General features: G+C 70.0%; 120 protein-coding genes, 1 tRNA gene and 1 pseudogene (2 of these 122 only partly in view). 75 read left to right on the plus strand and 47 right to left on the minus strand.

The genetic code is table 11. The features are described 5' to 3' along the window. Both BM286_RS01690 and BM286_RS01695 read left to right on the plus strand, forming a co-directional pair. A protein-coding gene (locus tag BM286_RS01690; RefSeq protein WP_092919834.1) for an acyl-CoA dehydrogenase family protein crosses the window boundary here: on the plus strand, nt 1–348 show its 3' end. Its footprint begins 837 nt before the window's first position; 348 of the gene's 1,185 nt are visible here — the last part of the coding sequence; its start codon lies beyond the left edge, outside the window; its stop codon occupies nt 346–348. Then, nucleotides 345–980, plus strand: a complete 636-nt coding sequence (locus BM286_RS01695; protein WP_092919836.1) for an HAD family hydrolase — start codon at nt 345–347, stop codon at nt 978–980. Before BM286_RS01690 ends, BM286_RS01695 begins: the two co-directional genes overlap by 4 nt. 50 nt (nt 981–1,030) lie before the next feature. Here the strand turns inward: BM286_RS01695 and BM286_RS01700 are convergent, their stop codons facing one another. Further along, complete coding sequence (locus BM286_RS01700; RefSeq protein ID WP_092919838.1) at nt 1,031–1,333, minus strand: DUF5822 domain-containing protein; 303 nt, start codon at nt 1,331–1,333, stop codon at nt 1,031–1,033. Nucleotides 1,334–1,465: 132 nt separating this feature from the next. On the opposite strand from BM286_RS01700, the gene panB reads away from it, so the two are divergent. Beyond that, entirely contained in the window at nt 1,466–2,272 is an 807-nt protein-coding gene (panB, locus tag BM286_RS01705; RefSeq protein ID WP_092919840.1) for a 3-methyl-2-oxobutanoate hydroxymethyltransferase, read from the plus strand. Between the two features lie 51 nt (nt 2,273–2,323). Here the strand turns inward: panB and BM286_RS01710 are convergent, their stop codons facing one another. The 4 genes from BM286_RS01710 to BM286_RS01725 form a co-directional block, all read right to left on the minus strand. Beyond that, complete coding sequence (locus tag BM286_RS01710; protein ID WP_092919842.1) at nt 2,324–3,202, minus strand: CPBP family intramembrane glutamic endopeptidase; 879 nt, start codon at nt 3,200–3,202, stop codon at nt 2,324–2,326. Between the two features lie 116 nt (nt 3,203–3,318). Then, nucleotides 3,319–3,909, minus strand: a complete 591-nt coding sequence (locus tag BM286_RS01715) for an NUDIX hydrolase (RefSeq protein WP_092919844.1) — start codon at nt 3,907–3,909, stop codon at nt 3,319–3,321. Between the two features lie 91 nt (nt 3,910–4,000). Continuing rightward, a complete protein-coding gene (locus BM286_RS01720) occupies nt 4,001–4,435 on the minus strand; it encodes a hypothetical protein (protein WP_092919846.1) in 435 nt (144 codons plus the stop codon). A gap of 65 nt (nt 4,436–4,500) precedes the next feature. Beyond that, a complete protein-coding gene (locus BM286_RS01725) occupies nt 4,501–5,964 on the minus strand; it encodes a DNA polymerase Y family protein (RefSeq protein WP_092919848.1) in 1,464 nt (487 codons plus the stop codon). Between the two features lie 156 nt (nt 5,965–6,120). Here BM286_RS01725 and BM286_RS01730 point away from each other — a divergent pair, with 156 nt between their 5' ends. From BM286_RS01730 to BM286_RS01745, 4 genes are all read left to right on the plus strand, one after another. After that, entirely contained in the window at nt 6,121–7,902 is a 1,782-nt protein-coding gene (locus tag BM286_RS01730; protein ID WP_092919850.1) for a hybrid sensor histidine kinase/response regulator, read from the plus strand. A 98-nt stretch (nt 7,903–8,000) separates the two neighbouring features. Then, a complete protein-coding gene (locus BM286_RS01735) occupies nt 8,001–9,317 on the plus strand; it encodes an MFS transporter (RefSeq protein WP_092919852.1) in 1,317 nt (438 codons plus the stop codon). A 66-nt stretch (nt 9,318–9,383) separates the two neighbouring features. Further along, entirely contained in the window at nt 9,384–9,662 is a 279-nt protein-coding gene (locus tag BM286_RS01740; protein WP_092919854.1) for a zinc ribbon domain-containing protein, read from the plus strand. A gap of 87 nt (nt 9,663–9,749) precedes the next feature. Continuing rightward, nucleotides 9,750–10,430, plus strand: coding sequence for a phosphate ABC transporter permease (locus tag BM286_RS01745; protein ID WP_092919856.1), 681 nt, complete (start codon nt 9,750–9,752; stop codon nt 10,428–10,430). Between the two features lie 21 nt (nt 10,431–10,451). On the opposite strand, the gene BM286_RS01750 is transcribed toward BM286_RS01745, so the two are convergent. Next, nucleotides 10,452–11,309, minus strand: a complete 858-nt coding sequence (locus BM286_RS01750) for a 3-hydroxyacyl-CoA dehydrogenase family protein (protein WP_092919858.1) — start codon at nt 11,307–11,309, stop codon at nt 10,452–10,454. 210 nt (nt 11,310–11,519) lie between these two features. Here BM286_RS01750 and BM286_RS01755 point away from each other — a divergent pair, with 210 nt between their 5' ends. The 6 genes from BM286_RS01755 (at nt 11,520) to gfo6 (ending at nt 20,913) form a co-directional block, all read left to right on the plus strand. After that, nucleotides 11,520–12,323: a class I fructose-bisphosphate aldolase gene (locus tag BM286_RS01755; RefSeq protein WP_092919860.1), complete on the plus strand. Its 804-nt coding sequence runs from the start codon at nt 11,520–11,522 to the stop codon at nt 12,321–12,323. After that, nucleotides 12,323–13,249: a class 1 fructose-bisphosphatase gene (locus tag BM286_RS01760; RefSeq protein ID WP_092919862.1), complete on the plus strand. Its 927-nt coding sequence runs from the start codon at nt 12,323–12,325 to the stop codon at nt 13,247–13,249. Before BM286_RS01755 ends, BM286_RS01760 begins: the two co-directional genes overlap by 1 nt. Before the next feature lie 108 nt (nt 13,250–13,357). After that, nucleotides 13,358–15,178: an acyl-CoA carboxylase subunit beta gene (locus BM286_RS01765; RefSeq protein WP_092919864.1), complete on the plus strand. Its 1,821-nt coding sequence runs from the start codon at nt 13,358–13,360 to the stop codon at nt 15,176–15,178. A gap of 230 nt (nt 15,179–15,408) precedes the next feature. Then, entirely contained in the window at nt 15,409–17,289 is a 1,881-nt protein-coding gene (locus BM286_RS01770; protein WP_092919866.1) for a pentapeptide repeat-containing protein, read from the plus strand. Nucleotides 17,290–17,348: 59 nt separating this feature from the next. Further along, nucleotides 17,349–19,745, plus strand: a complete 2,397-nt coding sequence (locus BM286_RS01775) for a TIM-barrel domain-containing protein (RefSeq protein WP_092919868.1) — start codon at nt 17,349–17,351, stop codon at nt 19,743–19,745. Between the two features lie 73 nt (nt 19,746–19,818). After that, a complete protein-coding gene (gene gfo6, locus BM286_RS01780; protein WP_092919870.1) occupies nt 19,819–20,913 on the plus strand; it encodes a D-xylose 1-dehydrogenase Gfo6 in 1,095 nt (364 codons plus the stop codon). Between the two features lie 12 nt (nt 20,914–20,925). Here gfo6 and BM286_RS01785 read toward each other — a convergent pair whose 3' ends face one another. Both BM286_RS01785 and BM286_RS01790 read right to left on the minus strand, forming a co-directional pair. After that, nucleotides 20,926–21,768, minus strand: coding sequence for an aldo/keto reductase (locus BM286_RS01785; protein WP_092919872.1), 843 nt, complete (start codon nt 21,766–21,768; stop codon nt 20,926–20,928). Between the two features lie 736 nt (nt 21,769–22,504). Next, nucleotides 22,505–22,575 (minus strand) — tRNA-Gly (locus BM286_RS01790). Between the two features lie 107 nt (nt 22,576–22,682). On the opposite strand from BM286_RS01790, the gene BM286_RS01795 reads away from it, so the two are divergent. From BM286_RS01795 to secY, 28 genes are all read left to right on the plus strand, one after another. Next, a complete protein-coding gene (locus tag BM286_RS01795; RefSeq protein ID WP_092919873.1) occupies nt 22,683–23,963 on the plus strand; it encodes a PQQ-dependent sugar dehydrogenase in 1,281 nt (426 codons plus the stop codon). 105 nt (nt 23,964–24,068) lie between these two features. Continuing rightward, nucleotides 24,069–24,341, plus strand: coding sequence for a hypothetical protein (locus tag BM286_RS01800; protein WP_092919874.1), 273 nt, complete (start codon nt 24,069–24,071; stop codon nt 24,339–24,341). 51 nt (nt 24,342–24,392) lie between these two features. Next, nucleotides 24,393–25,349, plus strand: a complete 957-nt coding sequence (locus BM286_RS01805; protein WP_092919875.1) for an ArsR/SmtB family transcription factor — start codon at nt 24,393–24,395, stop codon at nt 25,347–25,349. Nucleotides 25,350–25,503: 154 nt separating this feature from the next. Next, nucleotides 25,504–26,370 carry a putative RNA uridine N3 methyltransferase gene (locus tag BM286_RS01810; RefSeq protein WP_092919876.1) on the plus strand — a complete coding sequence of 289 codons (867 nt, stop codon included), beginning with the start codon at nt 25,504–25,506 and terminating at the stop codon, nt 26,368–26,370. Nucleotides 26,371–26,374: 4 nt separating this feature from the next. Continuing rightward, the gene (locus tag BM286_RS01815; RefSeq protein WP_092919878.1) at nt 26,375–27,391 is read left to right on the plus strand and encodes a 50S ribosomal protein L3; all 1,017 of its coding nucleotides are present in this window, start codon (nt 26,375–26,377) and stop codon (nt 27,389–27,391) included. A gap of 3 nt (nt 27,392–27,394) precedes the next feature. After that, a complete protein-coding gene (gene rpl4p / locus BM286_RS01820; protein WP_092919880.1) occupies nt 27,395–28,141 on the plus strand; it encodes a 50S ribosomal protein L4 in 747 nt (248 codons plus the stop codon). Beyond that, nucleotides 28,138–28,392: a 50S ribosomal protein L23 gene (locus BM286_RS01825; protein ID WP_092919882.1), complete on the plus strand. Its 255-nt coding sequence runs from the start codon at nt 28,138–28,140 to the stop codon at nt 28,390–28,392. The genes rpl4p and BM286_RS01825 overlap by 4 nt, the downstream gene beginning before the upstream one ends. A gap of 1 nt (nt 28,393) precedes the next feature. Continuing rightward, nucleotides 28,394–29,116: a 50S ribosomal protein L2 gene (locus BM286_RS01830; protein ID WP_004047227.1), complete on the plus strand. Its 723-nt coding sequence runs from the start codon at nt 28,394–28,396 to the stop codon at nt 29,114–29,116. Then, nucleotides 29,113–29,538, plus strand: coding sequence for a 30S ribosomal protein S19 (locus BM286_RS01835; RefSeq protein ID WP_092919884.1), 426 nt, complete (start codon nt 29,113–29,115; stop codon nt 29,536–29,538). The genes BM286_RS01830 and BM286_RS01835 overlap by 4 nt, the downstream gene beginning before the upstream one ends. 3 nt (nt 29,539–29,541) lie before the next feature. Then, nucleotides 29,542–30,006, plus strand: coding sequence for a 50S ribosomal protein L22 (locus BM286_RS01840; protein ID WP_092919886.1), 465 nt, complete (start codon nt 29,542–29,544; stop codon nt 30,004–30,006). Then, on the plus strand, nt 30,006–30,944 hold the full coding sequence (locus tag BM286_RS01845) for a 30S ribosomal protein S3 (protein WP_092919888.1): 939 nt from the start codon (nt 30,006–30,008) through the stop codon (nt 30,942–30,944). Before BM286_RS01840 ends, BM286_RS01845 begins: the two co-directional genes overlap by 1 nt. A gap of 1 nt (nt 30,945) precedes the next feature. Next, entirely contained in the window at nt 30,946–31,164 is a 219-nt protein-coding gene (gene rpmC, locus BM286_RS01850; protein WP_092919890.1) for a 50S ribosomal protein L29, read from the plus strand. 1 nt (nt 31,165) lies between these two features. Then, nucleotides 31,166–31,624, plus strand: a complete 459-nt coding sequence (locus tag BM286_RS01855; RefSeq protein ID WP_092919892.1) for a ribonuclease P protein component 1 — start codon at nt 31,166–31,168, stop codon at nt 31,622–31,624. Continuing rightward, nucleotides 31,615–31,956, plus strand: a complete 342-nt coding sequence (locus BM286_RS01860) for a 30S ribosomal protein S17 (protein ID WP_092919894.1) — start codon at nt 31,615–31,617, stop codon at nt 31,954–31,956. Before BM286_RS01855 ends, BM286_RS01860 begins: the two co-directional genes overlap by 10 nt. Then, the gene (locus BM286_RS01865) at nt 31,956–32,354 is read left to right on the plus strand and encodes a 50S ribosomal protein L14 (protein WP_004597429.1); all 399 of its coding nucleotides are present in this window, start codon (nt 31,956–31,958) and stop codon (nt 32,352–32,354) included. Before BM286_RS01860 ends, BM286_RS01865 begins: the two co-directional genes overlap by 1 nt. 2 nt (nt 32,355–32,356) lie before the next feature. Next, nucleotides 32,357–32,713 carry a 50S ribosomal protein L24 gene (gene rplX / locus BM286_RS01870; RefSeq protein WP_092919895.1) on the plus strand — a complete coding sequence of 119 codons (357 nt, stop codon included), beginning with the start codon at nt 32,357–32,359 and terminating at the stop codon, nt 32,711–32,713. Further along, the gene (locus tag BM286_RS01875; RefSeq protein ID WP_092919896.1) at nt 32,710–33,435 is read left to right on the plus strand and encodes a 30S ribosomal protein S4e; all 726 of its coding nucleotides are present in this window, start codon (nt 32,710–32,712) and stop codon (nt 33,433–33,435) included. The genes rplX and BM286_RS01875 overlap by 4 nt, the downstream gene beginning before the upstream one ends. After that, nucleotides 33,428–33,952, plus strand: a complete 525-nt coding sequence (locus tag BM286_RS01880) for a 50S ribosomal protein L5 (protein ID WP_092920474.1) — start codon at nt 33,428–33,430, stop codon at nt 33,950–33,952. The genes BM286_RS01875 and BM286_RS01880 overlap by 8 nt, the downstream gene beginning before the upstream one ends. Beyond that, complete coding sequence (locus tag BM286_RS01885) at nt 33,949–34,122, plus strand: 30S ribosomal protein S14 (protein WP_004597423.1); 174 nt, start codon at nt 33,949–33,951, stop codon at nt 34,120–34,122. Before BM286_RS01880 ends, BM286_RS01885 begins: the two co-directional genes overlap by 4 nt. A gap of 2 nt (nt 34,123–34,124) precedes the next feature. Then, complete coding sequence (locus BM286_RS01890; RefSeq protein ID WP_004047215.1) at nt 34,125–34,517, plus strand: 30S ribosomal protein S8; 393 nt, start codon at nt 34,125–34,127, stop codon at nt 34,515–34,517. Between the two features lie 2 nt (nt 34,518–34,519). Then, nucleotides 34,520–35,053: a 50S ribosomal protein L6 gene (locus BM286_RS01895; RefSeq protein WP_092919897.1), complete on the plus strand. Its 534-nt coding sequence runs from the start codon at nt 34,520–34,522 to the stop codon at nt 35,051–35,053. A 3-nt stretch (nt 35,054–35,056) separates the two neighbouring features. Beyond that, nucleotides 35,057–35,764 carry a 50S ribosomal protein L32e gene (locus BM286_RS01900; RefSeq protein ID WP_092919898.1) on the plus strand — a complete coding sequence of 236 codons (708 nt, stop codon included), beginning with the start codon at nt 35,057–35,059 and terminating at the stop codon, nt 35,762–35,764. After that, nucleotides 35,757–36,218 carry a 50S ribosomal protein L19e gene (locus BM286_RS01905; RefSeq protein ID WP_092919899.1) on the plus strand — a complete coding sequence of 154 codons (462 nt, stop codon included), beginning with the start codon at nt 35,757–35,759 and terminating at the stop codon, nt 36,216–36,218. The genes BM286_RS01900 and BM286_RS01905 overlap by 8 nt, the downstream gene beginning before the upstream one ends. Continuing rightward, nucleotides 36,218–36,775: a 50S ribosomal protein L18 gene (locus tag BM286_RS01910; RefSeq protein WP_092919900.1), complete on the plus strand. Its 558-nt coding sequence runs from the start codon at nt 36,218–36,220 to the stop codon at nt 36,773–36,775. Before BM286_RS01905 ends, BM286_RS01910 begins: the two co-directional genes overlap by 1 nt. Continuing rightward, entirely contained in the window at nt 36,768–37,415 is a 648-nt protein-coding gene (locus tag BM286_RS01915) for a 30S ribosomal protein S5 (protein WP_092919901.1), read from the plus strand. The genes BM286_RS01910 and BM286_RS01915 overlap by 8 nt, the downstream gene beginning before the upstream one ends. Continuing rightward, complete coding sequence (locus BM286_RS01920) at nt 37,415–37,879, plus strand: 50S ribosomal protein L30 (RefSeq protein WP_092919902.1); 465 nt, start codon at nt 37,415–37,417, stop codon at nt 37,877–37,879. The genes BM286_RS01915 and BM286_RS01920 overlap by 1 nt, the downstream gene beginning before the upstream one ends. Further along, on the plus strand, nt 37,876–38,373 hold the full coding sequence (locus BM286_RS01925; RefSeq protein ID WP_092919903.1) for an uL15m family ribosomal protein: 498 nt from the start codon (nt 37,876–37,878) through the stop codon (nt 38,371–38,373). The genes BM286_RS01920 and BM286_RS01925 overlap by 4 nt, the downstream gene beginning before the upstream one ends. A 1-nt stretch (nt 38,374) precedes the next feature. Next, nucleotides 38,375–39,856, plus strand: a complete 1,482-nt coding sequence (secY, locus tag BM286_RS01930; RefSeq protein ID WP_092919904.1) for a preprotein translocase subunit SecY — start codon at nt 38,375–38,377, stop codon at nt 39,854–39,856. Between the two features lie 267 nt (nt 39,857–40,123). Here secY and BM286_RS01935 read toward each other — a convergent pair whose 3' ends face one another. Then, nucleotides 40,124–40,957, minus strand: coding sequence for a hypothetical protein (locus BM286_RS01935; protein ID WP_092919905.1), 834 nt, complete (start codon nt 40,955–40,957; stop codon nt 40,124–40,126). A 192-nt stretch (nt 40,958–41,149) separates the two neighbouring features. Between BM286_RS01935 and BM286_RS01940 the strand changes: the two genes are divergently transcribed. The 3 genes from BM286_RS01940 to BM286_RS01950 all read left to right on the plus strand — a co-directional run bounded on the left by BM286_RS01940 (nt 41,150) and on the right by BM286_RS01950 (nt 44,754). After that, a complete protein-coding gene (locus BM286_RS01940) occupies nt 41,150–42,280 on the plus strand; it encodes a tRNA (guanine(26)-N(2))-dimethyltransferase (protein WP_092919906.1) in 1,131 nt (376 codons plus the stop codon). 62 nt (nt 42,281–42,342) lie between these two features. Beyond that, nucleotides 42,343–43,668: a YihY/virulence factor BrkB family protein gene (locus BM286_RS01945; protein WP_092919907.1), complete on the plus strand. Its 1,326-nt coding sequence runs from the start codon at nt 42,343–42,345 to the stop codon at nt 43,666–43,668. Between the two features lie 78 nt (nt 43,669–43,746). Then, nucleotides 43,747–44,754, plus strand: a complete 1,008-nt coding sequence (locus BM286_RS01950; protein WP_092919908.1) for a phosphatase PAP2 family protein — start codon at nt 43,747–43,749, stop codon at nt 44,752–44,754. Nucleotides 44,755–44,790: 36 nt separating this feature from the next. On the opposite strand, the gene glnA is transcribed toward BM286_RS01950, so the two are convergent. Further along, on the minus strand, nt 44,791–46,158 hold the full coding sequence (gene glnA, locus BM286_RS01955; protein ID WP_092919909.1) for a type I glutamate--ammonia ligase: 1,368 nt from the start codon (nt 46,156–46,158) through the stop codon (nt 44,791–44,793). Nucleotides 46,159–46,284: 126 nt separating this feature from the next. Here glnA and lrp point away from each other — a divergent pair, with 126 nt between their 5' ends. Next, nucleotides 46,285–46,743 carry an HTH-type transcriptional regulator Lrp gene (gene lrp / locus BM286_RS01960; RefSeq protein ID WP_092919910.1) on the plus strand — a complete coding sequence of 153 codons (459 nt, stop codon included), beginning with the start codon at nt 46,285–46,287 and terminating at the stop codon, nt 46,741–46,743. A gap of 54 nt (nt 46,744–46,797) precedes the next feature. On the opposite strand, the gene BM286_RS01965 is transcribed toward lrp, so the two are convergent. After that, a complete protein-coding gene (locus tag BM286_RS01965; RefSeq protein ID WP_092919911.1) occupies nt 46,798–48,024 on the minus strand; it encodes a phosphoglycerate kinase in 1,227 nt (408 codons plus the stop codon). A gap of 101 nt (nt 48,025–48,125) precedes the next feature. Continuing rightward, the gene (gene gap / locus BM286_RS01970; protein WP_092919912.1) at nt 48,126–49,178 is read right to left on the minus strand and encodes a type I glyceraldehyde-3-phosphate dehydrogenase; all 1,053 of its coding nucleotides are present in this window, start codon (nt 49,176–49,178) and stop codon (nt 48,126–48,128) included. A 228-nt stretch (nt 49,179–49,406) separates the two neighbouring features. On the opposite strand from gap, the gene BM286_RS01975 reads away from it, so the two are divergent. Next, entirely contained in the window at nt 49,407–49,787 is a 381-nt protein-coding gene (locus BM286_RS01975) for an Hsp20/alpha crystallin family protein (protein WP_092919913.1), read from the plus strand. 39 nt (nt 49,788–49,826) lie between these two features. Here the strand turns inward: BM286_RS01975 and BM286_RS01980 are convergent, their stop codons facing one another. Both BM286_RS01980 and eif1A read right to left on the minus strand, forming a co-directional pair. Beyond that, on the minus strand, nt 49,827–50,738 hold the full coding sequence (locus BM286_RS01980) for an ATP-grasp domain-containing protein (RefSeq protein WP_092919914.1): 912 nt from the start codon (nt 50,736–50,738) through the stop codon (nt 49,827–49,829). Nucleotides 50,739–51,211: 473 nt separating this feature from the next. Beyond that, on the minus strand, nt 51,212–51,502 hold the full coding sequence (gene eif1A, locus BM286_RS01985; protein ID WP_092919915.1) for a translation initiation factor eIF-1A: 291 nt from the start codon (nt 51,500–51,502) through the stop codon (nt 51,212–51,214). A 122-nt stretch (nt 51,503–51,624) separates the two neighbouring features. Between eif1A and BM286_RS01990 the strand changes: the two genes are divergently transcribed. Then, nucleotides 51,625–51,804 (plus strand): DUF7470 family protein, encoded by a 180-nt coding sequence (locus tag BM286_RS01990; RefSeq protein ID WP_092919916.1) that lies wholly within the window; start codon nt 51,625–51,627, stop codon nt 51,802–51,804. A gap of 96 nt (nt 51,805–51,900) precedes the next feature. Then, the gene (locus tag BM286_RS01995) at nt 51,901–52,146 is read left to right on the plus strand and encodes a hypothetical protein (protein WP_092919917.1); all 246 of its coding nucleotides are present in this window, start codon (nt 51,901–51,903) and stop codon (nt 52,144–52,146) included. Nucleotides 52,147–52,165: 19 nt separating this feature from the next. Here BM286_RS01995 and BM286_RS02000 read toward each other — a convergent pair whose 3' ends face one another. Beyond that, nucleotides 52,166–53,881 carry a cryptochrome/photolyase family protein gene (locus BM286_RS02000; protein ID WP_092919918.1) on the minus strand — a complete coding sequence of 572 codons (1,716 nt, stop codon included), beginning with the start codon at nt 53,879–53,881 and terminating at the stop codon, nt 52,166–52,168. 132 nt (nt 53,882–54,013) lie between these two features. Between BM286_RS02000 and BM286_RS02005 the strand changes: the two genes are divergently transcribed. From BM286_RS02005 to BM286_RS02015, 4 genes are all read left to right on the plus strand, one after another. After that, nucleotides 54,014–54,211: a hypothetical protein gene (locus tag BM286_RS02005; RefSeq protein ID WP_092919919.1), complete on the plus strand. Its 198-nt coding sequence runs from the start codon at nt 54,014–54,016 to the stop codon at nt 54,209–54,211. 80 nt (nt 54,212–54,291) lie between these two features. Continuing rightward, entirely contained in the window at nt 54,292–55,269 is a 978-nt protein-coding gene (locus BM286_RS02010; protein ID WP_092919920.1) for an aldo/keto reductase, read from the plus strand. A 94-nt stretch (nt 55,270–55,363) separates the two neighbouring features. Further along, complete coding sequence (locus BM286_RS15390; protein WP_167603287.1) at nt 55,364–55,519, plus strand: hypothetical protein; 156 nt, start codon at nt 55,364–55,366, stop codon at nt 55,517–55,519. A 103-nt stretch (nt 55,520–55,622) separates the two neighbouring features. Further along, nucleotides 55,623–56,072, plus strand: a complete 450-nt coding sequence (locus tag BM286_RS02015) for a hypothetical protein (protein ID WP_092919921.1) — start codon at nt 55,623–55,625, stop codon at nt 56,070–56,072. A 145-nt stretch (nt 56,073–56,217) separates the two neighbouring features. Here BM286_RS02015 and BM286_RS02020 read toward each other — a convergent pair whose 3' ends face one another. After that, nucleotides 56,218–59,373 carry an adenosylcobalamin-dependent ribonucleoside-diphosphate reductase gene (locus BM286_RS02020; RefSeq protein ID WP_092919922.1) on the minus strand — a complete coding sequence of 1,052 codons (3,156 nt, stop codon included), beginning with the start codon at nt 59,371–59,373 and terminating at the stop codon, nt 56,218–56,220. A 423-nt stretch (nt 59,374–59,796) separates the two neighbouring features. Between BM286_RS02020 and BM286_RS02025 the strand changes: the two genes are divergently transcribed. Beyond that, the gene (locus tag BM286_RS02025; protein ID WP_092919923.1) at nt 59,797–60,039 is read left to right on the plus strand and encodes a hypothetical protein; all 243 of its coding nucleotides are present in this window, start codon (nt 59,797–59,799) and stop codon (nt 60,037–60,039) included. Nucleotides 60,040–60,064: 25 nt separating this feature from the next. Here the strand turns inward: BM286_RS02025 and BM286_RS02030 are convergent, their stop codons facing one another. Further along, nucleotides 60,065–62,332, minus strand: coding sequence for a CDC48 family AAA ATPase (locus BM286_RS02030; RefSeq protein WP_092919924.1), 2,268 nt, complete (start codon nt 62,330–62,332; stop codon nt 60,065–60,067). Further along, nucleotides 62,329–62,580, minus strand: coding sequence for an Hsp20/alpha crystallin family protein (locus BM286_RS02035; protein ID WP_092919925.1), 252 nt, complete (start codon nt 62,578–62,580; stop codon nt 62,329–62,331). The genes BM286_RS02030 and BM286_RS02035 overlap by 4 nt, the downstream gene beginning before the upstream one ends. Nucleotides 62,581–62,781: 201 nt before the next feature. On the opposite strand from BM286_RS02035, the gene BM286_RS02040 reads away from it, so the two are divergent. The 4 genes from BM286_RS02040 to BM286_RS02055 all read left to right on the plus strand — a co-directional run bounded on the left by BM286_RS02040 (nt 62,782) and on the right by BM286_RS02055 (nt 66,488). Beyond that, entirely contained in the window at nt 62,782–63,552 is a 771-nt protein-coding gene (locus BM286_RS02040) for an alpha/beta fold hydrolase (RefSeq protein WP_092919926.1), read from the plus strand. Nucleotides 63,553–63,642: 90 nt separating this feature from the next. Continuing rightward, the gene (locus BM286_RS02045; RefSeq protein ID WP_092919927.1) at nt 63,643–64,338 is read left to right on the plus strand and encodes a DUF2391 domain-containing protein; all 696 of its coding nucleotides are present in this window, start codon (nt 63,643–63,645) and stop codon (nt 64,336–64,338) included. 98 nt (nt 64,339–64,436) lie between these two features. Further along, nucleotides 64,437–64,811, plus strand: coding sequence for an Hsp20/alpha crystallin family protein (locus BM286_RS02050; RefSeq protein ID WP_092919928.1), 375 nt, complete (start codon nt 64,437–64,439; stop codon nt 64,809–64,811). A gap of 3 nt (nt 64,812–64,814) precedes the next feature. Continuing rightward, complete coding sequence (locus BM286_RS02055; protein WP_092919929.1) at nt 64,815–66,488, plus strand: ABC1 kinase family protein; 1,674 nt, start codon at nt 64,815–64,817, stop codon at nt 66,486–66,488. Nucleotides 66,489–66,505: 17 nt separating this feature from the next. Here BM286_RS02055 and BM286_RS02060 read toward each other — a convergent pair whose 3' ends face one another. The 4 genes from BM286_RS02060 to BM286_RS02075 all read right to left on the minus strand — a co-directional run bounded on the left by BM286_RS02060 (nt 66,506) and on the right by BM286_RS02075 (nt 70,191). Then, entirely contained in the window at nt 66,506–67,333 is an 828-nt protein-coding gene (locus BM286_RS02060; RefSeq protein WP_092919930.1) for an FkbM family methyltransferase, read from the minus strand. 7 nt (nt 67,334–67,340) lie between these two features. Further along, nucleotides 67,341–68,489: a site-2 protease family protein gene (locus BM286_RS02065; protein WP_092919931.1), complete on the minus strand. Its 1,149-nt coding sequence runs from the start codon at nt 68,487–68,489 to the stop codon at nt 67,341–67,343. A gap of 211 nt (nt 68,490–68,700) precedes the next feature. Continuing rightward, nucleotides 68,701–68,961 carry a DUF7123 family protein gene (locus BM286_RS02070; protein ID WP_092920475.1) on the minus strand — a complete coding sequence of 87 codons (261 nt, stop codon included), beginning with the start codon at nt 68,959–68,961 and terminating at the stop codon, nt 68,701–68,703. Between the two features lie 357 nt (nt 68,962–69,318). Continuing rightward, nucleotides 69,319–70,191 carry a molybdopterin synthase gene (locus BM286_RS02075; RefSeq protein ID WP_092919932.1) on the minus strand — a complete coding sequence of 291 codons (873 nt, stop codon included), beginning with the start codon at nt 70,189–70,191 and terminating at the stop codon, nt 69,319–69,321. 132 nt (nt 70,192–70,323) lie between these two features. Here BM286_RS02075 and pyrH point away from each other — a divergent pair, with 132 nt between their 5' ends. The 4 genes from pyrH (at nt 70,324) to BM286_RS02095 (ending at nt 74,093) form a co-directional block, all read left to right on the plus strand. Beyond that, nucleotides 70,324–71,043 (plus strand): UMP kinase, encoded by a 720-nt coding sequence (gene pyrH / locus BM286_RS02080; RefSeq protein WP_092919933.1) that lies wholly within the window; start codon nt 70,324–70,326, stop codon nt 71,041–71,043. Beyond that, nucleotides 71,040–72,821: a lysine--tRNA ligase gene (lysS, locus tag BM286_RS02085; protein ID WP_092919934.1), complete on the plus strand. Its 1,782-nt coding sequence runs from the start codon at nt 71,040–71,042 to the stop codon at nt 72,819–72,821. Before pyrH ends, lysS begins: the two co-directional genes overlap by 4 nt. Beyond that, a complete protein-coding gene (locus BM286_RS02090; RefSeq protein ID WP_092919935.1) occupies nt 72,822–73,076 on the plus strand; it encodes a DUF7573 domain-containing protein in 255 nt (84 codons plus the stop codon). 105 nt (nt 73,077–73,181) lie between these two features. After that, nucleotides 73,182–74,093 (plus strand): sensor histidine kinase, encoded by a 912-nt coding sequence (locus BM286_RS02095; protein WP_092919936.1) that lies wholly within the window; start codon nt 73,182–73,184, stop codon nt 74,091–74,093. Here BM286_RS02095 and BM286_RS15895 read toward each other — a convergent pair. The 4 genes from BM286_RS15895 to BM286_RS02110 all read right to left on the minus strand — a co-directional run bounded on the left by BM286_RS15895 (nt 74,077) and on the right by BM286_RS02110 (nt 76,871). Beyond that, nucleotides 74,077–74,211 carry a hypothetical protein gene (locus tag BM286_RS15895; protein WP_255510099.1) on the minus strand — a complete coding sequence of 45 codons (135 nt, stop codon included), beginning with the start codon at nt 74,209–74,211 and terminating at the stop codon, nt 74,077–74,079. The two genes, BM286_RS02095 and BM286_RS15895, sit on opposite strands and share 17 nt — an antisense overlap. 111 nt (nt 74,212–74,322) lie before the next feature. Then, a complete protein-coding gene (locus BM286_RS02100) occupies nt 74,323–74,622 on the minus strand; it encodes a DUF5808 domain-containing protein (protein WP_092919937.1) in 300 nt (99 codons plus the stop codon). A 95-nt stretch (nt 74,623–74,717) separates the two neighbouring features. Then, on the minus strand, nt 74,718–76,553 hold the full coding sequence (locus BM286_RS02105; RefSeq protein ID WP_092919938.1) for a bifunctional N(6)-L-threonylcarbamoyladenine synthase/serine/threonine protein kinase: 1,836 nt from the start codon (nt 76,551–76,553) through the stop codon (nt 74,718–74,720). A 9-nt stretch (nt 76,554–76,562) separates the two neighbouring features. Continuing rightward, a complete protein-coding gene (locus tag BM286_RS02110; protein WP_092919939.1) occupies nt 76,563–76,871 on the minus strand; it encodes a 30S ribosomal protein S24e in 309 nt (102 codons plus the stop codon). A 149-nt stretch (nt 76,872–77,020) separates the two neighbouring features. On the opposite strand from BM286_RS02110, the gene BM286_RS02115 reads away from it, so the two are divergent. Continuing rightward, nucleotides 77,021–77,605 (plus strand): hypothetical protein, encoded by a 585-nt coding sequence (locus BM286_RS02115; protein ID WP_092919940.1) that lies wholly within the window; start codon nt 77,021–77,023, stop codon nt 77,603–77,605. Nucleotides 77,606–77,622: 17 nt separating this feature from the next. Here the strand turns inward: BM286_RS02115 and BM286_RS02120 are convergent, their stop codons facing one another. The 6 genes from BM286_RS02120 to BM286_RS02145 form a co-directional block, all read right to left on the minus strand. Then, nucleotides 77,623–78,246, minus strand: coding sequence for a GTP-dependent dephospho-CoA kinase family protein (locus tag BM286_RS02120; RefSeq protein WP_092919941.1), 624 nt, complete (start codon nt 78,244–78,246; stop codon nt 77,623–77,625). Nucleotides 78,247–78,272: 26 nt separating this feature from the next. After that, complete coding sequence (gene spt4, locus BM286_RS02125) at nt 78,273–78,470, minus strand: transcription elongation factor subunit Spt4 (protein WP_092919942.1); 198 nt, start codon at nt 78,468–78,470, stop codon at nt 78,273–78,275. Next, nucleotides 78,470–79,045 carry a DNA-directed RNA polymerase gene (locus BM286_RS02130; RefSeq protein ID WP_092919943.1) on the minus strand — a complete coding sequence of 192 codons (576 nt, stop codon included), beginning with the start codon at nt 79,043–79,045 and terminating at the stop codon, nt 78,470–78,472. Before BM286_RS02130 ends, spt4 begins: the two co-directional genes overlap by 1 nt. 21 nt (nt 79,046–79,066) lie before the next feature. Next, the gene (locus BM286_RS02135; protein ID WP_092919944.1) at nt 79,067–79,537 is read right to left on the minus strand and encodes a PIN domain-containing protein; all 471 of its coding nucleotides are present in this window, start codon (nt 79,535–79,537) and stop codon (nt 79,067–79,069) included. Between the two features lies 1 nt (nt 79,538). Continuing rightward, nucleotides 79,539–80,783, minus strand: coding sequence for a translation initiation factor IF-2 subunit gamma (locus BM286_RS02140; RefSeq protein WP_092919945.1), 1,245 nt, complete (start codon nt 80,781–80,783; stop codon nt 79,539–79,541). 207 nt (nt 80,784–80,990) lie between these two features. Beyond that, nucleotides 80,991–81,821, minus strand: a complete 831-nt coding sequence (locus BM286_RS02145; protein ID WP_092919946.1) for a hypothetical protein — start codon at nt 81,819–81,821, stop codon at nt 80,991–80,993. A 137-nt stretch (nt 81,822–81,958) separates the two neighbouring features. Here BM286_RS02145 and BM286_RS02150 point away from each other — a divergent pair, with 137 nt between their 5' ends. Both BM286_RS02150 and BM286_RS02155 read left to right on the plus strand, forming a co-directional pair. Beyond that, entirely contained in the window at nt 81,959–82,450 is a 492-nt protein-coding gene (locus BM286_RS02150) for a DUF5810 domain-containing protein (protein WP_092919947.1), read from the plus strand. Nucleotides 82,451–82,486: 36 nt separating this feature from the next. Continuing rightward, complete coding sequence (locus BM286_RS02155; protein WP_092919948.1) at nt 82,487–82,924, plus strand: DUF5809 family protein; 438 nt, start codon at nt 82,487–82,489, stop codon at nt 82,922–82,924. Nucleotides 82,925–83,050: 126 nt separating this feature from the next. On the opposite strand, the gene BM286_RS02160 is transcribed toward BM286_RS02155, so the two are convergent. From BM286_RS02160 to BM286_RS02200, 9 genes are all read right to left on the minus strand, one after another. Beyond that, nucleotides 83,051–83,317 (minus strand): elongation factor 1-beta, encoded by a 267-nt coding sequence (locus BM286_RS02160; RefSeq protein WP_092919949.1) that lies wholly within the window; start codon nt 83,315–83,317, stop codon nt 83,051–83,053. Nucleotide 83,318: 1 nt separating this feature from the next. Then, nucleotides 83,319–83,498: an HVO_2753 family zinc finger protein gene (locus BM286_RS02165; protein WP_092919950.1), complete on the minus strand. Its 180-nt coding sequence runs from the start codon at nt 83,496–83,498 to the stop codon at nt 83,319–83,321. Between the two features lie 123 nt (nt 83,499–83,621). Beyond that, nucleotides 83,622–84,857, minus strand: coding sequence for a tripartite tricarboxylate transporter permease (locus BM286_RS02170; RefSeq protein ID WP_092919951.1), 1,236 nt, complete (start codon nt 84,855–84,857; stop codon nt 83,622–83,624). An 86-nt stretch (nt 84,858–84,943) separates the two neighbouring features. Beyond that, the gene (locus BM286_RS02175) at nt 84,944–85,138 is read right to left on the minus strand and encodes a 30S ribosomal protein S17e (protein ID WP_092919952.1); all 195 of its coding nucleotides are present in this window, start codon (nt 85,136–85,138) and stop codon (nt 84,944–84,946) included. Between the two features lie 108 nt (nt 85,139–85,246). Continuing rightward, nucleotides 85,247–85,879, minus strand: coding sequence for a DUF447 domain-containing protein (locus BM286_RS02180; RefSeq protein ID WP_092919953.1), 633 nt, complete (start codon nt 85,877–85,879; stop codon nt 85,247–85,249). Then, nucleotides 85,876–86,886 carry a triphosphoribosyl-dephospho-CoA synthase gene (locus tag BM286_RS02185; RefSeq protein WP_092919954.1) on the minus strand — a complete coding sequence of 337 codons (1,011 nt, stop codon included), beginning with the start codon at nt 86,884–86,886 and terminating at the stop codon, nt 85,876–85,878. The genes BM286_RS02180 and BM286_RS02185 overlap by 4 nt, the downstream gene beginning before the upstream one ends. Next, the gene (locus tag BM286_RS02190; protein ID WP_092919955.1) at nt 86,883–87,710 is read right to left on the minus strand and encodes a tRNA-dihydrouridine synthase; all 828 of its coding nucleotides are present in this window, start codon (nt 87,708–87,710) and stop codon (nt 86,883–86,885) included. Before BM286_RS02190 ends, BM286_RS02185 begins: the two co-directional genes overlap by 4 nt. Continuing rightward, entirely contained in the window at nt 87,707–88,759 is a 1,053-nt protein-coding gene (gene cofD, locus BM286_RS02195; RefSeq protein ID WP_092919956.1) for a 2-phospho-L-lactate transferase, read from the minus strand. The genes BM286_RS02190 and cofD overlap by 4 nt, the downstream gene beginning before the upstream one ends. A 295-nt stretch (nt 88,760–89,054) precedes the next feature. After that, nucleotides 89,055–89,960: an isoaspartyl peptidase/L-asparaginase gene (locus BM286_RS02200; protein ID WP_092919957.1), complete on the minus strand. Its 906-nt coding sequence runs from the start codon at nt 89,958–89,960 to the stop codon at nt 89,055–89,057. Nucleotides 89,961–90,085: 125 nt separating this feature from the next. Between BM286_RS02200 and BM286_RS02205 the strand changes: the two genes are divergently transcribed. From BM286_RS02205 to icd, 3 genes are all read left to right on the plus strand, one after another. Beyond that, complete coding sequence (locus tag BM286_RS02205; protein ID WP_092919958.1) at nt 90,086–91,663, plus strand: hypothetical protein; 1,578 nt, start codon at nt 90,086–90,088, stop codon at nt 91,661–91,663. Between the two features lie 32 nt (nt 91,664–91,695). Next, on the plus strand, nt 91,696–92,670 hold the full coding sequence (locus BM286_RS02210) for a glycosyltransferase (protein ID WP_092919959.1): 975 nt from the start codon (nt 91,696–91,698) through the stop codon (nt 92,668–92,670). Nucleotides 92,671–92,798: 128 nt separating this feature from the next. Continuing rightward, nucleotides 92,799–94,061 (plus strand): isocitrate dehydrogenase (NADP(+)), encoded by a 1,263-nt coding sequence (gene icd / locus BM286_RS02215; RefSeq protein WP_092919960.1) that lies wholly within the window; start codon nt 92,799–92,801, stop codon nt 94,059–94,061. 346 nt (nt 94,062–94,407) lie between these two features. On the opposite strand, the gene BM286_RS02220 is transcribed toward icd, so the two are convergent. Beyond that, a complete protein-coding gene (locus tag BM286_RS02220) occupies nt 94,408–94,821 on the minus strand; it encodes an Lrp/AsnC family transcriptional regulator (protein WP_092919961.1) in 414 nt (137 codons plus the stop codon). 97 nt (nt 94,822–94,918) lie between these two features. Between BM286_RS02220 and carA the strand changes: the two genes are divergently transcribed. Further along, nucleotides 94,919–95,986, plus strand: a complete 1,068-nt coding sequence (gene carA, locus BM286_RS02225; protein ID WP_092919962.1) for a glutamine-hydrolyzing carbamoyl-phosphate synthase small subunit — start codon at nt 94,919–94,921, stop codon at nt 95,984–95,986. A gap of 150 nt (nt 95,987–96,136) precedes the next feature. Then, nucleotides 96,137–97,036: a 5'/3'-nucleotidase SurE gene (gene surE, locus BM286_RS02230; RefSeq protein ID WP_092919963.1), complete on the plus strand. Its 900-nt coding sequence runs from the start codon at nt 96,137–96,139 to the stop codon at nt 97,034–97,036. A 61-nt stretch (nt 97,037–97,097) separates the two neighbouring features. Here surE and BM286_RS02235 read toward each other — a convergent pair whose 3' ends face one another. Then, on the minus strand, nt 97,098–97,337 hold the full coding sequence (locus BM286_RS02235) for a hypothetical protein (protein WP_092919964.1): 240 nt from the start codon (nt 97,335–97,337) through the stop codon (nt 97,098–97,100). Between the two features lie 404 nt (nt 97,338–97,741). Between BM286_RS02235 and BM286_RS02240 the strand changes: the two genes are divergently transcribed. Both BM286_RS02240 and BM286_RS02245 read left to right on the plus strand, forming a co-directional pair. Further along, nucleotides 97,742–99,514, plus strand: coding sequence for a glutamate--tRNA ligase (locus tag BM286_RS02240; RefSeq protein WP_092919965.1), 1,773 nt, complete (start codon nt 97,742–97,744; stop codon nt 99,512–99,514). Nucleotides 99,515–99,610: 96 nt separating this feature from the next. Continuing rightward, nucleotides 99,611–99,940 carry a 4Fe-4S dicluster domain-containing protein gene (locus BM286_RS02245; RefSeq protein WP_092919966.1) on the plus strand — a complete coding sequence of 110 codons (330 nt, stop codon included), beginning with the start codon at nt 99,611–99,613 and terminating at the stop codon, nt 99,938–99,940. 487 nt (nt 99,941–100,427) lie between these two features. Here BM286_RS02245 and tmcA read toward each other — a convergent pair whose 3' ends face one another. Beyond that, entirely contained in the window at nt 100,428–102,761 is a 2,334-nt protein-coding gene (gene tmcA, locus BM286_RS02255) for a tRNA(Met) cytidine acetyltransferase TmcA (protein ID WP_092919968.1), read from the minus strand. Between the two features lie 137 nt (nt 102,762–102,898). Between tmcA and BM286_RS02260 the strand changes: the two genes are divergently transcribed. Beyond that, nucleotides 102,899–103,345: a UPF0179 family protein gene (locus tag BM286_RS02260; RefSeq protein ID WP_092919969.1), complete on the plus strand. Its 447-nt coding sequence runs from the start codon at nt 102,899–102,901 to the stop codon at nt 103,343–103,345. A gap of 28 nt (nt 103,346–103,373) precedes the next feature. Here BM286_RS02260 and BM286_RS02265 read toward each other — a convergent pair whose 3' ends face one another. The 3 genes and pseudogenes from BM286_RS02265 to BM286_RS02275 all read right to left on the minus strand — a co-directional run bounded on the left by BM286_RS02265 (nt 103,374) and on the right by BM286_RS02275 (nt 106,489). Next, complete coding sequence (locus BM286_RS02265) at nt 103,374–104,099, minus strand: nucleoside phosphorylase (RefSeq protein WP_092919970.1); 726 nt, start codon at nt 104,097–104,099, stop codon at nt 103,374–103,376. A 423-nt stretch (nt 104,100–104,522) separates the two neighbouring features. Continuing rightward, nucleotides 104,523–105,605: pseudogene (locus tag BM286_RS15965) on the minus strand (transposase); the annotation flags it as partial. A gap of 203 nt (nt 105,606–105,808) precedes the next feature. Next, complete coding sequence (locus BM286_RS02275) at nt 105,809–106,489, minus strand: TOBE domain-containing protein (RefSeq protein WP_092919971.1); 681 nt, start codon at nt 106,487–106,489, stop codon at nt 105,809–105,811. Between the two features lie 208 nt (nt 106,490–106,697). Between BM286_RS02275 and BM286_RS02280 the strand changes: the two genes are divergently transcribed. The 3 genes in view from BM286_RS02280 to BM286_RS02290 are tightly spaced (at most 57 nt apart) and all read left to right on the plus strand, a layout consistent with a single transcriptional unit that may run on beyond the window. Beyond that, nucleotides 106,698–107,594 (plus strand): extracellular solute-binding protein, encoded by an 897-nt coding sequence (locus tag BM286_RS02280; protein ID WP_245779318.1) that lies wholly within the window; start codon nt 106,698–106,700, stop codon nt 107,592–107,594. Nucleotides 107,595–107,651: 57 nt separating this feature from the next. Next, nucleotides 107,652–108,629, plus strand: coding sequence for an ABC transporter permease (locus BM286_RS02285; protein WP_092919973.1), 978 nt, complete (start codon nt 107,652–107,654; stop codon nt 108,627–108,629). Continuing rightward, nucleotides 108,626–109,438, plus strand: the 5' portion of a protein-coding gene (locus BM286_RS02290) for an ABC transporter ATP-binding protein (RefSeq protein WP_092919974.1). Its footprint extends 216 nt past the window's final position; only the first 813 of its 1,029 coding nucleotides appear in the window; it begins with the start codon at nt 108,626–108,628; the stop codon falls past the right edge of the window. Before BM286_RS02285 ends, BM286_RS02290 begins: the two co-directional genes overlap by 4 nt.

The raw sequence follows: 109,438 nt of genomic DNA on the forward strand, positions 1-109,438 counted from the left end.
ACGGAGCGCGAGCAGTTCGACCGCCCGATCGGTGACATCCAGACGATCCGGCACAAGCTCGCGGAGATGTCGACCGACGTGTCGGCGGCGCGGCTGCTCGTCCGCGAGGCGTGCCGGCAGGCGGAGGCGGGCGAGGACTACCGCGTCGCCGCCTCGAAGGCGAAGTACCGCGCCAGCGAGGCCGCGATGTCGGTGACGAACGAGGCGGTCCAGATCCACGGCGGCTACGGCTACACGACCGAGTTCGACGTCGAGCGCCTCTACCGCGACGCGAAGATCACGGAGATCTACGAGGGGACGACGGAGATCCAGAAGACGATCATCGCCCGGGGGGTGTTGGGGGAATGAGCGGCGTCGACGCCGATGGCGCGGCCCGCGACTCCCGCGACCCGGTCGCCCTCGGCTCGCGGCTCGCCGGCTACGACGCGGTCGTCTACGACCTCGACGGCACCCTCGTCGAACTCGCGGTCGACTGGGACGCCGTCGCGGACGCGGTCCTCGACGTGTACGCCGACCACGCGCTCATTCCGCCGACCGAGGAGCTGTGGGGGCTGCTCGGCGCGGCCGACGAGTACGGGATCCGCGCCGAGGTCGAGGAGGCGATCGCGGGCCACGAGCGCGCCGGCGCCCGCGAATCGACCCGCCTCCCGCTCGGTGATCGACTCGCGGCCGGGGCCGCGGACGGCGACGCCGCTGACTCACGTTCCCGCGTCGGCGTCTGCTCGCTCAACTGCGAGGAGGCGTGTCGGATCGCGATCGAGGCCCGCGGGCTCGACGACGCCGTCCTCTCGGACGCGATCGTCGGCCGCGACACCGTCGACAGCCACAAGCCGGACCCGGAGTCGCTGCTCGCGGCGATCGATCGGCTCGGTGGCGTCCCCGAGGACGCGCTGTTCGTCGGGGACTCGCGGCGCGACGCGGTCGCCGCCGAGCGCGGCGGCGTCGACTTCGCGTGGGCCTCCGACCTGCTCGGGGAGTAGCGCGGGGCGGTCGAGGGCGAGGCGAACGGGGACGGGCCGCGAGCGCGCGCTCAGGCGTGCTCTTCGGTTTCGTCGCCCGTCGGTTCGCCGTCGCTGCCTTCGTCTCCCTCCGAGTCGCCGTCGCCCGTCTCGGCCCGCTTCGCGTACAGCGCGACGGCGACCGCGGTGACGAACCAGATCGGTGCGCCGACCCGGACCGCGAACGCGGCGCGCGCGCCCCACGACTCCAGCGTCACGAGCGTCGACAGCAGGGCCGCGGCGGGCGCGCCCACGAGAATGGTGACGACGAACGTCGTCTGCATCACCCACGCGTAGTCGACCCCCTCGTACTCGGCCCGCTCGACTGGTTGCACGCGAGAGACTCCGCGGTGAAGCGGCAAATCGGTGGCGGTCGGCCCGCGGCGACGGTCTGCTCGCGGCGGCCTCGCCGTGTCGGCTTTCCGGTTCCCGACGATTTTACCACGCGGCGCGGGTGACTCGGAGGTATGACCACGACGCGGGGACTCCGGGAGGGCGACGATCCGATCACGATGCTCACCGCCTACGACGCCCCGACGGCGGCGGTCGTCGACGAGGCCGGGATCGATATCGCCCTCGTCGGTGACAGCATGGGCAACGCCGCCCTCGGCTACGACTCCACGCTCCCCGTGACGTTCGACGAGGTCGCGAGCCGGACCGCGGCGGTCGCGCGCGCGACGGAGGACGCCCTCGTCGTCGCCGACATGCCGTTCCTCTCGTTCGGCGTCGACGAGGCCGACTCCGTCCGCAACGCCGGCCGCCTGCTGAAGGAGGCGAACGCCGACGCGGTGAAGATCGAGAGCGGCCCGCACACGGTCGAGACCACCCGCCGCATGACCGAGGTCGGGATCCCGGTCATGGCGCACCTCGGCTTGACCCCACAGCACGTGAACCGGCTCGGCGGCTACACCCGACAGGGGACCGAGCAGGAGGCCGCCGAGGAGATAATCGAGCTGGCGGGCGACCACGCCGACGCCGGCGCGTTCGCGCTCGTGTTGGAACACGTCCCCGCGAACCTCGCGGGCGCGGTGACGGAGGCGCTCGATATCCCGACGATCGGCATCGGTGCGGGGCCCGACTGCGACGGCCAGGTCCTCGTGATCAACGACGCGGTCGGCCTCGGGGAGTGGTCGCCGCCGTTCGCGAGGCGGTTCGGGGACGTGCGCGGGGAGATGGTCGACGCCGTCGAGGCGTACCGGGAGGCCGTGACGACCGGCGAGTTCCCGGCCGAGGAACACTCGCACGTCGAGGAGGATCTGGAGGACCTGTACTGACGGGCGCGGCCGGCCGGGCCCGACCCCGTCGCACCCGTTCCTCCCGCGTTCTTAAATCGGAACGAATCCGAGGACCGCCGGCAGGTCGCTCGGGTCCATCCGGGTCACGGTGACGTAGAGGACGGTGAAGATCACGGCGTTGTGGAGGCCGTGGAGCAGCGCGGGGACGACGAGGTTCTCGGTGTACTCGTACACCGCGCCGAACACCAGGCTCGGCACGAAGAGGATGGAGACGGTCGTCAGCCGCGCGGAGAGGCCGCCGGTCAGCGCCATCAGGTGGATCGTGGCGAAGATGGCGGCAGAGAGGAGTATCGACGGGGCCGCCGGCAGCGACTCGCGGAGTCGTCCCTGAACGACCCCGCGGTAGAGTATCTCCTCGCAGGGGCCGATGACGAGGAACGAGGCCGCGATGAAAAGCGGGATGATAGACGGGTTTCCCATCGCTAGTTCGGCGCTCTGGTTCGCCGCGGTCTCCGTGCCGAGCAGCTGGACGACAGTCGAGACCGCGAGGATCAGAACGAGGATCACGACCCAGCTGCCGAGGACGATCCCGACCTCCCTGAGGCTCGGCACCCGGACGCCGAGGTACGAGACGATCTCCTCGCGGTCGAGGCCGCGCCACGCGAGGTAGCCGACCGCGAGCCCGCCGAACGCGACGTACTGGCCGAATACCAGCGTGAGAACGACGCTCGCTGCGAGCGAGAGGCCGCCGGCCACCGCGTCGATCGCGAGGACGGCCACGCCGCTCGCGAGCGCGATGACCGGGCCGAGGACGCCGAGGACTAGGGCGGTCGCGATCGCGATGCCCGGCGACCCGCCGGTCCCCCCTGAACCGTCCGCGTCGTCGGAGGCGGGGTCCGGGTCGACGTCGTCGAACTCGTCGTGAACCCCGCCGTCCGGGGTCGGGTCGCCGCTGGAGGGATCTGCCATCGCTCCGAGTACGACCCGCCCGGCAAAATGATTGTCCGTCTCGGAAGCCGCGGGGGAAATGGTTGTCCGCGTCGGAAGCCGCGCGGACGGGGCCCTCGCGGGCGTCCGAGCGCCGGTCACCGGTGGAGCAGCTCGTACCACAGCACCGCGGTGACTGCCCGGCCGTCGCGCAGGCCGTCGTCGACGACCGCGGCGAGCAGGTCGTCGTACGGCACCGTCTCGACCGCGATCGACTCGTTGTGGTCGAGGTCGCGGTCGGCGGTCGGCTCGCAGCCGGTCGCCAGCACGTGGTGGTGGACCGCGTTCGCCATCCCGTTGGTCGGCTCGACGGTCGTCAGCCGCTCGAACGAGTCGGCCTCGTACCCCGTCTCCTCGGCGAGTTCCCGGGCCGCGGCGCGCTCGATCGCGTCGTCGGTCGCCCCGCCGTCCGCGCTCTCGGCCCCCTCGTCCGTCGGCTCCATCGTCCCCGCCGGAATCCCGCGGTTCACCCGGCCGACGGCCTGCCGCCACTCGTCGATGACGACGGCGTCGCCGTCGGGCGTCAGCGGCAGCACCACGACCGCCGGCGGCTCGTCGACGTAGTGGAACCCGTCGGTCTCGCCGTCCGGGAACCGCACCTCGTCGCGTCGCACGTCGAAGCCGGGGCAGGCGTAGTCGACGGCCGAGTCGAGCGTCTCCCACGCGAGGTCGGGGGCTGCGTCGTCCATGGGTCGCGGTCGTCGCTCGGGGCGTAAATACCCCGCCGTCGCGCGCCCCGACGCCGGTCACGCGTCCGGTTCGGTCACGCGGCCGGTTCGGTCACGCGGCCCGGACGCGACCGACCGCGAGGCGGCCGACCGTCCCGACGACCCACGCGAGCGTCCCCAGGGCGAGCGCGGCGGCGGCGAGGACGGCGAGCCCGTCGACCCCGAGGAGGGCGACGAACCGCTCGCCGGGCGACCGACCGGAGAGGCCCAGGAGGTAGTGGTCGACGCGGTGTCCGAGGAGCGCGGCGTAGACGGTCGCCCACGAGGCGACCAGTCCGCTCCGCCGGGCCGCGAGCGCGGCGGCCGCGAGCATCCCCGCGACCGTCGCGTCTCCGGGGAGGACGATCACGCCGCCGGTGACCTCGAAGAGCCCGACCGCGTAGGCGGCGAAGACGAGCGCGAAGCACAGCGCTGGCGCGGCGAGCCGCGGGTCGGGACGCGGGCGGTCGCGGTCGGTTCCGAGGAGGAGCGCGCGGCGGGATGGCACGCGAGGACCGTCCGCGCCGCGGCAGAAAAACCTCGGGGCTCGCGGCCGGCGCCGTCTCGGCGCGGTCAGTCCCAGTCGCCGAGCGTCGCCTGCCCCTCGTCGGCGTCCCGGCGGTCGCGCCCGCCGGTCGGCCCGTCTCCGTCGCCGCGGTCCGGCGGCCCGTCGACCCAGTCGGTGAGCTTCCCGCCGTCGGGGCCGCCGCGGGCCTCCGGCGCGGCCTCCCGGTCCCGTCCGTCGCCCCCGTCGCCGCCGCCGGCGTCGAACCCGCCGAGCGTCGCCTGGTCGGTCTCCGCGAAGTCCAGCTTGGAGACGCGGACGCCCAGCTTGCGGACCCGGGCGTCGTCGAACTCCGCCAGCAGGTCGAGCGCCACCTCCTCGACGAGGTCCGGGTCGTCGACGGGGCCGGGGAGGCTCCGCGCACGGGTGTTGACGTCGAACGGGGGCTCGACCGCCTTGATCCCGATGGTGCGGTAGAGGCAGCCGCGCTCACGGGCGCGGCGGGCCACGTCCGCGGCGAGCGCGGAGACGGTCTCCCGCTTCGTCGACTCGTCGGCGGTCGTCGGCAGCGCCGACTCGCGCGAGAGGCTCTTCGGGAGGCCGGTCGGCGTCACCTCGCGGTCGTCGTCGCCGGCGGCGCGCCGGGAGAGCTCCGGACCGCGCTCGCCCAGCGCGTCGGCGAGTCGATCGCGGTCGGCGGCCGCCAGGTCGCCCGCGGTGTCGATCCCCAGCTCCGACAGGGTCTCCTCGGTCACGGGACCGACGCCGTGAACGTCAGCGGTCGGCAGCGGCGCGAGGAACTCCGCGACGGACCCCGGCGGGACGACGACGAGTCCGTCGGGCTTGTCGGCGTCGCTGGCGACCTTCGCGGCCGACATGTTCGGCGCGACGCCGACGCTCGCCGGCACGCCCGCCTCCCGCTCGATCCGGTCTTTCACGTGGCGGGCGTACCCCTCGGCGAGCGTCCGCGCCTCGGCGGGGCCGGCGGCGCCGCTCGGCGGCGGGTCGGCGGGGTCGTCGTCGCCGTCGGCCGGGTTCCCACCGCCCCCCGCGGCCGCCCACGAGGTCCGGTCCGTGACGTCGAGGTACGCCTCGTCGATGCTCACCTCGCGGCGGGTGTCGGCGCAGTCGCGCAGGACCGCCTTCACCTCGGCCGCCACGTCCTCGTAGAAGTCGAGGTCGACGGGGACGTACCGCCCCGTCTCCTCGGGGTCCGGAGCGTCGGGGTCGTCCGGGTCGGCGTCGGCGCGGCGGGGGAGCAGCGCTAACGCCTCCGAGACGGGCATCGCGCTCTCGACGCCGAACTCGCGGGCCTCGTAGCTCGCGGTCGCGACCGCGCCGATCGACTCGCCCGGCTCGTACCCCATTCCGACCACGACGGGCTCGCCGTCGAGGTCGTCGTGGCGCAGCCGCTCGCAGGAGGCGTAAAAACAGTCCATGTCGACGTGGCAGACGACGCGGTCGGGCGCGTCGTCCCCCTCGTCGCCGGCGCCCGGGAGCGTCTCCCCGGCGACGGGCGTCCCGCCGGTCATCGCGTTCGGCTCCGCGCCCCGGGCCCTTAAGAATCAGCCACGCGCGCCGGAAGTGGTCTCGGTCCGCCGTCGCCCTCGATTCCGGTCCCGGACTCGGATCCAGATCCGATAGCCGGGGCGGTAGTCGTTTATTCCGTGCGTCCGTACCACGCCGGTATGCCCGGAGCGATCGACGTGCTACACGTCGACGACGACCCGTCGGTCCTCGACCTCGCGGAGGCGTACTTCGAGCGGGAGCTCGACTCGGTGGCGGTGACGACCGTGACCGACCCGGAGACGGCGCTGGAGCGGCTCGACGAGACCCGGTTCGACTGTATCGTCAGCGACTACGACATGCCCGCGATGGACGGACTGGAGTTCTTCGAGGCGCTGCGCGAGCGTCACCAGCGGGTTCCGTTCGTGCTGTACACCGGCAAGGGATCCGAGGAGATCGCGAGTCAGGCGCTCAACGCCGGCGTCACCGGGTACTTCCAGAAGGGCGGGCCCGAGCAGCTCCGCCGGCTCGCGAACCGCGTCGACCAGGCCGTCGACGAGTACCGGACGAAGGAGATCGCCGACCGCTACTCGACCGTCATCGAGGCGCTCGGCTACCCCGTCTACGTCGTCGACGAGACCGGCGTCTTCCGGTTCGTCAACGAGCCGTTCGCCGAGCTCACCGGCTACGACCGCGAGGAGATCGTCGGGGAGACGCCCGGGTTCATCAAGGACGACGCGGCGGTTCAGGAGGCGGAGGACCGGCTCGGCACGATCCTCTCCGACTCCGGGCCCGACGTCCAGCACTTCGCCGTGGACATCGTCCCGAAGGAGGGGGAGCCGATCCCCTGCCGCGACCACATGGCCGCGCTGCCGTACGAGGGCGACTCGTTCGACGGCAGCGTCGGCATCCTCCGCGACGTCTCCGACGAGCGCGAGCGCCGCGAGGAGCTGGAGACGAAGACGCGCGCGCTCGACGAGGCGCCCGTCGGGATCACCATCACCGACCCCGCGCAGGCGGACAACCCGATGGTGTACGTCAACGACCGGTTCGTCGACATGACCGGGTACGGTCGCGACGAGTCGCTCGGCGTCAACTGCCGGTTCCTCCAGGGGCCGGACACCGAGGCGGAGTCGGTTCAGGCCCTCCGGAACGCGATCGACGCCGAGGAGTCGACGAGCGTCGAGCTGTTGAACTACCGGAAGGACGGGACGGAGTTCTGGAACCGGGTGAGCATCGCCCCCATCTGCGACGCGGACGGCACCGTCACGCACTGGGTCGGCTTCCAGGAGGACATCACGGCGTTCAAGGAGCGCGAGGCCGCCCTCGAACGACAGAACGACCGGCTCGACTCCTTCGCCAGCATCGTTTCACACGACCTGCGAAACCCCCTCAACGTCGCGCAGGGGCGCGTCCAACTGGCGAAGGACGCCTCCGACGACGCGAACCTCGACGCCGCCCTCGACGCGCTCGACCGGATGGAGTCGATCGTCGAGCGCACGCTCGCGCTCGCCCGCGAGGGCGAGACGGTCGGCGACCCGGGGCACGTCGCGCTCGCGGATGTCGTCAGCGACAGCTGGTCGACGGTCGACACCGCGTCGGCGACGCTCTCGGTCGAGACCGAGCGCGAGGTACTCGCGGACCCGGACCGCCTCCGGAACCTCTTCGAGAACCTGATGCGCAACGCGGTCGACCACGCCGGATCGGACGTGTCGCTCCGCGTCGGCGACCTCCCGGACGGCTTCTTCGTCGAGGACGACGGGCCGGGCATCGACCCGGCCGTCGCTGACTCCCTCTTCGAACCCGGCGAGAGCGGAACCGCGGGCAACACCGGGTTCGGCCTCGCGATCGTCAAAGAGATCGCCACCGCGCACGGCTGGACCGTCGAGGCGACGACCGGCGAGGACGGCGGCGCGCGCTTCGAGGTCCGCGGGATCGACAGGCGGATGCCGGCGGCCCGCTGAATCCCCCGGCTCCGGTCGACCGGAATCCGCTCCGACGGAACCGGATCGACTCCCCCCGTTCACAAGCGCCTTTATCCTCCGCTCCGAACGGCGAGTGAATGGGATCGCTCTCCGGAATCGCCGAGACCGACCGTCGCGTGATCGTGTTGGCGCTCGCGCGGATGGTCGGCGCGGCCGGGAACTCCTTTCTCATCGTCGTCCTCCCGCTGTACATCACCAGCGACGTCGTCGACATCGAGGGGTTACTCGGGACCGAGGTCGGGATCGGCGCGGCCGCGGTCACCCTGACCCAACCGCTGCTCATCGGGATCGTCCTCTCGCTGTTCGGTTTCCTCAACAGCCTCTCGCAGCCGTTCACGGGGCGACTCTCCGACCGCGTCGGTGCGCGGCGCCCCTTCGTCCTCGCCGGCATCCTCCTCTTGGGCACCGCCAGCGGGCTCTACACGATCGCCACGAGCTACCCGGCGCTGGTCGCGCTGCGCGCGGTCCAGGGACTCGGCGCGGCGCTCATCATCCCCGCGACGGTCGCCCTGGTCAACGAGTACGCCGCGGGCGACGCCGACCGCGGCGGGAACTTCGGGGTGTACAACACGTTCCGGCTCATCGGGTTCGGCTTCGGTCCGGTGCTCGCGGGCGCGGTGGTGTCGGGCGGCCCGTACGACCTCTCCGCGGTCGGGCTCCCGGTCCTCGACGGGTTCGACGCGGCCTTCGTCGCGGCCTGCGCGGGGGCGTACCTCAGCTTCACGCTCGTGTTCCTGCTCGTCCGCGACGCCGACGTGGAGGGCGAGGCGGGCGACGACGTCTCGATCCGGGTCCGCGGCGAGGACCGCCTGCTCGACCCCGTGTTCACGCTGGGGCTCGCGACCGTCGCGATGGGCGCCTGTATCGCGCTGTTCGCGACGCTCCAGAACCAGGTGAACGTCCGGCTCGACCAGGCCCCCATCTGGTTCGGCGCCCAGTTCGCGGCCGTGACGATCGCCAACGTGATCTTCCAGGTCCCGGTGGGGCGCGCCAGCGACCGGATCGGTCGCCGGCCGTTCCTCCTCGCCGGATTCGTCCTCCTGATCCCGACGACCTTCCTCCAAGGGGTCGTGACGGAGCCGGCGCTGATGATGCTCGTCCGGCTCGGGCAAGGGATCGCGGTCGCGTGCGTGTTCGCCCCGTCGCTCGCGCTCGCCGGCGACCTCGCCCGCGAGGGCGAGTCCGGCACTACCCTCTCCGTGCTCACGATGGGCTTCGGCTTCGGCGTCGCCTTGGGGCCGCTGGCGTCCGGCTGGCTCTACGGCTTCGGCTTCGTCGTCCCCTTCGCCGTCGGGGCCGCGGCCGCCGCGCTCGGCCTCGTCGCGGTGTTCACGCAGGTGGAGGAGACGCTCGACGTCGGCGACGAGCCGAGCGCGGCGGCGGGCGCGGACTGAAGCGAGGGCGGGCACCGACCGGCCGCGGGCGCGCGTCTTTTCCCGGCCGCGGCCGAAGCGCCTCGCGTGTCGAGCGACCGCCTCCGCTGCGTCGAGTGCCGGGAGCCGATCCCCGCCGGCGCGCGGATCTGCCCGCACTGCCGGAGCATCCAGCCCTCGCCGCTGCTCGACGTCGGCGTGGTCGTCGCGGGCGCCTTCGCGCTGCTTTTCGGCGTCGTCCTCGCGGTGATGACCGTCGGGGCGAGCCGCCTCCTCGGACTCGTCCTGCTCGTCGTCGGGTTCGGCCTCGCCGTCGGCGGCTGCGCGCGGTACGTCGACCGGCGGGCGGCGGCACGGGCCCGGTGAGTGCCTCTCAGGCTCGACGGCGCCGCCCGCGTTTCCCGTCGTCTCGGTCGCGACAATTTAAGTGCCAGCGCGCGCCACGATACGCACATGCTCACCCCACTCAACGGCGGGCTGGTCCTCGCGGGGCTCGCGCTCGCGTTCGTCGGCGCGGCGGTCTCCGTCTACGCGGTGACGCTGACGGGGCTGCTCGTCGGCGCCGGCGCGGGCTACCTGTTCGCGCCGAACGTCGTCGGCCTGGTCGCGGTCAACGGGGCCGTCCTGACCGCCGGCGTCGTCGCGGTCGGCGGCCTCCTCGGCGGGTTCTTGGCCTACGCCGGGCTCTCGTTCGCGGTGCTGGGAATCGGGGCCGTCGTCGGCGGGTTCGCCGGTCGGTTCGCGGTGGGCCCCTTCTACGCGGCGGACGCGACGGGGATCGAGGGGACGGCGCTGCTCGTCGGCGCGACGCTGGCGGGCGTCGCGGTCGGCGCGCTGTTCGGGTTCGTCCTCACCCGGACGACGCTCGTGGTCTCGACCGCGCTCATCGGCGCGGCGTTCGCCTCCCGGTCGCTCACCCCGGCGAGCTTCGAGACCGCCGCGGCGGAGACGACCGTCCAGCCGCTCCTCTTCGACCTCTCCGCGCCCGCGTTCCTCGCGGTGTTCGTCCTCGGGACGCTCTCGCAGCTCGGCCTGTTCAAGTTCGGCTACGTGACGAAGCTGGTCGGGCTCCTGCCCGGCGCGCGCCGGTGGACGGCCGGCGACGACCGCGACGCGGACGCGGACGCGGCCTGACTCCTCTCGTCCCCCGGCGGCTCACTCGTACTCGTAGAAGCCGCGACCGGTCTTCTTGCCGAGGTCGCCGGCCTCCACCTTGCGCTTGAGGAGGTAGGCGGGCTTGTAGCGGTCGCCGAGCTCCTCGTGGAGCGTCTCGCTGGCGTCGAGCGCTACGTCGAGGCCGATGTGGTCCGCGAGTTCGAGCGGCCCCATCGGGACGTTCGTACCGAGCTTCATCCCGCGGTCGATGTCGGTCTTCTCGGCGACGCCCTCGTCGTACGCGCGGATCCCCTCGTTTATCCACGGCATCAGGATGCGGTTGGTGACGAAGCCGGGCTTGTCGTCGGCCTCCCACGTCTCCTTGCCGAGGTCCTCGGCGAACGAGTGGGCGAAGTCGACGACTTCGGGGTCGGTGCGCTCGCCGACCACGACCTCGACGCCGTCCATGATCGGGACGGGGTTCATGAAGTGGAGGCCGACCACGTCGCTCGCGCGGTCGGTCGCGCTCGCGATCGTCGTGATCGACAGGGTGGAGGTGTTCGTCGCGAGGACCGCGTCGTCGTCGGTGACGCGGTCGAGGTCCTCGAACACGTCGCGTTTCACGTCGAGGTCCTCGATCACGGCCTCGACCGCGACGTCGGCGTCGGCGAGGTCGTTGAGGTCGGTCGTGCCCGCGATTCGGTCGCGGATCGCGTCCGGCTCCTCGTCGAGCGCGTCCTTCCCGGCCAGCCGGTCGAGGCTGTCGGCGACGCTGTCGAGGCCGCGCTCGACGTACTCGGTCTCGACGTCCCGCATCACCACGTCGTAGCCCGCGGTCGCCGCGACCTGCGCGATGCCGTTGCCCATCGTCCCGGCGCCGACGACGCCGACGACGTCGACCTCGGAGAGTGCTCGCATGCGAACCGCTGCCGCGTCGTGGGTGGTAAGTATTGCGGAAGCCGGGCCCGAGCGTCCCGCCCGATAAATTAACAATTCGAGTAGTAACTGTCGGGTCCGTTCGATCGCTCGGCACTCGCCTCGAAACGCCGTTCAGACGGCCGCTCAGATTCTTTACGTCCGGTAAAACGACCATAGCTCTTTTTACATATGTAACTGAAATACGAACTGATGCTTCCTCACGCCGCCGACGACATCTCGCGCGACGGCAAGTCGCTCATCTTAGCGTACGACCACGGGATCGAACACGGGCCGGTGGACTTCGAGCCGAATCCGGACACGGCGGACCCGGAACGGATCTTCGAGCTCGCCACCCACGAGGCGGTCACCTCGCTGGCCGTCCAGAAGGGGCTCGCGGAGGCGTACTACCCCGACTACGAGGACGAGGTCAACCTCCTGTTGAAGCTCAACGGGACCTCGAACCTCTGGATGGGAGAGCCGGACAGCGCGGTCAACTGTACGCCGGAGTACGCGGCCGAGCTGGGCGCGGACGCGATCGGGTTCACCGTCTACGCCGGCTCGAACCACGAGGTCGAGATGGCCGAGGAGTTCCGCGAGGCCCAGGAGGGCGCCCGCGAACGCGGGATGGGCGTCGTCATGTGGTCGTACCCGCGCGGACAGGGGCTGCGCAACGACGGGAGTCCGGACGTGATCTCGTACGGCGCGCGGCTCGGCTTAGAGCTCGGCGCCGACGTGGTGAAGGTGAAGTACCCCGGCTCCGCCGAGGCGATGGGCGACGCAGTCGAGATGGCCGGCCCCGCGGACGTCGTGATGTCCGGCGGAACGATGCGCGACGACGAGGCGTTCCTCCGGAACGTCTCGAACGCCATCGACGCGGGCGCCACCGGCATCGCCGTCGGCCGCAACGTCTTCCAGCGCGACGAGCCCGAGCGCATCCTCGACGCGTTAGAGGCCGTGATCTTCGAGGAAGTCGACCCGGCCGAGGCGCTGGCCGTCGCCGAGAGCGCCGACTGATGTCCGACCCTACCCCCCGCGGCGACGGCGGCTCCGCCGACCCGGTCGTCGACCCCGTCTTCGACGCGGTCGCGGCGACGGCCCCGGAGATCCGCGCCGCGCTCCCCGGCCGCCGCGTCGAGAGCGGGACGGAGAACGCCTCCGGCGAATCGGTGCTGGCGGGCGACCTCTACGCCGACGAGCTGCTCGGCGACGCGATCACCGCGGTCGACGGCGTCGGCTCGTTCGTCAGCGAGGAGCGCGAGTCGGCGGTCGACGCGGGCGGCGCGGTCGGGAGCGGGCCGGACGACGCCTACGCGGTCGCGATCGACCCCCTCGACGGCTCCTCGAACCTCCGGTCGAACAACGCGATGGGCACGGTCGTCGGGATCTACGACGCCCCGCTGCCGGCGAGCGGTCGCGACCTCGTCGCCGCCGGCTACGTCCTCTACGGCCCGATCACGACGATGGTCGTCGCGGACGAGACGGGCGTCCGCGAGGAGGTCGTCGAGCGCACGTCCGACGGCGACGGGGTCGAGCGCTCGGTCGTCGAGGCCGACCTGACGCTCCCGGAGACGCCGACCGTCTACGGGTTCGGCGGTCGCGTCCCCGACTGGACCGCGGAGTTCCGGGCGTACGCCCGGGCGATCGAAGACAGCCTGAAGCTCCGCTACGGCGGCGCGATGGTCGGCGACGTGAACCAGGTGCTCACTTACGGGGGCGTGTTCGCGTACCCCGCGCTCCGGAGCGCGCCCGAGGGGAAACTCCGCCTCCAGTTCGAGGCGAATCCGATCGCGTACGTCATCGAGCGCGCGGGCGGCGCCTCCTCGGACGGGACCGGCTCGATCCTCGACGTCGAGCCCGAGGCGGTCCACCAGCGCACGCCGCTGTACGTCGGCAACGAGGCGCTGATCGAGCGGCTGGAGGCGGCCGTCGACGCGGACTGAGGGAGGGAGCCGTTTCGCGGAGCGGACGGTTGCGTCCCGCCGTCGCCGGCGCGACCGCGCCGGTCTCGCATGGAAAACTGTTTAGGATCCACCGCAAATCTTGCGTCCATGAATGTCCACGTCGGCGCGGCGGCGACCCCCGAGGAGGCCGAGGCGATCGCGAAGTCGCTGGCGGAACATCTCGGCGTCGGCGTCGACGTCCACGTCGGGGACGAGGAGACGCCGGCCGCGACCGCAGCGCCGCCGGAACCGAGCTATCCGCTCGACGACGACCTCGGCCCCACGGACCGCGAGCGCGATCTCCGAGCCGAGATCGACGACATCCTGAAGGGCGGGCCGGAGAAGTACCGCGACCGCCTCTCCGAACAGGGGAAGCTGTTCGTCCGCGACCGCCTCGACCTCTGGTTCGGCGGCGAGGACGGCACCCGCGGCGCCGGCGACGCGAGCGCGCTCGACGGCGAGCCGGCAGGGGTGAAGTTCGAGGACGGGAAGTTCGCGGCGTTCGACGACTGGCACCCGGACGCGCCCGGACGCGGCGATGACGCGGACGGGAAGGACGATGCGGGCGACGGCGACCGCCTCCCCGGCGACGGGCTACTGACGGGCGCCGCCGAGTTCGAGGGGCGCGACGTCCACTTCATGGCCAACGACTTCACGGTGAAGGCGGGGTCGATGGCGTCGAAGGGCGTCGAGAAGTTCCTCCGGATGCAGCAGCGCGCACTGAAGACGGGGAATCCGGTCCTCTACCTGATGGACTCCTCCGGGGGGCGGATCGACCAGCAGACCGGCTTCTTCGCCAACCGCGAGGGGATCGGGAAGTACTACTACAACCACTCGATGCTGTCGGGGGCGGTCCCGCAGATCTGCGTCCTCTACGGCCCCTGTATCGCCGGCGCCGCTTACACGCCCGTCTTCGCGGACTTCACGGTGATGGTCGAGGGGATGTCCGCGATGGCGATCGCCTCGCCGCGGATGGTGGAGATGGTCACCGGCGAGGAGATCGAGATGGACGAGCTCGGCGGGCCGCGGATCCACGCCGAGGAGTCCGGCTCCGCCGACCTCGTCGCCCGCGACGAGGAACACGCCCGCGAACTGGTCGCGGACCTGATCGGGTACCTCCCGGATCGGGCCGGCGAGAAGCCCCCGAAACGGGAGACGAAGCCGCCGAAGTTCTCGCCGGCGGGGATCGACGAGCTGATCCCGGAGTCGCCGAACCGCGCGTACGACGCCCGCGACCTGCTCGACCGGATCGCCGACGCCGAGTCGGTGTTCGAGCTGAAGGAGGGGTACGGGCCGGAGATCGTCACGGCGTTCTGCCGGATCGACGGGCGGCCGGTCGGCGTCGTCGCCAACCAGCCGACCGAGCGGTCGGGCGCCATCTTCCCGGACGCCGCGGAGAAGGCCGCCGAGTTCATCTGGACCTGCGACGCCTACGAGATCCCCCTGTTGTACCTCTGTGACACGCCCGGCTTCATGGCCGGGTCGGGCGTCGAGAAGGACGCCATCTTAGAGAAGGGGAAGAAGATGATCTACGCCACCTCCTCGGCGACGGTGCCGAAACAGACCGTCGTCGTCCGGAAGGCGTACGGCGCGGGCATCTACGCGATGGGCGGCCCCGCCTACGACCCTGAGAGCGTTATCGGGCTCCCCTCCGGCGAGATCGGTATCATGGGGCCGGAGGCCGCGATCAACGCCGTCTACGCCCGGAAGCTCGCCGAGATCGACGACCCCGAGGAGCGCGCGGCCGAGGAGGATCGCCTCCGCGAGGAGTACCGCGAGGGGATCGACGTCCACCGGATGGCGAGCGAGGTGGTCATCGACGAGATCGTTCCGCCCTCCGACCTCCGCGCCGAACTGGCCGCCCGGTTCGACTTCTACGAGGACGTTCGGAAGGACCTGCCGGACAAAAAGCACGGGACCGTCCTCTGACGCCCCGAACCACGGCGCCGCGATCAGTTCGCCGCCGCGCGCCCCGAGGACCCTCGAACCCGAGCCCGACCGCCAGTCCGGTCCGAGGAGCGCGCCGACGCACGCCGTCGACCACGAGGCCGTTGAGAGACCGACGGCTGAGGCGGGTTTCCGGCCGAAATGACGGTCTCCGCGTTCCGGCGCTCGCGGCCGCAGTAGTTTTAATATCAACGTCGAAATACGACTGACCCGTGACACTCCGAGTGAACGGGAGCTGCCGGTTCCGCTTTCCGGTGCCCGACTACGAGGCGGCGTTCCCGTGGCTTGACTCCCCCCCGAAGTGGCGCCTCGGGAGCGCCGATGCGGGGTCCGGCGTCGAGGACGGCGCCTGGCACTGCCCCCACGAGGCGTACGGCGACCGCGACCGGTGTCTCTTCCACCTCGACCCCGACGAGCGGCCGCCGAGCGACCGCGCGAACGTCTCCGTCCGACTCGTCGAGACCGTCGCGGCGGCGAACGAGGAGAGCGACCCGGTCGTCAGCCGGCGGCGCTGCCAGTTCGTCGGCGCGAAGTTTCCGACGCTCGACCTCGAACAGCGCGAGATCGGCGGCGGGAGCCGGGAGACGATCGACTTCAGACACGCGGAGTTCGGCGCCGTCGTCTGTCGGAAGACCGAGTTCGCGCAGCCGGTCGACTTCTCCGGCGCGACGTTCGACCCCGGGGCCGCGCCGCCGGCCGACCCCGGCACCGACGTCCTCGACCCGACCCTGGAGAGCGTCCCCTTCGGGATCGACTTCAGCCGCGCGACGTTCTCGGACTTCCTCGAACTCAAGAGCGCGCTGTTCCGCCGACCGGCGCTGTTCCGCGAGGCGCAGTTCGACAGGGCCGTCAGCGCCGGTCACGCCCGGTTCCTGGATCACGCCTCCTTCCTCGCGGCCGACTTCGACGACCTGGCGATGTTCAACGACGCCCTGTTCCGCCGCGACGCCCGCTTCCAAGCCGCCCGGTTCTTCGACCTCGCGGACTTCAAGCGCGCGTGCTTCGGCGGTCGAGTCAACTTCGACAGGGTGCTCTGCGAGGGCGACCTCGAAGTCGACGAGTCGGACTTCGTCGAGCCGCCCCCCGACGGCCCCGTCCGGTCGACCCCGGCGTTCAGGGGGTCGCTGAGCGCGGACATGGCGGTCGTGACCGGTCGCCTCTCGCTCAACCGCGTCGCCGTCGTCGACGACGTTCGGGTCCGGGACGCGGAGCTGTCGCGGATCCGGTTCGAGTCGCCGGACACCGGCGGGGAGACCGGGTACGTCGACCTGAGTCGCTCGACCGTGAACCGGGGGACGCTCGGGCAGCCCGCCGCCGAGGGAGAGATGCTGTACGACCTGTACCGGGCGACGCTGGGCGACGTCAAGTTCAGCGGCGACGCCGACGAGCTCCTCTCCACCCGGATTCGGATCCTCCGGACGCGCTACGACGGGTTCGACTTCACCGACGAGGACTCCGTCGACCTCTCTCGCGTCGACAACTGGATCCACCGGTTCGAGGTCGACCCGATGGCGCTCCCCTGCTACTGCGGTGACGGGCCCGAACACGTCGGACGCTACATCATCGACGACGCGGTCTGCCCGCGTCACGACCGGGAGTCCGACAACGCCGCGCTCCAGGCGACGTACGCGTACGCGAAAAACGGCGCGGACGAGGCCGGGGACAACGTCAGCGCCGGGGCGTTCTTCTACCGCGAGATGCGGTTCAACCGGGCGGAGTACTTCGACAACGCGCTGCGCGGCGACGCCGAGTCCGGCGTCCTCGGCCGAGTCAGGAACGGCTCTCGGTGGACCCGGTCGTGGTTGCTCGCGGCCTCGACGGGCTACGGTGAACTGCCGTATCGGGTGGTCGTCACGTCGTTGGCACTCATCGGCGGCTTCGGGTACGTCTACTGGAACTGGTCCGGCCTCGCCGCTGAACAGGGCCCGGTCGAGGCGCTGATCTTCTCGTTCCAGTCGTTCATCTCGTTCGTGCTCGGCCCCCCGGGGACGACGACGCTGGTCCAGGAGATCCTCTCGGCGGTGGAGGGGTTCGTCGGAGCGTTCCTGATCGCGCTGTTCGTGTTCACGTTCACCCGCCGCATTCACCGCTGACGACGCCGCTTCCGGCGTGACCACCACAAAAAAGAGCCTGGCTTTCGTACGCGGTTCCAATGGTGACTCACCTCGTCTCCGCCGTCGACTCCTACTCCCTCTCCGACGACGCCGTCGAACTCCGCTGCCGACTCGAGACTCCCGGGACCGAGACGACCCCCGACGAGGACCGAACCGTCCCGGTCCGGATCCGGTTTTTCGCGCCCGACGTGTTCCGGTTCGAGATGCTCTCGACGCCGGAGAACCCGACCTCGGAGTCCCCGATCTCGTACGATCTCGACGCCGTCACGCGTCCGGTCTCGCTGTCCGCGAGCGAGCGTGACGGGACGCTCCGGGTCGAGACGTCGGCGCTTTCGGTGCGGATCGGCCTGGGGGAGTGGTCCTTCGAGGTCCGCGCGGACGGCGATCGACTCCTCCGCGAGCGCCGCGACGACCGCACCGCCAAGGGCGAGCGACGGACGCAGCCGCTGCGGTTCGTCGAGGAGGAGGTCAACCGCTGGCCGCTCCGGGTGACCGAGACGGGGACGGCGTTCGGCCTGGGCCCGGACGAGCGCCTCTTCGGCCTGGGCGAGAAGTTCACGGACCTCGACAAGCGCGGACAGGCGATCGAGTCGTGGGTGACCCAGCCGAACGGGACCGAGACCGAGTTCGCGCACAAGAACGTCCCGCTGTACCTCTCGACACGCGGATACGGGCTCCTAGCCGACACCGCCCGCAAGACCACCTTCGACTTCGGGGCGTCCTCCTCCGGGACCATCGACCTCCGCGTGGAGGGCGACGCCCTGCGGTTCTTCTTTTTCACCGGCGACCGGCTGAAGGAGCTGCTCCGACAGTACACCGCGCTCACCGGACGCCCGCACCGCCCGGAGCGGTGGACGTTCGGCCTGTGGATGTCGCGGCTCAGCTACCAGTCCCGGTCGGAGCTCGAGTCGGTGGCCGACGCCCTCAGGGAGCGGGAGATCCCCTGCGACGTGCTCCACGTCGACCCGTACTGGATGGACATCGAGAGCATCTGCGACCTGGAGTGGGACGAGGAGGCGTTCCCGGCCCCCGAGGCGATGATCGAGTCGCTCTCCGACCGCGGCTTCAAGCTCTCCCTCTGGGAGTACCCGTACGTCCGGGTCGATTCACCGCTGTTCGAGGAGTTCGCCGACCGCGGGTTCTTCGTCGAGGACGGGGCCGGAGACCCGTACGTCCTCTCGCGGCTCAGCGTCGACGACCGCGGCGGTATCGTCGACTTTACCGATCCCGACGCCCGGGAGTGGTGGTCGGACCGGCACCGGGAGCTGGCCGAGTCGGGCGTCGACGTGTTCAAGCTCGACTTCGGGGAGTACCTCCCGCGGGACGCCGTGTTGAGCAACGGGAAGACCGGCGCGGCGATGCGGAACCGCTACCCGCGGCTGTACTACGAAACGGTTCAGAACGCGCTCCGCGAGGCCGGGCGGGACCGGCCGACGCTGTGGGTCCGCTCCGGCTGGATCGGCGACCAGGAGTTCCCGATACACTGGGGCGGCGACCCCGACACGACCTTCGAGGCGATGGCGGCGAACCTCCGGGGAGGACTCAGCCTCGCGCTCTCGGGGTACTCCTTCTGGGCCACTGACATCGGCGGTTTCCGCGGCGAGCCCACGCCGGAACTGTACGTCCGCTGGGCCCAGTGGGGACTGTTGGGGACCAGCCACGCCCGCTTCCACGGGACGACGCCCCGGGAACCGTGGCACTTCGGCGAGGAGGCGGAGGCGATCGTTCGCGACTACGCGAAGGAGCGCTACCGCCTCCTCCCGTACCTGTACTCGTACGCCGAACGGGCCGCCAGGACGGGTCTCCCGGTGATGCGGCCGCTGGTGCTCGAGTTCGAGGACGACCCGGCCGCGGCGGGCGTCGACACGCAGCTCCTCCTGGGAGAGGAGATCCTGGTCGCCCCGATACTGCGTCCGGGCGGCCGACGGGAGGTGTACCTCCCCGAGGGGGAGTGGGTCGACTACTGGTCCGGCGCGCGGCACGAGGGCGGACGCTCGATCGACGTCGACGTTCCGCTCGACACGATGCCGGTGTACGTCCGCGCTGGCAGCGTCGTTCCGTACCGTCCGTGGACGCAGCACCTCGACGGCGATCCCGGACCGATCCACCTCCGGGTCGAGTTCGGCTCCCGGGGCGAGACCTCCGGCCCCCGCGAGGCGACGTTCGAGTACTTCGACGAGTCCGCCGACGAGTTCGTCCCCGTCGCGGCGGCTCACGAGACCGCGGCCGACTCGGTGACGCTCGACGTTCCGGGAGGCGTCGCGTCCGCCCGCCTGCGGCGCTTCGACGATCCGCCGGCGTCGCTCGCGGTCAACGGCGACTCGTACGAGCGCGTCGCCGGCGATCCCGGCCCCGGCGAGTGGACGCACGCCGACGGCGACGGCGCCGTCCGCGTCGTCATCGCGGCGACGGACGGCGAGAACCCCCTGCCGTGACCCTCGCGCCCCCGGAGCGCTCTCGCGCGCTCGTCGCCGTGGTTATTTGACGCCCGCGCGCCGAGGGTCCGGTATGGAAGCCGCCTTCGCGGAGTACCTCGACGAGTTCACGCGCCGAGACTGGGAGACGCTCGACCCGAACGCCGTCACCGACCCCGTCCGGGTCGCGGTGGTCGGCCTCGGCTGGTTCGCCCGCGAGTGGGCGCTGCCCGGCATCGAGCGGTCGGCGTACACCGAGGCGACCGTCGTCACCGACGTCGACGCCGACGCCGTCGAGGCGGTCGCCGCCGAGCGCGACGTGACGGGCGTCACGCCCGACGAGCTCCGATCGGGCGCCGCCGCGGACGCGTACGACGCGGTGTACGTCGCGACGCCCAACGCGACCCACCTTGAGTACGTCGAGGCCGCCGCGGCGCAGGGGAAGGCCGTCCTCTGTGAGAAGCCGCTGGAAGTGACGCCGGACCGCGCCCGTCGGCTCGTGGGCGCGTGCCGCGACGCCGGCGTCCCCCTGATGGTCGGCTATCGGATGCAGACCGACCCCGCCGTCCGGCGGCTCCGCGACCTCCTCGACGCGGGCGTCGCGGGCGAGGTGATCCACGTCCACGCGACGATGTCGCAGACGATGCTCGGGGAGCTCGGCGGCGACCACGACCAGTGGCGGCTCGACCCCGATCTCTCCGGCGGCTGCGCCGTCATGGACCTGGGCGTCTACCCGCTCAACACGACGCGGTTCGTCCTCGGCGAGGACCCGATTCGGGTGTCCGGGCGGACCCGCTCGGAGCACGAGGCGTTCGCCGACGTCGACGAGCACGCCACCTTCCGGCTGGAGTTCCCCGGCGACGTCGACGCGCTGTGTACGGTGAGCCAGAACGCCCAGCACGCGAGCCGGCTGGAGGTCACCGGGACGGACGCTCGGCTACTTCTGGACCCGGCCTTCTACGAGCGGGAGGACCGCGGGTTCGCGGTCGTCCGCGACGGCACGCGGGTCGACGTCGAGTTTGATCAGGTCCACCAGATCGAAGCGGAGTTCGCGTACTTCGGCCACCAGCTGCTGGCGGGCGAGCCGTTTCACGCCGACGGCGAGCACGCGCTCACGGACATGCGCGCGCTCGACGCCGTCTACGAGTCCGCCGAGACGGGGGAGCCGGTCGACCTCGGCGGCGACTGACTCCGCTTCGGATCACTGTTCGATCCCGTACACGTCGCTCGTCCAGTCGCGGGCCGGGGTGTCGTACACCGGCGCGTCGCGGTCGCGCTCGTCGAGGCGCCGCCGGTCGGCCGCGTCGAGCTCCCAGTCCGTCTCGGCGTTGGCCCGGACGTGGTCCGGGGTCGACGACCGCGGGAGCGGGACGACGCCGCGGTCGAGCGCCCACCGGATCACGATCTGCGCGGGGTGTTTATCGTACTTCTCGGCCAGCTCGGCGACGACCTCGTCGCCGAACACGTCCGTCCGCGCGAGCGGCGCCGCCGCCTCGATCACGGTGTCGGTCTCGCGGCAGTAGTCGACGAGGTCCGGCCGCTGGAACCACGGGTGGAACTCGATCTGGTTGACCGCGATCGGCACGTCCGAGACGTGGTGCGCGCAGCTCAGCTGGTACGCGCTGAAGTTCGAGACGCCCACGTCCCGGACGAGCCCGCGCTCGCGAAGCTCCGCCATCGCCCGGAGCGTCTCGCGCAGCGAGATTGCGGGGTTCGGCCAGTGGATGAGGTATAAATCGAGGTAGTCGGTGCCGAGCCGGTCGAGCGACGCCTCGCAGGACGCGATCACGGACTCGTAGTTGAGGTTCTTCGCGAGCACCTTCGAGGTGAGGAAGACGTCCTCGCGGTCGACGTCGCTCGCCGCGAGCGCGTCGCCGACGGCCGCCTCGTTGTGATACCCCTCGGCCGTGTCGACGTGCGCGTAGCCGGCGTCGAGCGCCGCGCGCACGCTGTCGGCCGTCTGTTCGTCCGTGAGGTCGTACGTGCCCAGTCCGAGCGCCGGCAGCTCCGCGCCGCTCGGGAGCGTCTTCGTTGGTACGGTCACACCCGGGGGTTCGCCGGATCGACGATTGAAACTACCGGTCGGGGAACCGTGTCCCTCCGAGAACGACCGTGTCCCTCCGAAAACGATGCCGTGGCGCGCGCCCGTGAGCGCCCGCCGGGCGCGAACGGCGCGTGCGAGGGAGTCGCGAACGAAGTGAGCGACGAGGCTGGGGAGGCGTGAGGTGCGGTCGCTGTGCGGTGTGGGGCGGGACGCGAAGGGGCAGCCGCGAGGTGTGCGCAGATGACGTACGCACCGCAGAGAGCGAGCGGAGTGAGCGACCGAGGAGCACAGCGAGTGTGCGCCCGCCTCGCGGCCGGGGCTTTGAGAGCGGTCCGAGCGGAAGCAACTGGGTATTGCCGAGCGGTCGGGGCTTCGGAGGTGTTCGCCCCGATCCGCCATCCGGTTATCAATCGCCGATGGCGTTCGCATCTCGCTCGGTGATTTCGCTGACTTCGTTCACGAGATGTACCGGCCGAGACTCCCGCGAGCACAGCGAGCTGGAGTCAGGCCGGTGGATCTCCGAGCGCAGCGAGAAGATACACCGGCCGAGATTTGAACTCAGAATCAGACGTGCTCGCTCACGGCTCGCTTCGCTCGCCGTTCGCTGCGCGCGACTGATAGCGTTCAAATCTCGCGGAGATTTCTCTCACTACGTTCGAGAAATGCACCGGCCGAGACTCCCGCGAGCGCAGCGAGCGGGAGTCAGGCCGGTGGATCTTCGAGCGCAGCGAGAAGATGCACCGGCCGAGATTTGAACTCGGGTTGCAACCATGGCAAGGTTGCGTGATACCACTACACTACCGGTGCGTGCTTCGCATTCGATCGTAGCCCGGGTCGGAGATATAAGGGTTCCGAACGACGGTCGGCGGAAGGGTCATCGGCGTCGCGTCCCCACACGCAACCGTACCCGAACGATGGCCGACTCCCCCGACCGCATCGACAGACGCACCGCCCTCCGCGCGGCTGGCGGCCTCGCCGGGACTGCTGCCCTCCCGACGCTCTCCGGCTGTCTCGGCGGCGAGAGCGACGGCGGCGACGGATCCGACGGCGACGACGCCCCGCCGGACGACGGCGCCGACGTGAACTACGCCGTCGAGACCGTCGCGGAGGGGTTCACGAACCCGTGGGGGCTCGCGTTCCTCCCGGCCGACGGCCGCCTGCTCGTCACCGAGCGCCCGGGGCGGCTCTCGCTCGTCGATCCCGCGGACGGGACGGTCGAGGCGGTCGCGGGCGCGCCCGACGTGTTCGCGGAGGGCCAGGGCGGCCTGCTCGACGTCGCGGTCCACCCCGACTACCCGGACGACCCGCGCGTGTACCTGACATATTCGGCGAGCGCCGCGGACAGCCCGGCCGGCGACGGGGCGGACGGCGCGACGACCCACGTCGGCGTCGGTCGGCTCTCGCTCGACGGCGACGGGGCGCCCGCGCTCGACGGCTTCGAGGCGCTGTTCGTCGCGGAGCCGTTCCGCGACACGGACCTCCACTTCGGCTCGCGGGCGGCGTTCGGCCCCGACGGCGCGCTGTTCGTCACGGTCGGCGACCGGCGCGACACCGACTTCGGGCCCGATCACGTCTCGCAGGACCGCTCGAACGAGCTGGGCGCTACCCTCCGCCTGACCCCTGACGGCGACGCGCACCCGGACAACCCCTTCGCTGACGACCCGAGCGCGGCCGACGCGTTGTACAGCTACGGGCATCGGAACCCGCAGGCGATGGCGGTCCGCCCGGGGACGGGCGCGGTCTGGCAGTGCGAGCACGGGGAGGAGGACGGCGACGAGATCAACGTGATCGAGCGCGGCGGCAACTACGGGTGGCCGATCGCGAGCGAGGCGTGCCGCTACGGGACCGACGACCCCGTCGCGCCGGGCCACGACGAGCGCGACGGCGTGATCGCGCCGGTCCACTACTGGCCCTGCGGTTCCGAGGGATTCCCGCCGAGCGGCGCGGCCTTCTACGACGGCGACGCGTTTCCCGAGTGGCGCGGTGACCTCTTCGCGGGCACGCTCGCGGCGCAGTACCTCGGGCGGTTCACGGTCGACGGCGACGGCCTCGACGCGACCGTGACCGAGCGCGAACCGCTGCTCGACGACCGGGGATGGCGGATGCGCGCCGTCGCGGTCGAACCGGGCACCGGTCACCTCTACGTCGCGGTCGACGCGGCCGACGCGCCCGTGGTGCGGCTGGTCCCCGAGTGAATCGGACGCGCCCGCCTCGGCTACTCAAACGGATTTACGTAGCGCGGCTTACAAAAACATCGTTCAGATTACATTTATCCCCGAACGGCGCCTCCGATCGGGTACATGCGACCCGATCGACTACCGACGCAACGCGACGCACCGACACCCCCGCTCGACCCGCCGCTGACGGCGCGCGGGACGGCGTTGCTGACCGCACTCCTGGCGGCGGTCCTCGTCGTCGCCTCGCACCCGATCCCGAGCGCGGCGTTCGTCGCGGGCGTCCTCGCGGCGCGGTGCGGCGTCCGGGCCTTCGCTCGGCGGCTCCGGCCCGGAGCGATCCGCCGTCGCCTCGCGCCGGTGTGCGTCCCCGGGACGAACGTCTGTCTCGGCGCGTGAGACGGTGCCGCCGGCGAATCTTTACGTGAAGCGACCCCACCGACGACCGCAATGAGCGACGAGGACACGGGCGGTCGGCTCTCGCCCGACGACGCGTTCGCCGCGCTCAGCAACGAGCACCGGGTGCGGATTCTCCGCGAGCTCGGCGACGCCGGGTCGCCGCTCGCCTTCTCGGAGCTGTACGACCGCCTCCCCGTCGACGACACGGCCCGGTTCAACTACCACCTCGGCGAGCTCCGCGGCCACTTCGTCCGGAAGACCGCCGACGGGTACGCGCTGGACCACCCCGGCCAGCGGGTCGTCGAGGCGATCCGCTCCGGCGCGGTCACCCATGACCCCGAGATCGAACGGACGACGGTCGACGACCGCTGTCCGACCTGCGAGAGCCCCCTGGAGATCCAGTGGCTCGACGGCAGCGTGGAGGTGTTCTGTTCGGTCTGTGAGAGCCGCTGGGACCGCTCTCACGGTCGCGTCGGCGGTCCGGGCGAGGTGGAGTCGGGATACCTCGGACGGCTCCCGTTCCCGCCTGCCGGCCTCCGCGACCGCACTCCGAGCGAGGTGCTCCGCGCGGCCCACGCGTGGACGAACCTCGAACTGCTCGCCGTCGGTTCCGGGATCTGTCCGCGCTGCGCGGCGGCCGTCGAGACGGAGCTGGACGCCTGTCCGGACCACGACGCCGACGGCGTCTGCTCGACCTGCCGGTCGCGGTTCGCGGTGCTGCTGTACGCCGCCTGTCCCAACTGTCCTTATCAGGTGGGAGGCGCCGCCGCGCTCGGGCTGTTGTCCTCGCCGGAGCTGCTGGCGTTCACCCTCGACCACGGCATCGACCCGTTCTCTCCGGAGTCGGTCCTCCGGCTCGACCGGCTCCTCAGCGAGTACGACGAGGAGGTCCTGTCGAGGGACCCGCTCCGTGCCGTCCTGACGTTCTCGGCGGGCGGGGACACCCTCTCCCTCCGCGTCGACGAGACGGGCGATGTCGTCGACGGACCGACGCGGCCGTCGTCGTAGGTCCCTCCGCTTCGGCCCTCCCCGTGTGAACAGCTCCCTCGATTTGCGGGTCGAAATCTCCCGCCAGACCCCGTGTGAACGCGCCGCAGCCCGAAATCGGGACCGCTATCCTTTTACGGGGCCGTCCGAAATCGAGGGGTACAGTCTCGCCACGATGCGTACCAAAGACGGGCTCACGATCTGTGTTCCGTCTTCGCTCGTTCGGGAGGCCGAGGACGACCGCGAGGCGACTCGCAAACTCGGCTACGTCGCCCGTGCGGCGGCGGTGTTCCGGGCGGATCGGCTCGTCGTCTTCCCGGACCGGGACGGCGACGGTCGACGGGGCGGGGAGTACGTCCGCACCGTGCTGGGGTACGCCGCGACGCCGCCGGAGCTCCGGAAGGACCTCTGGGGGCAGCGCGACGAACTCCGGTACGTCGGCGTGCTCCCCCCGCTCCGCGTGCCGTGGCGGACCGGCTCGACCCCTAGCGGGGGAGAGTCGAAAACACAGGGACTCGTGACCGAGGTCGGACCTGAAGGCCGCGTCCGGGTCAATTCCCCGCTGCGGGAACACCCGATCTCCCTGCTCGTTCCCTCCGGAATGGAGGTCGAGCAGGGGGAGCGCGTCACCATCAGGGTCTCTTCGAGAGAACCGGTCCGCGCCCGCATCGCCGGGAAGCCGGAGGTCGGTTTCCAGGTCGTGGCCGCGGACCTGTCGGAAGCGCTCGCCGGCGACGGACTGGCCGTCGCGACGTCGCGACACGGAGCGGAACTCTCCGTCTCGCGGCTCGGCGACCTCGTCTCGGACGCGCGGGAGGCCGGCGGGTACACCGTCGCCTTCGGCGCGCCCGAGCGGGGGCTTCCGGAGATGCTCGGGCTTTCGCCCGACCGCATTCGGGCGGCCGTCGCCGACGGCCGCTCGGTCGAACCCGATCCGGGGTTCGACCTCTGGCTGAACACGATCCCGGCACAGGCGAGCGAGGTCGTCCGGACGGAGGAGGCTCTGTTCGCGACCCTCGGCTCGCTCACACTCACGGAGTAAACACATGCCACAACCAAGCCGACCACGAAAGGGCTCGCTGGGCTACGGCCCGCGCACCCGCGCAGACAGCGAGGTGCCGCGCATCCGTTCGTGGCCAGACGACGACGGGGCCCCTGCGCTGCAGGGATTCGCCGGCTACAAAGCCGGAATGACCCACGTCATGATGGTCAACGACGAGGCGAACTCGCCGCGTGAGGGGATGGAAGAGGCCGTCCCCGTCACCGTCGTCGAGACGCCGCAGATGTACGCCGTCGCCCTGCGTGCCTACGAAGACACGCCGTACGGAAAGAAGCCGGTCGAAGAGGTCTGGGCGCCCGAGTTCCACGAGGAGCTCGACCGCGCGCTCGACCTGCCGGCCGAAGACACCTTCGAGGCGGACGCGGACGAGCTGCGCGCGCTGCTCGACGACGACGTCGTCGACGACCTGCGCGTCATCACGCACACGGCCCCCTCGGAGCTCGCGAACATCCCCAAGAAGAAGCCCGACGTCATGGAGACGCGCGTCGGCGGCGGCTCCCTCGAGGAGCGCGCCGACTTCGCGCTGGACCTGGTCGCCGAGGGCGGCGCCCACGAGTTCGGCGACGTCTTCCGCGCGGGACAGTACACCGACGTCTCCGGCATCACGAAGGGGAAGGGGACCCAGGGTCCCGTCAAGCGCTGGGGCGTACAGAAGCGGAAGGGCAAACACGCCCGTCAGGGATGGCGGCGCCGGATCGGGAACCTCGGTCCGTGGAACCCCTCCCGAGTCCGTTCCACCGTGCCCCAGCAGGGGCAGACCGGCTACCATCAGCGCACCGAGCTCAACAAGCGCCTCATCGACTTCGGCGAGGGCGACGACGCCTCCGTCGACGGCGGCTTCGTCAACTACGGCGAGGTCGACGGCGAGTACGCGCTCATCAAGGGCTCGCTGCCGGGACCGGACCAGCGTCTGCTGCGACTCCGTCCGGCCGTCCGGCCGAACGACCAGCCGCGCCTCGACCCCGAGGTCCGGTACGTTTCCACCGAATCCAACCAGGGATAACCAATGAACGCAACAGTACACGACCTGGACGGCGACGAGGCGGGCAGCATCGAGCTGCCGGCCGTCTTCGACACCGCGTTCCGACCGGACCTCATCGGTCGCGCGGTCGGCGCCGCCCAGGCAAACAGGAAGCAGGCCTACGGGGCCGACGAGTTCGCCGGGCTGCGGACGCCCGCCGAGTCGTTCGGCTCCGGCCGCGGACTCGCGCACGTGCCCCGTTCCGAGAACGTCGCCCGTCGCGTCCCGCACGCCGTGTCGGGCCGCGCCGCGCACCCGCCGAAGGCCGAGAAGGACCAGACGAAGAAACTGAACGACAAGGAGCGACAGCTCGCCATCCGGTCGGCCATCGCGGCCACGACCGACGCCGAGCTCGTCGCCGAGCGCGGCCACGCGTTCGACGAGGACCTCGACCTCCCGCTCGTCGTGAGCGACGAGTTCGAGTCCCTCGAGAAGACGCAGGAGGCCCTGGGCGTGCTCGAAGCGGTCGGCGTCGACGCCGACATCGAGCGCTCCGAGGAGGGCCGTTCCGTCCGCGCCGGACAGGGGAAGGCCCGCGGCCGCAAGTACCGCCAGCCGAAGTCCGTCCTCGTCGTCACCAGCGAGGAGCCGTCCCGCGCCGCCCGTAACCTCGCGGGCGTCGACGTCGCGACCGCGGGCGAGGTCAACGCGGAAGACCTCGCGCCGGGCGCGCACCCGGGCCGACTCACGCTGTGGACCGAAAGCGCCGTCGAGGAGGTGGCGGACCGATGAACTCGATCATCGAGCATCCGATCGTCACCGAACAGGCGATGAACGAGATGGACTTCAACAACAAGCTGCTGTTCCTCGTCGACGTGGACGCGACCAAACCGGAGATCGAGTCCGAGGTCGCCGACCGCTACGACGTGGGCGTCGTGGACGTGAACACGCAGGTGACGCCGCAGGGCGAGAAGAAGGCGATCGTCACCCTCTCCGCGGACGACGACGCGACCGAAATCGCCTCGCGCATCGGGGTGTTCTAAGATGGGACGACGAATTCAAGGACAACGGCGCGGACGCGGCGGCCCGACGTTCCGGGCCCCCTCCCACCGTTACAAGGCTGAACTGTCGCACAAGAAGCTCGAAGACGTGGACACGATCACCGGCGAGATCGTCGGGATCGAACACGACCCCGCTCGCTCGGCTCCGCTCGCGGAGATCGAGTTCGAGGACGACGACCGTCGCCTCGTGCTCGCGCCGGAAGGCGTTCGCGTGGGCGAGACGATTCAGGTCGGCGTCTCGGCGGAGATCAAGCCGGGCAACACGCTCCCGCTGGCGGAGATCCCCGAGGGCGTCCCGGTGTGTAACGTCGAGAGCAACCGCGGGGACGGCGGGAAGTTCGCGCGCGCCTCCGGCGTGTCCGCGACGCTGCTCACCCACGACCGCGACGTCGCGGTCGTTCAGCTCCCCAGCGGCGAAGTGAAGCGGCTCGACCCCCAGTGCCGCGCCACGATCGGCGTCGTCGCGGGCGGCGGCCGGACGGAGAAGCCCTTCGTCAAGGCCGGTAACAAGCACCACAAGATGAAGGCGCGCGGCACCAAATACCCGCGCGTGCGCGGCGTCGCGATGAACGCCGTCGACCACCCCTTCGGCGGCGGTGGTCGCCAACACCCCGGCCAGCCGAAGTCCGTCTCGCGGGACGCCCCGCCGGGACGCAAGGTCGGTGACATCGCATCCAAGCGAACCGGACGAGGTGGCAACAAATGAGTTCAGATTACCGAACCGGCCGCGAGGACGAGGAGTTCGCCTACCGCGGTCACTCGCTCGACGAGCTGCAGGAGATGGACGTAGACGAGGTCGCGGAACTGCTCCCCGCACGCCAGCGGCGAACCATCGTTCGCGGACTGGGCACCGAACAGCAGAAGCTGCTGGAGACGGCCCGGAGCCGCGACAAGGAGACGACGGCGGACGACCCGATCCGGACGCATCTGCGCGACATGCCGATCCTGCCGGAGTTCGTCGGCGTCACCTTCTCCGTGTACAACGGACACAGCTTCGAGCGCGTTCAGGTCGAGCCCGAGATGATCGGGCATTACCTCGGTGAGTTCCACCTCACGCGAAGCACCGTCGAACACGGTCAGGCCGGCATCGGCGCGACCCGGTCCTCGAAGTTCGTGCCCCTCAAGTAACCCATGGGAATCAACTACAGCGTCGAGGCCGACCCGGAGACCACCGCCAAGGGGATGCTCCGCGATCGGCCCATCAGCGTGAAGGACAGCAAGGAGATCTCCCGAGAGATCAAAGGCGAGACGGTCGCCGACGCCGAGGAGTTCCTCCGGGAGGTCATCGACGAGGAGACCTCGGTGCCGATGCGCCAGCACAACGCCGGCGCGGGCCACCGCTCCGACATCGACGGCTGGGACGCGGGCCGGTACCCCGAGAAGGCCGCCAAGGACTTCCTCAAGCTCTTGGAGAACGTCAAGAACAACGCGACCGAGCAGGGGTTCGACGGCGACGAGATGGTTATCAAACACGTCGCCCCCCACAAGGTCGGCGAACGACCCGGTCGGAACCCGCGCGCCGCGGGCGCGACCGAGTGGAACACCACGCTCGCGGACGTCGAACTGATCATCGAGGAGCCGGAGGCTGACAACTAATGGCTGACGAACACCAATTCATCGAGGACGGCCTGCGCCGTTCCCAGATCAACGAGTTCTTCGCGGACGAGCTCGGCCGCGCCGGCTACGGCGGGATGGACGTCGCCCAGACGCCGATGGGCACGCAGATCGTCTTGAAGGCCGAAAAGCCCGGCATGGTGATCGGGAAGGGCGGGAAGAACATCCGCAAGATCACCACCGAGCTCGAGGAGCGCTTCGACATGGACGACCCGCAGATCGACGTTCAGGAGGTCGACGAGCCCGACCTGAACGCCCAGATCGTCGCGGACCGTCTCGCGAACGCCCTCGAGCGCGGCTGGTACTTCCGGAAGGCCGGCCACACCACGATCGACCGGATCATGGACGCGGGCGCGCTCGGCGCCGAGATCGTCTTATCCGGCAAGGTCACCGGCGCGCGCTCGCGCGTCGAGAAGTTCAACCGCGGCTACATCAAGCACAACGGCGAGCCCGCCGAGGAGGTCGTCGACCACGGCCAGGGCGTCGCCGTCATGAAGCTCGGGACGATCGGCGTCAACGTGAAGATCATCCCGCCGGGCGCGACCCTCCCCGACGACTTCGAGGTCCGCGAGGACGCCGAGGTGCCGGAGGTCGAGCAGGCGGCGGTCGACGCCGACGCCGACGAGGGCGTCGAGTCGCTCCTCGAGGAGGAGCCCGACGAGGTCCCGGACGCCGACGACGACGTCGACGTGCCCGACGAGGACCCCGCGGAGGTCATCGACGAGGAGGTCGTCGAAGAGGTCGTCGAGGAGACGCAGGGGACGGCCGCCGAGGCGACCGACGTCGCGGCGGAGGAACCGGTCGACGAGGACGTCGACGCCGACGAGCTCGACGAACTCGACGAGGAGATCGAGTCCGAGGCGGCCGACCTCGTCGCGGAGATGGAGGCGGCCGACGAGGAAGACGAGGAGGACGAGTAATATGGCGATCCTCTACACCGACGAGATCCGCGACATGACCGCGGCGGAGCGACGGGTCGAACTCGAGGAGCTCGAGACCGAGCTGCTCAACTCGAAGGCGCAGCGGGCGGCCGGCGGCATGCCGGAGAGCCCGGGCCGCGTCAACGAGCTGAAGAAGACGATCGCGCGGATCAAGACGATCCAGACGGAAGAAGGCGACTTCGACGACGAGGACCAGTGAGATGATCGCCCCCGACAACATCGTTCGACACGAGCTCGTCGGCCTCCCGGTTCGGGTGGTCGACGCCGACAGCGACGCCCGCGTTGGCGTCGCCGGTCGCGTGCTCGACGAGACGTTCGGCACCCTCGTGGTCCGGACGGCGTCGGGGGACAAGCGCGTGCCCAAGTCGGGCGCGACGTTCGAGTTCGGCGTCGTCGAGACGCCGACCGCTCGCACAGATGAAGCCGCCGGCGACGACCAGTCGCCGGGGTCCGCGTCCCAACTCGGGTCGGATACTACGGGGGTCCGCCCCCGTCAGTCTGGCCCGTCCGGGTCCGAAAGCGTCGTCGACGGTGACGGCGCGGGTCCGGCGAGCCGACGAGGCGAGTGCAAAGACGCGGTCTACGCGACGGTGGATGGCGATCGGTTGCGACATCGGCCCGCCGAACGCACCGAACGAGGTGCCACACAATGGCGATAGGAATCGACGTACCCACGCCTCCGGAGCCAGACAACCCGGAGGATTACGACTACGAGAAGTGCCCGTTCTACGGGCAGCTCTCCGTCCGCGGCCAGACCCGCGAGGGGACGGTCGTGTCGACGGATATGGCAAAGACCGTCATCGTCGAGCGAGAGTACGACGTGTTCGTACCGAAATACGATCGGTACATGAAGCGTCGCTCGCGCATCCCGGCCCACGTGCCGGGCGTGCTCGACTCGCTCGAAGTCGGTGACGAAGTGACAATCGCGGAGACGCGACCGCTCTCGAAGACGAAGTCCCACGTCGTCGTCGAGATCCTGGGTGATGGGTGATGGAGGCGCTCAAGGCCGACGTCACGCAGGGGCTCTCGAAGGGCTCGCTCATCACGTGCGCCGACAACACCGGCGCCCGTGAGCTGAAGGTCATCTCCGTGTCGGGCTACTCCGGCACGAAGAACCGTCACCCGAAGGCAGGGATCGGCGACAAGGTGACCGTCTCGGTCACCAAGGGGACGCCGGAGATGCGGCGGCAGGTGCTGGAGGCGGTCGTCGTCCGCCAGCGCAAGCCGATCCGCCGTCCGGACGGCACGCGCGTGAAGTTCGAGGACAACGCGGCCGTCATCATCGACGACCTCGAGGAGCCGCGGGGCACGGAGATCAAAGGCCCCGTCGCCCGCGAGGTCGCCGAACGGTTCGGGAGCATCGCCTCGACCGCGACGATGATCGTCTAACTATGACGAAACAGCCACGCAAACAGCGAAAACGGTCGGAGACCGCGCCGCTCCACGAGCGGCAGAATCAGGTCCGGGCCACCCTCACCGACGACCTCCGCGAGGAGTACGGGCAGCGGAACGTCCGCGTCAACGCCGGCGACACCGTCGAGGTGCTTCGCGGCGACGCGGCCGGGACGGAGGCGGAGGTCGTCTCCGTCGACCTGTCCGCCGAGCGGATCACGGTCGAGGACGTCACCGTCGAGAAGGCGGACGGGGAGGAAGTTCCCCGCCCCCTCCCGGCGAGCAACGTCCGGGTGACCGAACTGGACCTCGAGGACGAGCGCCGGGAGGCGCGGCTCCGGGAGGACAACGAATGACGCGACACCAGAAGCGACTGTCGGTACCGAACTCCTGGCCGGTCGAGCGCAAGACGGACACGTTCACCGTGAAGGCGGGCGCGGGCCCGCACGGCGAGGCGGGCGTTCCGCTCGTCGTCCTGCTGCGGGACGTGCTCGGCTACGTCGACTCGACGAAGGAGGCGCGCTACGCGCTGAACAACGACTCGATCCTCGTCAACGGGGACGCGGTCTCGGACGAACAGCGTCCGATCGGGATGTTCGACATCCTGGCGTTCCCCGAGCGCGGGGAGTACTTCCGCGTCTTCCCCGACGAGGGCGGTCGGCTCGCGCTGACGCCCGTCGACGAGGAGGCCGCGGGCAGCCGGCTCGGGAAGATCACGAACAAGACCGTCGTCCCCGGCGGGGTCGTCCAGCTGACGCTCCACGACGGGACGAACGTCCGCGTCGACGACGACGCGGGCTACGACACGAACGACTCGATCGTCGTCGACACCGAGACGAAGGAGATCGTCGCCCACTTCGAGTACGAGGAGGGCGCCCTCGTCACCGCCGTCGCCGGCCAGCACGCCGGGCAGATCGGCGAGGTCGACGACATCGACGTGACGCTCGGCTCCGGCGACAACACCGTGACCGTCGCCAGCGAGGACGGCGGCTACGAGACGGTCGAGGAGTACGTCGTCGTCATCGACGAGAACTTCACCGACGACGACGCCGACGAGGCGGGTGGTTCCGATGAGTGAAGCCGAGAGCGCCGACCACGAGATGCGCGAGCCGTACCTCGAGAAGGTCGTCGTCCACATGGGCGTCGGGCAGGGCGGTGAACCCCTCGCCGACGCCGAGGAGATCATCGAGGAGATCACGGGCCAGCAGTCGGTCCGGACCACCTCGAAGCGCACCATCGCCGAGTTCGGGATCCGCAAGGGCGACCCGATCGGCGTCAAGGTGACGCTGCGGGGCGAGGACGCGCACGCGTTCCTCGAGACCGCGCTGGAGCTGGTCGAGATCGGCCGGAGCCAGTTCGACGACACGGGTAACCTCAGCTTCGGGGTCGAGGACCACACCGACTTCCCGAGCCAGGAGTACGACCCCAACACCGGGATCTACGGCCTCGACGTGACGACGACGATCGTCCGTCCCGGCTACCGCGTCTCGAAACGCGACAAGGCGACGGGGACCATCCCCGCCCGCCACCGGATGACAGCCGAGGACGCGGCCGCGTTCCTCGAAACGAACTTCGACGTCGAGGTAACCGAATGAGCGAAGCGAACAACGACACGGGCGAGCACGCCGCGAAGCGCACCGACTCCCGGCACACGTGCCGGCGGTGCGACCGCGAGCAGGGACTCGTCGGCAAGTACGACATCAACCTCTGCCGGCAGTGCTTCCGCGAGGTCGCCCGAGACATGGGATTCGAGAAGTACAGCTGATCATGACGGGAAACGATCCATTCACCAACGCGCTCGCCGGCATGGACAACGCCGAGAGCGTTGGCCACCTGTCGTACACGGTAGAGCCCGCTTCGAACATCATCGGCTCCGTCCTCGAGGTCCTCTACGACCGCGGGTACGTCGACGGCTTCGAGTACGTCGACGACGGGAAGGCCGGGAAGTTCGAGGTCGAACTGAAAGGCGCGATCAACGAGTGTGGCGCCGTCAAGCCCCGCTACTCGGCGGGCGCAGACGAGTTCGAGAAGTGGGAGAAGCGGTACCTCCCCGCCCGCGACTACGGGACGCTCATCGTCACGACGAGCCACGGCGTCATGAGCCACTACGAGGCCCGCGAGGAGGGCATCGGCGGCCAAGTGATCGCATACGTCTACTAACAATGAACAGAGTCGAAATCGAGATTCCGGACGACGTCTCCGCCGAGACCGACCACCTCGAACTCACCGTCGAAGGGCCTAACGGAAGCGTCACGCGACGCCTCTGGTACCCCGACGTCGACGTTGCGGTCGAGGACGGCGCGGTGGTCATCACCGCCGACAACGAGGACGCGAAGACCAACGCCACGGTCGGCACCTTCGAGAGCCACGTCGCCAACATGATCCACGGCGTCACCGAGGGCTGGGAGTACGCGATGGAGGTGTACTACGCCCACTTCCCGATGCAAGTGACCGTGGAGGGCGACGAGGTCGTCATCGAGAACTTCCTCGGAGAGAGCGCCGCGCGGCGCACTCCGATCCGCGGAGACACGGACGTACAGATCGACGGCGAGACGGTCACGCTCTCGGGCTCCGACAAGGAGGCCGTCGGGCAGACCGCCGCCGACATCGAACAGCTGACGAAGGTGACCGACAAGGACACGCGCGTCTTCCAGGACGGCGTGTACATCGTCGAGAAGCCCACCGGAGGTGCCTAACCGATGGCAGACGAACTGGAAGACATCAGCGGTGTCGGTCCCTCGAAGGCGGACGCGCTTCGCGAGGCCGGCTACGAGACGGTCGAGGACGTGAAGGCCGCCTCCCAGTCGGAGCTCTCCGAGGTCGACGGCGTCGGCAACGCGCTCGCAGCGCGTATCAAGGCCGACGTCGGCGGGCTGGAGGTCGACGAGGAGGCGGACGCGGAGATCGAAGACGAGACGGACGAGGAGGAGGCCGACGAGGCCGACGCCGACGAGACCGTCGAGACGGAGCTTCGCCCCCGCGGGCACGCCGACAAGACGCCGGAACTGGACGACGAGACCGCTCGCGCGCTCGCGCAGAAGCACCGCGAGGGGAAACCGCAGTTCAACCGGCAGGACTACCACAAGAAAAAGCGGATCCCGACGTCGTGGCGCAAGCCGCGCGGCGGGCTCTCCAAGCAGCGACGCCGCATGAAGGCGAAGGGCCCGGTCGTCGAGGCCGGCTTCCGCTCGCCGACGGCGTCGCGCGACCTGCACCCGAGCGGCTTCGAGGAGGTCCGCGTTCACAACACGGACGACCTCGAGGGCGTCGACGGCGACACGCAGGCGGTGCGTATCGCCTCGAAGGTCGGCGGTCGCAAGCGCGAACTGATCGAAGACGAGGCGGAGGAGCGCGAGATCCGCGTGCTGAACCCGACCTACGTCGAAGTGGAGGTCGACGATGAGTGACCTGAAAGCGCAGAAACGGCTCGCGGCGGACGAGCTCGACGTCGGCAAGGGCCGCGTCTGGCTCGACCCCGACGCACAGGAGGAGATCGCGGACGCGATCACCCGCGAGGACGTCCGCGAACTCATCGAACAGGGAACGATCCGCGCGAAAGACGAGAAGACGAACTCGCGCGGTCGCGCCCGCGAGCGCGCCGACAAGCGCTCGTACGGACACCAGTCCGGCGCCGGCTCCCGCAAGGGCCGTTCCGGCGCGCGGCAGGACACGAAGGACGACTGGAAGGCGCGCATCCGCGCGCAGCGGGCGCGCCTGAAGGAGCTTCGCGACGAGGAAGACGTGCTCGACGCCTCCGAGTACCGCACGCTCTACAACAAGGCGAGCGGCGGAGACTTCGAGGACGTCGCCCGTCTCGAGGCGTACATTCGGACGCAGTACGGTTACGAGGTGACGGACTAATGGCGACAGGACCACGATACAAGGTGCCGATGCGGCGCCGCCGCGAGGTCCGGACGGATTACCATCAGAGGTTGCGCCTGCTGAAATCGGGCAAGCCTCGCCTGGTCGCTCGGGTGAGCAACGCTCACGTCAGGGCGCAGCTGGTGACCCCCGGATCGGACGGCGACGAGACCCACGCGGCCGCCTCCAGCGAGGAGCTCGGCGAGTACGGCTGGGACGCCCCCACGGGCAACCTCCCCAGCGCGTACCTCACCGGCTTCCTCGCGGGCGCCCGCGCAGTCGACGCCGGCCTCGACGAGGCCGTCCTCGACATCGGGCTCAACACGGCGACGCCCGGCAACAAGACGTTCGCGGTACAGGAAGGAGCGATCGACGCGGGGCTCGAGATCCCGCACAACGACGACGTGCTGGCCGACTGGTCGCGCACGCGCGGCGAGCATATCGCCGACTACGCCGAGCAGCTCGACGAGCCGCTGTACAGCGGCGAGTTCGACGCCAGCGAGCTACCCGAGCACTTCGACGACGTGCTCGCGACAATCCAGGAGGACCATGAGTAGACACAACGACGGCTGGGAACCGCGGACGCGACTCGGCCGCAAGGTACAGGACGGCGACGTCACGTCGATGGAACAGGCGCTCAACTCCGGGCTCCCGCTGAAGGAGGCGGAGATCGTCGACCAGCTCCTTCCGGGGCTCGAAGACGAGGTGCTGGACATCAACATGGTCCAGCGCATGACCGACTCCGGCCGCCGCGTGAAGTTCCGCTGCGTGGTCGCCGTGGGCAACCGCGACGGCTACCTCGGCTACGCGCAGGCCCGCGACGACCAGGTCGGCGGCGCGATCCAGAAGGCGATCGACGTTGCGAAGCTGAACGTCATCTCGGTCGACCGCGGCTCGGGTTCGTGGGAGGACCAGCCGGGCGGCACCAACTCCCTGACTCGCACGGCGACGGGGAAGGCCGGCTCCGTCACCGTCGAGATCAAGCCCGCCCCGCAGGGGCTGGGCCTCGCGGCGGCGGAGACGGTCCGCAACATCCTGGAGCTCGCCGGCGTCGAGGACGCCTGGACGAACTCCGACGGCAACACCCGTACGACGGTGAACCTCGCGAAGGCGACGTTCAACGCCTTGGAGAACGCGGCGCAGTCCCGCACTCCGCAGCACGCCCGCGAAGTCCACTACGACGAGGTGAGCGAGTGATGCAGGCGATCGTTCAGCTCCGCGGCGACGTCAACCTCGAGTACGGCGTCGAGGACACGCTCGACATGCTGAACGTCGGGCGCGTCAACCACGCGACGTTCGTCCCCGAGACGGAGTCGTACCGCGGCATGATCACGAAGGTCAACGACGTCGTCGCGTTCGGGGAACCGAGCGTCGAGGCCGTCGCGCGGACCGTCTCGCTGCGCGGCGAGCCCCTGGAGGGCTCGGCCGACATCGACGACGAGTGGATCGACGACAACACCGACTACGCCGGTCTGGAGGCGCTGGCCGAGGCGCTCGTCGACGAGGAGACGACCCTGCGCGATCAGGGTCTCTCGCCGACGCTGCGGCTCCACGCGCCCCGCGGCGGTCACGAGGGAATTAAACACCCCGTGATCGAGGGCGGCGAACTCGGGAAACACACCACCGAGGAGATCGACAGTCTCCTGGAGGCCATGCGATGACGAGCAAGAAACGACGACAGCGCGGCTCTCGGACGCACGGCGGCGGCACGCACAAGAACCGGCGCGGCGCCGGGCACCGCGGCGGCCGCGGCGCGGCCGGTCGCGCGAAACACGAGTACCACAACTACGGCCCGCTCGGCAAGCACGGGTTCAAGCGTCCCGAGGACGCCCAGACGGAGGTCCTCGAGGTGAAGGTACAGAAGCTCGACGAGGACGCGGCGCTGTACGCCGCGGACGGCCTCGCCGAGGCCGACGGCGACGCGTACGTCTTCGACGCGCGCGATGTCGTGGAGGACGGCCACGAGGCGGACGTCGTGAAGGTGCTCGGCGGCGGACAGGTCCGTCGCGAGCTCCGCGTCACGGCCGACGCGTTCACGGCCGGTGCGGTCGAGCTCATCGAGGAGGCCGGCGGCGAGGCGACGCTCTCCGAGCGCGCCGAAGACGCCGCTGACGAACCGGAAAACACTTCAGACGACGAGAACGACGAGGCGTAATATGAGCTGGAAGGAGGCCGCCGAACCGGTGCTCTCGCGGATGCCCGTCGTGGAGCGGCCCGCGGGACACGTCCCGTTCAGACGGAAGCTCACGTGGACGGCCGGAATCCTGATCGTCTACTTCTTCCTGACCAACATCAACCCGTTCGGGTTGGCCGTCGGTCAGGGCTCTGACTTCTTCGGGCAGTTCCGGTCGGTGCTCGCCGGGTCGTCCGGGTCGCTGTTACAGGTCGGTATCGGACCGATCGTCACGGCGTCCATCGTCCTCCAGCTGTTGGGCGGTGCGAACCTCCTCGGGCTCGACACGGAGAACGACCCGCGCGACCAGGTCCTCTATCAGGGCCTCCAGAAGCTCCTCGTCATCATCATCGCCGCCCTGACGGCGGCGCCGATGGTGTTCACCGGTAGCTTCCTTCCGGCCGACGACGCGGTCGCGAGCGCGCTCGGGATCGGCACCTTCGGCGTCCAGCTGTTGATATTCGCGCAGATATTCGTCGGCGGTATCCTCATCCTGTTCATGGACGAGATCGTGAGCAAGTGGGGGGTCGGCTCCGGCGTCGGGCTGTTCATCATCGCGTCGGTGAGCCAGCAGATCGTCGGCGGCTTCTTCAGTTTCTCCGCGCTCGGCGCGTCCGGCTTCTTCGCGAACTGGTACGGCGTCATCGTCGGTAGCGTGCCGGCGTCGATGTCGCCGTTTACCGCGGAGGGGCTCCAGAACCTACTCTTCGATCCCGGGAACATTCTGGCGCTTTTCACCACGGTGTTCATCTTCGGGATCGTCGTGTACGCGGAGTCGGTCCGCGTCGAGATCCCGCTGTCGCACGCCCGCGTGAAAGGCGCTCGCGGACGCTTCCCGGTGAAGCTCATCTACGCGTCCGTCCTGCCGATGATCCTCGTTCGCGCGCTGCAGGCGAACATCCAGTTCCTCGGTCAGATCCTCTCCTCGCAGTGGGCGGGGATGCCGGCGTTCCTGGGCGAGTACAGCGCGCAGGGCCAGCCCATCTCCGGGCTGTTCTACTACCTGAACCCCATCCAGAGCCGCAGCCAGTGGATGTGGTTCCTTGGGGAGATCCCGGCCTCGGTCGAGCCGTGGATGATCGCGGTCCGGCTCGGTGTCGACCTCACGTTCATGATCGTCGGCGGCGCCATCTTCGCGATCTTCTGGGTCGAAACCACCGGTATGGGGCCGGAGGCGACCGCGAAACAGATCCAGAACTCCGGGATGCAGATCCCCGGATTCCGCCGGAACCCGCAGGTCGTCGAGAAGGTGATGGAGCGGTACATCCCGCAGGTGACCGTCATCGGCGGCGCCCTCGTCGGGTTCCTCGCCGTGATGGCGAACCTGCTCGGCACTATCGGCGGCGTCTCCGGGACCGGGCTGCTGCTGGCCGTCTCTATCACGTACAAGCTGTACGAGGAGATCGCCGAAGAGCAGCTGATGGAGATGCATCCGATGATGCGCCAGATGTTCGGGAACGAGTAACGAACATCGACGCCCCTTTCAATTCTTTTTCGACCCTGAGCGACCGCTCCGTCCTCTGTTGGCTCCCATCTGGGGGTGGTCGCAGTGACCGACCCGGACGACCTCTTCAGGCAGCTCGACGAGGCCGAGGCGGTCACCGACGATCGGCCTCAGTCGATCCAGCCATCGGCTGAGCAGACGGAAGCCGACGGTCTCCGGCCGAGTGCGGATACGCCACTCGACGCAACTGCGTCTACAGAGGGAACGAGGCGAGCGCCCCGAAGCGGTTCACGACTCTCGTCCGTCCGCGCCGTTGCCCTGCCCCGTAACGGTTTCTTCGACCTTTTCGTCTACTTTCTCGTCGACCGCCTCCTCCACCGTCTCGCTGACCGTCTCCTCAACTTTCTCGCCGACTGTCTCCTCGACCGTCTCTTCCACTTTCTCGCCGACTGTCTCCTCGACCGTCTCTTCCACCGTCTCCTCGACCGTCTCTTCCACTTTCTCACCGACTGTCTTCTCGACGGTCTCCTCAACGGTCTTCTCGACCGTCTCGCCGACTGTCTCCTCCACGGTCTCCTCGACGGTTTCACCGACTTTTTCCTCGACGGTTTCTCCGACTTTTTCCTCAACGGTTTCACCGACTTTTTCCTCAACGGTCTTCTCGACCGTCTCGCCGACGGTCTCCTCGACTTTCCCCGTTACCTCTTCGCTGACGGTGTTGCTGACGTCGTCGGCGACCCCGCTGACCTCCTTGTTGACGGTCTCGCCGACGCTCTTTTCGACTTCCTTGCTCACCTGCTCGCCGACGGTTTCCTCGACGGTCTTCTCGACCTCCTTGCTGACCGTTTCGCCGACGCTCTTTTCCACCTCTTTGTCGACGGTCTCGCCGACGCTCTCCTCGACCTGTTTGCCGACCTGGTCTGCGACCTCGCGGGTCATCCAGTCCGGGTCGAACCGCGCCATCTTCCAGACGACGTGGACCACGTAGGAGGCGAACACGCCGACCCCGAACGCAATCCCCACGTTACTCACTTGAAGCGTCGCGATGAGCACGATCGAGAGCGCGATCAGTGCGCCGTACGCGATGTCGGTGGCTCCGTCGATCCGCGCCGGACTCACCATCGTCGTCCCTCCGTCTCGGCGTCGGCCGCGTCACGTCGCTGTTGCGTGGCTTCTCCGTTCATACTTTTATATCGGGCTCGCGGCGTAAAAGCCTCTCATTGTCGTCGCCGTCGACGGCCGCGCTCGACCGTGTCTCGGTTCGTCGGTGTTCGGGAGCGAGGCCCTTTTAGTTCGGATAGCCGAATCGGCGGTATGGACATCGAGGAGGGCGGACTCACCGTCTCCGTCCCGGAGGCCCGCGACGGCGCCAGCGAGGGCACCGGCGGCGGCGTCTTCTTCAACCCGACCCAGGAGCTGAACCGCGACGTGACGGTCGCGACGCTGCGCGCCTACCGCGACCGCGAGCCGCGCGCGGCCTCGTACCTCGACGCGATGGCGGCCTCGGGGATCCGGGGCGTCCGCGCCGCCGCGGAGGGGTATCAGGTCACCTGCGCCGACGTCGACGCGGACGCGGTCGAGCTCGCCGCTTCGAACCTCGACGCCAACGGCCTCGACGGCGAGGCGGTCCACCGCGACGTCAACGCCCTGCTGTACGACGAGGGGCCGTTCGACGTGGTCGATCTCGACCCGTACGGCACGCCGATCCCCTTCGCGGACGCGGCGTTCGCGAACGGCCGAAACCTGGTCTGCGTCACCGCCACCGACACCGCGCCGCTGTGTGGCGCCCACCTCAACAGCGGGATCCGGAAGTACGGCGCGGTCCCACGCAACACGGATTACCACCCGGAGATGGGGCTTCGAACGCTGATCTCGGCGCTCGTCCGGACCGCCGCGCGCTACGACAAGGCGGCGACGCCGATCCTCTCGCACGTCTCCCGTCACTACGCGCGGACCTACCTCGAACTGGAGTCGGGCGCCCGCGCGGCCGACGACTGCCTCGAGGCCGTAGGCCACGTCGACGGCTGCGAGGACTGCCTCTGGCGCGCGGCGACGCGCGGGCACATCGCCGACCCGGTCGACGCCTGCCCGGAGTGCGGGAGCGACCGCGTCCTCACGGCGGGCCCGATCTGGCTCGGTCCGATCGCGGACCCCGACTTCGCGCGCGCGGTCCGCCGCGAGGTGACGGACGACATGGGCGAGGCGAAGCGCGCCCGCAAGCTGCTCGGGACCGTCGCGCGCGAACTCGACACGCCGACGCACTACGACCAACACCGCCTGTACAAGGAGTGGGGCGAGCCCGCGATCGGGATGGACGAGTTCGTCGAGCGCCTGCGCGGCGCCGGTCACGAGGCCAGCCGCGCGCACTACCGCGGGACCGCGGTGAAGAGCACGGCGTCGGTCCCCGAGATGCGCGAGGCGGTCCTCGGCGACGACGCGAGCTGAGGGCGTTTCCTTCCGTCTCCGTACCCGACCGGTTTTTGTCCTCATCGACCGAACCGCGGAGCGTGCTCCGACACTCGCGTTCCGCGTTCGGCACGGTTCGGCGCGTCGCAGACCTCGCGATCGACCGACAGGTGACGTTTCTCGCCGCCGCCATCGCCTACTACGCGTTCGTTTCGCTCGTCCCCGCGCTCCTGCTGCTCGTCGTCGTCGCGACCGCCGTCTTCGGCGAGACGATCGCCGCCGAGCTGGTCGCGTCGACCGGGGAGTTCCTCACGCCGGCCGGCGAGGAGGCGGTCGTCGCCGCGGTCTCCTCGGCCGGCGGCCGGACCGGCGCGAGCCTGCTCGGCCTCGGCGTGCTGCTCTGGTCGACGCTGAAGGTGTTCCGCGGGCTCGACACCGCCTTCGTCTCCCTGTACGGCGGCGACGAGACGCCCGGATTCCTCAGGCAGGTCGCCGACGCCGCGTCCGTCGTCGTCGCCGTCGGCGTCGGTATCGGCGTGATGGTCGTCGTCGGCGCGTTCGTCGCGGCCGCGGACGCGGTCCCGCTGGTCGAGACGGCGAGCGTCCTCGCGTTGCCCGCGTTCCTCGCCGCAGTCTTCCTCCCTATGTACTACCTCCTCCCGCAGCCGACGCTCACCGTCCGCGATGCCCTCCCGGGCGCGGTGTTCGCGGCGGTCTGCTGGACGCTGCTCCAGGCGGGGTTTCAGGTATACGCCGCGGGCGCCGCGCAGTATCAGGTGTACGGCGTCATCGGCGGGATCCTGCTCCTGGTCACGTGGCTGTACCTCGCGGCCGTCGTCGTCGTCCTCGGCGGCGTCGTCAACGTGGTGTTCGCGGGACGGGTCGACGCTCCCGACGACGGCGCCGACGACACTCGGGACGGGGGAAGCGCCGGCGTGGTCGGTTCCCGGGACGACGCCGCAGACCGGCAGTTACAACAGGACCGCGGCCGACCCACGGGTATGAACGGCGAGTCGGACCGCGACGAGGGGGACGACGAACGGCCGCGGGGCGCGCCGGACGTCGCCGCCCTCGAAGCGGAGGTCCGGGAGCTGCGGTCACAGCTCGAGGAGTTCGAAGGCGACGTGGAACGCCGCACGGTCGACAAGCCGGAGGTCGAGTCGGAGCTGAAGCGGTACGTCCGATCGCGGATGCGCCGCGGCCACGCCCGCGGCTGGGGGCCGTACCTCGTGCTGCTGTACGGGACCGTGCTGACGCTCGCCGCGCTGACCTCGCTCGACGGGATCTACGCGGTCGGCGCCATCGTCGTCCTCGGGCTGTCGACGCTCGGCCTGTACACGATCTTCGTCGTCGTCGGCATCGGCCTCAACCTGATCGAGACGCCCGGCAAGGCGCTCGACTACGCCCGCCGCCGCGGCGATGACTAACGCGGCGACCTCCGCGTCGGCACCGCTCGGACCGACGGGAACCTCCGCGCCGGCGACGGCTCCCGAGGCGGTCGACGCGTGACCGGGCTCGTCGGCGCCGAGCGCGGCCTCGGCGAGACCGCGTTCGTCGACGCGCTCCCGGAGTTCGTCGTCGTCCTCTTCGCGGCCGTCACCCACCTCGCGGACCCCTGGTTCCTCTTCGGGCTGCTCGCGGTCGGCTACTGGTTCGCGAGCGAGGGCGCCGCGGGGTCGCCGCGCCGCGCCGGCGCGACGGCGGTCGCGGCCGTCACCTGCGCGTACGCCGCGACGGCGCTCGGCAAGGCGTGGTTCGCGGTCCCACGCCCGCCCGGCGCGATGCCCCCCGCCGACGTCCCGGCGTGGCTCCCCGCGCTCCTGACGGGGTGGTACGAGGCGCAGGTGCTCTCGGACGGCTTCGGCTTCCCGAGCGGCCACGCGACCGGCGGCGCGGCGGCGTACCTCGCGCTGGCGCTGCTGTACGACCGGTTCTGGACCGACCGCGCCCGCTACCTCGCGGCCGGAGCGGTCGCCGTCGCCGTCGCGGTCTCGCGGGTCGTCATCCAGGTCCACTACCTCGTCGACGTGTTCGCGGGGCTGATCGTTGGCGGCGGCGTCGTGGTCGGCGCGCTGTGGCTCGCGGGCGATCCGCGAGTTCGGCGGTCAGCGGTCTCGGAGTCGGCGGCCTCGGACCCGGCGTCCGATCCGACCGCCGAACTGAACCCCGAGCCGGCGTTCCTGTTCGCGGCCGTCGTCTCGGCCGGCGCGCTGGCCGTCGCCGTCGCGGGCGGGCACACCGGCGAGGTCGTCGAGGCGGGGATCGGGATCGCCACCGGCGCCGGCGGCGCGGTCGGCTGGCGGCTCGTCGACGGCGACGAGCCGGCGGTCCCCGTCCGAATCGCGGTCCCCGCGCTCGCGGTCACCGGCGGGCTCTGGGTCGGCGCGTACGCGCTCGCGGGAACGCTTCCGGTGACGCTGGTCGCGACGACCGCCGCCGTCGTCGCCGTCGTCGCGCTGCCGGCGCTGGCGGAACGGGTCCAGCCGGCGCTCGGCGGGTCGCGCGGCGCGTAAAAAAAGCGGTCGCGGACCGTCCGCCTCGGGCCGGACTCAGAACGTCTCCAGGTAGCGGTCCTCCTCCCACTGCGACACCTGGGTGAGGTACTCGCTGAACTCCTGGGACTTCGCCTCGGGGAACTTCTCCGAGACGTGCGGCCCGAGCGCGCCGGAGATGACCTCGTCCGCCTCCAGCTCTTCGACCGCGGCGCCGAGGTTCGGCGGCAGCGTCTCGATGCCGTACTCCTCGCGCTTCTCGTCGTCGAACTCGTAGATGTCCTCCTGGACCGGGTCGCCGGGGTCGGCGTCCGTCTCGATCCCGTGGAGCCCGGCGGCGATGAGCGCCGCGTAGGCGAGGTAGGGGTTACAGGACGGGTCGGGGCTGCGGACCTCGAAGCGCGCGGAGACGCCCGCGGCGTCGGGAACGCGAACGAGCGCCGAGCGGTTCGTGTCGGACCACGCGACGTAGATCGGCGCCTCGTAGCCGGGAACGAGGCGCTTGTAGGAGTTCACCGTCGGGTTGGTGACGGCCGTGAACGCCTCCGCGTGATTCAGGACGCCGCCCATGAACTGGTAGGCGGTCTCGCTCAGGTTGAACTCGTCCGAGTCGTCGGCGAAGGCGTTGTTCCCGTCCTCGTCGAACAGCGAGATGTGGCTGTGCATCCCCGAGCCGTTTATCTCGGCGATCGGCTTGGGCATGAACGTCGCGTGGAGGTCGTGCTGCTCGGCGACCGCGCGGACGACGGCGCGGAACGTGGCGATGTTGTCCGCCGTGCCGAGCGCGTCGTCGTACTTGAAATTGATCTCGTGTTGGCCCTCGGCGACCTCGTGGTGCGAGGCCTCGATCTCGAAGCCCATCTCCTCGAGGGTGAAGATGATCTCCTTGCGCACGTCGGATGCGAGGTCCTTCGGCGCGAGATCGAAGTAGCCGCCGTTGTCGTGCGGGATGGTGGTCGCGTTGCCCTCGTCGTCCTTCTCGAACAGGAAGAACTCCGGTTCCGGACCGATCGAAACGGAGTAGCCCATCTCTTCGGCGTCATCGAGGACGCTTTTCAAGACCTGGCGCGGACCGCCGATGAACGGCTCGCCGTCGGTGTCGACGATGTCACAGATGAGCCGCGCCGCACCGGAGTCACCGTCGTTACGCCACGGGAGCACCGCGAACGTGTCGGGATCGGGGACGAGCCGCATGTCCGACTCCTGGATGCGCACGAACCCCTCGATGGAGGAGCCGTCGAAGTAGATGCCCTCGGTGAACGCCTTCTCCGCTTGGTGGGCGGGGACGGAGACGTTCTTCACGACGCCGAGGATGTCGGTGAACTGGAGCCGCAGGAAATCGACGTTCTGCTCTTCGATCTCGTCGAGTACCGCCTGTTCCTCGGCCGTGAGGCCGCCGTCCGGTTTCGCGTGTTCGTCCGTCATGTTCTGGACGCTTCATTCGTTATCTGCCAGTATAAAGGCCTTATCGCTTGGCGCATGAACCGCCGGACGGGGAAAACTGCTGGACGTTCGTAAAATTCTAAAGCCCCGAAAGCGTGGTTAGGTGTGATGACGTACGAAAACCTCGACGCGAAGCTCATCAACTCCTTGCTCAGCAACGGACGCGCGAGCCTCCGAAGTCTCGGCGACGAACTCGACGTCTCGGTGACGACGGTTTCGAACCACCTCCGCGATCTCGAAGAAGGCGGCGTGATAGACGGGTACACCCCCGTCGTCGACTACGACAAGCTCGGCTACGACGTGACGGCCGTGCTCCAGCTCAAGGTCGAGGGGAGCGCCCTGCCGGACGTCACCGAGAAGCTCCGTCAGGAGAAACAGATGGTGAGCGTCTACGAGGTCACGGGCGACTACGACGTGATCGCCATCGGGAAGTTCACCGACACGGACGGGATGAACGACCAGATCAAATCGATCCTCACGGACGCGGATATCCGCGAGTCGAACACGAGCGTCGTCCTGAACGCGGTCACGGAGAACGAGCAGTTCGACCTCGACGTCGAGGAGTAGGACCTGTCACTCTCGGCCGCTCGGATCCGGTCGCCGCCGCTCAGATCCCCCGCTCTACCGCCGCCGCTCCGCTGCCGCCGTCAGGACCTCTACCGCCGGGAGCGGCTCGCCAGTCAGCGCGCGGATGTACGCGCCGCCCGCGATGGAGACGTGCGAGAAGTCGTCCTCGTCGAGCCCGTACATCTCGATCGCCCGCGAGGTGTCGCCGCCGCCGACCACCGAGAAGCAGTCGGTCTCCGCGATGGCCTCTAAGACGCCCACGGTGCCGTCCGCGAACCGCTCGTCCTCGAAGACGCCGAGCGCGCCCTTCACGAAGACCGCGTCGGACTCGCGGATCGCCGGCTCGTAGTCGGCGACCGTCGCCGAGCCGACGTCGAGGTACCCCGTCTCCTTTTCGTCGATGGCGTCGACGGCGACCTCCGCGCGGGCGCCGTCTTCCCCCTCGTACGCGAGGTCGGTCGCGAGCCGGATCGCGTCCCCCCGCTCGTCGAGGACCGACTCGATCAGCTCGCGGTTCGCCGCCCACTGCTCGTCGAACAGGTCCATTCCCTCCAAGTCGTGACCGACCGGGTGGCCCGCGGCGCGCAGGAACAGTTCGCCCGCGACGCCGCCGAGGAGGAAGCGGTCGACGCGGTCGTCGAGGGCGTCCATCACGCCGATCACGTCGGTCGCCTTGGTGCCGCCGACGACCATGGTGACAGGGCCGTCGAACTCGCGGGTCGCGATGGCGGTGTTCGCCTCGTACTCCGTCTCCATCACGCGGCCCGCGTACGCGGGAAGGACGATCGGGAAGCCGACGAGCGAGGCGTGCTTCCGGTGTGCCGCCGAGTAGGCGTCGTTGACGTACGCATCGAAGCGCGGCGCCAACGCCCGAACGAACTCGGTCTCGGCCTTCGCCTCCGGCGACTCCTCCGGGAGTTCGTCGTCGCACATCCGGGTGTTCTCCAACAGGAGGACCTCGCCCGCGCCGAGCGCGTCGACGGCCGCCAGCGCCTCGTCGCCGTACGTGTCGGCCACGAACGCCACGTCGCGGCCGACGTGGCCGGCGAGGATCTCGGCGTGGCCGGCGAGCGACGTGAAGTCGTCGCGGCCGGGTCGCCCCTGGTGAGCCAGCAGCGCGACGCGGTGACCGGCGTCTGCCAGTTCGCGAACGGTCTCCGCGTGACGCTCGAAGCGGCGGTTGTCCTGCGGTTCGCCGTTCTCGATCGGGGAGTTGAGGTCCAGTCGGACGAGGACCCGCGAGTCGGCCGGGAGGTCGTCGATGGTGTCGAACGTGGGCATGAGTGAGTGGTCGTCGATGAGATAGTTAAGCGGTGGCGCTCCGGGGGAACGTTGCCGCCGGGGGTCTGGTCCGGCGTCGTCCGTCGGTCGCGGTCAGGCGTTCAGGCTTCGTCGTGAACGTACGCGGCGGTGTCGAGCATCCGGTTCGAGAAGCCGTACTCGTTGTCGTACCAGGTGAGGATCTTCAGCAGCTTCCCGCCGGCGATGACGTTCGTCGACCGGAGGTCGACGTAGCTGGAGAACGGAAGTCCGACGATGTCCGAGGAGACGACCTCCTCGTCGGTGTAGCCGAGCACGCCCGCGAGCGGACCGGAGTCGGCGGCGTCGCGGAAGGCGGCGTTGACTTCCTCCTCGGTGACGTCCTCGTCGAGGCTGACGACGAACTCGGTGATGGAGCCGGTCGGGACCGGCACGCGCATCGCCATCCCGTCGATTTTCCCCTCCAGCTGCGGGAGGACCTCTTGGGCGGCGCCCGCGGCGCCGGTGGAGGTGGGGACGATGTTCTCGGCGGCCGCGCGGCCGCGGCGGCGCTTGCTCATCGGGCCGTCGATGAGGCTCTGGGAGCCGGTGTACGCGTGGACGGTCGTGAGGGTACCGGCGTCGATGCCGAACTCGGCGTCGAGCACCTTCGCGACCGGCGTGATGGAGTTCGTCGTACAGGAGGCGTTCGAGATCACGTCGTCGCCCTCGTACTCGTCGTGGTTGACGCCGTAGACGAGCTGTTTGACCGGCTTCTCGCCCTTCGGGGGCGCCGAGATGATCACGGTGTCCGCGCCGCCGTCGAGGTGCGCGCTCGCGTCGTCGCGGGTGCGGAAGATGCCCGTACACTCCAAGGCGACGTCGACGTCGAGTTCGTCCCACGGGAGGTCGGCGGGATCCTGAACGTTGAACAGGGGAACGGCGGTGCCGCCGATCGTTAGCTCTTCGCCGTCGCGCTCGACGCCGTCGAGCCGGCCCATGACGGTGTCGTACTTCGCGAGGTACCCCATGTCGTCGAAGTCCATCACGTCGTTGATGCCGACGAGTTCGATCCGCGGGCTCTCCAGCACCGCGCGGAACACGTTGCGCCCGATGCGCCCGAAGCCGTTGAGCCCCACCCGCACGACCTCGTCGTCGCTCACGTCGTCGCCGGCGGCCAGATACGATTTACTCATATTCGAAAAAGACGAGCCCCAACTACTTAAATCCGGCTCAGTCGCCGCGAGATAGTCATAATCGTTCGAATTTGTTACGGGCGGTGTCGTCGAGCGCGGGCGGTTCCGAGTCGAGTTCGGGCGGTCGCCGTCTCGCACCGCCGTTCGTCGTCCCCGCGGCGCTGGGGGATACCGGCCGATACGGGGACCGACAGAAGGCTTATCGGGATCACCGACCTCACGGGAGGTATGGACAGAGACGACCGCGACGATCCGTTCGGAGACTTCTTCGAGGAGATCGAGCGGATGATGAACGAGATGGCCACCGGCGACGCCCCGTCGGCCGACGACGCGGGATTCGGCTCCGACACCCACGTCGACGCGTACACCACCGAGGAGTCGGTGCGCCTCGTCGCCGATCTCCCCGCCGTCTCGAAGGACGACCTCTCGCTGCGCTGCGACGGCGACGCGCTCACCATCTCCGCGGTCTCCGACCGGCGCGAGTACGACGAGACGGTCGACCTCCCCGCGCCCGTCGACGAGCGCTCCGCGGACGCGACGTTCAACAACGGCGTCCTCGAGGTCACGTTCGACCGCGCAGACGACAGCGCGTCGATCGATCTGGCCTGAGTCCGCAGGCCGGTCTCGGCCCCCTCCCGGTTCCTCTCCTCATTCCCCCTCGTCGGTTCGCCGGATCAGCCCCGCGACCCGGTCGTAGAAGTCGTCCTCATACTTCGTCGCGGCGTCGACGGTCGGCCGGGCGTTCGTCTCGTTGACGACGAGTCGGTCGCCCGTCGCGAGCAGATCGACGCCGAGGTAGTCGATACCGAGCGCCTCGGCCGCGCGCTCCGCTAGGTCGCGCGCCTCGGGGTCGAGGTCAACGCCGCGGGCCGTCGCGCCGCGGTGGACGTTGTGTTTCCACCGCCCGGCTTCGAGCGCCTCGGCGTCGAGTTCGCGTTCCACCGCCCCGGCGTACGCGCCGTCGACGACCATCGCGCGGTAGTCGCGTGCGTCCGACAGGAACTCCTGGATGAGGAACGACTTGTCGCCGGTGGCGCGGTAGTCGTGGATCAGGTTCAGGTAGTCGACGACGCCCAGGAGCGAGTCGAGGTCGGTCGCGGTCGCGACGCCGACGCCGCGGGTCGCGGAGTTCGGCTTCACGACGACGGGGTACGAGAACCCCTCGGCGGCGTCGACGACCACCGACTCGTCGACGGGGTTCGAGACGAGCGTCGTCTTCGGCGTCGGCAGGCCCGCCGCCGACAGTCTCGCCAGCACCCCCGCCTTGTTCCGCGAGGCGACGACCGCGTCGCGGCCGTTCACCCACGGGACGCCGAGGCGCTCGTCGACCACCGCGCCCTCCATCAGGCGGGTGGGGTAGACGAGACCGACGTCGAAGCCGGCGAACTCGTCCGGGTCGGCCGCGGGCGAGTCCGGTCCCGATCCGGGCGACTCCCCGCCCGAGACGCGCAGCGCCCGCTCTTTCGCCCGGACGTGGCCGACGTCGATGCCGCGGTCCCCGAGCGGCCCGCGCACGCGTTCGAACGTCTCAGCGTCGGTGGTCATCGCGAGCCGGAGCATACGCTCGCTGGGGCCCGTTCGGACTTAAAAACCGCGTGGGCGGTTGACGACGGCGACACCAACGCGACACGAGACGCCGTGGCGCGTGCCTGCGAGCGGCCGCCTCCGGCGGCCGCGAGACAGCACGCGCGAGGGAGTCGCCGGCTCCCGAAGCGAAGCGGAGGGTGCCGGCGACGAGGCCGGGGAGGCGTGAGGTGCTGTGCGGTGCCGTGCGGGGCGGGACTCAAAGGGGCAGTCGCCGGCGGCTTCGCCGCCGGCTGCCCGTGGCGCGTCGCGCCACGCTGCCGCGAGGACGAAGACGGGCGACGTAAGGACCGCAGGAGCGAACGTAGTGAGCGACGAGGACCGCAGCGAGCCCATCGAGCCCTCGCGGCTGGGGCTTTGGCAGTGTTCACCACCGATTCGCGGCCGGTTATTTATTTATAAATGGTCCGACACCCGAAGGATTCAATCGCCAACTCACTCTCGACGACTTACTGTAAGTGGCCTTCCTCGCGAAGCTGCTCCGCCTCGCTCTTCTCGTAGCGCCACGAGATGTCGGCCTTCTCGTCCTGCCAGTCCCACGGCTCGACGAGGACGATGTCGTCTTCGCGGATCCACACGCGCTTTTGCATCCGACCGGGAATGCGAGCGGTCCGCTGTTTCCCGTCCGCACAGCGGACCTTGACGCGGTTCGCGCCGAGCATCTCGAGGACCTCCGCGAACACCTCGTCGTCGTCGGGCATCCGGAGGTCGTTCCGACCGCCGCCGTCTCCGTTGCTCATGCGTACGCGGTGATACGCGCTCCCGAAAATAAAAGGGCCGCTCTCAGTCGGGGTGCCCCGCGTCGCCGGCGGCCCGCGGCGCATCCGCCCCTTTTAACCACGACCGACGACCACCCGACGACATGCGTGACACGCTCGGACTCGAAGGCATCGCCGGCCTCCTCGCCGTCGTCGCCGCCGTCGGTATCATCGCCGTTCGCGACCCCGTCATCGCCGGCGCCGTGATGGTGCTCCTCGCCGGCCTCGCGCTGATCGCGAAGGGGCTCGTCGACACCGCCATGCGGTCGTTCGGACTGAAGTGACCGGGCGCGACCCGAGCGCCCTCGCCGTCGTCGGCGCCCGCTCGACGTTCACCGTTCTCCCGAAAGAGTCATAATCGCCGGCCGTTCCCCTCGAGTATGGTCGAAGTACCCGCCGTCGCAGTCGAACTCGTGGAACTCCTCGCCGTCACCCTCGGGGCCGGCGCGGCCGCCGCGGTCGGCGTCGTCCTCGAACGCTTCGGACTCTCCGCGGTCTCGGGCGGCGACCTCGTCCTCGGCGCCTGGGCCGTCGGCATGGGGCTGCTCGCGCTGTACGTCGGGGTCGTCGGGCTGGGCTACGAGCAGGCGCTCCCGCGGCTGCGCCGACTCGCGAGCGGCGAGTAGGACGGGGAGCCCCCGACCCTTACAGCTCTCCCTCGGCCGCTCGTTCGCGCACCCGGGCCGCGCGCTCGCGGATCGCCCTCCACTCCTCGTCGTCTTTCCCGTCGACGTGCGAGTACATCAGCCCCATCCGCCCGGTGCCCCGCAGCGTCTTCTCGTTCTCCTTTAAGAAGTCCCAGTAGAGCGCGTTGAACGGGCAGGCGCCCTCGCCGGTCGTCCGCGAGACGGCGTACCGGCAGTCCGCGCAGTGGTCGCTCATCCGGTTGACGTAGCTCCCCGAGGAGGCGTACGGCTTCGAGGAGAGCACGTCGGTGCCGAACGACCCCATCGCGACGACGTTCGGCGTCGTCACCCAGTGGTACGCGTCGACGAAGCCGAGGTGGAACCACTCGTTCAGCTCGGCCGGGTCGGCGCCGTACACTAACGCGAAGTTCGACAACACCATCAGCCGCTCGATGTGGTGAGCGTAGCCGTACTCACGGACGTGGCCGACCGCCTCCGAGAGACACCGCATGTCGGTGTCGCCGTCCCAGTAGGCGGGCGGCAGGTCCCGCGACTGCGCCAACTGATTCGCGTCGGCCAGCTCGGGCATCGCCTCGCGGTAGACGTGGCGCACGAACTCCCGCCAGCCGATCACCTGCCTGACGAACCCCTCCGCGGCGTTCAGCGGGACTGGGGCGGGATCCGCCGCCGCTTCCGCCCTCGCCTCGCCGCCGTCACCCCCGTCGCCGCCGAAATCGTCGAGCGAGGTCGCCTCCGCACCCGCGCCGACCTCGCCGTGCTCGGCGGGGTCGTACCCGCCCGGCTCGACCCCGCGCTCCGCGTAGGCGCGTTCGACCGCCCGGACGGGCTCGCGCGGGTCGAGCAGCCCGAGGTTGATCGCGGGCGAGAGCAGCGAGTGCGACAGGAACGGCTCACCGCCGACCATCGCGTCCTGGTACCGGCCGAACGCGGGGAGCCCCTCGCGGACGAATTGCTCGAGCGACTCGCGCGCCTCCTCGCGCGTGACCGGCCACGCGAACCCGTCGAGCGAGTCGCTCCCCCACGTGTCGAACCGCTCGCGGACCCACGCGTGCGTCTCGCGCGTCAGCCCGTCCGGCTCGAACGTCGGCCGCCCGGGCGGTTCCCAGTCGTCCGGCGGCGTCGCCTGGTTCAGGTCGTCGTAGTTCCACTCCCCGCCGACCGGCTCGCCGTCGTCCATCAACACGCCCGTCTCGCGGCGGACGTGGCGGTACCAGTGTTCCTGTCGGTAGGTGCGCTCGGCGGCGTCGTCCGGACCGATCTCCGTCTCCTCCTCGCCGGCCCACGCGCGCCAGTCGGTCGGGGTCGTCCAGAACAGTTCGTTGTCGACGAGTTCGAGGCTCCCGCCGCGCTCGGCGACGAGCTCCCGGAGCCGCTTGCCTGTGCCGTGGCTCGCCGGGCGCATGAGTCGCAGGCGCGGCCCCTCGTCGTCGCTGTCGCCGTCGTCCCCCTGCCTCCCGCGTTCCGCGAGGAACTCGTCGAGCCCTTCGCCGAACGACTCGGCCCGCAGGTACGTCACGTCGTGGCCCCGCTCGCGAAGTTCGTCGCGGAAGTGCCGCATCGCCGAGAACACGAGCGTCAGCTTGTGGGCGTGGTACGGCTTCCGGTCGGCGAAGCCGTGCGCCTCGATCAGCAGCACGTCGTCGGCGTCGTCGAGGACGTCGAGGTCGGGGTTGAGCTGGTCGCCGAGCAGCCAGCAAGTGGTCCGGTCGCTCACGTCCCGAATCAGGGGTGCGAGCGCCATAGCTCCGGCGGCGCCCCGCGCGGCCGCGGCCCCGACCGCCGCCGCTCTCCCGCGCGTCGCTGCCGCATCCGCGGCTTTTTGTCGCCCCCGCGTGACGGGCGAGCCATGGACGACATTCTCACGAACTGGCTGCTCGGCCTGATCGCCGCCCTCCTCGCAGTGCTGGTACTCGACTCGACCGGCGAGCCCTTCCTCGCCCCGCTCGCGCCGGTCGCGAACGTGCTCGCGCTCGTCACCTTCCTCGCGTTCGTCATCCTCACCGGGGCGTTCCTCGTGTACACGGCGTCGTTCCGGGACCTGTGACCCTCCCGGTCCGAGACGTCCACCCCCGCGATCCCCGCCGCCGCGCGTAGCTTTTTGTCCCGCCTCGAACTGGTACGAGTATGGAGTACACGACGCTCGGGAACACCGGTACCACCGTCTCGAAGATCTGTCTCGGCTGTATGAGCTTCGGCGACTCCGACTGGCGCGAGTGGGTCCTCGACGAGGAGGAGGGCAGGGAGCTCGTCGAGCGCGCGATCGACCTCGGCGTGAACTTCTTCGACACCGCCAACATGTACTCGAACGGCGAGAGCGAGCGCGTCCTCGGCGAGGCGCTCGACGGGTACGACCGCGACGAGTTCGTCGTCGCCACGAAGGGGTACTTCCAGATGGACGAGTCGAACCCGAACTCGGGCGGGCTCTCGCGGAAGGCGATCGAACAGGAGCTCGAAAACTCGCTCGACCGGCTCGGGACGGACACGATCGACCTCTACCAGATCCACCGCTGGGACGACGAGACGCCGATCGAGGAGACGCTCGCCGCGCTCGACGACGCGGTGCGGCGCGGCGACGTACGCTACATCGGCGCCTCGTCGATGTGGGCCCACCAGTTCGCGGAGTCGCTCCACGTCAGCGACCGCGAGGGATACGAGCGGTTCGCCACGATGCAGAACCACTACAACCTCGCCTACCGCGAGGAGGAACGGGAGATGCTTCCGCTGTGCGAGAAGGAGGGAGTCGGCGTGATGCCGTGGAGCCCTCTCGCGCGCGGGTACCTGACGCGCCCGCACGAGGACGTCGACGCGACCCTTCGAGGACGGACCGAAGACCACCTCTACGCCCATCCGTATCGCGAGGGCGGCGGCCGGGCGATCAACGAGCGCGTCGAGGAGCTCGCCGCCGAGAAGGGGGTCAAGATGGCGCAGATCGCGCTCGCGTGGCTGTTCCACAAGGACTCGGTCGACACGCCAATCGTCGGCACGACGAGCGTCGACCACCTCGAAGACGCGGTCGAGGCGCTCGATATCGACCTCTCTGATTCGGACATCGAGTGGCTCGAAGCGCCCTACGAACCGGTCCGCGTCTCCGGCCACGAGTGAGGCCGGCGCGCGGACGGCCCGCGCTCGACGCTCTAAGTCGTGTTTTAGGGATATATCGGTAACCTATTTGTATGCTAAACAATAACAACCGCATATGAGTGACGACACCGACCGCTCCGCGGTCCGGTCGCGTACCGAGTACGCGCGCACCCGGACGCGCTGTCCGAACTGCGGTGACCGCGTACCGGCGGCCGGCGGCGACGGGGAGCCCGCGGAGTGTCCGAACTGCCACCGCATGGTTCGGACCTGACGCCGGCGGGGGAGAACCGGGCCGCCGCTCTCTCCCGACTTATAAACCCTCCGTCGCGGGCCCCACGACAACCCTTTTCGGCCGCGCCGCCGAATCGTGGCCCATGCCAGACGACGACGTCACCGACCCCGAGAACGGCGAGGCCGGCGAACAGGGCGACTCCCCGGACGGCGACGACGGCGAAGAGAAGTCCTTCCGCGAGCGCGTCGAGGAGATTCGCGAGCGACGCGAGGAGGAGCGCGAGGAGGGCGACCGGCCCGACCCCGAAGAGATGATGGGCGGCGGCGGCCCGCCGGGAATGGGCGGCGGTGGCGGCGGCGGCAACCCCTTCGCGCAGATGATGTCCGGCATGATGGGCGGCGGCGGCCCCGGCGGCGCGGGCGGCCCGCCCGGCATGGGCGGCGGCGGTCCCGGCGCGCAGGGGGAGCAGGGCGGCCGCGGCGACGACGGCGGCAACGAGGAGCTCGTCCGCGAGGTGCGCCAGCTCCGCGACGAGGTCCGCGACGCGACCCGCCAGCTCCAGCGCATCGCGCAGGCGCTCGAAGACGACTGACTCGCCGGTCGCTCTCCGCGGCGGCTCCCTCCAGTTTTCCGACTCGAACAGCGGCGCGTCCGTCCGTCTCCCACGCAGCGATGAGCGCGCGTGACGGCATCCGCGTCCCGCAAAAAAACCGCGTCGTCGGTCGCTCGCTACCCGTCTAACACTCCGACCAGCCGCACGACTCGCACGTCTTGCAGCCCTCGGAGTAGTAGAGGTTCATGCCGCCGCAGTCGGGGCACTCGGGCGACTCGCCCGCCGCGATGAGCTCCTGCGTCGAGTCGTCGGCGCCGGCGGCGTCGTCCTTCGCCGCCGGACCGGAGCCGTCCGCGCTCGGGGCGTCGGTCGCCGGGCCGGCGTCGACCGCGCCGCCGTCGGTCTGACTCGGACGGCTCGCGCCCGACGCGGTCTCCTCGACGTCGTCGAGGCTCTGCTGTTGGGGGATCCCCTTGTCGACGTCGTCGTCGAGGTAGCGGCGCAGCGCCGTGCCGATCGCGTCCGGGATCGACTGGATCTGCTCGCCCTTGTCCCACGCGACCTTCGGGCTCCGGGTGCCCTGTAGCTCGTCGACGATCTCCTCGGGGTCGACGCCCGAGCGGAGCGCCGTCGAGATGACCTTCGCGAGCGCCTCGGTGAAGGAGTTGGTGTAGCCGCCGGAGTGACCGATGTTCGCGAACAGCTCGAACGGCAGGCCGTTGTCGTCTTCGTTGATCGTGACGTACAGCTTTCCGTAGCCCGTCTCGACGCGCTGTGTGACGCCGTTCAGAGAGTCGGGGCGGGGACTGCGCTCGCTGTAGTCGATACGAGGCTGCTCGCTGGCTTCGAGCAGGTCCGAAATCTCCGCGTCGATCGCCGCCTGGACGTCCTCGTTGTCGAGGAACGACTCGATGCCGCCGAACACCTCGCCGATCTGCTCGACGATCGCCTCGGCCGCCTCGCTCTCGTCGGCGAACTCCGTGTTCTTCGCGCGGGTCGTGAGCACCTGCTTCGAGCGGGTGCCGTCGCGGTAGACGGTGACGCCCTTGCCGCCGTGGTCGTAGATGTAGCGGTACACCTCTTCCATCTCCTCGGCGGTGGCGTCGTTCGGGAAGTTACACGTCTTCGAGATGGCGGAGTCGACGCCCTCCTGGCAGGCGCACTGGACCGCCGCGTGCTGCTTGCCCGAGAGGTCGCCGGTGACGACGAACAGCTCGCCGATGGCCTCCGGGACCGTCTCTAACCCGTCCACGCCGTCGAACTCGTTTTGCGCCATCTGCTCTTGGGCCTCCTGTTTGACGGCGTCGACGTCGACGTCGTTCGCCTCTAAGGTGCGCAGGAAGTAGTCGTCGAACTCGACGAGCATCTCGTCGCCCTGGACGTCGTCGGAGACGTTCTTGTAGAAGGCGACGTTGTAGATGGGCTCACAGCCGCCCGTCGTGTTCCCGATCATCGACGTCGTGCCCGTGGGCGCGATCGTCGTCGTGTTGTGGTTGCGGACCGGGAAGCCGTCCGCCCACTCGTCGGCGTCGAGGCCGGTGTAGTGCTCGAACCAGTCGCGGTACTCGGTGGGGTTCGCGTACTTCGAGTCCTCCCAGTCGTTGAACGTCCCGCGCTCCGTCGCGAGCTCGTGGGAGGTCTGTTTCGACGCGTGGTTGATGTGGGTCATCAGCTGGCGGGCGACCTCGTGGCCCGGCTCGGTGCCGTACTGGATCCCGAGCTGGATGTACAGCTGCGCGAGCCCCATGACCCCCAGCCCGATCTTCCGCATGTCGCGGACCTTCTCTTCGATCTTGTCGACCGGGAAGTCCGACATCGTCACGACGTTCTCGAGGAAGCGCGTGCCGTACTCGATCCGCTCGTCGAACTCCTCGAAGTCGATCGCCTCCTCGAGGAAGGCCTCGATCGCCGCCGCCTGTGAGTCGTACTCGTCGGCGTGTTCGTCCGACCAGACCCGCCAGTCCGGCGCGTCCTGCGACGCCAGCGTCGAGAGGTTGATGTGGCCGAGGTTACAGGCCTCGTACTCCTCCAACGGCTGCTCGCCGCAGGGGTTCGTCGCGAGGATCCGGTGGTCCGGGTGCTCCTCGACGTCGAAGGAGTGCTCTTTGTTCACCCGTTCGAGGTAGATGACGCCGGGCTCGCCGTTCTCGTGGGCGCCCTCGATCATGTCGTCCCAGAGCTCCTGCGCCGGGATCGAGAGCTCCTCGCCGACCTCGACGTGCTCGCCGAGACCGAACATGTCGTAGATCTCCTTCGTCTCCGGCGTCGCGACGTGCGGCTCCTCCGTGCGCGGGTTCGTGAAGGTGAACTCCTCGTCGTTGTACAGCGCCTCCATGAAGTCGTCGGTGACGCCGACGCTGATGTTGAAGTTCGAGAGGTGGCCCTCGACCGCGTTCCGGAGGTGCTCGGGCACCTTCCCGTCCTCGTCGATGAGGTCGCGCGCCTCCTCCAGCGCGTCCGCGAAGGAGTTGTGCGTGAAGTCGTCGGGGTCGTTCAGGCGCAGCGAGTGCGCCAGCGAGACGTCCTTGTTCTTCGCGTGGATGAACTGGATCACGTCCGGGTGCGAGACGCGCATGACGCCCATCTGGGCGCCGCGCCGCGCGCCGCCCTGCGCGATCGTCTCGCACATCTGGTCGAACGTCCGCATGAACGTGATCGGGCCGGAGGCGATGCCGCCCGTCGAGCCGACGGCGTCGCCGTAGGGGCGGAGCTTCCAGAACGCGTACCCCATCCCGCCGCCGGACTGGAACACCTCGGCCGCCTCCTTAGCGGTCTGGTGGATGTCGGTGATGTCGTCGTCGGGGGAGTCGACGAAGCAGGCGGAGAGCTGCTGCAGCTCGTCGCCCGCGTTCATCAGCGTCGGGGAGTTCGGCATGAACGAAAGCGACTCCATCCCGTCGCGGAACGTCTCGGTGGTCGTCTCGACGTGGTCGCGGACGCCCTCGGGCAGTTCGGGAACGACCGTGTCGTACGCGAACTTGTTGACGTTGCGGGCGGTGAGCGTCGTCTCGACGTCGTCGTCGACCGTCGTCCCCGCGCCGAAGACCTCCTCGGCGAGCTCGTCTCGGCGCGGGTGGTCGGGCTTGACCTGGTCGGGCGTGACCGTGATCTCGACGCCCCGCTTTTCGGCCTCGAAGACCGCCTCCGCGAGCGCGACGTTGCGCGCGACGCGGTCGAACAGCTCCTCGGGATCTTCGATCGGCTCCCCGTCCGCGTTCTTCCGGAGGTAGCGCGCGGGCAGGATGTTGTGGTAGGCGTTGGCCGTGAGGCGCTCCTCCATGGTGTCGCCCGTGGTGCGTTTGATCGGCAGTTCGAGGTTGTCGGCGGTGACACCGCTCATTCGGCGGCCACCCCGCTCGGTTGGCGTGGAATATGGATCATCTGTAGTGTTGGTGTACTGGTGAGGCGGGCCCTTGTACGTTCGGATGTCGGGACCCGACCGGCTTTACGTGTCCGATCTGCTATGTAACGTCGATGCGGCGCGTCTGACGTTGAATCCGGTACGTCGGTGAAGAACGGACTCTGTACACATAAGCGTAGGTAGACCGGAGTGAAACTGATCTTTGACCGAGCAAACCGCGGTACGAAGGCGGTTTCCCACCGGAACAGAAGGGGGGTTACCGGGCGGTGATTCCACCCGTGATACCGGGCACTAGCCGCCCTACGCTTGTCGCCTTGACGAGCACACGTCCGGAGTCGACGCGGTTCTTGCCGCAGACATATCAAGAATCAATAACCGGGATCGGTCTCGTCCCACAAGCTTATGCCCGGCGTCGCCGTGGCCCCGAATATGACCGCAACGTCGCTCGCACTCGCGGGGCTCGTCGCGCCGGCACAGGCCGCGCTGCTGGGCAGTCAGGTGGGGCAGCTGTTGGTGGCCCTCGTCGCCGTCGCGCTGATCATCGTCGTCGGCAAGTTCGTGTTGAAGCTCGCCTGGCGGCTGGTCACGATCGGTATCGTCCTCGTCGCGGCGTTCTACCTGCTGTCGACGCTCGGATTAATATAAAAACTCGTTCGGCCGCGCCGTCCGCTTACTGGAACGCGGCGCCCGGCTCGGCCTCGGTGCGGTCGACCTCGGACCGCTTGAACTGCTTTTCTATCTCCTCGTACCGCTCGCGCGTCTCGGGGGTGACGCTGGGGTTCACCTCGTTCAGCGCGTTCTCGAAGTGCGCCATCGTCACGCGGATGTTGCCGACGGACTCGCCGACCTCCTCGCGCGTGACGCTGCCGATGAACTCCCGGGAGGCGTTCATCGACGCCTCGCGGGCGACCGCCTCGATGTCGGCGCCCACGTACCCGTCGGTCTTGCGCGCCAGCGCGTCGAGGTCGACGTCGTCGGCCAGCGGCTTGTTCCGCGTGTGGACCTCGAAGATCCGGCGGCGCGCCGTCTCGTCGGGGACGGGCACGTGGACGTGCCGGTCCAGGCGCCCGGGGCGCAGCAGCGCCGAGTCGATGAGGTCCGGGCGGTTGGTCGTCGCGATGACGACCACGTCCTCCAGCGACTCGAGCCCGTCGAGCTCCGTCAGCAGCTGGGAGACGACGCGCTCGCCGACGCCGGAGTCGCCGGAGTTCTTGCCGCGCTCGGTCGCGATCGAGTCGATCTCGTCGAAGAACACGATCGTCGGCGCGTTCTCGCGGGCCTTGCTGAACACCTCGCGGACGCCCTTCTCGGACTCGCCCACGTACTTGTTCAGCAGCTCCGGCCCCTTGATCGAGATGAAGTTCGACTCGCTCTCGTTGGCGACCGCCTTCGCGAGCAGGGTCTTCCCCGTGCCCGGCGGGCCGTACATCAGGACGCCCTTCGCGGCCTGTATGTCCAGCTCCTCGAACACCTCGGGGTACTCCAGCGGCCACTGGATCGTCTCGCGGAGCCGCTCTTTGGTGTCCTCGAGGCCGCCCACGTCCTCCCAGGTGGTGTCGGGGACCTCGACGAACACCTCGCGGAGTGCGGAGGGTTCGATCCCCTTGATCGCCTCCTTGAAGTCCGACTCAGTCACCTGGATGGAGTTCAACACGTCGGCGTCGATCTCGTCGCTCTCGAGGTCTATCTCCGGGCGGATGCGCCGCAGCGCGTGCATCGCGGACTCCTTCGCGAGCGACTCGAGGTCGGCTCCGACGAAGCCGTGGGTGTTCTCGGCGTACTCGTCGAGGTCGACCCCCTCGGTCAGCGGCATGTTCCGCGTGTGGACTTGGAGGATCTCCTTGCGCCCGTCGCGGTCGGGGACGCCGACCTCGATCTCGCGGTCGAAGCGACCGCCCCGTCGGAGCGCCTGATCGATGGCGTCGACCCGGTTCGTCGCCCCGATGACGACGACCTCGCCGCGCTCTTCGAGCCCGTCCATCAGCGAGAGGAGCTGGGCCACGACGCGGCGTTCAACGTCGCCGCCGGCCTCCTCGCGCTTGGGCGCGATGGAGTCCAGCTCGTCCATGAAGATGATCGACGGCGACTCCTCGGACGCCTCCTCGAACACCTCGCGGAGCTGCTCTTCGCTCTCGCCGTAGTACTTCGACATGATCTCCGGGCCGGAGATCGTGTGGAAGTTCGCGTCGATCTCGTTGGCGACCGCCTTCGCGATCAGCGTCTTCCCCGTGCCCGGCGGGCCGTGGAGCAGGACGCCCTTCGGCGGGTCGATCCCGAGGCGCTTGAACAGCTCCGGGTGGCGCATCGGCAGCTCGATCATCTCGCGGACCTGCTCGAGCTCGTCGTCGAGCCCGCCGATGTCCTCGTAGGTGACGTCCGGCCCCTCGCCGGTCCCGCCCGCGGCCTCGCCGCGGTCGGCGATCTCCTCGGCGGAGATCTCGGAGATGCTGATCTCCGTCTCGTCGGTGATGACGACCGTGCCGCCGGGGCTCGTCTCGGCGATCTTCATCGGGACCGCCTGCGACTGACCGCCCATCAGCCCGAAGCCGAGCGACGTGCGGATGGTCTGTCCCTCCGTCACCGGCTGGCCGGAGAGCTTGTCGCGGATGAACGGGGCGATCTGGCCCCGCACCCGCAGCTGGCTCGGGAAGGCGATCGTGACCGCGTCCGCCCGCGAGACGTCCACGTCTTCGACGGTCACGCGGTCGTCGATCCCCACGTCGGCCTCCTGACGGAGCCGGCCGTCGATCCGGATCACGCCGGTGCCGTCGTCCTCGGGGTAGCCGGGCCAGACGCGGGCGATCGCCGCCCTGTCGGCGCCCTCGACGCGGACGATGTCCCCGCCGGAGAGCCCGAGCTCGTCGGCCGCGACGCGGTCGATCGCCGCGAGGCGCCGACCGGCGTCCTTCTGTTTCAGCGGCTTGACGGTGAGCTTCATCGCTCGCCCTCCACGGTGATCACGCCGTTGTTCACGGCCGCGGACGCGGCCGTTCCGGGCAGATCGAACTCCGATTCGACCGGCTCTTCCGGTCCCTCGACGACGACGATCGCCGTTTCACCGACGGTGTCGACGCTGACGTCCTCGTCGTCGACGCCGAGATCGGCGGCGACGATCCAGGCGTCGTCGTACTCGTACCGGCGCAGCAGCGCGCCGTCCCCGGTCGATCGGGTCTGTATGTGATTCATCCTAACTACGAGTTAGTCGCACAAGTATATAAATATGTCCCTCAAAATCGCAAGACGTGAGTGATTCTCTTTCCTAACGGTAGTGTAGCGGTTCGAGCGATTCGGCCGCCGTCGCGCGGTCGGAGTCGCGGCGTCGGTCGGGCCGCCGAGCGCGCGACGGTCCCGCCGCCGTTTATTCCGATCGGCGCCGAACCGTCGGGTATGGAACGGGTCACTCACGACGGCCGCGAGACCGCGTACCGCCGCTTCGACCGCGGCGGCGACGGGCCGACGGTCTGTTTCGTCCACGGCAGCGGCGGCACGAAAGACGTCTGGAAGTCGCAGGCGCGGCTCGCCGACCGGTTCCCGGGCGTCGCGGTCGACCTCTCCGGGCACGGCGCCAGCGACGACGTCGCGACGCCCGCGGGCCCGGAGACCCTCGACGCGTACGCGGACGACGTCGTCGCCGTCGCGGAGGCGACGGACGCGGCCGCCCTCTGCGGGAACTCGCTCGGCGGCGCGGTCGCGTTGCGGATCGCCCTCGAGCACGACCTCGCGCTCGACGGGCTCGTCCTCGCGGGCACGGGCGCGAAGCTCGCGGTGGCCGAGCCGCTCCGCGACGCGCTCGCGACCGACTTCGACCGGGCGGTCTCGCTGCTCCACGAGCCGGACCGGCTGTTCCGCGACGCGCCCGCCGAGTACGTCGAGCTCTCGGCGGCGGCGATGCGCGCGTGCGGGCGGGCGGTCACCGAACGGGACTTCCTGACGTGCCACCGCTTCGACGTGCGCGACCGCCTCGGCGAGGTCCAGGTCCCGGCGCTCGCGGTCGTGGGCGCGCGCGACGGGCTCACCCCGCCGGCGTACCACGAGTACCTCGCGACGGAGATCCCGGCGGGGGAGTGGACCGAGATACCGGACGCTGCCCACCTCGCGATGCTCGAACGCCCGGCCGCGTTCAACGAGGCGCTCGCGGCGTTCCTCGGTCGACTGTAGGCCGCCGCGGCGGCCGGGTCGACCGCCCTCTCCGCGCGCGGCGGCGGTCCCGAAGGTACCCTTTTAGGTCGCTCGCGCGTCGCGGGGGACATGGTCGACAGCGACGAACGGGACCCGAACACGGGTCGGGCGGACAGCTCCGGGGGGCGGACGGAGGCCGCAAGCCCCCCCGCGGAGCCCGACATCGACGACCTGCTCGCGAAGCTCGACGCCCTGCGCGACACCGTCGACGAGGGACACGAGCGCGAGAAGGTCAGACAGACGATCTCGCTCGTCGAGCGGATGCCCGGGACCGGCGCGCTCGCCGAGCGGATCACCAAGTACACCTCCCGGGACCTGGCCGAGTCGTTCGTGGGGGCGGTGCTGTTCGCGCTCCCCCTGCTCGTTGAGGGCGGCGTCTTCGAGATCGCGGCCTGGTTCGCGGCGACGACCGTCGCCGGCGTCCCGGTCCTCCTGATCGCGCACGTCGGGTTCATCTTCCTCGCGACCGCCGGGCTCCTCTACTTCGCTGACTTCCGACAGATCGCGATCAGACACCCGATCTTCGGGGTCATCCCCCGCCGGTACGCCGGCGTGCTCCTCGTCTCGCTGACCACGTCGGCGGCCATGCTGCTGTTCTGGGGCCGGCTCCACGAGGGCGACCCGACCGCGCTCGAACGGTTCGGGCGGATCGCGGTCGTCTGGGCCGCGGCCGCGTTCGGCGCGGGGCTGGGCGACATCCTCCCCGGCGAATCGCAGGGCGAAGACCTCGGGAAGTTCGACCTCGACATCGGCGACGACGACTGATCCGCCGTCGCTGACCGCGGCCGATCGACCGTCTCGCGTCCCCCGACCGGACCCGCCCTTTCCACAGGTTTTTCGCCGCGGCGACCCTACCAACGGTTATGTCAGCCCTACGCGACGCGCTCCGCGATCTCCCGGACGCGGTGTTTGCGGACCTACTCGAGTCCGACGACGGGTACGTCCTCGTCGTCGACCTCCCGGGCGCGACCCCCGAGACGACCGAGGTGCTCGTCGAGGACGGGCGCATCGACATCGAGGGGCGCCGCGAGAAGGCCGTCCCCGACGGGTTCGAGTACGTCCGCGAGGACCGCCCGCTGTTCCTCGACGCGGAACTCCCGATCCCGAACGACGCCGACGGCGCGGGCGCCGACGCCGAGATCGACCGCGGCGTCCTCGAGATCTCGCTGCCCAAGCGCGCGAGCGAAGTCTCCCGGACCATCCCCGTCGACGGCGCGGACGACGAGGGCGACGCCTGACGGGTGGTCACGCTGGTCAACCTTCGCGCCTACTGGCGGTTCGTCGTCGTTCTCCGGCAGTTCTCGCCGCTCATCGTCGCCTACTGGCGTGACAGCCGCCGATACTTCCTGTTCGGCGGGAGCCGCGAGGTCGACGTCGAGACCCAGCGCGAGCGCGCCGCGGTGCTGCTCGACATCCTGCTCACGCTCGGCCCGACGTTCATCAAGCTCGGCCAGATCCTCTCGACGCGCCCCGACATCCTCCCGCCGGCGTACATCGACGTGCTGGAGGGGCTCCAAGACGACGTCCCGCCTGCGCCGTGGGAGGAGTCGAAGGCCGTTCTCGAAGACGAGTTCGGTCCGGTCGACCGGACGTTCGACGACTTCGACCGCGACCCGATAAGCGGCGCGAGCCTCGGCCAAGTGTACACCGCGAAGTACGAGGGCGACCCGGTCGCGGTGAAGGTGCGCCGCCCGGGGATCGAGTCGCTCGTCGAGGCCGACCTCCGGACGATCCGCTGGTCGATCCCGCTGATCAAGCGGTTCACCGGCGCCGGCAGAGCGTTCTCGCTGGAGAACCTCGCCGACGAGTTCGCGAAGACGATCCGCGAGGAGATGGACTACGACCGCGAGCGGACGATGCTCGAGGAGATCCGCGGCAACTTCGCGGACGAGGACCGGATCCGGATCCCGGAGACGTACGAGGCGGTCTCGGGGCCCCGGGTGCTCACCATGGAGTACGTGCCGGGCACGAAGATCAGCGACATCGACGCGCTCGACGAGGCGGGACACGACCGGACCGCGATCGCGGAGACGCTTCAGGAGGTGTACCTCCAGATGATCATCGAGGACGGCGTGTTCCACGCCGACCCGCACCCGGGAAACCTCGCCGTCGCGGACGACGGCACCGTGATCTTCTACGATTTCGGGATGGCGGGCCGAGTGGACCCGTTCATCCAAGAGAAGATCGTCGAGTTCTACGTCGCGGTCGCGCGCCAGGACATCGACGCCATCCTCGACACGCTGATCTCGATGGGAACGCTCTCGCCGGAGGCCGACCGCGAGGTGATGGGCAACGTGATGGAGCTGGCCATCGCCGACGCCAGCGGCGAGGACATCGAGCAGTACCAGGTGAACCAGATCATCGAGCAGGTGGAGTCGACCATCTACGAGTTCCCGCTGCGGCTCCCGCCGAACCTCGCCTTGGTCCTCCGCGTCGCCACCGTCGTCGAGGGGGTCTGCGTCACGCTCGACCCCGAGTTCGACTTCATCTCGACGGCGACCGACTACCTCCGCGAGGAGGGGTACTACGAACAGACCGCCCGCGACCTCGCGGAGGACGCCGGGAGACAGGTCCAGAAGACCACCGAGGCGCTGTTCACGGTTCCACCGAAGGCCGACGAGTTCCTCGACCGCGCCAACCGCGACGACCTGACGGTGAACGTCGTGTTGGAGGACGAGACGAAGGTCTTAGAGAAGCTGGCGATGCGGATCGCCTACTCGGTGCTGCTCGCGGTCGGCGTCCTCTCGGCGACGATCCTCTACTCGTTCGCGAACGACTGGCGGCTCGCGGCGGTCGTCCTCGTTCTGGCCGCGCCGCTCGCTATCGCCCTGTACCGGTCGTTCCGGAAGAAGCGCGGGCTCCGGGCCACGCCGCAGTTCACCCGACAGGGCATGAAACAGCGACGCGACGACTGAGGGCGGCCGCGCGCCGCTCACGCCTCGGGGGGCGCGCTGTCCCGCGGCCGGCAGATCCACACGTCGTCCGCCTCCTCGACCGCGTAGCCCCGCGCGTCCAGCCACTCGCGGAGGTCGGTGGGCCCGGAGTCCGACGCGGTCTCCTCCGGCGAGTCCCCGCCCGCCGCTCCCGCCTCGTGGACCTCCACGACGAGCAGCGGTCGATGGGCCGCGAGCGTTTCCGTCGCGCCCCGGAGCGCCGCGGCCTCGTGCCCCTCGACGTCGACCTTGAACGCGTCCGGCGGCGGGACGGGGTCCACCTCGTCCGACCGCCCGTCGCCGGCTCCCTCGACGAGGTCGTCGAGCCGCCGGACCGGGACGGACTCCGTGCCCGCGACGCTCGCGCCCCACCTCGTCGCTGACTCGCGGTCGAACGCGGAGCACTTCGAGAACGTCGACCGGTAGAACGTCAGCGTCGCGCTCGCGTCCCCGAGGCCGACCCGCCTGAGATCGACCCGGCTGCCGACTCCGTTTCGCTCGGTGTTCCGGGCTAACCGATCCGCGCTCTCGCCGTTCGGTTCGAACGCGATCACTCGCCGGTCGGTGTCGCGCGCAAGCGGGATCGCGTGTTCGCCGGCGTGAGCGCCCGCGTCGAAGATCACCGCGTCGTTCGGAAGCCGGTCGAGCGCGGCCAGCCCGGGGTCGTCGCCGTGGGGGTTCGTCGGCTCGTAGCTCCAGTAGGTCCCCGCGACCGTCCGCTTCGGGGTCGCGACGCCGAGCGCGTACGTCAGGTCCGCGAGCCGGTACAGCGCCCGGAAGCCGAGGCGCTCGACTCGCGCGCGTATTCGGGAGAGGAGTCCGGCCATCGCGGCGTCACGCCCCGACGACCTGGATCGGCACGAGCAGGAAACAGAGCGCCCCGACGGCGAACGTGGCGGCGCCGACCGCGAGCCGAGGGAGCCCCAGCCGCTCCTCGTCGGTCGGATTCGCCGGGCCGTTGTACGCGATCACCGTCGCGAACACGCCCCAGAACGCCCACAGCCCGACCGACTCGTTCAGGCCGAGCCCCCGCCAGAAGTGGAGGTAGGCGGCGATACCGAACAGCGCGCCGGGGACGAGCGCCGCCACCGTCTCCTGTCGCGGCCCGAGCATCGCCCGGACCATGTGGCCGCCGTCGAGCTGGCCGACCGGCAGGAGGTTCAGGAGCGTGAAGAACATCCCGACCCACCCGCCGATCACGACCGGGTGGGCGGTGAGCGCCGAGTCGCCGTAGCTCGTTCGCTCGCCGAGAACCCGGGCGATGAGGTCCAAGAGCGGCGGATTGTTGAAACGGATCATCGTCCCGGACGCGTTCGCCAGTTCCGCGGGCACCCGGATCGGGTCGAGCGAGAGCCCGATCGCGGTCACGACGAGCGTCGCGATCAGTCCCGCGATCGGCCCCGCGGCGCCGATGTCGAAGAGGACCTTCCGCGAGGGCATTCGCCCCCGGATCCGGATCACCGCACCGAGCGTGCCGAACGGGAAGATGAAGGGGATGACGTACGGCAGCGAGACGGGGACGCCGTGGTAGCGCCCGGCGGCGTAGTGGCCGAGCTCGTGGGTCATTAGGACCCCGAGGACGGCGGCGGTGAACGGCCACGCCCGGAGCAGCGCCAGCGGGTTCGACTGGATCTCCGCGAGCGGGACGTAGTACCAGCCGTACGCGCCGACGAACAGCGTCGACAGCACGGTGGCCGCGAACATGGCGACGTTCACCCAGGGGATCCCGTCGCGGCCGCGGTCGAACGGCGTCGCGACGACGACGTGACCGCCGTCGACGACCTCGATGTCGACCTCGTAGCCCGCCTCTCGGAAGTGCGGGGTCAGCTTGCGTAACAGCGTTCGCTCCGGGACGTACGACTCGCCGCGGTACCGCACGCGACCGTCTTCGCGACGGACCTCGTCGATCCGGAAGAACGTCCGGAGCGGCTCCGGACGCGGCGCGCCGTCGCCGGCCGCCGCCGCGTCCTCGTGTTCAGGCATCGTCACGTCGTAACTGGTCGGCGAGTATAAACCCCGCGTCGGCGGGTGCGCGAACCGGAACCGAGAAACGGGGGGACCGGTCATTCGCTCGCCTCGGGCGGCGGACGCGTGTGCGGTCAGAAAGCGCGAGTCGGGGACCGAACCGCGGGATCCGGTGTGGCGGTGCGCGTCGCGGGCGGTGCTGCGAGCGTCGGTCGGCGGAACGGGGCCCTCAGGCGGGCTCGACGCGCCAGGTCGTCGCGCCCGTGTACGACCACTTCTCGACGGTGAGCTCCGTCGCGGAGTCGCGGAGCTTCACCATCAGGGCGCCGATCTCCTTCGGCGAGAGGTCGACGTCCTCCGAGATGAACTTCCCCTTGAAGTACATCTCACCGTCCTGCGCCCGGTCGAGCAGGTACTGCTTCAGCCGCTCTTCCTTGCTGCGGTCGTCGTTCGCGCTCGTGTTCGTGGAGGGATTCGCTGTCGCGCTCATGTACACCCCACGCTTGCTGCCGGAGGATGTTATAAAGGTAACACCGTTGGGCGACGTTCAGGGGGTTTCAGGGCGTTTCACTGATCCTACCGAGCTAAAACGTGTCTGACGGACTCTTTACAACGATTTCAAAACGTCGTAGATATTTTATAATCGAATCTGAGGGCGTTTCTGCCGCCGATAACTCGGTACGCGAGTAACCCGCCCCCGCCGCGCTCGTCGGACGATTAGCGGCAAAATATCCCGATTAACACCGCCTCGGAGCGCCGGCGCGCCCCTCGCGTCGGGCCGTCCGCGGTCGCGATCCGGGTCTCGAATCTCCGCGGCGCACCGACTCGGACTCTCTCCGCGGGCCGTTCAGTCCCGGCGGTGGACCCAGAACGTCTCCGACTCCGTCGCCTCCTTCTTGAATATCGGCACCTCGTCTTTCAGGCGGTCGATCCCGTCCTCGACCGTCCGGAACGCCTCCCGGCGGTGCCCGGCGAGGACGACGACGAACACGATGTCCTCGCCCGCCTCGATCACGCCGGTGCGGTGGTGCATCCGCACGTCGAAGACGCCGTCGCGCCCCGCGAGCTCCTCCGCGATGGCGTCCATCCGCTCCGCGGCGACTCCCTCGTACTTCTCGAACGCGAGGTGCGTCGTCCGGTCGTCGTCCGGGGCGTCGCGGGCGCGCACGCGCCCGGTGAACGTCGCGATCGCACCCGACCGGTCCGCGTCCGCAGACGCCTCGACGCGGTCCACCAGCGTCTCGCGGGTGATCCACGGCTCCGCCGCGTCGAGGTCGACGACGAGGTCGTCGAGGTCGACCGCGTCCGGGTGTTCCGCGGTCGCGAGGACCGTTCCCGGTACGCTTTCGGGATCCGGATCGGCGCCGAGGAGGACCGCCGACACGCGCAGTCGCGACTCCCCGACGGCCAGCAGATAGTCGTGATCCGGCGCGAGTCTGTCGAGCAGGTCGTCGAAGCCGTCGACGCTCCCTCGGCCGCTCCAGTTCCCGTCCGCGTCGAACGCGAGTTCGGTGTCGGCGTCCGGTCGCTGTACGGGGTCGGTGACTCCGCCGTCGACGACCCCGCCGTCGGCGGCCGGGTCGCTCCCGTCCGGCTCGCTCCGAGCCTCCCGGCCCGAACCGCCCTCCCGCTCGACGACGGCGACCCGGCCGTCGAGCCGCGCCGCGAGCCGGCGAGCCAGCTCCGGGGCCCCGTCGCCGACGATCGATATCGGTCGCATACCCGAGGGCGGGGCGCGACGGGCTTAGGCGTTTCCCGGTCGGCCCGTCGTCCCCGATCGGCGTCCCGGCGCCGGCTCGGTCGCGGCCGGGCTTGACAATCCTTAAGACCGCGACAGGGATACTCGTCGGCAATGAGAGTCGTCGTTTCCGTGGGCGGGAGCGTGCTCGCGCCGGACCTCGACCCCGAGCGCGTGGCCGCGTACGCCGAGGCGATCGAACGGCTGGCCGCCGCCGGCTGCGAGGTCGGGGTCGTCGTCGGCGGCGGCGGCGTCGCCCGCGAGTACATCCAGACGGCCCGCGACATCGGGGCCAACGAGGTCGAGCTCGACCGGCTCGGCATCGGGACGACCCGGCTCAACGCCCGGCTCCTGATCGCCGCGCTCGGCGACCACGCGAGCCTCGCGCCCGCGACCGACTACGAGGAGGCGGCGGCCGCCCTCCGCCGCGACGAGGTGGCGGTCATGGGCGGGGTGACGCCGGGACAGACCACCGACGCGGTCGCGGCCGCCTTCGCCGAGTCGGTCGACGCCGACCTGCTCGTCTACGCCACGAGCGCCGACGGCGTGTACGACGCCGACCCCAACGCCGACCCCGACGCGACCCAGTTCGCGTCGCTGTCGCCGGCCGAACTCGTCGAGGTCGTCCTCCCGATGAGCCGCGACGCCGGCGCGTCCGCGCCAGTCGACCTGCTCGCGGCGAAGCTGATCGACCGGGCCGGAATACGCTCGATCGTCCTCGACGGGACCGACCCGACCGCCGTCGTCGACGCCGTGTTGCGCGGCGACCACACGGGGACCGACGTGGTCCCGGTCGACGGCGACGAACCGAGCGACTGGGCGGGGGAGCGATGAGCGCGGACGGCGCGGCCGACGAGCCGACCGAGTCCGGGACTGACGACGCGCCCGCCGCCGACTCCCCGCACATCCTCTCCGAGCAGTCCGCGCTCGGGGATGGACCGACCGGCGGGGGCGAGGGCGCGTCCGACGACCGGGAGGAGGCGGCCGACGGGTCCGCGGAGGCGTTCCACGCCTTCTGGGCGGACGTGGTCGCCGACAAGATCGAGGCGCGCGACCCCGAGGAACCGATCGTGATCAAGGGCGGCGTCTCCCCCTCCGGCGTCGCTCACCTCGGCAACTTCAACGAGATCATGCGCGGCTACTTCGTCGCCGAGGTGCTCCGCGATCGGGGCCGCGAGGTCCGGCAGGTGTTCACTTCCGACGACAAGGATCCCCTGCGGAAGGTGCCGCGGAAGCTGGCGAACGCGGACGGCGAGATCGTCGGGCTCGGCGAGGTCGACGCGGGCGCGCTCGGCCGCAACCTCGGGGTGCCGTACACGTCGATTCCGGACCCGTTCGGGGAGGCGGAGTCGTACGCGGCCCACTTCGCGGGGCTGCTGAAGGCCGACGCCGACCGCCTGAACGTCCCGGTCGAGATGCTCTCGAACACCGACCTGTACGCCGACGGCGCGTTCGACGACGCGGTCCGGACGGTCCTCGGTGACCTCGACCGCGTCCGAGACGTGCTCTCGCCGTATCAGGACAAGGTCGACGACGAGTACGTCCCCTTCAACCCGGTCTGTGAGGCGTGCGGGAAGATTACGGAGACGGTGACGGGGATCGACCTCGAAACCGAGACCGTCGACTACGTCTGTACCGACATGGACGCCGGCGGCAACACCATCGAGGGCTGCGGCCACGAGGGCACCGCGACGTTCCGCGAGGGGAAGCTCCCGTGGCGGCTGGAGTGGCCCGCCCAGTGGGGCGTCCTCGGGGTCGATTTCGAGCCGTTCGGGAAGGACCACGCGGAGGGGTCGTGGCCCTCGGGCGTCGACGTCGCGCGGAACGTCTTCGGCGAGGAGCCGCCCGTGCCGATGGTGTACGAGTGGTTCACGCTCAACGGCGAGGCGTTCTCCTCCTCCGAGGGGAACGTCGTCACGGTGCAGGAGCTGTTAGAGCTGCTCGAGCCCGCGGTGTTGCGCTACTTCTTCGCGCTCCACCCGAAGAAGGCCCGCGACCTCGATATCGAGCGGCTCGACCAGTTGGTCGACCGGTTCGACCGGTTCGAGCGCGCCTACTTCGGCGAGGTCGACGACCCGGACCTCACGGCCTTCGCCGAGCGCGCCTACCCGTTCGTCGTCGGGCGCGCGGACGACCCGCCGACCGAGAAGCCGATCCGGCTCCCGTACACGTTCGCGGCGGTCCTCGGCATGGTCGACGACCCCGACTTCCGCGAGCGGCTCGCCCGCGACGAGGGGCACATCCCCGAGGACGCCTCCCCCGAGGCGGTCGACGCCGCGCTCGCCCGCGTGGACCAGGCTCGAAACTGGGCCGAGCGGACCGAAAACGAGTACGACTACCGCCTTCAGACCGACCTCCCGGCGGTCGAGTTCGACGACGAGGTCGCGGCCGCGCTCGACGACCTCGCGGAGTTCGTCGCCGCGGGCCACGACGGCGAGGCGATTCAGGGGGCGATGTACGAGACCGCCCGCGACCACGACGTCGAGGTGAGCGAGTTCTTCGCGGCGGGCTACCGGCTGTTCTTCGACGACACGCAGGGGCCGCGGCTCGGGGAGTTCCTCGGCGAACTGGAGCGCGACTACGTCGTCGACCGGCTCCGCCGGGAGGCGTAGATGCCGGAGGACCGTTCCCTCGACGACTTCGCCGAGGCGGACGACGCCAGCGGCGAGGCGCCGACGGACGGGTCGGTCGGCGCTGACGGCGATACCACGGAGTCCGGTCCCGACGATTCCGACGAAGTCGAGCCCGCGACCGCCACCTCGACGTGGCACGGCGACGGCGCGGCGTGTGCCGAGTGCGGTCAGCGGGTCGAGCGTCGCTGGCGCGACGGCGACGACTTCGTCTGTGCCGACTGCGCCTCGTGGTGAGTCCGACATCGGCGCTCCAGCGGAGTCCGGCGGTCAAAATTTAAGCCATCGGCCGTCGAGGTGTTCAGCGAGAGGAAAATCCGTCGGATGTTGAGTTAAATATAAATGAAGGATATCTCGGAACACCTCTACGGACGGTCGGCGGCAGCGATCACGGCGGTGTACGTCCTCGTCGGGGCGCTGCTCGCGGTGGGCATCGACTTCGCCGTCGCGTCCGCGGGCGGATCCGCGGCCGTCTGGACCCCGACGCGTCTCGTCAGTGACTGGCTGCTCGTCGCCGGCTCCGGCGGACTGCTTTACGGCGCGGTCACGCACCACCGGAACCGGGCGGAGACCGCTCGACGGGACCTCGAAACCTCTAACCAGCAGCTCCAGGTGTTGAGCCGCGTGTTCCGGCACAACGTCCGCAACGACCTCAACGTGATTCAGGGGTACACCGACCTGCTGTCCGATCGGGTCGACGACGAGCGGAGCCGACAGTGCCTGGAGACGATCCGGGAGACCACCGACGACGTCGTCGCCATCAGCGAGAAACTCCGGGTGATCGAGGACGCGTCGCCCGAGCGTCCGGACGGTCACGTCGACCTCGTCGCCGCGGTCCACGAGGCGATCGGGGTCGTCGACGCCGAGGGCGCCGCGGTCACCGTCGAGACGCCCTCGGAGGCGTGGATCCGTGCGGACGACTCCGTGGAGTTCCCGATCCGCGAGGTGTTCGAGAACGCGGTCACCCACAACGACGGTTCGACCCGCCGCGTGGAGGCGACGATCCGCGAGAACGGAACGACCACCTGTCTGGAGGTCACCGACAACGGACCGGGGATCCCGCCGGACGAGCGCGCGGTGTTACAGGCCGAAGAGGAGACGCCGCTCTCGCACGCGAGCAGCATCGGGCTGTGGCTCGTCAAGTGGATGTGTGAGACGCAGGGCGGCACCGTCCGGTTCGAGACGGACGACGACGGCACCACGGTCCGCCTCCGGTTCGAGTCGGCGGGCCAGCCGGCTAGTCCAACTCGGTGATCGTCACGGCGTACACCGCGCCGCAGTTCCCGCATTCGACGTGGACCCCGCGGCTGGTCTCGCCGCGGGTGAACTCGGAGATCTCCTCCGAACACGAGCACTCGAACTGGACTTCCATTACCGGACGTATGTACTTCTGATATTTAAAAGAAACCGACGAGGAATCACCGCTGAAACTCGGTTCCCGTGCTATCACGGCCCACGGATTCCGGCCCGGTCGCCGGCGCCGTCAGTCGTCGTCGACGATCACTTCGACGGGGCCGTCGTCGTCCTCCGCGGCCTCCTCGTCGGCGTCGCCGGCCGGGGCGCCCCCGGCGGACTGCTGCTGGTAGTAGAGCCCGCCCGCGACCGCGAGGACGATCCACGACCGCCAGTTGGCGAGGTTCAGGGTGTAGCCGATGCCGAACGGCTTCTCGACGAGCATTCCCTTGTCGGGCTGCCAGTACGACGAAAGCAGCCGCCCGAGGCTCGGACGCTCGAAGTTGTACGGAATCCCGAGGATCTCTCCGGACGACGGTTTGTCTGCCATACCCGCTCCTCTGTCCGCCGGCACCATAAATCGTGGCGCAATCGCTCTCCGATTTCGCCGCGGAGCCCGACTGCCGTCGTCGACCGCGACCGTCGTCAGCGATAGCGACCGCGGTCCGCCACGTCTCGAAGCCGGTCGAGGACCTCGCCGTCGCCGGCCGCGTCGTATCCGGCCTCGAACGCCGCTATCAGCGGCTCCGGATCGGTCGCGGTCGCTCGGATCGACCCCTCGAACACGTGGAGGTCCATCGCGTGGTCCTCGACGTGCCCGGTGTGGTAGCCGAGCCCGAAGTCGATGAGGTACGTCTCCGGCGTCGCCTCCGGCCCTCCCACGGACCGCCCCACCTTCTCGCCGCCGGGCGACACCCGCACGTTCCGAGTGGTCGGGTCGCCGTGGACGATCCCGGCGCCGTGAAGCCGTGCGAGGTAGCGGCCGACCGCCTCGATCGGGCGCTCGTCGAGGGCGGCCGCGAGGTCGCGCTCCCCGACGTACCCGAGGGTCAGCGTCGCGTCCGAGAGGTCGACGTCGTACACGAGCGGGGTCGGGACCCCCGCGCGCCGCGCCTCGCTCGTCAGCCGCGCCTCCGCGACGGTCCGGTCGCGCCTGAGCGTCCGGTCCAGTTCCGGGTGTCGGTACGCCTTCTCCACGCGCCGCTTGATCACGCGGCGCTCGTCGCCGGTCCCGGTGACCGTGACGGTCGCCTCCGCGCCGCGTCGGTCCGCCTCCGGGTCGCGCTCGGCACCGTCCGGTTCGCTCCCCCCGCGTTCCCGTGCCACCGACTCGCCCGACCGCCACGTCACCGGCACCTGATCCGGCCGGAAGTCCGGGTCGACCCTCGACTCCGCGATCGGGATCGTGTCTCCGGAAGCGGCCATCTTCGCGCCCAACACGGCGATCATGCCCGCGTTGTCGCGGAGGAAGCGCGGCTCCGGCGCGTGGAATTCGGCGCCGCGTGCCTCGCACATCGCGGCCAGCATCTCGCGGAGCCGGTCGTTCTGCGCGACGCCGCCGCCCAACACGAGTTCGTCGGCGCCCGTCAGCGACAGCGCGCGCTCCGACACCTCCGTGAGCATCGCGAAGACGTGTTCTTGGAGCGAAAAGCAGATCTCCTCGACGGGGACGCCGTCGTCCGCGGCGTCGTTGGCGGCCGAGCTGATTCCGGAAAAGGAGAAGTCCATCCCCTTGACGACGTACGGCAGATCGAGGAGGTCGGCGGCGGCGACCGAGCCGGAATTTCCGTTCCCGTCCCCGTCTCCGACTCTGCTCTCGTCTCCGTCCCCGTCTCTGCTCCTATCCTCGTCCCCGTCTCCGACTCTGCTCCCGTCTCCGTCCCCGTCTCTGCTCCCGTCCCCGCGTCCGCCCGCGGCCGCCGCGAACTCCGCGGCCGCCGCCTCGACCTTCGGTCCGCCGGGGTGGCTCCACCCGACGTGGCGGGTGAACTTATCGAGCGCGTTGCCCACGCCGGCGTCCATCGTCTCACCGAGCACGCGGTATCGACCGTCGTGGTAGCCGAGCAGGTGCGCGTTCGCCCCCGAGGCGTTCAGACACACGGGGTTGTCGAAGCCGGAGCGGTGGCGACCGATCTCTAAGTGCGCCACCATGTGGTTGACGCCGACGAGCGGCACCGACAGCGTCCCGGCGAGCGCCCGCGCCGCTGTCCCGACGATTCGGAGGCAGGGCCCGAGTCCCGGGCCGCGAGAGAAGGCGACCGCGTCGACCGCGTTCGGGCCGTATTCCGCCTCGGCCGCGGTCAACACGTCGTCGACGACTTCGGGGATCGCCTCCGACATGTGTTCGGCGGCCTCTCGCGGGTGAATGCCGCCGCTGTCCGGTTCGTATGGGTCGGATTCGATGAGAACTGCGTCGGTCTCGGCGTCGTACAGCGCGGCGCTCGCGCACCACGCGGTACCCTCGATGCCGAGAACGCGCATCCGGCGGCGTCAGGCCTCTTCGGCGTCCGCGTCGGCCTCGTCGCCGATCTTGTTGCGTTCGAGCATGTGGTCCTGCTCGACGTCCAGCGCGTCGGCGGCCGAGTCGTACACCTTCGCGTAGCCGACCGTCTTGCGCATCCCGAACTTCGTGTCGAGCTCGTGGACGACGACCTCCTCGGAGTCCTTGTCGAGCTTGGCCGCCAGCGAGTCGCGGACCGACAGCCGCGAGGGAGTGGCCTCCTCGTGCGTCGTCTCGAAACGGATGTCCGTTCGGTGCAACATCGGGTTCTCGTCCTCGGAGATGATATCGACGTCCATGGTTCAGTTGGGCGTATATCCCCCCGAAAGCTGTAAAAGGATTTCGAAGCGGGGGTGTCGCCGCCGAACCGTCCGCCGACCGTCGACCGAACGCCCCGTTCGGCGTCAGGGTTTCACTTCTCCGGGCCGTGGGTTGCGTTACCACGTGGATGTCCGACGACCCCCGATTCGACCCGACCGAGCGCTCGGAGTACGAGCTCACCAGGTCGGCCAACGTCATCGTCCCGATGCCGCCGCTCCGAAAGGCTCGGATCTGCGGCGCGCTGGCGCTCCTCGGCTCGCTCGCCGCCCCGGTCGTCGCGACCCTCCCCGCGGCCGTCCGGGAGGCGAACTTCGCGGGGCCGCCGGTCACGACCTCTCTCGGCGTCGCGGCCGTCGCGCTCGCCGGCACCGTCGCGGCCGGCCTCGCCGGCCTCGGGCTCGTCGCGCTCCACCGGCGCCTCGCGCGCGGCCCCGAGCCGACGGACGACGCGGTCTGGTCGTTCCTCGCGATGGAGGACGCGCTCACGGGGGTCGGGTTCGTCACCGGCGGCCTCGGTGTCGGCGTCGGCCTCGCCCTGCTGGCGAGTGGGCACTGGGGCGTCGAGGCGCTCGCCGGGCTCCGGCGCAGCGGCGTCGAGCCGTACCTCTCCGTCTCGACGGTCCCGGTGACGCCGCGGCTGGTGACCGGGGTCGGGCTGGTGGCCGGGCTCGCCGTCCTCGCGGCGACCGTCGTCGCCGTCGACCGCGAGTGACGCCGACCGGCCGTCCCCTACTCCCCGTCGCCGTCGTCGAACCCGTCCGGGTCGACGCCGAGAACGTCGTACGCGGCCGCCGTGTCGCCTGCCAGCCCCTCGAACAGGTCCCGCGCCCGCCGACGGGCCTCGGACGTGACCGCGACCCGGACCATCCCCTCGCCGGGCTGGCCGTAGACGACCGTCGACCCGAGCGGCGCCGCCAGCATCGCCGGCAGCGCCGCCAGGTCCTCCTCGCCGGCCACCTCGATCGTCACCGGCTCGTCCGTCGCGAGCGCCTCGGCGAGCGCGCCGAGCAGCGCCGCCGACAGCGCGGCAGCCGGGTTCCCGACGGGAATGCGCCGCTCCTCCGTGGCCGCGAGCGCGGTCTCGATCTCCTCGCGAACCGCCTCGCGCTCCGTCTTCCCGTCGACCAGCGCGACGTCCGGGACGCGACCGGCCTCCCGGAGGTGGTAGGTGACCACGTCGCCGACCGCGATCAGCTGTGGGGGCCCCTCCTCCGGCGAGCCGTGTCGCTCGCGGGTCTCGTCGACGCCATCTAGAAGGGCGGCGGCGTCCGTCGTCACCGGTCCCAGCGGCTCCTTGAATGCGTCGCGCAGCGATTCGGGCAGCGTGACAAGCGGGTCAGGTGCGTCGGTCATCGGTTCCTCCGGCGTCGCCGCGTGGGTTACCGGACCTTGAGCGCGTACGCGCCCGCCTCGGAGACGTTCATCTCCTCGGCGATCTGGCTGTCCGCGGGCTTGGTGATGATGACGTAGCCCGCCCAGTCCTCCGTCAGCGACGACGACCCGCAGAGCGCGCAGGTCTGGGCGTCCGGGTCGTTGACGTGGTGACACTCGCGACACGCCAGGCGGTCCTCGGCCATCAGTCGGCCTCCTCACCGGTCTGTTCGCGGTGTTTCCGCTGCCCCTCGAGCCAGTCGTGTTTGCCGAGGCCCGGCTGTTTCGCCGTGAGCCCGATCTTCGAGTCGCGCGGGTTGCGCTCGTCGATGCTCTTGGTGACGACGCGGACGCGCACGGCGTCGTCGACGCCGAGCGTCTTGTCCGAGTCCGACGAGGCGAGCTGCTGGTTCGCGCCGTCGAACGTGAGGTACTCGTCGGTGATCTGCGAGACGTGGAGCAGCCCGTCCACCGGGCCGATCCCGACGAAGGCCCCGAACTCCACCGTCTCGACGACGGTGCCGTCCGCGACCTCCTGCATGTCGGGGTCGTAAGTGAGCGCGTCGAACTCCGCCTCGTAGTAGACGCCGGGGCGGTTGTGTAACACCGCGCCATCGCCGATGTCGTGAACCTCGATGACGCTCACGACGCTGCCGACGTCCTCGTCCATCCGTCCTTCCAGCTTGTCTTGAAGCAGCGCTTTCACCCGCTCGTCGGTGACGTCCGCCAGGTGCTTCGGCGGGACCTCGACCGTGTCCTTGAGTCGAACTCGTTTGTACATGTTGTTGGTTGTCCGCGGCCGCTAGGGTTCCGTTATCGCCAGTGTGTTCCGACCCCTTAAACCGATTACTGGTGCGTCCGCGGCCAGCACCCGGTTCGCGAGGGGTCCGTCGACCGTGACGACGGCGTCGACCCGGCCGGCCGCGGCCAGGGCGACGAGCGCGTCGTCGGCGTACGATTCGTTCGTTGCCACCGTCTCCGCCCGCTCCGCGAGGTCCGCGCCCACGCTCGCGGCGGTCGCCGCCGCGCCGTTGCCGCCCTGGAGGCCGTCGAGTTCCGCGATCACCGCCGCCGGAACGACGACTTCGTAGCCCCCGAGGAGCCGATCCAACTCCTCGAACAGTCGGAGATCGGCCTCGACCGGGGCCATCAGGGCGCTCGCGTCGAGCGCGATGACCGGAATTCCCTCGGAGCCGTCTCCCGCGAGGCCCTCGGCGCGCGCGTCGCCCGCGGGGCTCGACTCCGGACGGTCCGCGCGGGCGTCGTCGGCCACGCTACGTCAGCGTCCCGACGCCGATGAGTCGCCAGCGCGCGCCGACGCGCCGGTTGATCGCGATCTGGGCGCCCGCCTCCGCGCAGACCGGCCGTTTGAGGCTCACTTCGCACTCGCCGTCGCGCGCGCTCGTCACGGCGCCGACCGTCGTCGCCGTGCCCACCGTGAGCATCAGGGGCTCTCCGGTGCTGATCTCCTCGATGTCGCTCTCGCCGCTCTCGTCGTCCTCCTTGCCGACGACGCGGTCGAGGAGGTCGACCGTCATCTCGAACTCCTCGCGAGTCGGCGGGAGCGTCCCCGGTTCGCCGGCGACCTGGCCGGCGAGGGCGTCGCCCTTCGTCAGGCTCGGGTCGAGCCCCGTTCCGACGCCCAAGAGTCCGCCGGGGCGGGCGGTCTCGACGTCGTTGCTGCCGGCCTGGAGCGACCGGACGGTCGTCTCCAGCGGCCGCCACTCGGTCTGGCCCTCCTCGTCGACCTCGCGCCCCGGTCGGATCTCCAGCCCGTCGCCGACCGACAGCTCGCCGCGGACCAGCGAGCCGCCGACGACGCCGCCCTTGAGGTCCTCGGCGCTCGCGCCCGGACGGTTGATGTCGAACGAGCGGGCCGCGTACATCCGGGCGCTCTCGTCCGGGTCGCGGTCCGGGGTCGGGATCTCGGACTCGACCGCGTCGATGAGGAGGTCCATGTTGACCTCCTGTTGGGCCGACACGGGGACGATCGGCGCGTCCTCCGCGACGGTGCCCTCGACGAACTCCCGGATCTGCTCGTAGTTGTCGACGGCGCGGTCGCGGTCGACCAGGTCGACCTTGTTCTGCGCGATGACGATGTTCTCGATCCCGATGAGATCGAGCGCCATCAGGTGTTCTTCCGTCTGGGCCTGCGGGACGTCCTCGGTCGCGCTCACGACGAGGACCGCCCCGTCCATGATCGAGGCGCCCGAGAGCATCGTCGCCATCAGCGTCTCGTGGCCGGGCGCGTCGACGAACGACACCGTGCGGACCGGCTCGCTCGCGGAGCCGTCCTCGCACTCCTCGTCGACGGTGTAACACTCGGGCTCGTCGACGCCGGGACAGCGGCGGAACGTCGCATCCGCGTACCCCAGCCGGATCGAGATGCCGCGTTTCATCTCCTCGCTGTGCTGGTCGGTCCACGAGCCGGACAACGCCTGTACCAGCGTGGTCTTCCCGTGGTCGACGTGACCGACGAGACCGATGTTCACCTCCGGTTGTGTGTTGGCTTCAGTCACTGTTGAACCTCCTAACGGAGCAGTCTTATGCGAATTTCGCCCCGTGCGAGTGATAAAGTTGCTGTTATCGTAGCGTCAGCGTCGCCGGTGACGGCGGCCGTCTGAGCGGCGCGCCCGCGAGGAGCCGGCCCCGCGCCGACTCCGCGGCGCGGCCCCGCCTCGACGCGTTACCGTGCCGACCCCGCGGCGCGGTCCCGCCTCGACGCGTTACCGTGTCGGTCCCGCCTCGACGCGTCCGTGCCGATCGAGGCGCGGCAGGAACTCGCCGAGCCCTTCGAGGAGCGCGTCCTCGTCGCTGATCCGTTCCCGCTCGAAGGTCCGGGCGGGGAGGTACCACCGCGAGCGGACGAGTTCGATCCGCTCGTCGGTCACCCGGTACCCGTCGAGGTCGTCCCAGCCCGTGACCGCCCGGTCGACGCGGAGCCCCTCGTCGGTCACGGCCACCTCCGAACCGTCGTCTCCGAAGAGGAGGAGGAACGTCGTCGAGACGCCGCCGAACGCCGGCCAGACCGCTTCGAAGCCGCCGTCGACCGTCACCGCGAGGAACGCGGCGACGGCCACGAGCGAGCCGGCGAGGACCGCGCCGCCGGCGAGGACCGGCCAGTCCCGCCCCTCGTCGTCGGTCCCGCCGACGGTGACGACCGCCACCTCCGTCGCGGCCTCGCGGACGCGCCGGCTCCGAAGGACCGCGCCGCCCACCGGAACGCCGATCCCGGGGAGCACGGCGAGGAGCCCGACCGCGGCGACGCGCGCCGCGGCGGACCCGGGAGTCGTCGCCAAGACCATGTACGGTAGGTAGGCGAGCGCCGGGACGACCGAGGCGACCGCCACGGGTAGCGTCGCGGCGGCGCCCGCGATGTCGTCGATCCGCCGAGCGGCGACCGCGACGACGACGGCGACGACGGCGCCGGCCGCGGCGAGCGCGGGAATCCGTGTCACACTCAGCGCGGGCGACCGGCCCGACAGCGCGAGGGCTGGCGTCGCGACCGTCGCGACGTACGTCCCGATGAGGGCTTCGAGGGCCCGTCGCTCTCGCATACCGCCCCGTTCGGGCGCGACCGCAAAAAATCGTCCCGTCGGCGCCGAACGCGCGCGAGGCCCGGCAGGACCCGTCGCCCGGAAGAGAGCGCACGTCCGACGCGACTTTACACCCCACTCGCCTACCACCGCTCGACATGGGATACGCGTGCCCCGTCTGCGACACGCCGCAGCGCGACGGCGAACACCTCGCGCACCACCTCGCGTTCACGGCGATGCTCCACGGCGGCGACCACGAGTCGTGGCTCGACGAGCGCGTCGACGACTGGAGCGAGCGGGAACCGACGGCGCTCGCCGCCGAGGTGACGCCGCACGCCGAGGACGCCGAGTACGACGAGGTGTTCGAGGACACCGTCCCGCGCGGCCGCCCGGACGTGGGGATGGGCTCGGGCGGAGAGGCGGCCTCCTCGGACCACGGCCACGACCACGGTCGCGGCTCCGCTCACGACCACGGCGCCGACCCGGATCCCGCCCCCGACGCGGGCGTCCCGGACCCCGACGCGGTCGACGACCCGACCGTCGCCGAGGCGCTCCGCGAAGCGCGCGAGCTGACCCGGGAGGGGGCCGCGGACGACGGCGACGCGGGCGCGGAAGACGAAGCGGACGACGCCGACGCCCCCGACTCGTAGCGGAACGCCCTTCCCGCCCCTCGGCCAACTCCGGGCATGGAGACCAGAGGCACGTTCGCCCCGGAGACCCGCGCCGACGCGCTCGAACGGTACGAGGAGGTCGGGCCCGTCGCGCAGGTGGTCGTCCGCGAGGCGACGAAGGCGATGTCGTTCGACGCCGACGAGTACGACGAGCGCGTCACGCCCGAGGTGATCCGGACCGCCCGCGACGCGACGTTCGCCGAACTGCTCGCGGTCCACGTCGGTGAGGGCGACGAGTTCGACGAGTGGCTCGCGGCCAGCGAGTTCGACGACGAGGACGTGGTGCGGATCGGCTCCGACAACGTCGACAACGTCGTCTGGCATCCGGTCCCCTTCGCGGACGCGGTGATCGCGGCCACGTATCAGGAGGAGCCGGACGCGGCGGCCAGCACCCTGCGCCGCAACGCTTTCGGGCGCGTGTACCGCGAGGAGTTCTACGAGTCGGGCCGGTAGCCGGCCGACGGCAGCGTCACGGCGACGGGCCGGTCGCGAACGCCGGAGCGGCCGCTCTCCGAGACGAACGAAGCCGCAGAATCGGACCGCGAGCGTCGCTGACGGCGACGCGCTAGCGTCGGCGCTCTACAGGCGACCGACGTTCTCGACCGCGACGGATTCGACCTTCTCGACCTGCGAGAACGCCTCCTCGACGGCTTCCGTGCCGCCCGCGCCGTCGGGGACGATGACGGTCGGGAGGAGCGCGACCAGCCCGAACGCGACGTCGTCGCGCTCGAAGCCGCGGATCTTCGCGCCCTCGGGGAGGACCTCTTCCAGACGGTCCTGGAGGTCGTCGAGGTCGACCTCGGGGCTGTTCGGCATGACCTTGATCTTGGCGGCGACGTCGCCCATCTTACGGCCCCCGGAAGCCGCAGTCGTGGCACTCGTAGAGGTTGCTCTGCTTCCGGCACTTCGAGCACCGGTAGATGGTGGCGCCGCAGTCCGGACAGGAGAACCGCGCGGCGTTCATGCCGGACACCTGGATCCCACAGGAGACGCACTGCGGGGTACCCTGAGAGTCGCTCTGGCTCATACGTCTACTCACCAGCGCGCGACTTTTAACCGTTGTTCTTTGCCCCGCGAGCGGCGTGCGCCTCGATACCGCACCGCTCGATAGGCGCGCTCACGGCGGACCGTCGCGGTCCCGTGGGGAGTCTCACCCGACGATCAGCGGTCCGATCAACACGCCCATGAGATGGACGCGGCGCGCTCCGACCCGCGGCGGAACGAGCCCCAGTGCGCCGGCGACGAGGAGGACGCCGACGCCGAACATCCCGGCGAACGCGTACGAGAGGAGCGCGAGCAGCCCCAACACCCCGACCGAGAGCCGGGTGTAGTCGGCGTTCCCGACGATCCGCAGGTACGGGTCACCGACCAGCACGACCAGCGCGAACCCGAAGCAGGCGGCCGTCGCGGCCGCGACGAGCAGTATCGGCAGCGCGAACGGCACGCCGGCCCGGTCGAGCGCGACGGTCACGCCCGTCCGCGGTGTCTCGAGCGCGACCAGCGCGAACAGTGCGAATATCGTGTTCGCCGTGCTCGCGCCGCTCGTCGCCACGACGAACCCGCGGTCGGCCGACGCGCGCGGCACCGCGGGCATCGCGGCCACGGCGGCGATGGCGGCCGACACGCCCGGGACGTACCCGACCAGGGCTCCCGCGAGCGATCCGGCTCCCGCGCTCGTCCCGAGGTCGCGGGCGTCCATCGCGATCCGCGGGTCCGCCTGCGGCGGAACCCCCTCCCCGCCGAGCGCGTCGACGAGGACCGGGACGCCGAACAGCCCGGCGAAAAGCGGCGCCAGGACGCCCCCGGTCGACAGCGGCGCCGCGGGGTCGGCGTCGAGCGTCGCCAGTCCGAGCGCGGCGCTCGCGAGGAACGCGACGAGGCCGCCGACCGCGGCCCGCCGCGACGACTCCGTGAGCACGAGCAGGGCGACGACGCCGGCGAGCAGCAGCGGCAGGTGCGCGCGCAGCGTCGGGTACCCCCGAACCATGAGCCACGTGATCGGGACCGCCAGCGGGACCGCGAGCGCGACCGCCAGCCCGGAGCCGACCGCGGAGAGACGGACCGCCTCGCGCCCCCGGCCCGCGATCACCAACCGGTGCCCGGGGAGGGCGGCGACCGCGGTCGCGGCGTCCGGCACGCCGAGCGCGAGCGCGGGAACGATGTCGAGGAACGAGTGGACGACGCCGGCGCCGAGCATCGCGACGCCGACGAACAGCGGGTCCGCGGGCACTGACGGGGCGAACCCGGCCAGGAGGAGCGCGAAGTTGTTGGCGTGGAGCCCGGGGACCAGCCCGCTCGCGGTCCCGAGTGCGACGCCGCCGAGCAGAAACGCGAGCGCGCCGGCCGCGAACGTCGGATCGACCACCGGCCGCACGAGCGCGTCCATCGAGGTGGGGTGGCCGCGGCTCCTGACTTAACGTGTCGGCCGACGCCGCCCGTCAGCGGAACCTGTCTCGGCTCGAATCCGAACGGTTAGGCGTGGTTCGCCGCCTGCGCCTTCTTCTGCGTGACGTAGCCGGCGATGCGGTTGCGGACGCCCTTCGACTCGACGGTGGTCAGGGCGGTGACGCTCTCCTTGTTCGTCTCGAAGTCGGTGTTGAACGAGTCGGGGTACCGCTCCAGCAGGACGGTCCCGAGCTGCTTGATGTACTTGGGTTTGATGGCCATACCGAGCGGTACCGGCGGCCCGAACTAAAAGGGTTCGTTCCGCCGTGAGCGGCCGCGAGCCCCGGTCACCGCGGCTCGGGTCCGGCTCGCCGCGCCGCCCCCGCGCCGTCAGGACCGGTCGCGCTCCCGCCAGCCGGTCGCCTCGTCGATCCGCGCGAACGCCTCGCGCTCGGCCGGTCCGCCGCAGCGTTCCACCACGTCCGCGAAGTACTCCAGTCGCTCCAGTAGCTCGTCGGCGTCGAACGCCGGCACGTCTAGCCGCGAGGCGGCCACCGTGGCGTCGACGACCGCGCCGAACCCGCGGTTCACCGTCGGCACGCGCTCGGTCACGACCTCCGACTCGACCGGCGACAGCGCCCACGTCCGGACCGTGGTGTCGCCCTCGGTCTCGACCGCGACCTCTCCGACATCGACCTCGACCCACGCGTCGGCGCTCGGGAGGACCGCCGCGTCGACTTCCCGGACCGTCAGCGCTGCGTCGACGAACGTCCGCGGGTCGACGGTGAACTGGACCACGCCGCCGCCGCGCTCGGTGAAGTTCCGCCACGTGCGAGTGCGTCCGTAGGTTCGCGCGGTGACGGGACCGTCGGGGTCGTCCGGCGCGTGAAGTCCCAGCGCCGCGACGTTCCACCGGTCGTTCGGGCCGCGCGTCGTCACGACGGATTCGGTGACGCCGCGGAGCGGGACCGGCCAGCCGTCGGGGACGACGCCGGAGGGGTCTGCCCCCCGTTCGTCGCTCACGGCGCCACCTCCGCGCCCCGTCGGAGCGCGACGAACAGCGCCGCGCAGGTGAGGTCGGCGGTCGTCCCGGGGTTTATTCCCTCGTCGACGAACGCCTCCGCGAGCACCTCCGCGGCGGCGAGGTCGGCCCCGTGAACGGCCTCTGCCGGGACCGCGTCGACGCCGCCGATGCCGTCCGGTCCCGCCGACTCCACTCCCAGCAGCGCCGCCGCCCGCGCGCTCGCCTCGCGGGCCGTCTCCGCCCCCTGCGTCGACGCGACCAGCGTGTCGGGCCCCGCCGCGAGCAGTCCCAGGAACGCCCGCGCGGCCCGGTCCGCGAGGGGCCCCTCGTCGGTCAGGATCCACTCGGCCGCGCGGAACGTCCGCGGGAACCCCTCGGTCCACTCCGCGGCGTTGCGGTCTGGGACGCGGTTCGCCTCCGCCGAATCGGTCGCCTCCGCCGAATCACTCGGCGCCGCGGACAGCGCCAGCACGTCGCGCAGGGTCATCTCGCGCTCGCAGACGGCGGGCTCGGCGTCGCCTCCGCGGCGCACGTCGAGGTCGTCGGCGCCCGGCGGCGGGTCGTCGACCGCGACGTCGACGACCTCGAACGCGCGGTAGAAGGCGACCGCGTCGTCGACGGTCGTCGCCCGGCAGACCGCGTCGACGCCGGCGGGCGAGAGTTCGCGGTCGGAGTCCGCTGCCGCCCGTACCAACGGGACCAGGAGCAGCAGACAGCCGAACTGCGTGTTCGTGCGCGCGCGCTCGGCCATCCCGGAGACGGCGCGCTCGAAGGCGCCGCCGACCGATGCGACCTCGTCTCCGGGACCCTCGCCCGCCGCCAGTTCGAGCCCCTCTCGGGCGCCGACCGCGCCGCCGAGGAACGACTCGAACCGCAGGTCGTCGAGGTCGCGACGCCGGTCGACGTTCCCCGGCTTCGGCGTGCCGGCCACCTCTACCAGGAGCGCCAGCGTCGCGTCGTCGACGGGGTCGGTGGGTCGCCGGCCCCCTCGCGCGTCCCGGCTCACGGTCTCGCCTCCCGTTCGGGATCCGCCTTGTCGCCGCCCCTCGACACCGTCCCCGAACGCCACGCCTCGACCGCGTCACCGACGCGCGCGAGGGCGGGCGGGTCCTCCGTCGGGCGGCCGACGCTCACCGCGTCCGCGCCGTACGCGGCGTACTCCGCGACGGTCTCCCGGCCGCGAACGCCGTTGTTGGCGACGAGCGTCAGGTCAGCGAGGCCGTCCCCGTCGCCCCTCTCGGGCGCCGCGTCGACCGCCGTCGCGATATCGGCGATCACCGCCTCCGAGTCCATCGCGTCGACGTGGAGCCAGTCCGCGCCGGCGTCCGCGGCGGTCTCCGCGACCGCGACGAGGTCGACACCGGGGACCTCGGCGCGGACCTTCACGCTCGTCGTCGCGTCCGTCTCGGCCGCGGCGGCGACGTACCGCGCGAGGCGACCGGGATCGCGGAGGAGGGACTCGCCGCAGCCGACCGCGCGCAGTTCGGGCTGCCGGCAGTGGGCGTTGATCTCACAGACCGCGCCGCGGTCGGCGCAGACCTTCGCCGCTTCGCGGACCGGACCCCGGGTCGCGCTCCGGACGTTGATCCCGGGTCGAACCGGCGCGTCCGCGAGCGCGTCGAGCTGATCGGCGGCGAAGGCGAGCGGGTCGGCGGGGAGGAACTCGTCTCGCCCGCGCGAGACGAGGTCCCGGGCGGCCGCCCGGCTCACCGGGTCGATCGCGACCCCGCCGAGGAGCGCGACGTCGACGTGGTCGGCCGCGGCGCGGGCCCACTCGGCGTCCGCGGCCCCGCTGAGGCTCGCGGCGACGAGGAGGGGTCCCCGGGTCACTTCCCACCCCCCCGCGGAGCCCGGGAAGCCGGCGCGTCGCCGGCGACCGCTTCCAGGGCGCGCTCGCAGGCCAGAGCGACGCGCTCGGCGTCGTCCGCGTCGTCGATCCGCGTGTCTGTGCGCTCGACGTGGCGGTCGAGGTCGGTCCGGTCCGCCTCGTCGAGGACGAACGCGTCCGCGAAGGGGTACGCCTCCGCGACGCCCGCCGTCGACGGTTCGCGGCCGACGCCCGACATCAGCTCCGCCGCCGGCCCGGAGAACACCTCGTCGCCGACGAACGGCGAGACGGCGACCACCGGCGTCTCCCGGAGCGCGCGCTCGAAGCCGGGCAGCGCCAGCATCGGCCCGAGGCTCGTCACGGGGTTCGAGGGACCGATCACGACCGGGTCCGCGAGCGCCTCGACGACCGCGTCGGTCGGCTCGGCGTCGTCCGCGCCTCGGAACTCCACGTCGGCGACCGGCGGCTCGCCGCGGCGCGCGACCCAGTACGCCTGGAAGTGGAGCGTCTCGCCGCCCTCGGTGTGGATCAGCGTCGCGACCGGCTCGTCGGACATCGGGAGGAGGTCGACGTCGAGGTCGAACGCGTCCGCGAGGACTCGGACCGCTTCGGTGAGCGACTTCCCCTCGTCGAGCAGGCTCGTGCGCGTGAGGTGGACCGCGCGGTCGCGGTCGCCGATCTCCATGAACTCACCGACCGCCGAGAACCGCCGCCAGCGGGCGAGCTCGCGGCCCGCGGTCTGTACCGCGTCGTCGAGGTAGCGGGGAGCGCCCGGCTCGCCCTCGATCGCGTCCCCGGCCGCGGCCGCGAGTCGGGAGAGCTCCTCGTGGGTCGCGGTCGTGTCGCCGTCGATCCCCCACCACGTCTCGCGGTCGAGGACGCCGCCGCCCGCGAACAGCACGGTGTCGACGTCGGGGCAGACGAGGTGGCCGCCGATCTCGACGTCGTCGCCCGTGTTGGCGACGACCGCGGTCTCGGCCGGGTCCCACACCCGAGCCGCGCCGTCGAGGAGCTTCGGCGTGCCCGTCCCCCCGGCGAGGAAGGTTACCATACCGGCGCAAGGCGGCCGCCGGATTTGTATCCTCGCCTCCGCGGGCGTCCCGGTGAACCGGGATCGAGCCGCGAATTTGTCTGTCAGCGATCGACGACGCTCAATCGATCCTCACGACCGGCGCGTGCCCGCGAGCGGCCGCCTTCGGGGCCGCGAGTCGCGCAAGCCCTCGCCGGGTCTGTAGGCGGAGCAGGCCGAGTGCCTCGGGGCTTGACCCCGAGGCGGTTCACCGCCGGACACGGTTTCCAACGAGCGGCCGGCGCTTCGGAAGCTCACGCCGCCAGTCCGCTGTCAGCTACGTATCAGCGACGCTCGTCTGCATTCCCTCGGTGTTGAACGCGCTCCCCGCCCCTTCGTCGCCGAGGACGATGACGCCCGCCCCCGACCCGGTGATCTCCTCGAACTCCTCGATCGCGCGGTCGGCCGCCTGTTGGGCGTCGAGTCCGTCGTCGAGGTGGTCGACGGCGCGCCGCGAGAGCGTCACGCGGGCGATGTCCTCGCCGGCCCCCGTCGCGCTCGCGCCGCCCGCCTCGGTGCAGAAGAAGCCCGAGCCGACCTGCGGCACGTCGCCGACGCGGCCGGCGAGCGCGAACGACCGGCCGCCGGTGGAGGTCACCGCCGCGAACGCCTCGCCGTCGGTCGCCACCGCGCCGACCGTGTCGTGGTCGGGCGCGTCGCCCTTCGCGCCGTCTTCCGACCCTCCGCCCGCCTGGTCGTCGCCCGAGCCGAACCGCGAGGCGAGCCAGCCGAGGTGCTCGCGGGGACCGCCCCGCGGCGGGTCCTCGGCCTCGTAGCGCTCCCGCGTCTCGTCGGTGAGCAGGTCGACGCCCGTCTCGACGCCGAATTCGTCCGCGAGATCGACGGCGTGGCCGCCCGAGACGAAGATATGGGGCGTCTCCGTGTGGACGACGCGGGCGACGCTCGCCGCGCGTTCGACGCCGGGCATCGAGCAGGCCGCGCCGATCTCGCGGTCCGAGGTCATCACCCCGGCGTCCGTACGGACGGCGCCGTCCGACTGTATTGCGCCGCCGACGCCCGCGTTGAACCGCGGATCCGCTTCGAGGACGCCGACCGCGGACTCCACCGCGTCGAGCGGCGTCACGGCGTCGGCGCCGCGAGCGGCCGCCTCGTCGAGGACCGCCTGTCTGGGCTCCGGGTCGTCTGGAGTGCCGCCGGCGCCGCCGTGGACGATGACTCGCATACGGGGGGCTGCCGCGGCGGCCACATAAGCGCCCGGAACCCGGCGGCGACCGCGGGGAGTCGCCCGGCGTCCGCGCGTCGACGCCGCAAGACCTATTCCCGCCGCTGGGCGATCCGACGGCAACCGTGACGACCGCCGATTCCGCCGGCGCCGGGAGGTCAACGAGCCGCGAGCGCCTCGCCCCGCGACTCCGCGCCGCGATCCGACGCCGCCTCGGGATCGACCCGCGCGCGCTCGCCGCGTTCCGAATCGCGCTCGGCGTCGTCCTCCTCGTCGACCTCGCGCTCCGCGCGCGGAACCTCACCGCCTTCTACACCGACGCGGGCGTACTCCCGCGGGCGACACTCGCCGAGGCGCGCCCGCTCGGCGCCCGCCTCTCGCTCCACGCCCTCTCTGGCGACCCGCGGGTCGTCTCCCTGCTGTTCGCCCTCGCCGCGGTCGTCGCCGTCGCGCTCGCGGTCGGGTATCGGACCCGCGTCGCGACCGCGGTCTCTCTGCTCCTGCTCGCGTCGCTTCAGGCGCGGAACCCGTTCGTCCTCAACGCCGGCGACACCCTCCTCCTCCAGCTGCTCGGCGCCGGGCTGTTGTGTCCGCTCGGCGCGCGCTGGTCGCTCGACGCGGTCCGACGCAGCGGCGCCGAGATCGCGGACTCGACGACCGACTCGCCGGAGTCGACGGCGGCCACCCCGGCCGACCGCGTCGCTGTCGCGGCCGACCGCGTCGCCGGTCCCGCCTCGGCGCTCCTCCTGTCCCTCGCGGTCGTGGTGTACGTCTCCAACGCGGTCGCGAAGTTCCGCGGGACGACCTGGCCCGCGGGCGAGGCCGTCGGGCTCGTCTTCCGGCTCACCTACCTCCACGGCCCGCTCGGGGGGCTCGTCCCCGAGTGGCCAGTCCTGCTTTCGGCGGCCACCTACGGTTGGCTCGCGCTCCTCGTCGCGTCCCCGCTGCTGATCGCGGCCGCCGGCCGGATCCGGGCGGCGCTCGCGGGGACGCTCCTCGCGGCGCACCTCTCGATGGCCCTCACGCTCCAGATCGGCGTCTTCTCCGTCGTCTCCGCGACCGCGCTGGTCCCCTTCTTCCCGCCGTTCGTCTGGGACCGGGTCGAGCGCGCGGTCGCTCCGGCGGCCGAGCGACTTCGTCGCCTTCCGGGCCCGTCCGGGACCGCCGGTCCGCCGATCGGAGACGGACCGATCCGGGTCCTCCGCGGGTGGGCCGCGGCCGCGGTCCCGGCCCTGGCCGCGGTCCTCCTCGTCGCGCTCGTCGCGTGGAACGGGATGGCGCTCGGGCTCGTCGAGGCGCCCGGGCCGGTCGCGTCGGTGTCGGACCCGACCGAGAGGGGTTGGGACATGTTCGCGCCCGATCCCCCCTCGACCGACGCGCTCGTCCTGGCGACCGCGACGACCGCCGACGGCGACCGGATCGACGCCCTCTACGGCGACCGGGTCGCACGCGACCGGCCGCCGTCCGACGCCCGCGCCTACCCGACCGCGCGCTGGCGGAAGTTCCTCACCCGGCTCGCGGACGATCCCGGCCCGAACCGCGTCGGGCCGGTGCTCGCACACTTCTGCGACCGCGCGGCTGAGTTCGCGGGCGAGGACGGCGCTCCGATCCGGTCGGTCACGGTCTCGGCGGTCGACGTCGACGTCGAGACCGGTGAGACCCGCGTCGACGAGCTCGGGACGCGCTCGTGTTCGACGCCGTGACCGTTTAGCCCTCGCCGCGCGAACGGATCGGCGTGACCGATTCGGATCCGACCGCGGCGGCGAGTCCGACGCCCGTGTCGGTGCTGCTGCCGACCGTCCGCTGGACCGACGCCTGCGACGAGGTCGCAGCACAGCTCCGGGGCCCGGGGGCGTTCCACGCCGAGGGCAGCGACGAGCTCCTCGTGATCTGCGACTCCCCGGACGACCCCGTCGCGGACCGGCGCGGCGACCTCCCCGACCGGGTCCGCGTCCTGATCGCGGGCGAGCCCGAAGGGTGCTCCGGGAAGGCGAACGCGATAGCGGTCGGGATGGCGGCGGCCGCGAACGATCGGATCGCCTGGACCGACGACGACTTCCACCACCCGCCGGACTGGGTGGCGACGCTCGACGACGACTACGACCGGCAGGGGCCCACGACGGAGCTCCCGGTGTTCGTCGGGCCGGACCCGCTCGCCCGGCTGTTCGAGCCGGCGTACGTCATCGGCGGGACGCTCGCGGTGTTCGCGGCCGGGGTCGCGTGGGGCGGCGCGGTGATATTCGAGCGCGGCGACCTCCGCGACGGCGAGGCGGCGTTCCGCCGAGACCTCAGGCGGACGGTCAGCGACGACGGGACGCTCAGCGAGCACCTCGACGTGACCGCGGTCGACCGGACGCGACGCGTCCGAGCCGGCGGTTCGCTCCGCGGATCGCTGGAGCGGTTCGTCCGCTTCCTGTCGATCACCCGGCACCACGCGCCGGCGGCGACCGCGTTCAACGTCCTCTTCGGCGTCGTCATGGCCGCGATCTGTCTATTCGCACCGGTCGCCGGCGTGACCCTCGTCACGGCGCTCGCCGGCGTCGCCTACGCCCGGTTCGGGGTCCGGCGCGCGACGTTCCTGCTCGCGGCGCCCGGCGTGTTGATCGCCCCGCCGCTGATGGCGTACGCGTTCGCGCGCCGGACGTTCGTCTGGGGCGGCCGCCGCTACCGCTGGCGGTCGATGTTCGACGTCGAGGTCGAGCCGGTCTGAGTCGGGGGACGATCGAGGCGGTCAGACGCGGCGGCGAGCGCGCGCCGAAACCGGCAAACGCTGCGAGCGCGACGCTCACGCCGAAAACGGCAGGCACTTTAGGGGCCCAACTGAATCGGCGGACGTTCATGAGCTACGATAAGGTCGACGTCCCCGACGACGGCGAAGCCATCACGCTCGCCGACGAGGAGACCGGCGAGCTGAACGTTCCGTCCAACCCGATCATCCCGATCATCCACGGCGACGGAATCGGCACCGACGTCGGGCCGGCCGCACAGCGGGTACTCGACGCAGCCGCCGAGGCGACGGGTCGATCCATCGCGTGGATGCGCGTCTACGCCGGCGGGAGCGCCCGCGAGATGTACGACGAGAACCTCCCCGAGGACACCGTCTCGGCCATCCGCGACCACCGCGTCGCGATCAAGGGCCCGCTGACGACGCCGGTCGGCGCCGGCTTCCGCTCGCTGAACGTCGCGCTCCGAAAGACGCTCGACCTCTACGCGAACGTCCGCCCGACGTACTACATCGAGGGCGTTCCGTCGCCGGTCAAGAGCCCGGAGGAGATGGACATGATCACCTTCCGTGAGAACACGGAGGACGTCTACGCCGGCATCGAGTGGGAGGCCGGCACCGACGAGGTCGAGGCGGTACGCGAGTTCCTCGAAGACGACATGGAGGTCGCCGACGTCATCCACGACGGCCCGGTCGGCATCGGCGTCAAACCCATCTCCGAGTTCGGCTCGAAGCGCCTCATCCGCGAGGCGATCGACTACGCGGTCGCCAACGACCGCGACTCGGTCACCCTCGTCCACAAGGGGAACATCATGAAGTTCACCGAGGGCGCCTTCCGCGACTGGGGCTACGAGGTCGCCGAGGAGGAGTACGGCGAGGACGTGATCACGGAGGACCAGCTCTGGGACGAGTACGACGGCGAGCAGCCCGAGGGCACCGTCGTCGTCAACGACCGCATCGCGGACAACATGCTCCAGCAGCTGTTGACCCGCACCGACGAGTACTCGGTCATCGCGACGATGAACCTCAACGGCGATTACATGTCCGACGCCGCCGGCGCGCAGATCGGCGGGCTCGGCATCGCGCCCGGCATCAACCGCGGTCACGGTCGCTGTCTCGCCGAGCCCGTCCACGGCTCTGCGCCCAAGTACGCCGGCGAGGACAAGGTGAACCCCACCGCGATGATCCTCTCGGGCCGCGAGATGCTCGACTACATCGGCTGGTCCGACGCCGCGGACCTCGTGCGCGACGCCGTCGAGGAGACGATCGCGTCCGGCCAGGTCACCTACGACCTCCACCGGCAGATCGAGGGCGGCGAGAAGCTCGCGACGAGCGAGTTCGCGGACGCCGTCGTCGAGCAGATCGACGAGCTGGCGTAAGCCTCGGCCGGCGGCGTCGACCTCGCGTTCAGCGACTTCCCTCGTTTTTCGACTGCGAGCGCGAGCGGCGTCTGTACTTATAAACGGCAGTTGTCCGTAGATCGACGGTGAACACCGCCGAAGCCCCTTTGAGCCCCGCCCAGCCGCACCGCACCGTACCTCACGCCTCCCCAGCCTCGTCACCGGACTACGTCCGGTTTCAAGCGAGAGCGAAGCTCTCGCCCTGTCGGTGGTTCGGAGCGGAGCGACGGACCACCGACTCCCTCGCGGGCTGGCTCGCGGCCGCCGCCGGCGGCCGCTCGCAGGCGCGCCGCCGCGGAGTTACATGTAAACGGTCGCCGCTCGCCTACCCCAGCCGCTCGTCGAGGATGAGCCGCGTCTTCGTCGACTTGACCTCGTCCATCTCGCGGGCCTGCGTGATCAGCTCGTTGACCGCGCGGGTGTCGACCGCGTCGACGACGAGGACCACGTCCTCCTCGCCCGACACCTGCCAGACGAAGTCGACCTCCTCCCACTCCACCATCCGCTGGCCGACCTCGTCGGTGTTGACGTTCATCTCCACCGAGATCTCGATCATCGCTTTCACGTTCCCGGTGCGGGTCGTGACCGTGAACCGCTCGATCACGCCCTCTTCGGTCATGCGGTCGACGCGGTTGCGCACGGTCCCCTCGGAGGTCCCCACCCGGTCCGCGATCTCCGTGTAGGGGGTCCGCGCGTCCCGTCGCAGGATCGAGAGGATCCGTCGGTCGAGGTCGTCCATACCCGATCCTCTCTCACCCGCCGCCTTACCCGTTACGAATATCGTAACGAACCTTCGAACGACGCATTTATTATCCACTACACGTACGTATCTCGTAATGTCGGACGCCTACATCGCGCTGGCCGACGGACGCGTGCTCGAAGCGCGCGCCCGTGCGCCGGGGCGGACCCGCGGCGAACTGGTGTTCACGACCGCGTACACCGGCTACGAGGAGTCGCTCACCGACCCCTCCTACGCCGAACAGATCCTCACCTTCTCGTACCCTCTCATCGGGAACTACGGCGTCCGAACCGAGCGGTTCGAGTCCGAGTCGGTCCAGCCGAACGCGGCGATCGCCCGCGAGCTGACCGACGATGTCGCCGAGTGGCTCACTGAGGAGGGCGCGCCCGCCGTCGACCACGTCGACACCCGCGAGATCGTCACCACGGTCCGCGAGGAGGGCGCGATGGCCTGCGGGATCGCCGCCGGCCCGGACGCGACCCCCGAGGACGCGGTCGAGGAGATGGAGGCGTGCGAGCCGATGAGCGACCACGTCGACATCGGCGCGCAGGTGTCCGTGACGGAGCCGACCGCCTACGAGGGGGACGGCGACGCCGACGTCGACGTGGCCCTGCTCGACTGCGGCGCGAAGGGCTCGATCGTCTCCTCGCTCACCGACCGCGGCGCGGACGTCCACGTCCTCCCGTACGACGCGACTCCCGAGGACGTGGCCGCCGTCGACCCCGACGTGCTCTTCGTCTCGAACGGCCCCGGCGACCCGGAGAACTTCGTCGCCGCGCAGGACGTGGTCGACGAGTTCGCGGGCGAGGTGCCGCTGGCCGGCATCTGCCTCGGCCAGCAGGTGATCACGAGCGCGCTCGGCGGCTCGACCGAGAAGATGGCGTTCGGCCACCGCGGCGTCAACCAGCCGGTCAAGGACCTCCGGACGGACAGAGTCGTGATGACCACCCAAAACCACGGTTACACGGTCGACGACACCGGACCGTTGGAGGTGACGCAGGTGAACGTCAACGACGACACCGTCGAGGGGCTCGACAGCGAGGAACTCGACGTGATCACCCGCCAGTACCACCCCGAGGCGAACCCCGGCCCGCACGACTCGCTCGGCTTCTTCGACGAGGTGCTCGATCTGGCCACCTCGTCGCGTCGAGTCGCGGCCGACTGATCCCCGGCTGATCCCCGCTTCTACTCCCCGAGCCCTCCGACTGACCACTCGGAGTACCACCCGGCCGACGCCTGCGATGCCGTCTCCGTCCGCGTTCCGCGTTCGCTCCGGACCGGCGACGTTTTCTCCCGCCGCCTCGCACGGTGACGCGTGACAACCGAGATCCTGCTCACCAACGACGACGGGATCGACGCCGTCGGGATCCGGGCGCTCGCGGACGCGCTCTCTCGCGACTACGACGTGACGGTCGTCGCGCCCGCGACGAACCAGTCCGGCGTCGGCGGCGCGCGCTCGTGGTGGGAAACGACGGTCGACTACACCGAGACGGACCGCGGCTACGCGGTCGAGGGGACCCCCGCTGACTGCGTCGCGGTCGCGGACGTGGCGCTCGGGCTCGATCCCGACGCCGTCGTCTCCGGCTGCAACCACGGGCCGAACATCGGCGCGCACATCCTCGGCCAGTCCGGTACCGTCGGCGCCGCGATGGAGGCCTCCTTCCTCGGCACGCCCGCGATCGCAGTCTCGCTGTACGACCGCGGCAACCTCCCCGTGCCGCCGACGCTCGACAACGACGACTTCGCGGTCGCCGGCGAGGCGGTCGTCGACCTGCTCGACCGCGCGGAACGCGACGCCGGCGACGGAGCGGGCGGCGGCGACCTCGAACTTCCGTTCGGCGCCGACGTGTTGAACGTCAACGTCCCCGCTGCCGACGACGAGGCGGCGGAGAATCCGACCTACCGGCTGACCGAGCCCGCTCGCGGCTTCGACGTGATCGAGTTCCGCCCGGGCGAGGAGGGGCCGGACGAGGAGAACGTCCCCGAGGGCTGGGAGTTCGGCGAGCGGCGCGGCGAGATGGGGATGGAGCTGCGCGACCGCTTCTGGCGCGAGTTCCTGCGGGGAAACGTCCAGGACGATCCCGGTTCGGACCGCCGCGCGGCCGTCGAGGGCGAGGTGAGCGTCTCACCGCTGTCGAGTTCACGCGCCGTCGCGGGCGAGAAGACCGGATCCCTCATCGAACCGGCCCGCGGCGCCGAGCGAAGCGCCGACTGACGGATCGGCGTCGGCGGAAGGAGCGCGGTCGACTCGGTCGGCGGAAGGAGCGCGGTCGACCTCAGCGCCGTCGCCGCGGCCGCCGCCCGCTGCCGGCGAACTCCGCCGCGAGCCGCCCGAGGTACCAGACGACCACGAGACCGAGGAGGAACCCGGCCCCGGCCGCGGCCAGGAGCTGGACCGGCGTCGGGTCCAACTGGAGGGCGATAAGCGGCGGCGTGACCGTGACGATCGCGAGCAGCACGAGCTTGACCTTCCGGTTCCCGGCCTCCCGCTCCGCCTCGGAGATGGGTCCTACCACCGCGCTCCCCCTCGCGTTCCGACGGCTCCCGGCGCGACGCTCATGCGTCTACCACGCCCCCGGCGACTATCAAGGCGACGAACCGGTTCGGTCCGTCCGGCGTCGACGCCCGCTTACCGCGGCGACCGACCGTGCCTGTCGGGCCCGGTCGGTAAAAAGCGTCTCGACCGTTCACGGCGGTATCGGGGCGTTACCGGCGTGAACGGTCTCGGTCGTTTAAGCCCGTCCGACCGCTCGTGTCGAGTGCCCCTACCCGCCGTCCCGGGCCGACGCGGCGCGCCGCCGCGGCCGCCGCCCGCGCTCCGAGCGTGGCCCGCGGTGCCCGCCTCGCCCGCGCCGCTCCGGGACCAGCCCCTCCCCGCCGTTTCGCGGCGCTTTTGACCCGACCCCGACAAGCGACGCGCATGGACGACGAACTCCGCGAGCGCGTCGCGGCGGCCGGCGAGGCCGCGGCGCTTTACAACGCGCTCAAGCACGGCAGCGACCCGGACGTGGGCGCGATCATGGGCCCGATCATGGGCGAGAACCCCGAGTTCCGCCCGCACGGCGACGAGATTCCGGGCGTCCTCGCGCCGGTCGTCGACCGGGTCGGCGAGATGGACGAGGCCGAGCGACGGGAGCGGCTCGGCGAGCTCGCCCCAGAGAAGCTCGCGGAGCTGGAGATCGACGACGAGGCGGACGAGCACGTCCTCCCCGACCTCCCGAACGCCGAGGCCGGCGAGGTCGTGATGCGCGCCGCGCCGAACCCGAACGGCCCGTGGCACGTCGGCCACGCGCGGATGCCCGCCGTCATCGGGACGTACAAGGAGCGCTACGACGGCGAGTTCATCTGCCGGTTCGACGACACCGACCCGGAGACGAAGCGGCCCGACCTCGACGCGTACGACGCCATCTTGGAGGACATCGAGTACCTCGGCTTCGAGCCCGACCGCGTGATTCGGGCCTCGGACCGGCTGGAGACGTACTACGACCACGCCCGCGAGCTGATCGACCTCGGGGGCGCGTACACCTGCTCGTGTTCCGGCGAGGCGTTCTCCGAGCTGAAGAACGCGGGCGAGGCGTGCCCGCACCGCGACAAGGACGTCGAGACGGTCCGCGAGGAGTTCGCGGCGATGGTCGACGGCGAGTACGGCTCCGGGGAGATGGTCCTCCGCGTGAAGACCGACATCGAGCACAAGAACCCCGCGCTTCGCGACTGGGTCGCGTTCCGGATGATCGACACGCCGCACCCGCGCGAGGAAGCCAGCGAGTACCGCTGCTGGCCCATGCTCGACTTCCAGTCCGGCGTCGACGACCACCTCACGGGCGTCACGCACATCATCCGCGGCATCGACCTCCAGGACTCCGCGAAGCGCCAGCGGTTCGTCTACGACTACTTCGGCTGGGAGTACCCCGAGGTGCTCCACTGGGGTCACGTCCAGGTCGACGAGTACGACGTGAAGCTGTCGACGTCGACGATCAAGGAACTCATCGAGGACGGCGAGCTGACCGGCTGGGACGACCCCCGCGCGCCGACCATTCAATCGATGCGTCGCCGCGGGATTCAGGGGCGGGCGCTCGTCGACTCGATGACCGATCTCGGGATGTCCACCTCCGACGTCGACCTCGCGATGTCGTCCGTCTACGCGAACAACCGCGACCTGGTCGACGACGGGGCGAACCGCTACTTCCTCGTGCGCGACCGCGAGGACGACCCCGCCGTGGAGCTGCCGATCGTCGACGGCGACGCGCCCGCGCCCGAGGCCGGCCACCCGCGGTTCCACCCCGAACACCCGGACCGGGGCGAGCGCGAGGTGCCAGCCGGCCGCGTCGTCGTCGAGTCCTCCGACCTCCCGCCCGAGGGCGAGCGCGTCTGGCTGAAGGGGTACGGCCCCGTCCGCTACGAGGGCGACGAACTGGCCTTCCTCGACGCCGACATCGAGATCGTCCGCGAGGGCGACGTGGACGTGATCCACTGGGCGCCGGCCGAGGAGGGGCTCGACACCCTCCTGCGGACGGTCGACGGCGACGTGCGCGGGATCGCTGAGCCCGCGCTCGCGGACGTGGACCCCGATACGGTCGTCCAGTTCGTCCGCGTCGGCTTCGCCCGGATCGACGCGTTGGACTCTGAGGCGACCGACGAGGACGACGGCCCGCACGGCTCCGAGGACCTCGTGGCGTACTACGCGCACCCGTAGCCCGGCGCCTCCGATCCGGTCGGGTCCGTTCCGCTCGGCCGACCGAATCCGTTCGTCGCGGAGTTTAAACCCGCGAGCGGCGAAGCGGTGGCAACGATGGCCATCGACCCGAACTTCGAAACGAACCGCGAGCACGTCGGCGAGGAGGACGGGGTCGCCGTCTGGGGTCCCGTCGAACCGCCGGACAAGCAGGGGATCCGCGGCACCCACGTCGCCGTCGACTTCGACATCTGTCTCGCAGACGGCGCCTGTCTGGAGGACTGTCCGGTCGACGTGTTCGAGTGGGTCGAGACGCCGGGGCATCCGGAATCCGAGCGGAAGGCGAGCCCCGCCGACGAGGACCAGTGTATCGACTGTATGCTCTGTGTCGACGTCTGCCCCGTGGACGCCATCGACGTCGACCCCGGGCGCGAGAACCGCTTATAAGTAGTCGTTGTCGGTGTAGGGACGGTTTCCGTCGCTCGAGTTTTTATAAGTAGTTGACTGAGGAGCGACGGTGAACACCTCCAAAGCCCCAGCCGCTCGGCTGTACGTGGTCGACTGTGGATCAGCGGTGGACACCGCCAAAACCCCAGCCGCTCGTTTATAAACAGCTAACTGTGGATCGGCGGTGAACACCTCTAAAGCCCCAGCCGGGAGGCCGCCGTACGCTCGCTGCGCGCTTCACTCGGTCGCTCACTCCGTTCGCTCCCTCGTTCCAGTGCTTGCGTCGCCTACGGCGGCCTCCCGGCTGCCCCTTTGAGTCCACCCCGCTGCGACCGCACAGCACCTCACGCCTCCCCAGCCTCGTCGCTGGCGGCTTCCGCCGCCAGCGACTCCCTCGCGCGTGCGACTCGCGGCCGTCGCTTCGCTCCGGCCGCTCGCCGGCACGCGCCACCGCGGATCTATTTATAAATAGTCGTCGTCTGCCCGCTCACTCGGTTATAAATCGCTCCCGCTCTTTGCGCGCGAACTCGGTCCCGTACCGCTCCACGAGCGGGGCGTAGGCGTCGCCGAGCGCGCGCATACACGCGCTCGTCGAGACGAAGTCCAGTTCGTCGGCGACCTCGTCCCACGGGCGGCCCTGAAGCACCTTCCGGACGAGCAGGCGCTCCGCGCGGTCGTCGAGGTCGGTCCCCTCGACCAGCGCCGCGAGCGCGAGGTCCCGGAACGCGCCGGGCGCGGTGTCGTACATCCCCGGGCCGACGGAGGCGCCGACGACCGAGCGCCACTCGGTCTCGGTGAGGTCGACCGGGACCGGGGCGGAACAGGCCCGGAGCGCGCCGCGGACCACGTCCGGGTCGACGTCGCGGTGCGCGTCCGAGAGGCCGTCGCGCTCGCGGTCCCGGAGGGCGACCGCGTGGCGGTCCAGGAGGCCGCGGCCGGCCTCGGTCTCCGGGCGGAGCATGACCGCGGAGTACTCGCCCGAGGCGTCGTTCCGGCTCGTCGAGAAGTGAACGGTCCGGTAGCCTGCCCGACGCCAGAAGCGGAGCAGGCGCGGCGTCGCGCCGTAGCCGACCGAGAAGTAGTCGAGGCCGCCGTCGCCGTCGTCCTCGCTCCCGGCCCCCCGCTCGCCGCCGAACTCCGCGTGGACCTCGTCGAGCAGCCGCGAGCCGAACCCCGCGTCCCGGAGCGCGTGGTGGGTCGCGATCCGAACCGTCCGCAGGCCGCGCGGCGCGGCGGCCGCCTCGTCCCGCAGTTGGCTCGTGAGCACGTCCGGCACCATGTTCCCCCGCACGCGCTCGCCCTCGTACATCCCTCGGCGGGTCGCGGCGTCGAGCCCGCCCTCCCGTGCGAGCAGCGCCACCGCGACGACCCGGCCGTCCGCGACGAGCGCCCGCGCGACGAGGTTCGGCGCGTCCAGCAGCCGCGCCAGGTCGTTCGGCTCGGTCCGGTAGTGCGCGGCGACGAGCAGCCCGAACGCCTCCGAGAGCAGCGTCTCGTCCGCGAGCAGGTCGGCGGGGTCGAGCGCTCGGTAGGTCGCCTCGTCGACCGACGCGTCCGCGACTGCCGCGTCGACCGCCGGCCGGGCGTCGAGCAGGAGCGCGCGCGACGCCCACGCCTCGACGGGGTCGTTTCGCGCGTACCGGATCGGCTCGTCGAGCCGCACGTCGCTGACCGCGAACCGCGAGTCGAGCAGCCGCTCCCGGAACCGGACCGCGAACCCCCGGCCCGCGCCCTCGTAGCCGTGAACCGTCGTACAGAACGCGACCGCGGGCGCGTCGAGGAACCCCTCCAGCAGCCGCACCGGGAGCGCCGCCGCCTCGTCGACGACCGCGGCGTCCGCCTCGGCCGCGGCTTCCGCCGCGGCGGCGGGCGGGAGGAACCGGACGCGGCCGCCGGAGGGCGTTCGGAGGTCGCGCTCGTCGCGGTCGCGGTCGCCGTCGAGACCGCCCCCGTCGTCCCGCTCGCTCGCGGTGGCGTCTCCCCCCGTCTCCGCCGCGATCAGTTCTCGCGCCCGGGCGAACACCTCCGCGGCGTTCCGGAACGCGGGCGCGGTGACGAGCACGTCGGCGCCGTCGAGCGCGAGCGCGCCGGCCGCGAGCCCGGCCGCGCTCGACTTCCCGCGCCCCCGGTCCGACTCGACGACGACGGCCGAGCCGGGGGCGGCGAGCGATTCGAACGCCCGAAGCGCCCGCGCCTGATCGCCCGTGAGACAGGCTCGGTACGCGGCCGCGGGGAACGTCGCGTCAGGCGGCGCGCTCGGGGGACCGACGGGCTCGCCGCGCCCCTCGCCCGCGCTCCCGGTGAGTCCGTCGCGCTCGAGCGCGTCACCGTCGGGTCCCTCGCCGAGCGCGACGACCGCGATTCCGGGATGCGTCCGGAGCGTCGAAACCAGGCGTTCGCGGAACCGCCCCGTCACATCGTCGACCTGGTACGGGGGCACCGCCAGCGAGTCGTCGAAGCGGTCGCGAATCGCCGGCCAGTCGTCGAGCGCGGGCGTCAGGAGGATCAGGAGGCCGCCGCCGTCGACGGCGCCGACCGCCCGCCCGAGCGCGTTCGGAACGAACCGGTCGTGGCAGTCGAGGACGACCGCCTCGCGGGTGCGGCCCAGGAGTTCGTCGGCGCTCCGCGGCCGGTGTTCCTCGAACCGGAACCCCTTCCGCGTCGAGACGATCGAGGCGTCCCCGTCGTCGACCTCGACCGATTCGACCGCGTCGTACGCGGCGTCGATACCGCGGTCGCGGTCGCCCGCGAGCACGAGGACCCGCCGCTCGTTCGTCCGCTCGGCCTCGGCGCGCAGTTCCCGCGTGACCCCCGCGATCATTCGCTCGTCGTTGCCGAGGCGCGGGCATGTGTCTTGCCCTCCGCGTCGTCGCCCCGAGTTTCGAGCCGCCCCGGCGACGCTCCCGCCGCGCCGGCGGAGGCGGGAGGCTTACGGACTCGCGGCGCGTCGCTCCGGACATGACCACGGTCACGCTCATCGGGACTCGACTCGCGGACGTCAGCCGCGAGTTCGTCTACGAGGGTGAATCGGGCGACTGCGAGGGGTGTCCATATCGCAGCCAGTGTCTCAACCTCTCCGAGGGGACTCGCTACCGGGTGACCGGGATCCGCGAGAACGCGCAGACGCTCGACTGCGCGGTCCACGACGCGGGCGTCCGCGCGGTCGAGGTCGAACCCGCCTCCGTCCCCGCCAACGTCCCGTCGGAGCGCGCGTACGCGGGAAGTAAGGTGTCGCTCGCCGGCCCCTGCCCGCACACCGAGTGCCCGAGCCACGGCTACTGCGTCCCCGACGGCGCCGACTTCGACGAGGAGCGCGTCATCGATCAGGTGCTCGGCGACCCGCCCCACGAGACGTGCGCGCTCGACCGGGACCTGACGCTCGTGGAGTTTCGCGCGGAGGAGTGAGCGCCCGGCGGTCGCGGGTTTTCGACCGTTACAGCGACGCGATGGCGTTCAGCGTGATCCGGATCGCGCGCTCGACGTTGTCCTTCGCCTTCGCCGGCAGCTCGTCGTCGGAGTCCGCGCCCTTCTGCGTTCCCGCGACGAGGTTGCCGTCGACGGTGCAGATGGCGCCGGCGGCCAGCCCCTTCCGGCGCGCGAGCGCGAAGACGGTCGCGGCCTCCATCTCGACCGCGAGCAGGTTCGCGTCGTTCCAGTCGTCGACCGACTCCTCGTCTTCGTTGTAGAACGCGTCGTCCGAGACGATCGGGCCGACGTGGATCTCTTCGCCGTTGTCCTCGGCCGCCCCGACGAGTCCGGTGAGCACGTCGTAGTCCGGCACCGCGGGATAGTTCGCGGACTCGTATCGCTTGCTCGTCCCCTCCTCTTTGGCCGCGCCGGTCGCGACGACCATGTCGCCGACCTCCATCTCCGACTGGAGCGCGCCGCAGGTGCCGCACCGGACGAACGTCTCGACGCCGACCCGCGAGAGCTCCTCGACCGCGATGGCCGCCGACGGACAGCCGATCCCGGTCGAGCAGATCGTGAGGTCGACCCCCTCGTAGCTCGCGTTGACGACCTTGTACTCGCGGTTCTGCGCGACGACCTCGCTGTCGTCGCACAGGTCCGCGATCCGGTCGACGCGCCCCGGATCGCCCGGGATGACCGCGATTTCGTGGACGTCGCCCTCCTCGACCAGCAGGTGCGGCTGTTTCGCCATACGAGCGGGGACAGCCGCCGCGCGCAAAAACGGACCGGTCGGCAGGCGGGGTAGCGGTGCGAGACGGATTTGATATCGCGCTATGAGATTTATAAGCGGGTCTATTTGTGGAAGTTGAGACTACAGCGGGTATAGGAGAGCTGTAATGAGTGGATTTTGCCGATTTGGTCAGCAGAAACTACCTCAATTCTCTCTCAAAGCGGCATTCTTGTTATACTTCCAATCATAAGGGCGAATTTTCGAGACATCCAACAGTGTCGCCACTCAGACCGCGCGCTAGCCCAGACTGAGTGTCTCTCTATCCGATTCCAGTCTCCTTCTTCAGCAGCGTCAGTGTGTTATCTGCGTCACCATCGGCGAGTGCTCGTACTTACCAGTCAACGCGACCTGAACGAGCAAGTCGACGGCCCGCCAGATAGAGTACTCGCCTCTCGGCACGGGGCGAGCATCGAGGACGAGTGGAACAGCGTTACCGACCAATGGACTGTAGCCCACTGGTAGGCGTACTCGTCGGTGTTCTCCTTCGTTCCGATGATCTCGTCCTCGTGGCCCGTACGGTCGCCCGTGAAGGGGTCAGCTTCGGTAATGTCGATCGCGACGATGCCTGCGCGAAAGAACTCCTCCGTCTCTGCGACTTTGCCGATGAGTTGCCGGATCGCTCGTCGATACATCGCTCGAACCTCCGGTATCGGGAGGTCACGTAGGTGGTCGCGGTGAGCATGTCCGGGTGGTGTCCGCTCCCGCGTTGACTCGTAGCTGAAACTCCGAGCACCCTCGTTGGCAGCCAAGTTCTCACGGAGCCCGAGATAGGTCTGTAACCCCCAGTAGGCGTTCTCGTGAATCTCACTCCCGTTACCACGGTCTAGCGAGAGCGCCGGGAAGACAACGCGGCTGACCTGTTCTATAATCGTCTCTGCCCGGCCCAAGATGCGTTGCTCGTCCGGTGCTGAATCCTCGACGGCGGTGTCCCGGTAACAGAGCTTCTGCTCAGGGTCGCGTGGAACCGAGATATCTGTATTCTAGGCTTCAATGAAAAGAGTCCGGGCAGTTGTCTCCACCGTCTCGCGAAGGTCGGCGGTGAACCGGGTGTTCCAACTGCGCCACAGCGTCGATTGATCTGGAACCGTCTCTAACCCCAACTGATCGCATACGACTGGCGCGTTTCTCAGATAATCAACGAGGGACGTTTGGTGCTCCCAGCCGTGGAGTTCCTTCAGTACAAACATCCGAAAGAGTGTGTCCACCTCGTAGCGGGTTGAGCCCTCGTAGCGGTCGTGGACATTGAATAGGAAGTACGCCATAGGAAGTGAACAGGTGAGCTGCTCAACCGAGTCGTGACTCTTATGACCGGAACCACGTCTCCGAAACCGTCCGAACATCCGATTCTACTCCGGCAAGCGATCTCCGATCATACAACGGCGACGTATCGTAAACTGGCCAGTTGGCGTACGGTCGTCGCGCGATGTATCGAAAAACGGCTCGCCGAGACTCAAGAGTTGGAGCCATCAACAGACGCTGGATAGGTCACGCTCAAGAACGCATTCACATCCCTAGATACGCCGACGTACGGACTACAGAACTCTGTAAGTGCTCTGTACGAGACCCAAACATAGTTTTCCACGGAGCGCCTCGTCTGGTTTGTATCGACCAACTACCTCAACAGCCTGCCACAGTCCGGGTGAAAGAGTCCGCTGAGAGCGCTCTTTCCTCTATTTGGGGGTTGCACGTGTTGCTGTCGCTTTGAACGACGCGACAATATGACGACCCGACTCAAGTTGGAGCCGCTCTCGACTGTCTTCAGTTACAAGAGCATACAGGGGGTCTTCGGCCCCAACATCGACAGAAACCAGCGAAATCACGTCACCGCAGTCGACACTGAGTACGTGCCCGTCGAATCGGTTTCGGGCACTCGTGGCGCTCTCCGTCGGCGTCTCATCCAGATTGTGTAGCGTTACCGTATCAGCACGAAGACTCACCTGTACCGTGTCAGTATCGGCCGGGACGATTGCCCGTACATCTCCAGCAGCGGTGGTTACTGTTCCGAGTTCGCCAGTCCGTGTCACGACGGTCCCGTTTAATACTGCCTCAGTAGTTTCCGCAACTGACGAGTATCCTGTACAAAGCCGCTCAAATCGGGAGAGTAACTTATCGGCGTTTTCAGTGAGAGTACTTCCGCCACCGCCAGATCCTCCGCGCTGCCGTTCAACTAGCGTCCCGAAGGCCCCTTCCAGTTCAGTAATGCGTTGGTGCGAGCGCGAGTACGACCGACCGAGTTCGTCAGCGGCCTTGTGAATCGATCCGATCTCGTCTACAGCTTTGAGGAGTGACGCGTCCTTCTGTGTGAATTCCACACTATCTGCCCGAAGCTGTGCGTCGAAGCTCGCGTCCATACCGGGTCAAGACGGGCAGGGAGGAAAACAATTATGCCGGTGTCGAAATAACGCCGATGTATCAATGACAGAACATCGTACACGACGTGCGTTCCTCGCGAGTAGTGCAACAGCAGCGGCGCTTGGTTTAGCCGGCTGTACTGGTGACGGTGGGAGCGATGGCGGTGGCGACAGTGGAACCCCGACAAGCACACCGATGTCGGACTCTATGACCATCTTCCACGCCGGCTCGCTCGCCCCGCCGTTCTCGGCTGCCGAACCGCAGTTCGAGGATGAGTTCGGCGTTGATGTCACCCGGGAGGCGCAGGGATCCGTGGCATCGACACAGAAGATCACCCAGCAGGGACGGTCGGCAGACGTACTCGGCGTCTCCGATTTCCGGCTCATCCGTAACCGGGTACTCCCGGAATACGGCGACTGGTACGCCATCTTCACGACGAACTCGATGTCGATTCAGTACCGGGAGGACTCCCCCGGCGCGGACGACATCTCGGCCGACAACTGGTGGGAGGTCCTCTCACGTGACGGCATCACCATCGGACACTCGGACCCGGCGGTCGACCCCGGCGGCTATCGCGCGGTGATGACGCTACAGTTGGGTGCCGAGGAGTTCCAGGGCGAGCGGCTCTACGACGAGGGGACCCTTGACGCCCTGATGAGCAACACGACCGTTCCAACGGGGACCGAGACGAACCTTGAGGGCCAGCTCGAGTCTGGCGAACTCGACTACGTCCTGTACTACCAGTCTATCTCGGCCACCTCCGGGCTGCCGTACGTCGACCTCCAGCCGGAGGTTGACCTCTCGCAGGCGACGAATGAGTACGCACAACACTACGCGAAGGCCGAGGTCGAGACCGACAGTGGCACCTTCACCGGCGCGCCCATCGCGTACGGACTGACCGTCCCGAGCGTCGCCGAGGCCCCTGGCCGCGGCGCACAGTGGGTCGAGTATTTCGGCACCGAGCCGGGTCGGGCGATCCTCGAAGAACAGGGCCTCGTTCCTGTTGATCCCATTGTCGTTCCCGCGAGTTCGGAGGACGCCGTCCCCGACAACGTGATGGGAGTCGCCAGCGCACAGAGTTCTCTCGGGCCACTGGAGCTCTAGTGGGGTCCGTCGCCATTTCATCGATATTTATGCACAACGTGCCCCGCTTCACAGACCATGGCAACGGAGACTGAACGCCGGTTCGAGATCGACGCAGTCGGGCGGACACCACTAGTCGTGGCGTTCGTCGCCGTCCAAGCGCTGGCATTCGCCGCTGCGTACTCGGTCGGCCAGCCGACCTGGTACGCCTACTTCATCGTGGGCAGCACGGCCGTCACCGCGTACGCGCTCGACGGTACCTCATTCACCGTGGCGACAGCGACCGCCGGGAGTCTCCTCATGATCGCCCTGGGGCTGCCCCTGTTCATGTTCGTCGCACGGCAGACTCCTGCACTCGTCATCGAGAAGGCACTGGATCCGGATGTCCACCGCGTACTCTATCTCGGTGTGTATGGTCCATTGTTGGCGGCCGTGCTCAGCCTCCTGTTTGGTGTCCCACTGGCACACCTGCTAGCGAAGGGATTCCCCGGCCAGCCCCTCGTCGAGAGTCTCGTCGACCTCCCCCTTGTCGTTCCCCACTCTGTCGCGGGTATTATCATCCTGTTCGGCTTTGGGAAGAGCGGTGCATTCCCCCAGTTCTCGGTCCTCGGAACGATGGTTGGAATGGTGTTGGCGATGGCGTTCGTCTCGGCCCCGTACGCGGTCAACGCCAGCCGGGAGGCATTCGAGGCCATCGACGACCGCCTTGAGTACGCCTCTCGCATCCACGGCGCTAACAAGTGGGAGACGTTCCGGCGGGTGACCGGCCCGCTCGCTGTCCGAGGCATGATCACCGGCGGCGTGCTCGCGTGGGCCCGTGCTGTCTCCGAATTCGGTGCCGTCGCGGTGGTTGCCTACTCTGTAGAGTTCTTTTACCCGTTCGCAGGCGAGAAGGTGACCGCCCAACACGCACCCGTCTTCGTGTACAACACGTACCTCCAGGGGGGACTCGAGGAGAGTGGGGCGGTCGCGTTCTTGCTCTTGGCCGTCTCGGCAGCAATCTTCCTCCTCGTCCGCTACCTGACCGACGATGGCACAGCAGGAGGGATGCCATGACCCGGCTCACTGCCGACATCCGCTCGACGTTTACCGCCGACGGTGCGGAACCGTTTACCGTCGATGCCGCAATCGAGGTCGAGTCCAACGAGACCTGTGTAATACTTGGTCCGAGTGGGAGCGGCAAGACGCTGCTGTTAGAGACGATAGCCGGCTTCCACGAGCACAACGGGGTAGTGACGGCGAACGAAACGGATATCACGGGGAAACCGCCGGAGGAGCGGGGATTCGGCTTCGTGTTCCAAGATTACGCGCTCTTCCCGCATATGACTGTCCGGGAGAACGTCGAGTACGGCACCCGGTACCGAGAGTCGTCGCGTGATGCCGCCGAGCTGCTTGATGAACTCGGTGTGGCCCATCTCTCGGAGCGAAACCCACCGACCCTGTCGGGCGGAGAGAAACAGCGGGTTGCCCTCGCCCGAGCGCTCGCGATTTGCCCCTCTGTGATGCTGCTTGACGAACCGCTGGCAGCACTCGATGTCCCGACAAAACAGGCCCTGCGAGACGATCTCGCGGATATACTTGACGACGTGACCGCGGTATACGTGACGCACAACCGCACGACGGCCCGCGCTGTCGCCGACCGGATCGTCGTGATGCAGGAGGGGCGGGTCGTTCAGCGTGGTACGCCCGAGGACGTGTTCGAACGGCCCGCTTCGCCGATGGTTGCCCGGTTCACCGGGTCGAACGTTATCGACCTCTCGGCGGCGCCCTCGCTACGCCGTATTCTCGATGATGGCATCGGGTCCCAGGCACGCTCCGACGGAAGCGGTCGGAGTCCAATCGATCACGACAGCGATACCGACGCA

The sequence above is a fragment of the Halorubrum sodomense genome (assembly GCF_900111935.1).
Classification (GTDB): Archaea; Halobacteriota; Halobacteria; order Halobacteriales; family Haloferacaceae; genus Halorubrum; species Halorubrum sodomense.

What these genes read in the sequence shown, in the direction of transcription:
- BM286_RS01695 (WP_092919836.1), top strand. Translation starts at nt 345, where the DNA reads ATGAGCGGCGTCGACGCCGATGGCGCGGCCCGCGACTCCCGCGACCCG.
- panB (WP_092919840.1), top strand. Translation starts at nt 1,466, where the DNA reads ATGACCACGACGCGGGGACTCCGGGAGGGCGACGATCCGATCACGATG.
- BM286_RS01710 (WP_092919842.1), bottom strand. Translation starts at nt 3,202, where the DNA reads ATGGCAGATCCCTCCAGCGGCGACCCGACCCCGGACGGCGGGGTTCAC.
- BM286_RS01715 (WP_092919844.1), bottom strand. Translation starts at nt 3,909, where the DNA reads ATGGACGACGCAGCCCCCGACCTCGCGTGGGAGACGCTCGACTCGGCC.
- BM286_RS01725 (WP_092919848.1), bottom strand. Translation starts at nt 5,964, where the DNA reads ATGACCGGCGGGACGCCCGTCGCCGGGGAGACGCTCCCGGGCGCCGGC.
- BM286_RS01730 (WP_092919850.1), top strand. Translation starts at nt 6,121, where the DNA reads ATGCCCGGAGCGATCGACGTGCTACACGTCGACGACGACCCGTCGGTC.
- BM286_RS01735 (WP_092919852.1), top strand. Translation starts at nt 8,001, where the DNA reads ATGGGATCGCTCTCCGGAATCGCCGAGACCGACCGTCGCGTGATCGTG.
- BM286_RS01745 (WP_092919856.1), top strand. Translation starts at nt 9,750, where the DNA reads ATGCTCACCCCACTCAACGGCGGGCTGGTCCTCGCGGGGCTCGCGCTC.
- BM286_RS01750 (WP_092919858.1), bottom strand. Translation starts at nt 11,309, where the DNA reads ATGCGAGCACTCTCCGAGGTCGACGTCGTCGGCGTCGTCGGCGCCGGG.
- BM286_RS01755 (WP_092919860.1), top strand. Translation starts at nt 11,520, where the DNA reads ATGCTTCCTCACGCCGCCGACGACATCTCGCGCGACGGCAAGTCGCTC.
- BM286_RS01760 (WP_092919862.1), top strand. Translation starts at nt 12,323, where the DNA reads ATGTCCGACCCTACCCCCCGCGGCGACGGCGGCTCCGCCGACCCGGTC.
- BM286_RS01765 (WP_092919864.1), top strand. Translation starts at nt 13,358, where the DNA reads ATGAATGTCCACGTCGGCGCGGCGGCGACCCCCGAGGAGGCCGAGGCG.
- BM286_RS01775 (WP_092919868.1), top strand. Translation starts at nt 17,349, where the DNA reads ATGGTGACTCACCTCGTCTCCGCCGTCGACTCCTACTCCCTCTCCGAC.
- gfo6 (WP_092919870.1), top strand. Translation starts at nt 19,819, where the DNA reads ATGGAAGCCGCCTTCGCGGAGTACCTCGACGAGTTCACGCGCCGAGAC.
- BM286_RS01795 (WP_092919873.1), top strand. Translation starts at nt 22,683, where the DNA reads ATGGCCGACTCCCCCGACCGCATCGACAGACGCACCGCCCTCCGCGCG.
- BM286_RS01800 (WP_092919874.1), top strand. Translation starts at nt 24,069, where the DNA reads ATGCGACCCGATCGACTACCGACGCAACGCGACGCACCGACACCCCCG.
- BM286_RS01805 (WP_092919875.1), top strand. Translation starts at nt 24,393, where the DNA reads ATGAGCGACGAGGACACGGGCGGTCGGCTCTCGCCCGACGACGCGTTC.
- BM286_RS01810 (WP_092919876.1), top strand. Translation starts at nt 25,504, where the DNA reads ATGCGTACCAAAGACGGGCTCACGATCTGTGTTCCGTCTTCGCTCGTT.
- BM286_RS01815 (WP_092919878.1), top strand. Translation starts at nt 26,375, where the DNA reads ATGCCACAACCAAGCCGACCACGAAAGGGCTCGCTGGGCTACGGCCCG.
- rpl4p (WP_092919880.1), top strand. Translation starts at nt 27,395, where the DNA reads ATGAACGCAACAGTACACGACCTGGACGGCGACGAGGCGGGCAGCATC.
- BM286_RS01825 (WP_092919882.1), top strand. Translation starts at nt 28,138, where the DNA reads ATGAACTCGATCATCGAGCATCCGATCGTCACCGAACAGGCGATGAAC.
- BM286_RS01830 (WP_004047227.1), top strand. Translation starts at nt 28,394, where the DNA reads ATGGGACGACGAATTCAAGGACAACGGCGCGGACGCGGCGGCCCGACG.
- BM286_RS01835 (WP_092919884.1), top strand. Translation starts at nt 29,113, where the DNA reads ATGAGTTCAGATTACCGAACCGGCCGCGAGGACGAGGAGTTCGCCTAC.
- BM286_RS01840 (WP_092919886.1), top strand. Translation starts at nt 29,542, where the DNA reads ATGGGAATCAACTACAGCGTCGAGGCCGACCCGGAGACCACCGCCAAG.
- BM286_RS01845 (WP_092919888.1), top strand. Translation starts at nt 30,006, where the DNA reads ATGGCTGACGAACACCAATTCATCGAGGACGGCCTGCGCCGTTCCCAG.
- rpmC (WP_092919890.1), top strand. Translation starts at nt 30,946, where the DNA reads ATGGCGATCCTCTACACCGACGAGATCCGCGACATGACCGCGGCGGAG.
- BM286_RS01855 (WP_092919892.1), top strand. Translation starts at nt 31,166, where the DNA reads ATGATCGCCCCCGACAACATCGTTCGACACGAGCTCGTCGGCCTCCCG.
- BM286_RS01860 (WP_092919894.1), top strand. Translation starts at nt 31,615, where the DNA reads ATGGCGATAGGAATCGACGTACCCACGCCTCCGGAGCCAGACAACCCG.
- BM286_RS01865 (WP_004597429.1), top strand. Translation starts at nt 31,956, where the DNA reads ATGGAGGCGCTCAAGGCCGACGTCACGCAGGGGCTCTCGAAGGGCTCG.
- rplX (WP_092919895.1), top strand. Translation starts at nt 32,357, where the DNA reads ATGACGAAACAGCCACGCAAACAGCGAAAACGGTCGGAGACCGCGCCG.
- BM286_RS01875 (WP_092919896.1), top strand. Translation starts at nt 32,710, where the DNA reads ATGACGCGACACCAGAAGCGACTGTCGGTACCGAACTCCTGGCCGGTC.
- BM286_RS01880 (WP_092920474.1), top strand. Translation starts at nt 33,428, where the DNA reads ATGAGTGAAGCCGAGAGCGCCGACCACGAGATGCGCGAGCCGTACCTC.
- BM286_RS01885 (WP_004597423.1), top strand. Translation starts at nt 33,949, where the DNA reads ATGAGCGAAGCGAACAACGACACGGGCGAGCACGCCGCGAAGCGCACC.
- BM286_RS01890 (WP_004047215.1), top strand. Translation starts at nt 34,125, where the DNA reads ATGACGGGAAACGATCCATTCACCAACGCGCTCGCCGGCATGGACAAC.
- BM286_RS01895 (WP_092919897.1), top strand. Translation starts at nt 34,520, where the DNA reads ATGAACAGAGTCGAAATCGAGATTCCGGACGACGTCTCCGCCGAGACC.
- BM286_RS01900 (WP_092919898.1), top strand. Translation starts at nt 35,057, where the DNA reads ATGGCAGACGAACTGGAAGACATCAGCGGTGTCGGTCCCTCGAAGGCG.
- BM286_RS01905 (WP_092919899.1), top strand. Translation starts at nt 35,757, where the DNA reads ATGAGTGACCTGAAAGCGCAGAAACGGCTCGCGGCGGACGAGCTCGAC.
- BM286_RS01910 (WP_092919900.1), top strand. Translation starts at nt 36,218, where the DNA reads ATGGCGACAGGACCACGATACAAGGTGCCGATGCGGCGCCGCCGCGAG.
- BM286_RS01915 (WP_092919901.1), top strand. Translation starts at nt 36,768, where the DNA reads ATGAGTAGACACAACGACGGCTGGGAACCGCGGACGCGACTCGGCCGC.
- BM286_RS01920 (WP_092919902.1), top strand. Translation starts at nt 37,415, where the DNA reads ATGCAGGCGATCGTTCAGCTCCGCGGCGACGTCAACCTCGAGTACGGC.
- BM286_RS01925 (WP_092919903.1), top strand. Translation starts at nt 37,876, where the DNA reads ATGACGAGCAAGAAACGACGACAGCGCGGCTCTCGGACGCACGGCGGC.
- secY (WP_092919904.1), top strand. Translation starts at nt 38,375, where the DNA reads ATGAGCTGGAAGGAGGCCGCCGAACCGGTGCTCTCGCGGATGCCCGTC.
- BM286_RS01935 (WP_092919905.1), bottom strand. Translation starts at nt 40,957, where the DNA reads ATGGTGAGTCCGGCGCGGATCGACGGAGCCACCGACATCGCGTACGGC.
- BM286_RS01940 (WP_092919906.1), top strand. Translation starts at nt 41,150, where the DNA reads ATGGACATCGAGGAGGGCGGACTCACCGTCTCCGTCCCGGAGGCCCGC.
- glnA (WP_092919909.1), bottom strand. Translation starts at nt 46,158, where the DNA reads ATGACGGACGAACACGCGAAACCGGACGGCGGCCTCACGGCCGAGGAA.
- lrp (WP_092919910.1), top strand. Translation starts at nt 46,285, where the DNA reads ATGACGTACGAAAACCTCGACGCGAAGCTCATCAACTCCTTGCTCAGC.
- BM286_RS01965 (WP_092919911.1), bottom strand. Translation starts at nt 48,024, where the DNA reads ATGCCCACGTTCGACACCATCGACGACCTCCCGGCCGACTCGCGGGTC.
- gap (WP_092919912.1), bottom strand. Translation starts at nt 49,178, where the DNA reads ATGAGTAAATCGTATCTGGCCGCCGGCGACGACGTGAGCGACGACGAG.
- BM286_RS01975 (WP_092919913.1), top strand. Translation starts at nt 49,407, where the DNA reads ATGGACAGAGACGACCGCGACGATCCGTTCGGAGACTTCTTCGAGGAG.
- BM286_RS01980 (WP_092919914.1), bottom strand. Translation starts at nt 50,738, where the DNA reads ATGCTCCGGCTCGCGATGACCACCGACGCTGAGACGTTCGAACGCGTG.
- eif1A (WP_092919915.1), bottom strand. Translation starts at nt 51,502, where the DNA reads ATGAGCAACGGAGACGGCGGCGGTCGGAACGACCTCCGGATGCCCGAC.
- BM286_RS01990 (WP_092919916.1), top strand. Translation starts at nt 51,625, where the DNA reads ATGCGTGACACGCTCGGACTCGAAGGCATCGCCGGCCTCCTCGCCGTC.
- BM286_RS01995 (WP_092919917.1), top strand. Translation starts at nt 51,901, where the DNA reads ATGGTCGAAGTACCCGCCGTCGCAGTCGAACTCGTGGAACTCCTCGCC.
- BM286_RS02005 (WP_092919919.1), top strand. Translation starts at nt 54,014, where the DNA reads ATGGACGACATTCTCACGAACTGGCTGCTCGGCCTGATCGCCGCCCTC.
- BM286_RS02010 (WP_092919920.1), top strand. Translation starts at nt 54,292, where the DNA reads ATGGAGTACACGACGCTCGGGAACACCGGTACCACCGTCTCGAAGATC.
- BM286_RS15390 (WP_167603287.1), top strand. Translation starts at nt 55,364, where the DNA reads ATGAGTGACGACACCGACCGCTCCGCGGTCCGGTCGCGTACCGAGTAC.
- BM286_RS02015 (WP_092919921.1), top strand. Translation starts at nt 55,623, where the DNA reads ATGCCAGACGACGACGTCACCGACCCCGAGAACGGCGAGGCCGGCGAA.
- BM286_RS02020 (WP_092919922.1), bottom strand. Translation starts at nt 59,373, where the DNA reads ATGAGCGGTGTCACCGCCGACAACCTCGAACTGCCGATCAAACGCACC.
- BM286_RS02025 (WP_092919923.1), top strand. Translation starts at nt 59,797, where the DNA reads ATGCCCGGCGTCGCCGTGGCCCCGAATATGACCGCAACGTCGCTCGCA.
- BM286_RS02030 (WP_092919924.1), bottom strand. Translation starts at nt 62,332, where the DNA reads ATGAAGCTCACCGTCAAGCCGCTGAAACAGAAGGACGCCGGTCGGCGC.
- BM286_RS02035 (WP_092919925.1), bottom strand. Translation starts at nt 62,580, where the DNA reads ATGAATCACATACAGACCCGATCGACCGGGGACGGCGCGCTGCTGCGC.
- BM286_RS02040 (WP_092919926.1), top strand. Translation starts at nt 62,782, where the DNA reads ATGGAACGGGTCACTCACGACGGCCGCGAGACCGCGTACCGCCGCTTC.
- BM286_RS02045 (WP_092919927.1), top strand. Translation starts at nt 63,643, where the DNA reads ATGGTCGACAGCGACGAACGGGACCCGAACACGGGTCGGGCGGACAGC.
- BM286_RS02050 (WP_092919928.1), top strand. Translation starts at nt 64,437, where the DNA reads ATGTCAGCCCTACGCGACGCGCTCCGCGATCTCCCGGACGCGGTGTTT.
- BM286_RS02060 (WP_092919930.1), bottom strand. Translation starts at nt 67,333, where the DNA reads ATGGCCGGACTCCTCTCCCGAATACGCGCGCGAGTCGAGCGCCTCGGC.
- BM286_RS02065 (WP_092919931.1), bottom strand. Translation starts at nt 68,489, where the DNA reads ATGCCTGAACACGAGGACGCGGCGGCGGCCGGCGACGGCGCGCCGCGT.
- BM286_RS02070 (WP_092920475.1), bottom strand. Translation starts at nt 68,961, where the DNA reads ATGAGCGCGACAGCGAATCCCTCCACGAACACGAGCGCGAACGACGAC.
- BM286_RS02075 (WP_092919932.1), bottom strand. Translation starts at nt 70,191, where the DNA reads ATGCGACCGATATCGATCGTCGGCGACGGGGCCCCGGAGCTGGCTCGC.
- pyrH (WP_092919933.1), top strand. Translation starts at nt 70,324, where the DNA reads ATGAGAGTCGTCGTTTCCGTGGGCGGGAGCGTGCTCGCGCCGGACCTC.
- lysS (WP_092919934.1), top strand. Translation starts at nt 71,040, where the DNA reads ATGAGCGCGGACGGCGCGGCCGACGAGCCGACCGAGTCCGGGACTGAC.
- BM286_RS02090 (WP_092919935.1), top strand. Translation starts at nt 72,822, where the DNA reads ATGCCGGAGGACCGTTCCCTCGACGACTTCGCCGAGGCGGACGACGCC.
- BM286_RS02095 (WP_092919936.1), top strand. Translation starts at nt 73,182, where the DNA reads ATGAAGGATATCTCGGAACACCTCTACGGACGGTCGGCGGCAGCGATC.
- BM286_RS15895 (WP_255510099.1), bottom strand. Translation starts at nt 74,211, where the DNA reads ATGGAAGTCCAGTTCGAGTGCTCGTGTTCGGAGGAGATCTCCGAGTTC.
- BM286_RS02100 (WP_092919937.1), bottom strand. Translation starts at nt 74,622, where the DNA reads ATGGCAGACAAACCGTCGTCCGGAGAGATCCTCGGGATTCCGTACAAC.
- BM286_RS02105 (WP_092919938.1), bottom strand. Translation starts at nt 76,553, where the DNA reads ATGCGCGTTCTCGGCATCGAGGGTACCGCGTGGTGCGCGAGCGCCGCG.
- BM286_RS02110 (WP_092919939.1), bottom strand. Translation starts at nt 76,871, where the DNA reads ATGGACGTCGATATCATCTCCGAGGACGAGAACCCGATGTTGCACCGA.
- BM286_RS02115 (WP_092919940.1), top strand. Translation starts at nt 77,021, where the DNA reads ATGTCCGACGACCCCCGATTCGACCCGACCGAGCGCTCGGAGTACGAG.
- BM286_RS02120 (WP_092919941.1), bottom strand. Translation starts at nt 78,246, where the DNA reads ATGACCGACGCACCTGACCCGCTTGTCACGCTGCCCGAATCGCTGCGC.
- spt4 (WP_092919942.1), bottom strand. Translation starts at nt 78,470, where the DNA reads ATGGCCGAGGACCGCCTGGCGTGTCGCGAGTGTCACCACGTCAACGAC.
- BM286_RS02130 (WP_092919943.1), bottom strand. Translation starts at nt 79,045, where the DNA reads ATGTACAAACGAGTTCGACTCAAGGACACGGTCGAGGTCCCGCCGAAG.
- BM286_RS02145 (WP_092919946.1), bottom strand. Translation starts at nt 81,821, where the DNA reads ATGCGAGAGCGACGGGCCCTCGAAGCCCTCATCGGGACGTACGTCGCG.
- BM286_RS02150 (WP_092919947.1), top strand. Translation starts at nt 81,959, where the DNA reads ATGGGATACGCGTGCCCCGTCTGCGACACGCCGCAGCGCGACGGCGAA.
- BM286_RS02155 (WP_092919948.1), top strand. Translation starts at nt 82,487, where the DNA reads ATGGAGACCAGAGGCACGTTCGCCCCGGAGACCCGCGCCGACGCGCTC.
- BM286_RS02160 (WP_092919949.1), bottom strand. Translation starts at nt 83,317, where the DNA reads ATGGGCGACGTCGCCGCCAAGATCAAGGTCATGCCGAACAGCCCCGAG.
- BM286_RS02165 (WP_092919950.1), bottom strand. Translation starts at nt 83,498, where the DNA reads ATGAGCCAGAGCGACTCTCAGGGTACCCCGCAGTGCGTCTCCTGTGGG.
- BM286_RS02170 (WP_092919951.1), bottom strand. Translation starts at nt 84,857, where the DNA reads ATGGACGCGCTCGTGCGGCCGGTGGTCGATCCGACGTTCGCGGCCGGC.
- BM286_RS02175 (WP_092919952.1), bottom strand. Translation starts at nt 85,138, where the DNA reads ATGGCCATCAAACCCAAGTACATCAAGCAGCTCGGGACCGTCCTGCTG.
- cofD (WP_092919956.1), bottom strand. Translation starts at nt 88,759, where the DNA reads ATGGTAACCTTCCTCGCCGGGGGGACGGGCACGCCGAAGCTCCTCGAC.
- BM286_RS02200 (WP_092919957.1), bottom strand. Translation starts at nt 89,960, where the DNA reads ATGCGAGTCATCGTCCACGGCGGCGCCGGCGGCACTCCAGACGACCCG.
- icd (WP_092919960.1), top strand. Translation starts at nt 92,799, where the DNA reads ATGAGCTACGATAAGGTCGACGTCCCCGACGACGGCGAAGCCATCACG.
- BM286_RS02220 (WP_092919961.1), bottom strand. Translation starts at nt 94,821, where the DNA reads ATGGACGACCTCGACCGACGGATCCTCTCGATCCTGCGACGGGACGCG.
- carA (WP_092919962.1), top strand. Translation starts at nt 94,919, where the DNA reads ATGTCGGACGCCTACATCGCGCTGGCCGACGGACGCGTGCTCGAAGCG.
- BM286_RS02240 (WP_092919965.1), top strand. Translation starts at nt 97,742, where the DNA reads ATGGACGACGAACTCCGCGAGCGCGTCGCGGCGGCCGGCGAGGCCGCG.
- BM286_RS02245 (WP_092919966.1), top strand. Translation starts at nt 99,611, where the DNA reads ATGGCCATCGACCCGAACTTCGAAACGAACCGCGAGCACGTCGGCGAG.
- tmcA (WP_092919968.1), bottom strand. Translation starts at nt 102,761, where the DNA reads ATGATCGCGGGGGTCACGCGGGAACTGCGCGCCGAGGCCGAGCGGACG.
- BM286_RS02260 (WP_092919969.1), top strand. Translation starts at nt 102,899, where the DNA reads ATGACCACGGTCACGCTCATCGGGACTCGACTCGCGGACGTCAGCCGC.
- BM286_RS02265 (WP_092919970.1), bottom strand. Translation starts at nt 104,099, where the DNA reads ATGGCGAAACAGCCGCACCTGCTGGTCGAGGAGGGCGACGTCCACGAA.
- BM286_RS02275 (WP_092919971.1), bottom strand. Translation starts at nt 106,489, where the DNA reads ATGGACGCGAGCTTCGACGCACAGCTTCGGGCAGATAGTGTGGAATTC.
- BM286_RS02280 (WP_245779318.1), top strand. Translation starts at nt 106,698, where the DNA reads ATGACCATCTTCCACGCCGGCTCGCTCGCCCCGCCGTTCTCGGCTGCC.
- BM286_RS02285 (WP_092919973.1), top strand. Translation starts at nt 107,652, where the DNA reads ATGGCAACGGAGACTGAACGCCGGTTCGAGATCGACGCAGTCGGGCGG.